The organism is Burkholderia sp. BE17, from assembly GCF_009362305.1.
Classification (GTDB): domain Bacteria; phylum Pseudomonadota; class Gammaproteobacteria; order Burkholderiales; family Burkholderiaceae; genus Burkholderia; species Burkholderia pyrrocinia_C.
The window spans coordinates 57,672-173,014 of the sequence record NZ_WHNU01000005.1; the positions used below are offsets into that span (position 1 = coordinate 57,672).

At 61.7% G+C, this 115,343-nt stretch carries 115 protein-coding genes and 2 pseudogenes (1 of these 117 only partly in view); 58 read left to right on the top strand and 59 right to left on the bottom strand.

The features are described 5' to 3' along the window. Positions 1–9: 9 nt before the first annotated feature. The gene (locus tag GD429_RS06605) at positions 10–750 is read left to right on the top strand and encodes a CPBP family intramembrane glutamic endopeptidase (RefSeq protein WP_152856223.1); all 741 of its coding nucleotides are present in this window, start codon (positions 10–12) and stop codon (positions 748–750) included. A 287-nt stretch (positions 751–1,037) separates the two neighbouring features. Here the strand turns inward: GD429_RS06605 and GD429_RS06610 are convergent, their stop codons facing one another. Next, on the bottom strand, positions 1,038–2,240 hold the full coding sequence (locus GD429_RS06610; RefSeq protein ID WP_321574436.1) for a Fic family protein: 1,203 nt from the start codon (positions 2,238–2,240) through the stop codon (positions 1,038–1,040). Between the two features lie 320 nt (positions 2,241–2,560). Here GD429_RS06610 and GD429_RS06615 point away from each other — a divergent pair, with 320 nt between their 5' ends. Then, entirely contained in the window at positions 2,561–3,139 is a 579-nt protein-coding gene (locus GD429_RS06615) for a hypothetical protein (protein WP_152856225.1), read from the top strand. 68 nt (positions 3,140–3,207) lie between these two features. Beyond that, the gene (locus GD429_RS06620) at positions 3,208–3,525 is read left to right on the top strand and encodes an H-NS family nucleoid-associated regulatory protein (protein WP_152856226.1); all 318 of its coding nucleotides are present in this window, start codon (positions 3,208–3,210) and stop codon (positions 3,523–3,525) included. 410 nt (positions 3,526–3,935) lie between these two features. Here GD429_RS06620 and GD429_RS06630 read toward each other — a convergent pair whose 3' ends face one another. After that, a complete protein-coding gene (locus tag GD429_RS06630) occupies positions 3,936–5,054 on the bottom strand; it encodes a hypothetical protein (RefSeq protein WP_152856228.1) in 1,119 nt (372 codons plus the stop codon). A gap of 183 nt (positions 5,055–5,237) precedes the next feature. Here GD429_RS06630 and GD429_RS06635 point away from each other — a divergent pair, with 183 nt between their 5' ends. The 13 genes from GD429_RS06635 to GD429_RS06695 all read left to right on the top strand — a co-directional run bounded on the left by GD429_RS06635 (position 5,238) and on the right by GD429_RS06695 (position 12,350). Next, on the top strand, positions 5,238–5,729 hold the full coding sequence (locus GD429_RS06635) for a hypothetical protein (protein ID WP_152856229.1): 492 nt from the start codon (positions 5,238–5,240) through the stop codon (positions 5,727–5,729). 333 nt (positions 5,730–6,062) lie between these two features. Beyond that, the gene (locus GD429_RS06640; protein ID WP_124759567.1) at positions 6,063–6,365 is read left to right on the top strand and encodes a type II toxin-antitoxin system HigB family toxin; all 303 of its coding nucleotides are present in this window, start codon (positions 6,063–6,065) and stop codon (positions 6,363–6,365) included. Between the two features lie 5 nt (positions 6,366–6,370). After that, positions 6,371–6,727 (top strand): helix-turn-helix domain-containing protein, encoded by a 357-nt coding sequence (locus GD429_RS06645; RefSeq protein WP_124759566.1) that lies wholly within the window; start codon positions 6,371–6,373, stop codon positions 6,725–6,727. An 89-nt stretch (positions 6,728–6,816) separates the two neighbouring features. After that, positions 6,817–7,119: a hypothetical protein gene (locus tag GD429_RS06650; protein ID WP_152856230.1), complete on the top strand. Its 303-nt coding sequence runs from the start codon at positions 6,817–6,819 to the stop codon at positions 7,117–7,119. 42 nt (positions 7,120–7,161) lie between these two features. Then, on the top strand, positions 7,162–7,392 hold the full coding sequence (locus GD429_RS06655; RefSeq protein ID WP_152856231.1) for a hypothetical protein: 231 nt from the start codon (positions 7,162–7,164) through the stop codon (positions 7,390–7,392). A gap of 14 nt (positions 7,393–7,406) precedes the next feature. Beyond that, positions 7,407–7,859, top strand: coding sequence for a hypothetical protein (locus GD429_RS06660; RefSeq protein WP_152856232.1), 453 nt, complete (start codon positions 7,407–7,409; stop codon positions 7,857–7,859). Positions 7,860–8,029: 170 nt separating this feature from the next. Then, complete coding sequence (locus GD429_RS06665; RefSeq protein WP_152856233.1) at positions 8,030–8,293, top strand: DUF1488 domain-containing protein; 264 nt, start codon at positions 8,030–8,032, stop codon at positions 8,291–8,293. Between the two features lie 19 nt (positions 8,294–8,312). Beyond that, a complete protein-coding gene (locus tag GD429_RS06670) occupies positions 8,313–8,534 on the top strand; it encodes a DUF1173 family protein (RefSeq protein ID WP_152856234.1) in 222 nt (73 codons plus the stop codon). Continuing rightward, the gene (locus GD429_RS06675; RefSeq protein WP_227791562.1) at positions 8,524–8,886 is read left to right on the top strand and encodes a hypothetical protein; all 363 of its coding nucleotides are present in this window, start codon (positions 8,524–8,526) and stop codon (positions 8,884–8,886) included. Before GD429_RS06670 ends, GD429_RS06675 begins: the two co-directional genes overlap by 11 nt. A gap of 62 nt (positions 8,887–8,948) precedes the next feature. Next, the gene (locus GD429_RS06680; RefSeq protein WP_321574437.1) at positions 8,949–9,437 is read left to right on the top strand and encodes a hypothetical protein; all 489 of its coding nucleotides are present in this window, start codon (positions 8,949–8,951) and stop codon (positions 9,435–9,437) included. A gap of 295 nt (positions 9,438–9,732) precedes the next feature. Next, entirely contained in the window at positions 9,733–10,197 is a 465-nt protein-coding gene (locus tag GD429_RS06685) for a hypothetical protein (RefSeq protein ID WP_152856235.1), read from the top strand. 255 nt (positions 10,198–10,452) lie between these two features. Continuing rightward, positions 10,453–11,631 (top strand): SGNH/GDSL hydrolase family protein, encoded by a 1,179-nt coding sequence (locus GD429_RS06690; protein ID WP_152856236.1) that lies wholly within the window; start codon positions 10,453–10,455, stop codon positions 11,629–11,631. A 146-nt stretch (positions 11,632–11,777) separates the two neighbouring features. Beyond that, the gene (locus GD429_RS06695) at positions 11,778–12,350 is read left to right on the top strand and encodes a hypothetical protein (protein ID WP_152856237.1); all 573 of its coding nucleotides are present in this window, start codon (positions 11,778–11,780) and stop codon (positions 12,348–12,350) included. A 19-nt stretch (positions 12,351–12,369) separates the two neighbouring features. Here GD429_RS06695 and GD429_RS40935 read toward each other — a convergent pair whose 3' ends face one another. From GD429_RS40935 to GD429_RS06710, 3 genes are all read right to left on the bottom strand, one after another. Next, the gene (locus tag GD429_RS40935) at positions 12,370–12,888 is read right to left on the bottom strand and encodes a hypothetical protein (protein WP_227791563.1); all 519 of its coding nucleotides are present in this window, start codon (positions 12,886–12,888) and stop codon (positions 12,370–12,372) included. Positions 12,889–12,958: 70 nt separating this feature from the next. Continuing rightward, positions 12,959–14,176: a DUF1173 domain-containing protein gene (locus GD429_RS06705; protein ID WP_152856238.1), complete on the bottom strand. Its 1,218-nt coding sequence runs from the start codon at positions 14,174–14,176 to the stop codon at positions 12,959–12,961. A 56-nt stretch (positions 14,177–14,232) separates the two neighbouring features. Beyond that, entirely contained in the window at positions 14,233–15,510 is a 1,278-nt protein-coding gene (locus tag GD429_RS06710) for a zeta toxin family protein (protein WP_227791564.1), read from the bottom strand. 220 nt (positions 15,511–15,730) lie between these two features. Between GD429_RS06710 and GD429_RS06720 the strand changes: the two genes are divergently transcribed. From GD429_RS06720 to GD429_RS06830, 23 genes are all read left to right on the top strand, one after another. Beyond that, entirely contained in the window at positions 15,731–16,063 is a 333-nt protein-coding gene (locus GD429_RS06720) for a DUF5658 family protein (RefSeq protein WP_152856239.1), read from the top strand. A 158-nt stretch (positions 16,064–16,221) separates the two neighbouring features. Beyond that, entirely contained in the window at positions 16,222–16,482 is a 261-nt protein-coding gene (locus tag GD429_RS06725; RefSeq protein ID WP_152856240.1) for a hypothetical protein, read from the top strand. A gap of 7 nt (positions 16,483–16,489) precedes the next feature. Beyond that, positions 16,490–17,260 carry a DsbC family protein gene (locus tag GD429_RS06730; protein ID WP_152856241.1) on the top strand — a complete coding sequence of 257 codons (771 nt, stop codon included), beginning with the start codon at positions 16,490–16,492 and terminating at the stop codon, positions 17,258–17,260. Between the two features lie 103 nt (positions 17,261–17,363). Beyond that, a complete protein-coding gene (locus GD429_RS06735; RefSeq protein WP_152856242.1) occupies positions 17,364–17,894 on the top strand; it encodes a hypothetical protein in 531 nt (176 codons plus the stop codon). 111 nt (positions 17,895–18,005) lie between these two features. Then, positions 18,006–18,254: a hypothetical protein gene (locus GD429_RS06740; RefSeq protein WP_152856243.1), complete on the top strand. Its 249-nt coding sequence runs from the start codon at positions 18,006–18,008 to the stop codon at positions 18,252–18,254. Continuing rightward, positions 18,254–18,775 carry a lytic transglycosylase domain-containing protein gene (locus GD429_RS06745; RefSeq protein WP_152856344.1) on the top strand — a complete coding sequence of 174 codons (522 nt, stop codon included), beginning with the start codon at positions 18,254–18,256 and terminating at the stop codon, positions 18,773–18,775. Before GD429_RS06740 ends, GD429_RS06745 begins: the two co-directional genes overlap by 1 nt. Continuing rightward, entirely contained in the window at positions 18,772–19,440 is a 669-nt protein-coding gene (locus GD429_RS06750) for a conjugal transfer protein (protein WP_152856244.1), read from the top strand. Before GD429_RS06745 ends, GD429_RS06750 begins: the two co-directional genes overlap by 4 nt. Further along, on the top strand, positions 19,437–20,462 hold the full coding sequence (locus GD429_RS06755) for a TraU family protein (RefSeq protein ID WP_227791565.1): 1,026 nt from the start codon (positions 19,437–19,439) through the stop codon (positions 20,460–20,462). The genes GD429_RS06750 and GD429_RS06755 overlap by 4 nt, the downstream gene beginning before the upstream one ends. A gap of 11 nt (positions 20,463–20,473) precedes the next feature. Further along, positions 20,474–20,971 (top strand): TrbC family F-type conjugative pilus assembly protein, encoded by a 498-nt coding sequence (locus GD429_RS06760; RefSeq protein ID WP_152856245.1) that lies wholly within the window; start codon positions 20,474–20,476, stop codon positions 20,969–20,971. 35 nt (positions 20,972–21,006) lie between these two features. Continuing rightward, positions 21,007–21,483 carry a hypothetical protein gene (locus GD429_RS06765; RefSeq protein ID WP_152856246.1) on the top strand — a complete coding sequence of 159 codons (477 nt, stop codon included), beginning with the start codon at positions 21,007–21,009 and terminating at the stop codon, positions 21,481–21,483. Next, a complete protein-coding gene (locus GD429_RS06770; RefSeq protein ID WP_227791566.1) occupies positions 21,473–21,841 on the top strand; it encodes a hypothetical protein in 369 nt (122 codons plus the stop codon). Before GD429_RS06765 ends, GD429_RS06770 begins: the two co-directional genes overlap by 11 nt. Positions 21,842–21,848: 7 nt before the next feature. Continuing rightward, a complete protein-coding gene (locus tag GD429_RS06775; RefSeq protein ID WP_124759546.1) occupies positions 21,849–22,448 on the top strand; it encodes a TraE/TraK family type IV conjugative transfer system protein in 600 nt (199 codons plus the stop codon). Positions 22,449–22,453: 5 nt separating this feature from the next. After that, a complete protein-coding gene (locus GD429_RS06780; protein ID WP_227791567.1) occupies positions 22,454–23,398 on the top strand; it encodes a TraK domain-containing protein in 945 nt (314 codons plus the stop codon). Continuing rightward, on the top strand, positions 23,398–24,762 hold the full coding sequence (locus tag GD429_RS06785) for a TraB/VirB10 family protein (RefSeq protein ID WP_152856249.1): 1,365 nt from the start codon (positions 23,398–23,400) through the stop codon (positions 24,760–24,762). Before GD429_RS06780 ends, GD429_RS06785 begins: the two co-directional genes overlap by 1 nt. After that, on the top strand, positions 24,762–25,481 hold the full coding sequence (locus GD429_RS06790; protein ID WP_193727068.1) for a TraV family lipoprotein: 720 nt from the start codon (positions 24,762–24,764) through the stop codon (positions 25,479–25,481). Before GD429_RS06785 ends, GD429_RS06790 begins: the two co-directional genes overlap by 1 nt. Before the next feature lie 13 nt (positions 25,482–25,494). Next, entirely contained in the window at positions 25,495–25,884 is a 390-nt protein-coding gene (locus GD429_RS06795) for a hypothetical protein (protein ID WP_152856251.1), read from the top strand. A gap of 128 nt (positions 25,885–26,012) precedes the next feature. Continuing rightward, positions 26,013–28,550 (top strand): TraC family protein, encoded by a 2,538-nt coding sequence (locus tag GD429_RS06800; protein WP_227791568.1) that lies wholly within the window; start codon positions 26,013–26,015, stop codon positions 28,548–28,550. After that, positions 28,547–28,984: a hypothetical protein gene (locus GD429_RS06805; RefSeq protein ID WP_152856253.1), complete on the top strand. Its 438-nt coding sequence runs from the start codon at positions 28,547–28,549 to the stop codon at positions 28,982–28,984. The genes GD429_RS06800 and GD429_RS06805 overlap by 4 nt, the downstream gene beginning before the upstream one ends. Then, complete coding sequence (lepB, locus tag GD429_RS06810; protein WP_152856254.1) at positions 28,981–29,508, top strand: signal peptidase I; 528 nt, start codon at positions 28,981–28,983, stop codon at positions 29,506–29,508. The genes GD429_RS06805 and lepB overlap by 4 nt, the downstream gene beginning before the upstream one ends. Continuing rightward, a complete protein-coding gene (traF, locus tag GD429_RS06815; RefSeq protein WP_152856255.1) occupies positions 29,489–30,499 on the top strand; it encodes a conjugal transfer protein TraF in 1,011 nt (336 codons plus the stop codon). Before lepB ends, traF begins: the two co-directional genes overlap by 20 nt. A 10-nt stretch (positions 30,500–30,509) precedes the next feature. Continuing rightward, complete coding sequence (locus GD429_RS06820; RefSeq protein WP_152856256.1) at positions 30,510–31,991, top strand: conjugal transfer protein TraH; 1,482 nt, start codon at positions 30,510–30,512, stop codon at positions 31,989–31,991. An 11-nt stretch (positions 31,992–32,002) separates the two neighbouring features. After that, complete coding sequence (locus GD429_RS06825; RefSeq protein ID WP_227791569.1) at positions 32,003–36,064, top strand: conjugal transfer protein TraG N-terminal domain-containing protein; 4,062 nt, start codon at positions 32,003–32,005, stop codon at positions 36,062–36,064. 87 nt (positions 36,065–36,151) lie between these two features. Beyond that, positions 36,152–36,346, top strand: coding sequence for a hypothetical protein (locus GD429_RS06830; protein ID WP_152856257.1), 195 nt, complete (start codon positions 36,152–36,154; stop codon positions 36,344–36,346). Between the two features lie 96 nt (positions 36,347–36,442). On the opposite strand, the gene GD429_RS06835 is transcribed toward GD429_RS06830, so the two are convergent. The 3 genes from GD429_RS06835 to GD429_RS06845 form a co-directional block, all read right to left on the bottom strand. Continuing rightward, entirely contained in the window at positions 36,443–36,964 is a 522-nt protein-coding gene (locus GD429_RS06835) for a hypothetical protein (protein ID WP_038785562.1), read from the bottom strand. A 288-nt stretch (positions 36,965–37,252) separates the two neighbouring features. Continuing rightward, complete coding sequence (locus GD429_RS40940; protein ID WP_227791570.1) at positions 37,253–37,801, bottom strand: thiol-disulfide isomerase; 549 nt, start codon at positions 37,799–37,801, stop codon at positions 37,253–37,255. A 92-nt stretch (positions 37,802–37,893) separates the two neighbouring features. Beyond that, the gene (locus tag GD429_RS06845) at positions 37,894–39,396 is read right to left on the bottom strand and encodes a GspE/PulE family protein (RefSeq protein ID WP_152856258.1); all 1,503 of its coding nucleotides are present in this window, start codon (positions 39,394–39,396) and stop codon (positions 37,894–37,896) included. Positions 39,397–39,520: 124 nt separating this feature from the next. Between GD429_RS06845 and GD429_RS06850 the strand changes: the two genes are divergently transcribed. Genes GD429_RS06850 through GD429_RS41590 form a run of 7 tightly spaced genes read left to right on the top strand, consistent with a single transcriptional unit; the run spans position 39,521 to position 45,370 of the window. After that, entirely contained in the window at positions 39,521–40,699 is a 1,179-nt protein-coding gene (locus tag GD429_RS06850) for a hypothetical protein (RefSeq protein ID WP_227791571.1), read from the top strand. 14 nt (positions 40,700–40,713) lie between these two features. Beyond that, positions 40,714–41,262, top strand: a complete 549-nt coding sequence (locus tag GD429_RS06855) for a hypothetical protein (RefSeq protein ID WP_152856259.1) — start codon at positions 40,714–40,716, stop codon at positions 41,260–41,262. Beyond that, complete coding sequence (locus tag GD429_RS06860) at positions 41,259–42,560, top strand: hypothetical protein (protein WP_152856260.1); 1,302 nt, start codon at positions 41,259–41,261, stop codon at positions 42,558–42,560. Before GD429_RS06855 ends, GD429_RS06860 begins: the two co-directional genes overlap by 4 nt. 10 nt (positions 42,561–42,570) lie before the next feature. After that, positions 42,571–43,980: a conjugal transfer protein TraN gene (gene traN, locus GD429_RS06865; RefSeq protein WP_321574439.1), complete on the top strand. Its 1,410-nt coding sequence runs from the start codon at positions 42,571–42,573 to the stop codon at positions 43,978–43,980. A 17-nt stretch (positions 43,981–43,997) separates the two neighbouring features. Next, the gene (locus tag GD429_RS06870) at positions 43,998–44,333 is read left to right on the top strand and encodes a hypothetical protein (protein ID WP_152856262.1); all 336 of its coding nucleotides are present in this window, start codon (positions 43,998–44,000) and stop codon (positions 44,331–44,333) included. Position 44,334: 1 nt separating this feature from the next. Then, entirely contained in the window at positions 44,335–45,246 is a 912-nt protein-coding gene (locus GD429_RS06875) for a hypothetical protein (protein ID WP_152856263.1), read from the top strand. Next, on the top strand, positions 45,239–45,370 hold the full coding sequence (locus GD429_RS41590) for a hypothetical protein (protein ID WP_265334669.1): 132 nt from the start codon (positions 45,239–45,241) through the stop codon (positions 45,368–45,370). Before GD429_RS06875 ends, GD429_RS41590 begins: the two co-directional genes overlap by 8 nt. Before the next feature lie 623 nt (positions 45,371–45,993). Here the strand turns inward: GD429_RS41590 and GD429_RS06880 are convergent. Together GD429_RS06880 and GD429_RS06885 are read right to left on the bottom strand one after the other, a co-directional pair. Then, positions 45,994–46,719: a hypothetical protein gene (locus GD429_RS06880; RefSeq protein ID WP_152856264.1), complete on the bottom strand. Its 726-nt coding sequence runs from the start codon at positions 46,717–46,719 to the stop codon at positions 45,994–45,996. A gap of 21 nt (positions 46,720–46,740) precedes the next feature. Then, positions 46,741–48,267 carry a hypothetical protein gene (locus GD429_RS06885; protein ID WP_152856265.1) on the bottom strand — a complete coding sequence of 509 codons (1,527 nt, stop codon included), beginning with the start codon at positions 48,265–48,267 and terminating at the stop codon, positions 46,741–46,743. Positions 48,268–48,533: 266 nt separating this feature from the next. Here GD429_RS06885 and GD429_RS06890 point away from each other — a divergent pair, with 266 nt between their 5' ends. Then, positions 48,534–49,901, top strand: a complete 1,368-nt coding sequence (locus tag GD429_RS06890; protein ID WP_321574440.1) for an ATP-binding protein — start codon at positions 48,534–48,536, stop codon at positions 49,899–49,901. A gap of 34 nt (positions 49,902–49,935) precedes the next feature. On the opposite strand, the gene GD429_RS06895 is transcribed toward GD429_RS06890, so the two are convergent. The 7 genes from GD429_RS06895 to GD429_RS06925 all read right to left on the bottom strand — a co-directional run bounded on the left by GD429_RS06895 (position 49,936) and on the right by GD429_RS06925 (position 56,230). Beyond that, complete coding sequence (locus GD429_RS06895) at positions 49,936–51,213, bottom strand: Y-family DNA polymerase (protein ID WP_152856267.1); 1,278 nt, start codon at positions 51,211–51,213, stop codon at positions 49,936–49,938. A gap of 3 nt (positions 51,214–51,216) precedes the next feature. Next, positions 51,217–51,666 carry a LexA family protein gene (locus tag GD429_RS06900; RefSeq protein ID WP_152856268.1) on the bottom strand — a complete coding sequence of 150 codons (450 nt, stop codon included), beginning with the start codon at positions 51,664–51,666 and terminating at the stop codon, positions 51,217–51,219. Positions 51,667–51,742: 76 nt separating this feature from the next. After that, positions 51,743–52,486: a hypothetical protein gene (locus GD429_RS06905; RefSeq protein WP_152856269.1), complete on the bottom strand. Its 744-nt coding sequence runs from the start codon at positions 52,484–52,486 to the stop codon at positions 51,743–51,745. Continuing rightward, on the bottom strand, positions 52,483–53,199 hold the full coding sequence (locus GD429_RS06910) for a hypothetical protein (protein ID WP_152856270.1): 717 nt from the start codon (positions 53,197–53,199) through the stop codon (positions 52,483–52,485). Before GD429_RS06910 ends, GD429_RS06905 begins: the two co-directional genes overlap by 4 nt. Beyond that, the gene (locus GD429_RS06915; protein WP_321574441.1) at positions 53,196–54,035 is read right to left on the bottom strand and encodes an endonuclease NucS domain-containing protein; all 840 of its coding nucleotides are present in this window, start codon (positions 54,033–54,035) and stop codon (positions 53,196–53,198) included. The genes GD429_RS06910 and GD429_RS06915 overlap by 4 nt, the downstream gene beginning before the upstream one ends. 296 nt (positions 54,036–54,331) lie before the next feature. Then, a complete protein-coding gene (locus tag GD429_RS06920) occupies positions 54,332–54,967 on the bottom strand; it encodes a hypothetical protein (protein WP_227791572.1) in 636 nt (211 codons plus the stop codon). Positions 54,968–55,774: 807 nt separating this feature from the next. Next, positions 55,775–56,230 carry a hypothetical protein gene (locus GD429_RS06925; protein WP_227791573.1) on the bottom strand — a complete coding sequence of 152 codons (456 nt, stop codon included), beginning with the start codon at positions 56,228–56,230 and terminating at the stop codon, positions 55,775–55,777. An 88-nt stretch (positions 56,231–56,318) separates the two neighbouring features. Between GD429_RS06925 and GD429_RS06930 the strand changes: the two genes are divergently transcribed. The 3 genes from GD429_RS06930 to tnpC are packed head-to-tail and all read left to right on the top strand — an operon-like array spanning position 56,319 to position 58,736. Then, on the top strand, positions 56,319–56,822 hold the full coding sequence (locus tag GD429_RS06930; protein ID WP_152856271.1) for a transposase: 504 nt from the start codon (positions 56,319–56,321) through the stop codon (positions 56,820–56,822). Further along, positions 56,798–57,148 carry an IS66 family insertion sequence element accessory protein TnpB gene (tnpB, locus tag GD429_RS06935; protein ID WP_011885804.1) on the top strand — a complete coding sequence of 117 codons (351 nt, stop codon included), beginning with the start codon at positions 56,798–56,800 and terminating at the stop codon, positions 57,146–57,148. Before GD429_RS06930 ends, tnpB (GD429_RS06935) begins: the two co-directional genes overlap by 25 nt. 31 nt (positions 57,149–57,179) lie before the next feature. Then, entirely contained in the window at positions 57,180–58,736 is a 1,557-nt protein-coding gene (gene tnpC, locus GD429_RS06940; RefSeq protein ID WP_152856272.1) for an IS66 family transposase, read from the top strand. A 26-nt stretch (positions 58,737–58,762) separates the two neighbouring features. On the opposite strand, the pseudogene GD429_RS06945 reads toward tnpC, so the two are convergent. From GD429_RS06945 to tssH, 23 genes and pseudogenes are all read right to left on the bottom strand, one after another. Beyond that, positions 58,763–59,221: pseudogene (locus GD429_RS06945) on the bottom strand (transposase); the annotation flags it as partial. Positions 59,222–59,278: 57 nt separating this feature from the next. Next, entirely contained in the window at positions 59,279–60,850 is a 1,572-nt protein-coding gene (locus GD429_RS06950; protein WP_152856273.1) for an IS66-like element ISBcen14 family transposase, read from the bottom strand. Positions 60,851–60,901: 51 nt separating this feature from the next. After that, a complete protein-coding gene (tnpB, locus tag GD429_RS06955; protein WP_059671215.1) occupies positions 60,902–61,249 on the bottom strand; it encodes an IS66 family insertion sequence element accessory protein TnpB in 348 nt (115 codons plus the stop codon). After that, entirely contained in the window at positions 61,246–61,632 is a 387-nt protein-coding gene (gene tnpA / locus GD429_RS06960; protein WP_152856274.1) for an IS66-like element accessory protein TnpA, read from the bottom strand. The genes tnpB (GD429_RS06955) and tnpA overlap by 4 nt, the downstream gene beginning before the upstream one ends. Before the next feature lie 107 nt (positions 61,633–61,739). Beyond that, positions 61,740–62,309 (bottom strand): annotated as a pseudogene (locus GD429_RS06970) (helix-turn-helix domain-containing protein); the annotation flags it as partial. A 186-nt stretch (positions 62,310–62,495) separates the two neighbouring features. Beyond that, positions 62,496–62,735, bottom strand: coding sequence for a hypothetical protein (locus GD429_RS06975; protein WP_152856275.1), 240 nt, complete (start codon positions 62,733–62,735; stop codon positions 62,496–62,498). Positions 62,736–62,789: 54 nt separating this feature from the next. Further along, positions 62,790–63,770 carry a DUF746 domain-containing protein gene (locus GD429_RS06980; RefSeq protein WP_193727069.1) on the bottom strand — a complete coding sequence of 327 codons (981 nt, stop codon included), beginning with the start codon at positions 63,768–63,770 and terminating at the stop codon, positions 62,790–62,792. A 383-nt stretch (positions 63,771–64,153) separates the two neighbouring features. Then, a complete protein-coding gene (locus GD429_RS06985) occupies positions 64,154–64,669 on the bottom strand; it encodes a hypothetical protein (RefSeq protein WP_152856277.1) in 516 nt (171 codons plus the stop codon). Between the two features lie 15 nt (positions 64,670–64,684). Beyond that, positions 64,685–69,349, bottom strand: a complete 4,665-nt coding sequence (locus GD429_RS06990; RefSeq protein ID WP_227791574.1) for an RHS repeat-associated core domain-containing protein — start codon at positions 69,347–69,349, stop codon at positions 64,685–64,687. A 47-nt stretch (positions 69,350–69,396) separates the two neighbouring features. Continuing rightward, positions 69,397–72,132, bottom strand: a complete 2,736-nt coding sequence (locus GD429_RS06995) for a type VI secretion system Vgr family protein (RefSeq protein ID WP_152856278.1) — start codon at positions 72,130–72,132, stop codon at positions 69,397–69,399. A gap of 2 nt (positions 72,133–72,134) precedes the next feature. Then, positions 72,135–72,995, bottom strand: a complete 861-nt coding sequence (locus GD429_RS07000; protein ID WP_321574444.1) for a hypothetical protein — start codon at positions 72,993–72,995, stop codon at positions 72,135–72,137. Between the two features lies 1 nt (position 72,996). Then, the gene (locus GD429_RS07005) at positions 72,997–76,854 is read right to left on the bottom strand and encodes a type VI secretion system Vgr family protein (RefSeq protein WP_152856280.1); all 3,858 of its coding nucleotides are present in this window, start codon (positions 76,852–76,854) and stop codon (positions 72,997–72,999) included. A gap of 2 nt (positions 76,855–76,856) precedes the next feature. Further along, the gene (locus tag GD429_RS07010) at positions 76,857–77,615 is read right to left on the bottom strand and encodes a hypothetical protein (protein ID WP_152856281.1); all 759 of its coding nucleotides are present in this window, start codon (positions 77,613–77,615) and stop codon (positions 76,857–76,859) included. A 159-nt stretch (positions 77,616–77,774) separates the two neighbouring features. Beyond that, positions 77,775–78,068 (bottom strand): PAAR domain-containing protein, encoded by a 294-nt coding sequence (locus GD429_RS07015; protein WP_415748928.1) that lies wholly within the window; start codon positions 78,066–78,068, stop codon positions 77,775–77,777. Beyond that, the gene (gene icmH / locus GD429_RS07020; RefSeq protein WP_321574445.1) at positions 78,068–79,333 is read right to left on the bottom strand and encodes a type IVB secretion system protein IcmH/DotU; all 1,266 of its coding nucleotides are present in this window, start codon (positions 79,331–79,333) and stop codon (positions 78,068–78,070) included. The genes GD429_RS07015 and icmH overlap by 1 nt, the downstream gene beginning before the upstream one ends. An 18-nt stretch (positions 79,334–79,351) precedes the next feature. Then, entirely contained in the window at positions 79,352–83,422 is a 4,071-nt protein-coding gene (gene tssM, locus GD429_RS07025; protein ID WP_152856282.1) for a type VI secretion system membrane subunit TssM, read from the bottom strand. Between the two features lie 25 nt (positions 83,423–83,447). After that, complete coding sequence (gene tssL, locus GD429_RS07030; RefSeq protein WP_152856283.1) at positions 83,448–84,710, bottom strand: type VI secretion system protein TssL, long form; 1,263 nt, start codon at positions 84,708–84,710, stop codon at positions 83,448–83,450. Between the two features lie 51 nt (positions 84,711–84,761). Then, a complete protein-coding gene (gene tssK / locus GD429_RS07035; protein WP_152856284.1) occupies positions 84,762–86,108 on the bottom strand; it encodes a type VI secretion system baseplate subunit TssK in 1,347 nt (448 codons plus the stop codon). Positions 86,109–86,139: 31 nt separating this feature from the next. Next, positions 86,140–86,640, bottom strand: a complete 501-nt coding sequence (gene tssJ / locus GD429_RS07040) for a type VI secretion system lipoprotein TssJ (RefSeq protein WP_152856285.1) — start codon at positions 86,638–86,640, stop codon at positions 86,140–86,142. A 76-nt stretch (positions 86,641–86,716) separates the two neighbouring features. Next, positions 86,717–87,202: an Hcp family type VI secretion system effector gene (locus tag GD429_RS07045; protein ID WP_152856286.1), complete on the bottom strand. Its 486-nt coding sequence runs from the start codon at positions 87,200–87,202 to the stop codon at positions 86,717–86,719. 88 nt (positions 87,203–87,290) lie between these two features. Continuing rightward, positions 87,291–88,784: a type VI secretion system contractile sheath large subunit gene (gene tssC, locus GD429_RS07050; RefSeq protein ID WP_152856287.1), complete on the bottom strand. Its 1,494-nt coding sequence runs from the start codon at positions 88,782–88,784 to the stop codon at positions 87,291–87,293. 27 nt (positions 88,785–88,811) lie between these two features. Beyond that, on the bottom strand, positions 88,812–89,354 hold the full coding sequence (gene tssB, locus GD429_RS07055; protein ID WP_152856288.1) for a type VI secretion system contractile sheath small subunit: 543 nt from the start codon (positions 89,352–89,354) through the stop codon (positions 88,812–88,814). 39 nt (positions 89,355–89,393) lie between these two features. After that, positions 89,394–92,063 (bottom strand): type VI secretion system ATPase TssH, encoded by a 2,670-nt coding sequence (tssH, locus tag GD429_RS07060; protein ID WP_152856289.1) that lies wholly within the window; start codon positions 92,061–92,063, stop codon positions 89,394–89,396. A gap of 488 nt (positions 92,064–92,551) precedes the next feature. Between tssH and GD429_RS07065 the strand changes: the two genes are divergently transcribed. The 6 genes from GD429_RS07065 to GD429_RS07090 are packed head-to-tail and all read left to right on the top strand — an operon-like array spanning position 92,552 to position 98,788. Next, positions 92,552–93,271 (top strand): TagK domain-containing protein, encoded by a 720-nt coding sequence (locus tag GD429_RS07065; RefSeq protein WP_152856290.1) that lies wholly within the window; start codon positions 92,552–92,554, stop codon positions 93,269–93,271. Further along, a complete protein-coding gene (locus tag GD429_RS07070; RefSeq protein WP_152856291.1) occupies positions 93,268–94,119 on the top strand; it encodes a type VI secretion system accessory protein TagJ in 852 nt (283 codons plus the stop codon). Before GD429_RS07065 ends, GD429_RS07070 begins: the two co-directional genes overlap by 4 nt. After that, positions 94,112–94,672, top strand: a complete 561-nt coding sequence (tssE, locus tag GD429_RS07075; protein WP_321574446.1) for a type VI secretion system baseplate subunit TssE — start codon at positions 94,112–94,114, stop codon at positions 94,670–94,672. Before GD429_RS07070 ends, tssE begins: the two co-directional genes overlap by 8 nt. A 38-nt stretch (positions 94,673–94,710) precedes the next feature. Beyond that, positions 94,711–96,600: a type VI secretion system baseplate subunit TssF gene (gene tssF / locus GD429_RS07080; RefSeq protein ID WP_152856292.1), complete on the top strand. Its 1,890-nt coding sequence runs from the start codon at positions 94,711–94,713 to the stop codon at positions 96,598–96,600. Continuing rightward, entirely contained in the window at positions 96,600–97,667 is a 1,068-nt protein-coding gene (gene tssG / locus GD429_RS07085) for a type VI secretion system baseplate subunit TssG (protein WP_152856293.1), read from the top strand. The genes tssF and tssG overlap by 1 nt, the downstream gene beginning before the upstream one ends. Positions 97,668–97,669: 2 nt before the next feature. Next, on the top strand, positions 97,670–98,788 hold the full coding sequence (locus GD429_RS07090) for an ImpA family type VI secretion system protein (protein ID WP_152856294.1): 1,119 nt from the start codon (positions 97,670–97,672) through the stop codon (positions 98,786–98,788). 306 nt (positions 98,789–99,094) lie between these two features. On the opposite strand, the gene GD429_RS07095 is transcribed toward GD429_RS07090, so the two are convergent. Then, positions 99,095–99,820 carry a phospholipase D family protein gene (locus tag GD429_RS07095; RefSeq protein WP_152856295.1) on the bottom strand — a complete coding sequence of 242 codons (726 nt, stop codon included), beginning with the start codon at positions 99,818–99,820 and terminating at the stop codon, positions 99,095–99,097. 62 nt (positions 99,821–99,882) lie between these two features. On the opposite strand from GD429_RS07095, the gene GD429_RS07100 reads away from it, so the two are divergent. Next, positions 99,883–100,362, top strand: a complete 480-nt coding sequence (locus tag GD429_RS07100) for a hypothetical protein (protein WP_152856296.1) — start codon at positions 99,883–99,885, stop codon at positions 100,360–100,362. A 60-nt stretch (positions 100,363–100,422) separates the two neighbouring features. Here GD429_RS07100 and GD429_RS07105 read toward each other — a convergent pair whose 3' ends face one another. The 6 genes from GD429_RS07105 to GD429_RS07130 form a co-directional block, all read right to left on the bottom strand. Then, complete coding sequence (locus tag GD429_RS07105) at positions 100,423–100,662, bottom strand: hypothetical protein (RefSeq protein ID WP_152856297.1); 240 nt, start codon at positions 100,660–100,662, stop codon at positions 100,423–100,425. A gap of 141 nt (positions 100,663–100,803) precedes the next feature. Beyond that, the gene (gene mobF, locus GD429_RS07110; protein WP_321574447.1) at positions 100,804–104,280 is read right to left on the bottom strand and encodes a MobF family relaxase; all 3,477 of its coding nucleotides are present in this window, start codon (positions 104,278–104,280) and stop codon (positions 100,804–100,806) included. A gap of 2 nt (positions 104,281–104,282) precedes the next feature. Continuing rightward, positions 104,283–104,756 (bottom strand): hypothetical protein, encoded by a 474-nt coding sequence (locus GD429_RS07115; protein ID WP_152856298.1) that lies wholly within the window; start codon positions 104,754–104,756, stop codon positions 104,283–104,285. Next, positions 104,756–106,765, bottom strand: coding sequence for a type IV secretion system DNA-binding domain-containing protein (locus GD429_RS07120; RefSeq protein WP_152856299.1), 2,010 nt, complete (start codon positions 106,763–106,765; stop codon positions 104,756–104,758). Before GD429_RS07120 ends, GD429_RS07115 begins: the two co-directional genes overlap by 1 nt. Then, positions 106,762–107,112 (bottom strand): hypothetical protein, encoded by a 351-nt coding sequence (locus GD429_RS07125; protein ID WP_152856300.1) that lies wholly within the window; start codon positions 107,110–107,112, stop codon positions 106,762–106,764. Before GD429_RS07125 ends, GD429_RS07120 begins: the two co-directional genes overlap by 4 nt. Beyond that, entirely contained in the window at positions 107,096–107,500 is a 405-nt protein-coding gene (locus GD429_RS07130; protein WP_124759518.1) for a hypothetical protein, read from the bottom strand. Before GD429_RS07130 ends, GD429_RS07125 begins: the two co-directional genes overlap by 17 nt. 378 nt (positions 107,501–107,878) lie before the next feature. On the opposite strand from GD429_RS07130, the gene GD429_RS07135 reads away from it, so the two are divergent. Further along, complete coding sequence (locus GD429_RS07135; protein WP_193727070.1) at positions 107,879–108,208, top strand: hypothetical protein; 330 nt, start codon at positions 107,879–107,881, stop codon at positions 108,206–108,208. Between the two features lie 786 nt (positions 108,209–108,994). Here the strand turns inward: GD429_RS07135 and GD429_RS07140 are convergent. The 12 genes from GD429_RS07140 to GD429_RS07190 all read right to left on the bottom strand — a co-directional run. Further along, a complete protein-coding gene (locus GD429_RS07140) occupies positions 108,995–109,324 on the bottom strand; it encodes a hypothetical protein (protein ID WP_152856301.1) in 330 nt (109 codons plus the stop codon). Between the two features lie 131 nt (positions 109,325–109,455). After that, on the bottom strand, positions 109,456–109,794 hold the full coding sequence (locus tag GD429_RS07145; protein ID WP_152856302.1) for a hypothetical protein: 339 nt from the start codon (positions 109,792–109,794) through the stop codon (positions 109,456–109,458). Between the two features lie 38 nt (positions 109,795–109,832). Beyond that, on the bottom strand, positions 109,833–110,336 hold the full coding sequence (locus GD429_RS07150; RefSeq protein ID WP_152856303.1) for a hypothetical protein: 504 nt from the start codon (positions 110,334–110,336) through the stop codon (positions 109,833–109,835). A gap of 10 nt (positions 110,337–110,346) precedes the next feature. Then, positions 110,347–110,547, bottom strand: a complete 201-nt coding sequence (locus GD429_RS07155) for a hypothetical protein (RefSeq protein ID WP_152856304.1) — start codon at positions 110,545–110,547, stop codon at positions 110,347–110,349. A gap of 985 nt (positions 110,548–111,532) precedes the next feature. After that, positions 111,533–111,703: a hypothetical protein gene (locus GD429_RS40310; protein WP_193727071.1), complete on the bottom strand. Its 171-nt coding sequence runs from the start codon at positions 111,701–111,703 to the stop codon at positions 111,533–111,535. 11 nt (positions 111,704–111,714) lie between these two features. Beyond that, positions 111,715–112,281 carry a hypothetical protein gene (locus tag GD429_RS07160; protein WP_152856305.1) on the bottom strand — a complete coding sequence of 189 codons (567 nt, stop codon included), beginning with the start codon at positions 112,279–112,281 and terminating at the stop codon, positions 111,715–111,717. An 11-nt stretch (positions 112,282–112,292) separates the two neighbouring features. Beyond that, on the bottom strand, positions 112,293–112,523 hold the full coding sequence (locus GD429_RS07165; protein ID WP_152856306.1) for a DUF3717 domain-containing protein: 231 nt from the start codon (positions 112,521–112,523) through the stop codon (positions 112,293–112,295). 29 nt (positions 112,524–112,552) lie between these two features. After that, complete coding sequence (locus tag GD429_RS07170) at positions 112,553–113,092, bottom strand: hypothetical protein (protein ID WP_152856307.1); 540 nt, start codon at positions 113,090–113,092, stop codon at positions 112,553–112,555. A 12-nt stretch (positions 113,093–113,104) separates the two neighbouring features. After that, on the bottom strand, positions 113,105–113,305 hold the full coding sequence (locus GD429_RS07175; protein ID WP_152856308.1) for a hypothetical protein: 201 nt from the start codon (positions 113,303–113,305) through the stop codon (positions 113,105–113,107). Positions 113,306–113,891: 586 nt separating this feature from the next. Beyond that, on the bottom strand, positions 113,892–114,509 hold the full coding sequence (locus tag GD429_RS07180) for a phospholipase D-like domain-containing protein (protein WP_227791575.1): 618 nt from the start codon (positions 114,507–114,509) through the stop codon (positions 113,892–113,894). Next, a complete protein-coding gene (locus GD429_RS07185) occupies positions 114,506–114,979 on the bottom strand; it encodes a hypothetical protein (protein WP_152856309.1) in 474 nt (157 codons plus the stop codon). The genes GD429_RS07180 and GD429_RS07185 overlap by 4 nt, the downstream gene beginning before the upstream one ends. Positions 114,980–114,983: 4 nt before the next feature. After that, positions 114,984–115,343: the end of a DUF5710 domain-containing protein gene (locus GD429_RS07190; RefSeq protein ID WP_152856310.1), read on the bottom strand. It continues 1,215 nt past the right edge of the window; 360 of the gene's 1,575 nt are visible here — the last part of the coding sequence; its start codon lies beyond the right edge, outside the window; it ends in the stop codon at positions 114,984–114,986.

Here is a 115,343-nt window from a genome sequence, read left to right on the forward strand (position 1 = left end):
GTACACCTTATGGCAAGTGCAAGTACCGAATCGAGTTTCCCGGGCCGACCTGGGGCGTACGAGTTTGCTAAGAACTGGCGCTGGATCGTGCTTTTTTTGGGGCCGGCGGTCTATGGTGTCTACCGGTTTATCGAGAACGTTATCATTCCGGTGGTTGTGGTAAGCCTTGATCTGCAATCGGTCTACGCATCGTACGTGATCCTCTTCAGGTACGTGCCGGCATTGGTGTTCCTTGCCGTCATGTTCTACCTCCATCGACGCGTGTTTTTTCCAGACATTCAAGTCGTCGGGACAATTCGGCGACGAGACGTCGTCACCGGCGTCGCGGCAATCACGCTCGTTTATTTGGCGGACAACGCGCTTGGATGGCTGTTGCACCAGCCGCGCGAGGTGATCATGGCCGGACTCTTCCAGTCAAAGACTTTCTTCCAGATCGTCGTGATGATCGGTTCATTGCTCGTGTTCCCGCCGATCGTCGAGGAATTGGCTTTCCGCCATTTTCTACTCTCCGCGCTCCCATTCCGCGCGAACTGGGGTATTGCGACGCTCGCGGTATGTGCGACCGCGCTTTACTTCGCCCATGTTCACGACTACCAATACTGGACGACCAGCTTAACCATGTTTCTAGTTGGCGTAGTTTTCGCGATCGCGAGGATTCGCTCCAACGGCATGGTGTTGTCTATCGTGCTCCACGCCTATGCGATCGCGTTGGGCCTGGCCATGGACCAACTGATGGTTCGGATTGCCTGATCGGGCTGCATGGCGGTCACCGAGGTGCCGGGTGCTCGCGTGTGCCACGACGCAATCACGCGTGCCAACGTCATGAAGTTGTGGCGAGGGCTACTGCAATTGCCGTCGCGGCAGCCCTCGGGGTCGCAGGAGGTTCGGTCGCCCATCGCCAAGCGACCATAAGCGGTGGACACGCTCTCGCGACTTCCTGTCATCGTATCAGGGCATGTTGCGACCTCTGCATCGCGGCGGCTCGGCTGGGCGCCCCCTGGCGGTCTAGTCGATCGAGGGTGTCGGACAAGACCTGGTCACGACTGGTCAACTTCAGGCCAAAGGCGAGGAAACAGGAATCGAAGACTCGACAACGGTAACCCGAACGACAGTGGGCCCCGATGCGATGTCGACTGCAGGAGCCCAACATCGAGCAGCGTCCTTGTGATCCGACGCGCAAGGACATCGCTCCCACCAAGCATCTGCGCAAACTCCGCCCGGCTGACCGAGCGCTGCAGCGCGACGAATTCCAGCGCGAGCGCCGACACCTCCGGCTTGATCACGGAGCGCTCGGACCCGAGCGCCCACGGGTTCGCGTCGAGGTAACGCAAAAAGTCGACGATGCGTTGCCTGACGCCCTTGAATTCCGTCATCCGGATCATGAAATCGACTTGGTCTACGCAGCAATCGAGAAAGAACGCCGCGAAACGGACCAATCCCTCTTGGGTTAAATTGCCGCGGCCATCGAGATCGTTGCGGCGTGTCTGGTCAGCCTCGCTCAATCGCGCGAAGTACTGCTCATGCTCGCGGGCCAATCCTCGAAGTGGGGACCAGAGATCGTGTGTCAGCTCCTCGGCCTTCAGACCGAGGTGTGAATGCAGTCTCGCGACACGCCCGTTCCCGTCAAAAAATGGATGGATCCACGTCAACCGATGATGGGCGCAGACCAGCGCGATTACCCGGTGCTCCCGCCCTCGAATCTTCCCATAGCGTGTCGCCAGTCGGTCGATCAACGGGCCGACCATTTCCGGCGCCGGTGCTCGATGGCGACCAACGACCACGTCGGCGTCGCGGACTTCGCCTGGAACGATCCTCTGCCCCTCAGAAGTCAGCCGTTCTTCGGGCGAAAGCTGCGCGAAGAAGCGATCGTGAATCGTCGTGATATGGTCCCGATCGAACAGGGCCCCAAACGGCTGCCCATGCCATTCCGCCTCGAGCGACTCCTGCGCCACGATATGAGCAACCGCGTAGCGCTGCTTCGTACGCTCGGCGGCGTCAAGATCGAATTCACGCCGTAGCGCCGCTTCGATCTTCGCAGGCGTAGTTTGCTGGCCTTCGATCTTGTTCGTGTAGTAGGAATTCATCGCGCGCAGCTGCGGAACTAGCGCGTCGGCAAGCGGCGTTCCGCGCGCCGCAAGCAGTTCCTGCGACGAGCTGATCAACCTAGCGGCCCGATCCACAAGCGGATCGATGACGCGGTCCTCCGGAAACAGCGGCTCGAACGATGCTACGGTGGTCACTTTTCGTCGGGAATCGGTAGAGTTACAAGCTCCACAATATATCACCCAAGTCATTGACAAATATGCAGAATTCTATTTTCAGGTAACTTCGAAAGTACAGTTCGGTGTAGGGTTCGTGTGTTCGATCTGAACCCGGCACGCCCCGTTTCATGCCAGTGACATAGCGTAGGGGGGACGCGTCTAACCTCATGCATGACGCCGCGATGCCGTTAATGCAGGATGGGCACGATGTGCGGGCGATGGCATGCCCGCCTTGAGGAGACGATCTCCTGGGCAATGCACTCGAGCTCAAGGCACTTGTTGCCAAGGGGAAACGCACAGTGTCCGTCGCCACGACTCAGGCGCAGCGATCATTCGACGTGCCTGAGAGACGCAATCGAACACGGTGTTCGACAGGTGCGCCGCAACGACGAATTGGCCGAGAAGCTGTAAATCCGCGTCATCTGCAACTCGCCCCTTTTACTCCAGGCTGCGAAGTAGGCGTGCTGGATTTGAAGGCGGCAATTCGCATAAAATTGATCGACAGCGATCGGGGAATCTCACTGATGAAGGTAATTTCCACGGCAATCGGCGCGTTGTTCGTCGGACTCTTTGCATCAACGGCAATTACGCTGGCATTCAGATCTATTGACTCGTTCGCCCAATTCATGCCGCCGGCGGCACTCTATGGCGGTGCAGTATTGCTGCTCATCGCGTTCATGATAGGGTTCGTGCGCAGGCAGTATCTCGGCCTGATAGCCGTGGGCGTTTGGGTCCTCGGCACCGGGCTGATGCTGTTCATGGGGCAAAGCTCCACCGAGACTTTAGGGGATCCCTTTACGGATGTCGCTCGCAAAGCGATTCCGTGGACATTCATTGCTAGTTGCGCATGTGCGATCCTGTTAAATTCCACAATATGAATTTAATAAAAACCCGTCATGGCAGATTACCCGAAACGCCTGAAATGCTGACAAAAAGGAGGAATACGATGACGAAACGCAACCGATCGTATGCGCAGGTGAACGCTGAAATTGCAACCCTGCAGCAAGAAGCCGCTCAACTGCGCGCAGAAGAGATCAAAGCGGTGATCGCCGACGTGCGCGCGAAAGTGGCGGAGTTTGGCCTCACGGAACAGGATGTGTTCGGCCGCAAGCGGGCCTCGCGCACGACCGGAACGACGCGAGCAAAAGTCGAAGCGACTCCGAAATACCAGGATCCCAAAACCGGTGCCACGTGGACCGGGCGCGGCCGCGCGCCGGCCTGGATTGCTGAAGCGAAGAATCGAAACCGTTTTCTGATCAAGTGACCGCTCGAGCGCTCCGCTCACTTCGCCCCAACTGACACCATAGAGGTGGTAATTGAAGCCCAGAAGAAACCCCGTCGACGTCGCAGCATCCCGTTATGGCCTGCGTCGGGCTATCGCCGTATTCATCCTGTGGAGCATCGCATGTGAATTGATCTTTCATCGCGCGCTCGGATGGTCGACGGTCGCCACACCCTATAACCTCGCCCGAGCCGGCGTCGTCTTGGCGATTGGTTGTTGCTTTGCGATGATCATAGGCAGGCGCGCCGAGGCTCGATTTAGGCGCGCGTCGGGCGTCGCAGCCTGACCTTCTGTCCACGTTCCGTCCTTTCGCCGCTCGCTCGTTGCATCAACGCTCGATGAGGGAGCGGCACAGGTGCAGCGCCGGCCGCGAGCCTCACACATCGCTGCCATCATGGCATCCTGCTCTGTTCTTCGAGATAGGCGTTGTCAACCTGCATCTGAATATACGCCTCAAGTTGGTCGGCAGCCATGTCGATTTGTGCCCGCAGCGTCTCTGTCTGCTGCATAAATTCGCAATACCGTTGCAGGGCAGCGTGCGCGTTTTTCTCATTCCTTAGTGCGGTCAATCGCTTTTGCCAGGACGGAATCGGATTCGTCGGCTGGGGCCACGGAAAGTGCTGCGTGATCCACGCAATATAGTCCGGTGACATCGGTGCCGGCCCGCCGTGCTCGGACGCGTACTTCTCGCCAAGCGTCGAGAACGCCGTAGGCCACACCTGGTAGTCAATGACCGCCTGATCAAGCGACTTCGACACCGGCGTCGGATAGTCGGCCATCTCAACGAGGCGCTTGTTTGCCCAATCGATTGTCGCCGTCATGTCGGCCGATAGATCGGCGATCAGGGTGTCACCGAGCTGCGCCGCGACATCTGCAAGACGTTGCCACGCGTTCTTGTATGTGTCGGGTGACCACGCCAGGTTCGATGACCCAGGATACTTGACGACACGATGCGAGATCCGGTCCGCGCTCGAGCTCGGCCAAAACATTGGCCGATACCGCTGCATCAGTTGACATGCGACCCGAGCGTAGAAGGCCGAAAGGGCATGAAGGATGCCCTCGTGCCGGGCGCCTCGGTGATATGCGGTGTTGCGAAAGCCATGGAGATATTTGATCGTGCGAGCCAGGTCGTCCGAGACAAGGCCTGCATCGCGTGCGAGCCGGACCTTGCCGTCAAAACGTGGTCCCAGTGCTTCAGCAACATTGGCGGGGGGAAAGCGAGGCCCGTCGTCAGGTGGATACATTATCGCGTCGGTGCTGATGTCCTGCGCATGCTGATGCAGCGTCAACTCGACGACGTTGTCGATCAGCATCAGCGCAAAGCGGTCGAAATTGCGATCCTTCATCGCCAATTGGTCGAGCGCCAGGTCCAACTGATCGATCTGATCGGCAAAAAATTGGCTCATGCATTCGCTCCCCGGGTCTATCCCGTCACGGAAAATGGCATCGATATTTGGCGCACAACACGGCGATGACTTCTGATACGGCGCGGTCGTCAGATTGTCGACCACTCCTCTCCCGCGTCGACGGTCGTAGCATTACCGCCACCGAGCGTCATGTCGGAATTGCTGCAGGCCGTCTAAGGTTTGGTGTCTCCGGGCCGATAACACGCTGGCGGGCTTCGTCATTTCTCAGCCCCGCACTCAACCGAAGGAAGCGCCTTGAGTTCGACAACAAGGATACCTGCTACGTCATTGCAAACCTCCAACCCGGTTAGCAACCCGATCGAAGAATACAAATCCGACTGGCTTGTCCCATTCTTCCACAACATCTACGTTCAAGTCGGGGTTGCACTCTGTGCGAGCGGCGTCTTGGCATTGGCGACCTCGTTTTGGCTCTGGCGATCGATCGGCGCGGATCTTCTCGGCTACGCTATCGGATTCGGCTTCGTTGCGCCTCCACTCGGCTTGCTGGCTATCGGGAGTACCAACTGCGGAAAATTCACGGTAGTCGCCTATCGCAAGGCCCGGCGGCAGATCAAGAACCGTCGCGACCTCCCCAGAAAGTTACCGAGAGGTCGCGCACTGACAGAATGGGCTGACACCTATTGCGTCCAGGCCGGGGTGAAGGCGGCAGCGCTCAAATACAATTGCGCCGCCGAGCTTCCGCCCAGCTTCCCGAATGTGTGGCGCGTGATTCGCCGGCCAAAAAAAGGTTTGCTTGGCGCCAACCAGGAAACTGAATGATTTGGATATACGTCCCCGCCGCGTCCTTTTCGGCCTAGCCAGACAGCGTTCCGAAAAGCCCCCTCGATAATGCACGGTTGAAGGAAGGACCGGTGCGGCGGCAGGGTGGGGCGTCGCGTCGCCCAGTTTCTCCGACGAGCACCGGCTTCGGGGGACCGTCGGGAACCTCGAGCCCCTTTCTAGCGCGCACGCCTTCAACACGCCAAACAGCCGTGCGCGGTAAATGGTCAGGGACTTGAGGGATGACACCCTGCCTGAGGGAAGAGAATTGGGGCGCAAACGGGACGTCGAGCAAGACTTGCTATAGTCCCAAAATGGGACTAGACTCTCCCCATGCGAATAATCTCGAAAAGGGTTCTGCTGGCATTCTGCGAGAAGCACCCGGTCGCGCGGCAGTCGCTGCTCGCGTGGCATGAGGAGGCAGCTAAAGCCGCGTGGATGACACCTCAAGACATTAAGGCTCGGTATTCGTCCGTGAGCTTCGTCGGGCGAAACAGGGTGGTGTTCAACATCAAGGGAAACGACTACAGGCTCATTGTGGCGATCGCCTACCGCATCGGCGTCGTCTACATCAAATTCGTCGGCACTCACGGTGAGTACGACAGAATCGATGCGGAAACTGTAGAGCTGGAGTAGCCCATATGGAAATCCGCCCGATTCACAACGAACACGACTACAAAGAGGCCCTGCACATCGTTTCGGCCCTGGTCGACGTCGATCCCGCTCCCGGCACACCGGAAGGGGACCAGCTCGAAGTCCTCGCAACCTTGATCGAACGCTACGAAGCCGAGCATTTCCCGCTCGACCTACCCGATCCGATTGAGGCGATCAAGTTTCGCATGGAGCAGGCCGGCTTGTCGGCCAGCGATATGCAGCCGTACCTCGGCAATCTGAACAGGGTCTACGAAGTGCTCAATCGGAAGCGAGGGCTGAGCTTGGCCATGATCCGCCGCCTCAATCGCGAGTTGAAAATCCCGGCCGAAGTACTCATTGCATAGAGCTCGAGAGTCGAGGGCTGCGATGCCGCACGATGGTACGCCGAACGCCCGGTAACGATCTAAGAGACGAAGGAAAACCGGAGAAGGGTATGCCGCTCACAACAGCAGATTTTTCGGTGCAATCGGATGCCGAGCGCGAGGTCCGCGCCGTGCTTGCCAAGTACAAGCTTGGTCTGGTTCAAACACACTATCGGAATTGGTGGCATCGGCTTTCCTGTTGGTGCCGCAACAAAGACGCGATGAGGTCGGAAAACGCACTGGCTAAAGTCGAAGCCGATGCCCGGCAGGTGGTGAATCGCAGTGCTGAGCACCAGAGCTGGGTCAGGCACATATCGAGTCAACAGCCTCACGACGTCCGTCAGAAGGACAAATTCTTGTCACTGCTGAACTGACAACGGAATACGCAGGCTTGGACTGGATTGAGGAACGAACCGATGGAAATTGCGCGCCCCGCCACGCTAGTCACCTCCGAGCTGCTTGAACTCGCTCGGCGCATGCTCGCGCGCGGTCAAGATTATTCGCCGGAGGCCGACAGCTTCCTATCCACCGACAACTCGCTGGCTCTCTGTTCGTACGCCGACGGCGCGTGGATCGTCGATACGCGGAGTGACGCGGCCGACATGAACACCTGGACGAAACTGGAGTTCGTACCCGCACGACTGTAGACACTGGAAAACTCATGCAAGCAATCCGCTCGAGACTAGGCCACATTGAGGAACATGCTCGCGCGATCGCGATCGGCGTCACCGTCGTGATCGTCTTGATCGCACTCGCGCTTCCTCACGCCGAGCGCTTGGCTCGGTTTTACATGAGTCAAGCCGCGTTACCAGAGACTCAGTTGGTTATGGCGCCCGAATATCGGGTTCTGATAGACGGGCACGCGGCGTCCATCGTTGGAACCGATGTGTGTCCTCGAGAAGAGGACCCGGAGAAGGCATACTGGATGGGCGGCAGGCCGTACGAGATCCCATCAATGGGCTGCGTCGTCGTTGGACCGGCAACGAAGGAAGTTCGTGTTCAAGTAATCGGGGGCCCTTTGGAAGCATGGAAAGTGGTGCGACGCGAGCGCAACGGTTTGCCGGAGACGTTGCTGAAGCGTCCGAATGGCGAGTACGTTGCGCAGCCGACCTGAAAGCGGAAAACACGAAGAGGCACGAGATCGTATCAGTGAGTACGTTCGGGTTCGATAGATTTGGCGAGCCTTGCCGATCGGGCGGACTTTTCGTCGAGTTGACGTTCTCAGGCAGGCACGGGATCTTGATGACAGCCTACGCCCCCGCGCTCTAGGGAAAGGAGAAAACGATGGCGGTTCACTTTTTCAACACGCCCGGCATCTACACGCCGAACACGACTGTCGCGTTTCGAGCGCAGTTCAACGGGATCGATGTGACGTGCGAGATCTCGGCGGAGGCGCTGCAGGATCATTTTGGTGTGCGCACCGCAAACGGCGCGGACCTCGTATTCGCGTTCGAGGCAAACAGGCCTGCGATCGAGACGGTCGCCCGCGTATTGATCCCCCAACCCATCCCCGCCGGTCGGTGCCTATTGATGTCGACCGACTGCTGATGCGACGCGGAAAGCTGAAATGACGTACTTCAAGATTGGCGATACCGCGTACAGCGCGGATGACCCGCATTTAAGCGAAGCGCTCGCGACCGCCTATGCGTCGCAGACCACGCCGCGGTGTCTTTGCCGCGATGGTGGTATCGAGATGGGCATTGCGAAGCGCGGAGCAATCTATGTCATCAAACCAGGGCGGCAAACGGGTGCCCAGCATTCGCTCGACTGTGAATTTTATGAGCCCTGAAACCAAAGAATCCATGTCACCACAAGACATCATCGAGAGACTCGCTAACGGCATCGACCCGATCACCGGCGAGATTCTATCGGATCAGGGGCCATTCAATCACCCGGAAGTCATTCGCGCGCTGTTCGCGGCTGCTCAGGCGCTTCGCACTCGCGAGGACGCCGACGACAGACAGCCCCCCTCTGGCGCGAAACCCCTGAACGCGGGCAAGGCATGGTCGCCCGAAGAGGACGAGCTGCTGCTGCGCGATTTCGATGCCGGCGTCGTGCCGAAGGAACTCGCCAAGAAGCACGGGCGGACGAAAGGCGCGATCGATTCGCGTCTGGTCAAGCATGGTCGCCTGCAGCGCTGAACCTCCCGCCACCGCGCCGAAAACCTGCCGAACACGGGCGATCGACGCCCCGACGAACCACCGTGAACTCCGTCTCTCTCGACCTGATCGGCGCCGGCATACCGCTGGCGATCGCGATTGCCTATCTGCCGCGCCTGTTCAAGGTACTCGACGCTTTGACCGCAGCATTGCTTGCTGGATCGCTTTTGATTTCGGCGACCCTCTCCTACTGCGACAACGCGGCCGTTCATGTCGTCCCCGGCACCTACCTTTTGTGCTTTGTGATCTGGCTGCGCCGAGGCCGCGGGTTGAACCGCAACCTCCCAGCCGCCGCGGTGTTTTGTTCCACTTTCTTCACCATCTTCCCGGCGGATGCGTATCGCGCATACACCTGCCACGCAACCAATGGACTCGCCCGAATTGGCGGCGGCAGCGTTGGTGACTCGCTCTTGCTAACGCCAGTGATCCTCGCCGGTATGCACACGCTCGTCTACTTTTTCTGCGAGCTCGACGAGCGCGGCCGCGTACCCATCCGCGACTACCTGCGCCGACAGTTCTCAGTCGTGTCGTAAAGCACTCAGCACGCGCGCAACACCGATCGCGACCCGAGAGGAACGACCCAGTTCGGTCGCCAACCGCTCTCGAGTTGGCAGTCAGCGCCACACCCGAATTTCTATCAGTCCTCGTATCGATTAGAATTGATCGGATCGCGATCGACGTCGTAAACAGCCTCATATGGCACCGGCACGTGACTAACTGGGCAACCGGGCGTCATCGACCGTTCCGCCGGTCGGGATTCAAACTGTCTCATCCGATATCAGATTGCTGTCGATAGCAAGCGGTGTCGCACTCGAACGCGATAGAAACATGACGAGGGAATATTTGCTGAAAAAGGAAACCGCACGCCGCATTTGGTACGCACTGTCGGGGCTCTGCGTCGTCGAGGCGGCCGGAATGGCCATCCTCGCCCCGAGCTGGAAAGGTGGAACGGTGATCGGCGAGATCAATGCACTCGCATTATTCGTTGCCGGCGGAGGCGTCTTGTTCCTCCTGCTTGCGCGAACGACACCTGCCGTATCTCTGTCGACCCAACTTATGCGGTTTATGTTCGCGCTAATGGGCGGCACTGCGACATACGTGGTGTTGACTTGGGGCCTATGGGCTGCCGACGTTCCAATTGTGACCGGCACCGTGAAACGCGGACTGATGGCAGAGAACTATTGGTTGGGGCCCGCGATCCTCGCCTACACGGTTGTCGTCTGGATGGCGTACCGCGGCGCATTGCGTCGCGAAAACGATAGCGTGCCAACTCGCTCGCACGGTCAAGAATGACACTCGCGTGCCGATAACCGCTTGAATGCCTTGGGCTCATACGACCCATCGAGACCAAGACATCCACATCGCCTGGCCGGTTAATATCAAAACATCATTTTTGATGTTTTGATAAAATGACTTCACGTCCTGAGCGGTGACGTCGTAGACGTTTCACCACATCGGATGCTAGCGGCCCCCTCGTCGGCATGCATCGATAGTCCTTCAGCGCGGCCGGCACACCAACAACGAAAACCAAAACGAGGAATCACAACAATGAAGTTCAACGAGACCAACCTCAACGCCACCCGTTCAATCAAGCGCATGAGCCAAACTCTGGTTGCCGCTGCGATTTTCGTGGCTCTCGCCGCGTGCGGAGGCGGGGGTGATGGCGCCGCACCGAGCAATCCGTCCTCGAGTAACGCGCAGGGGAGCGTGAAACTCCAAGTCGTCGCGTTCGGCGACGAGCTGTCCGACGTCGGCACGTACGCGCCGAACATTCTGCTGGGATTCGGTGGCGGCCGCTATACGACGAACCCGGGTGAGGTGTGGGCGCAAAAGATCGCGACCGCATACGGCGGCACGCTGACCGCCGCATACCAAGGTGGGTTTGGCCTGCCGCTCACCGCGTCGACCGGCTTTGGCTACGCGCAAGGCGGCGCTCGCGTGCATGAGGCAATCGGTATCGGGCACGCTTCGCCAGGTACCGCGAACGCGGACTATTCGCAGGCGACTACCGTTCCTGTCACTCAGCAGCTGCAGAACTACCTGACGGCGCACGGCAGCTTCAATGCTGGCCAACTGGTACTCGTCAACGGCGGGACGAACGACATCCTGTCGCTGGCCCCGACGCTTCAATCGGCGATCGCGGCCGACGTTGCCGGCGGCATGGACCCGACTCTGGCGGTCCAGAAAGAGGGCGGGGCGGCTCTCGCGCCGGTTGCTCAGGCGCTCGCGGGTGTCGTCCAGCAGATCGCGTCGGCGGGTGCAACGCGCGTGGTCCTGGTGAACGCGCCGGACCTCGGCCAGACCCCATACGCCGTACGCTCCGGTGTGGCCGCTCAGCAGCTGCTCAGCGGACTCGCGAAGATGTACAACACGGTGCTCTCGCAATCGGTGCAGGCGCTGGGCATCCCGGCGAACAAGCTGACGCTCGTCGACCTGTCGACGTGGCAGGATAGCGTGATCGCGAGCTACCAGACCAGCGGCTTCACCGTCGGCAACACGGGCACGGCCTGCAACATCGACGCTATGATCGCGAACGCGACCAAGGCAGGCGTTGCGAACCCGCAGGCCTTCGGATCGGCGCTGTTCTGCTCGCCGCAGACCTATACGGCCACCGGCGCAGACCAAGCGTACATGTTCGCGGATCTCTTCAACCCGTCGACGCGCCTGCACGCACTGTTCGCGCAGCAAGTGCAGCAGCAGCTGACGGCAGCGGGCCTCGGTAGCTAAGGCCCACACTGCTGGAACGAGAGGGGCGCAGATGCGCCCCTTTTTCTCGCGTGTCGCGCACTACCGGAATGGCACCCGCGTGCGCCCCAATGTCAGGACCGATTTCGCATGCGAAAATGACTCACCACCCACGCAGGGAGGCCTAATTGAAGAAGATCGGCCAGATCACGCTCTGTCTATTCATTTTCCTTGCCGCTGCGCTCGCACCAGCAGTCCTCACGCACCTCACGTCCAACGCGCCAGGCAGCCCCTTCGCCTCAGGCGTCGTAGTCGTCCAGTTCGTCATTACCGCCTTCACGATCGTTGGATTGCCGTTTCTCTTGTTCCGCCGACTACGCCCGCAAGTGCCGCCACGAACGAAAGGACTCGCAATGGGCTCGTGGTTCCAAGCGCACGCGGAGCGCATCACCGGGTTTGTGCTGCTTACGGCGTTCATCACCCTATGGCTATTGAGCATGTGGGCTGGCGGTGCATACTGCGCGGGGACGCAAGGCCTTGGCCTTTTCATCTGCCATCACGTGTGGGGTTCCAGTATCGCGCTGTTTGCGGCGCTCGTGTTCATCGCGTGGATAGCGGCGTGGATCTTCGGCCGGACCGACTCGCTCATTGCCGCGGCCGCCTTCGTTCTATCGTCGTTGATGGCCGTCGTCGTCTACCTCTGGATGACGCCGCTGGATGTCGTTGAGTGGTTTCTGAATCGGCTTCAGCGCCGGCGCTGAATCTTTTTTCGTCCCGACATCAGCGCCAGTTCAGGTACCCGAACAGGCCGGCCGCCGTAATCACGGCGTACGGCCATGACCGCCCGGCGAGTCGCCAATCAGTGCCCGACGGCCACGACCCGGCCATCAGCTGGGCGAGCGCGATCCAGACCAACAAATCCCACCCGTCCACCGTCGACGCTGACTGAGTACGCCAACAGGCGCCGGCCGCAGCGATCGGGAACCCAAGCAACGGTGCCAAACAGGCGGGCGCGGCATTCCACCAGCGGAGATTCTCGAATTCCACCGCCCCATAAACATACATGCCGTCCCGGGTCCGCCGTGGCCACAGCGTCAGGCTGACCGGGCGAGCAAATGTCAGGTGCCCAATCACGAGGTGCAGCAGCTCGTGCGCGAGCGTCGACGGCGAACAGATGAATGCGGACAGCGCGCCCCCTCGGGCAAAGCGCGATATGACAAGCGAACCCGCAACGGCTGGGACTAGGTAGAGGCCGACGCCACGCGCGGTGGCCGCTTGAAAGATCGCGATTGCCGTCATACACAACAAAAGAGGGGACGAGACAGGGGGAGGGACAGCCAGTCGAATTCGAGCGGCTACCCAGCGCGGCTTATGCGGTCTCGACGGCGCCGCGGCTGGCTGCCGACGGGAGGACCGGCATCGCGTCGCCCGCGGCCCACTGAACGTGATGCATCCGATCGTCGTCGAGGAGTTCGCCGAGCGCTGTCATATATGCCTCGGTCGCATTGCCGGGCACCATGTACACGGCCGTGTGCTTGTCTTCGGTGTCGTTGAGAATCACCGACGCCAACGGACGCGTCGCCGGCAGATTGTAGCGCAGGCCTTTGACGAACCGCCGGCGCCCCTTGATCAGTGACTCGAGCAGGCGCTTTTCCTCAACATTGGAGAACGGGATCCACTGCTCGTTCGTGACCATCAGCGCCATTTCCTCGAGGTCCGCGACACCGGCCGTGTCTACGCTGAATGTGGCGATCATGACCAGGTGGATCTCCGGAAACGCGTTCCACAGACTCTTTTCGGCAGCAAACACCTTGAGCCGCTTGTTGAGCTCGCTGCTCATCATGAAAAAGAAGTCAGGCGCCTGCTTGAGCTCAATTTTGTGCCCGTAGCGGGCCGCCTCCACGACTTTGATCTCGCCGATCGCAATGAAGAGCTTCTTGCCCGGCCGGCTCGACTTCTCAGCGGAGGCGAGCAGTGCGCTCCGTCGTTGCTCGATCTCATGCTTCCGGTCGACGTAGTACGGTTCCGGCACGTATAGCGAACTGGGAAGGTGCAAGCCCTTCGTGAACTTTCCCTGTGCGGCACGCAGCAGGTACTTGTGCACAGTCGCCCAGCTCCGCTTTCCTTCCATCGCCGGATGCCAATGCGTCAGGTGTGCTTCGTCCCACAGATAGTGCAGCAATGACCGGATCGTCAGCTTCGACGTTTCCGCCTTGATGCTGTCTTGCTCGGCGTTCGATGGCGCGGGCGGCGCCCGGCCGCCGACCTTGTTGAGCGCAAAGTCCAATCTCAGACTCGTGGTGCCGTCCTCGATGTCCTCCTGGATCGCGTGCCCCATCACCTCGCCAAGTCCGCTGAGTTGCGCCGGCGGCTCATACGACGTGCAGTCTGCAGAATGCGACGCGCCCGAGTCGGGCATGCGCTTGATCAGGAAATGCCCCTCGACCTTGGCCACGTACATCGGAATGCCTGGCCTTACGCAGAGGCAAAGCGGACGGATCTTCGACCGATGGACGCGTGCCAGTGCCCCCTGCAGTCCCGGGTCGTCGCCGGAGAACGTCCGGCCGTCGATTTCAAAACGAAGCATGATTTCCCCGTGAGGGCAGCGCCCGAATCGTCCGGATCCGGACCGCGCCGAATCTTTCAGGTCTCACCGATACCGCGACCTTGCTCGTGGCCCGGCGTTTTCGCTATCTCGCGCGACTGATCGACGTGTTGCTTCTGCTCGTGGCTGTCATGCTTCATCTGCACGTTCTGCCCGATGTGGACGTTGCCACTCAGTTCGTCTTTCGCGAATCTCACCGCGTCCGTTCGTCCCGTCTGCACAACGACATGCTTGTCGGAGACGTCGACGACCTTTCCCTGGACGACAATATCGCGACCGAGACTCGACGATTCGGTGATTCGGAGCCCGGCGGGCAACCGCCCGACCTGCTCCGGGGAGGGGGCAGAAGTCAGAACAGCTTGTCGGCTACCTTCTGCCGTGCTGCTTCGTTCTCGTGCATCTCCTTGATGCCTTTCATGCCCTGCTGGATCCAGCTCGTGGCGATCTCGCGGTGGGAGTCCGACGGCTTGTCGGTAGGCGTCTTCATCGATTCGTCCGAACTCACGTTGGTCTTCGACACGTTGCCGGAGTCGTTTTTGGATGTGCTCATAATTCCCTTCCGATTTCAGTACGTCGACATTTTCGAATCCCTGCAGCTGTACCGGATTTGCCCGGTCTCGGACGTCAACCACGTCGAGCAGCAGATTCTGACCAAAGAAATTGTGTAACTGCTCGAGCGACTCCGGCAAGTTCCCGACGATGTTGGCGATCGTCGCAATGCTCGAGCCGCGTCCTTCCTCATAGAAGCGCTGCAGGGTGTTGTCGAGCGCGTTCTCTACACGGGCGTGTACTACGATGATATGCGCCCGATAGCCGGCATCAAGCACCTTCTGAATCTTGTCGCGGCTGGTCTCGAAATTCGACATCTGGCCCTCAAAGACCATCACCGCGTCCTTCGGCAGCTCACCGGACTTAAGGACCATCGAGGTTTTCCCCGCCCCAGGCGACCCCGTCAAGCAATACACGGTATCACGCCCGCTCACACGCGGTGCCGCAAGATTTTCCGCAAACAGCGCGGAGGACAGGACAGCCGCAGCGTTGTGGACCGGGTTGTTGTAGCGATTGCGAGACTCTCGAGACGCGCTGAATTCCGCAAACGTTTCCTTGAACAAATCTGCGGCTACATAACGACCGTCAAACGACCGTGAATCATTCCGATACGCATCGATGAGCTTCTTGGGATCGGTCTTGGCTGCCTCGATCGCGCGATCCTGAACGCCGCGCCGATCTGGTTCGTCGAAATTGACGTACCGGATATTCTCTAATCTCATCCTCTCACCCCGGCTGAATTGTTTTTCTCTCAGCTCGTCCGGCATCGCGCCGATGCGCTGAGTACATTTCGATATCCGTCGTCGTTGCACCCGCACCCGAAACGCTAGCGGCCGCCGTCTTTGGCGGATAGATCCGGCTCGAATAGGCCGATTTCCCAGTTGCCACCGAGCAACGCGGGCAGATGCATCACGGTGCGAATTAAATTATACTCATCATCGGCCATGACACAACTTAATATCCATCTCAGGCCGACACGGGGAAAACATGAGGATCGACCAACGCACATCCACGATCTCGAGGTACCGCACGCCGATGCTTCTCGGCGTCGCCGCCACCCTCCAGATCCTGGATTGGCACAGCACGCTGGCCACCGCGCATACTCGCGGCGAAGCAAACAAGATGGTCAACTGGCTCGCCCAATGGATGAGCCTCGGGTGCATCGTATCCGTCATCAAGCTGACCTGCCTCACGATGCTCGCGGCCGGTTTCCTCTACTGGCGCAAGCACAAAGGTCTCTACGAACTCGAGTTCGCCCTTTGTCTGAGCGTCGTGATCGTCGTGTACAGCGGGGTTGTATTCAACAACTACTATGCCTAACATCAAAATGCCGTTTTTGATGTTTTGATGTTTCGCGAAGCACCGCTCCCACCGACTCGACCGACTGAATTCCTCTCGAAGGCGTGCGGGACATAGGTTTGTCAGGCCGCTCCAGCTCCGTTCGGTATCATTTCGCTATCTAGCGACTGGAGCAGGGCATGAAGACTATTTATGAAACGGATTTGAAGCAAGCCGCGACCGCAGGAACGATTAAGGACTTCATCATCGAGGAGGTTGAGACCGGGTACATCCTTCTCGCGCTTTTTAACCGGTCGAACGTCGAGCACATCCTCTTTACGCAGCGCGGGCGCGCGCGGACCTGGGTCAATGTGAACTCGCTGATTGAATTTATCGTGCAGTACAAACCCGAGCTGCCGGAGGTGCGCATACGCCTCATGAGGCGCTCCAACGATCAATAGAGGATTCATGCGTCGCCTTGCCAAAGTCACCCTCAGCCTCATCTGCGCCGGCTACGCCGCTCTGGCCCACGCCGGCTTCCCCGAAGAGCTTGTCAAGCGTTTCCCCGCCGCGCAGGGTGCGAAGGTCGAGCGCGCATTCCCCGGCTTCTGGTCTGTCGCAAAGGGCGGCGACGTCTTCTTCGTTCGGGACGATCTTTCGATCCTCATTTCCGGCGAGGTCGTTGACCTCAATCAGCACCGGTCCCTCACCCAATCGATTCGCGACGCAAACCCGCCACGCATCGACGTCGCCCAATTGAATCTGCACGACGCGATCAAATTCGGCAGCGGCTCGCGACGCCTCTACATCTTCTCCGACCCGGACTGCCCGTACTGCCGCAAACTGGAAGGCACGCTCACGAAGCTGACCGACGTCACCATCTATATCTTCCCGTTCCCGCTCGCCGGCCATCCGAACGCTGCAGAAGTGTCGGAAGGGATCTGGTGCCAGAAGGACCGTGCCGCGGCATGGAAGGCTTACCAAGACCTCACGCTCGTTACACGTGAGCCGCAGCTGCTAACGGCGTGGCAGGACTACCTGGCCAAGCACAAGCAGTCGGCACAGCCCACCTGCGACAACCCGATCGCACGCAATCTCGAATTCGGACGACAGTGGAACATCGCCGGCACGCCGGCACTGGTTTTCGAGGACGGCACGCTGATTCCGGGCCTTGTACCCGCACCGCGGCTCGAGGCGCAACTCGCAAAATCGCACGCCAACCTGACGGCCTCGAAATAACCGGCATCTGCTTTTTCTGTCGGTTTGCGTTACCCCAACGCGACGCAACCACGAGGGTTCGACAGCACGTGGCGTAGGGCGGTAGCCATATAGGAGATTTTGCATGTTAGGGATGGGGATTATTCCAGCCACGCTGATCGCGGGCGCGGCCGCGGTCTGGCTGGGAGTGCCAAGTCTGGTAGTGCTGGTCGTGTGCGCGTTGACGATCGCCATCGCCGCGATTGCGGTTTCAGGTGACTCACGCACCTATGAGATTGCCTGCGCGCTCATAGGCGCAACCTTGACCAAGGTCTTCGTCTTTGAGAACCCTCTTGTGCCTTACATTCTGCATGTAAATGCTTCAGCACTGTCTTCCTTCTCGGACTGGCTTATTGGAGGCATTGCCGCGATTTCGATCCCTCTATCTGGCTGGTATGGAATCTATAGGCCGCTGAACAGGCACACCCGCTTGAACTTGTTTGGGGGAAGTGTCCGAAAATTGCTCGTGACCTTCGCCGCATGGTTGGCGGTGTCAGGCGCACTGTATGCACACTTCAGTGGCCGTGATCTGGTGGCCGCGCTCGTAGCCGTTATTGCTCTTGCATTGTTCATCATGAGCTTTCGAGTGCGTTCGGAAACCGAGACGAGTGCGTAGAAAATCCTCGTCAAAAACCATGGAAACGCCGGCCACGCTGGCGCAAAAGACCAGGTTGCAACGCAACGCGAAATATCGAAATCAACCACGAAAGCGGATACCCGAAATAACATGTTCTGCCGATTCTTGACTTGGCTGGCTCAGCGCGGCCGGCATACGACGCTCCATGTCGCTGTTATAACGCTGTTGTCGACCGCGGGCTTCATCATGTTCACCGCCGGCGACCTCGGACCGATGGCGCCGCTTGTGATCGCCATTGCTTTCTATCTGATCTTCGCCGCAGTGGCCGCCGAGCTGGCCCTCGCGGGAGCGGCCGTGATCCGGAACCTTGCGCGTCGGGCACTACGTCGTGCTGCATGATGGTCCGCATTTTTTCTCTACTTTTAGTACTACTACTCGTATGCACTGGAGCGCACGCCGATCTAAACGCGTGTTTTGAGAACGCGGCACATCGCAGGAACCTTAACGTCGATCTGCTCCGCGCGATCGGTCATGTCGAGTCGCGGTACCGGCCTTGGGTAACAAATGCGAAATCCGGCGCGATTGGCGTAATGCAGATCATGCCGTTTCACCTCACGTGGCTGCGCAAATACGGGATCGAGCGGGGCGATCTGCTGGACGGGTGCACCAACATCAACGTCGGCGCGTTCTTGCTCGCCGATTTCGTCCGCATGTACGGGAGCACGTGGCGCGCCGTCGGCGCATACGGCGCGGGCATCGCCCCGAACAAGGAGCGCGCCCGCATCGAGTACGCGCGTTTGGTGCGCGCGTCGTTCGAACGCATAACTCGGGGCGGACCGACACCAATCCCGACAACGCCTGACCACCGCAGCAACCCGCCTGCAGCCCCTCCTAGACCGACACTGGTAGTGGACAAATGACCCGACTATTCAGATTACCCGCTGTACTCGTCCTCGCCGCGCTGACGTTGAGCGCGAACGCCGAAGACCTCGGAACGAAAGCGCAAACCTACGCGCTCGACCGCGATGCCGCTGACCAGATCAAAGACGTCATGCGCAGGAAGCAGCAATCTGGCGAGCTTGACGCCTTCTGGAAGACCTATCGCGACAAGACGATCGCCAGCATCAAGAATCCGCCGCCTCTCGGCATCGCGACCAACTATTCTGCCCGCACCGAACTGCACACGCTGCGGTTCGTGGTCCCCCAGGACTACCGTGATCAGAACGGCAAGGTCGTTGTGCGTCGAGGGACGGTCGTCGAACCGCTGAAGGTCATGCCCCTTACGAGCGGGCTGCTGTTCATCGATGGCAACGATCCGCGCCAGGTCGAATACGCAGTCCGTCGGAGCCAGAACGAGCCGATGAAGATCGTGCTGACCGCCGGATCCCCGTACTCGATGCGGCTCAGGTATGCAAACCAACCCTGGCACGGTGGCACCGGCGTTCCTTTCTACTTGGACCAGCGAAAGATGATCATCAATACGCTCGGCAGGCTCTACGGCATTCAGATCAATAGCGTTCCCGCAGCTGTATACCAGCAGGGCGACAAGCTCGCGGTCCAGTTCGGCATGGGAGGTACAAATTGAAGCGTTTCATGCGCCTTTGGGCAGCTGCTGTATTCGCGTTCGGCCTCGCCGGCGGCAGTCAGGCCCAGTCCATATGCAACGGTAGCTTCCCGAACCTGATCACCGACATCTGCTACGACTGCATCTTCCCGATCTCGATCATGGGCGGGTTCATCAATATGGGGGTATCGGGCGACGACTACGACACGGGAGCGAGTCACTTCCCGGTCTGCGTCTGCGCGAACAACCTCGCAGTCGGCACGCCCGTTTCGTTCTGGGAGCCGCGTTACATGGTCGACACCACGACGAAGCCCGGTTGCATGCCGCTGCTCGGTGGCATCGATATCAAGACCCCGTATAACGCGGCCGAATACGGGGCTGAGACCTACACCACGGCGCCGATCGGGGGAAAGCGCAAGGCCGCGTTCATGCATGTCAACGAGTACGTCAATCCCGTGATGTCGGCCCTTGGCGTCGTCGTGAACAACCCGTGCCTCGACAATCGCTCCTTTGACGTGCCGTTCATGAGTTGGGCCGATCCAACATGGAACGACGATGCGCTGTCACTGATGCTCACCCCTTATGCCTATCCGTTTGCTGGCATCCCCAGCATTGCGGCGGAGCTGCCTGACGCGATTTCCGCGACATTCGGATTTCCGATGGAGATGCTGTTCTGGGTAGCGGGGGCCTGGGGCCCGATGTACCCGTTGAACGGCAACGTCGCGATCGCTAACACCCCCGAACAGGTCTCCCACCTGATGATCGCGCGACTGTTCGCGAAACTCCACGCGGCCGGGGCAGCGCAGGCGACAGCCGGCAACGACGCCCTGCAGTCCTGCGGCGCGCTCGGCGTGCCGCAGCTCGTCATGGACAAGCGCCAGTACAAAACCAATCGCGTCTTTCCCTTCCCCGACAACATGTGCACGCCAATCGGCCGCCCACTTGCCTTCCAAGAGATGGGGGCTGCTCGCCCGCAAGACAAGGAATACGGCTACTTCGTCTTCCAGCGTAAAGACTGCTGCGCGACCAAGACCATTCAGTAACAAAGGCCATCATGAAACGAATACTCATCGCTGTCGCGTTCTGCCTCGGAAACTCAGCCCTTGCCGAGCCGACGCTCGTCGAAACGATGGCGGCTCCTTGGAACACCTTCATCTTCGTTTCCACCCGAATGCCGGCCCAGTCGGTAATCGAGCTCGCGCGGGAAGCGAGTCAGGCAAAGGCCGTGATCGTTCTAACCGGATTTGGTGGGAGCGACGGCACGCTGACCGGTACTCAGCAATATGCCGCCCAGATCAACGCTGTGTGTTGTGCGAAGCAGCCCGCGCGCTGGATCGTCGATCCGGTCTTGACACGACGCTACCGGGTAGCCGCGGCACCGACGTTCGTTGTCGCCCACGGTAGCAGCGAGAACCCGGGCGAGTACTCGAAAGTCGCGGGCGAAATGAGCCTCGCGCAAGCTCTGAAGTTCTTTGCGCAGACATCGAGTTTGCAGTCCGCACGCGACTATTCCGCGAGGATGTACTACTCCGCCTACGGCAGCAAATATTAATTGTGATCCGTGTTTGTACTGATTAGAATTAATGTATGAAAAAACCTATCACCGAATTCGTGGTCGCGATTTTGGTCTCGACGCCGGTGTTCGCGGTGCCGCCGACGAACGGGGTGGCGTTCACGACGCATGGCCCGTATGAGTCGGGGGCTGCCGTCATCGATTCTCCGCAGGGAGGGGACTACGTGTACTCGAGCCGAGATACCGTCGACGGTCGCCAGTCGCAACGCTTCATGTTGGGACAGGCACCGCGGCAGAACTACGACCTCTTCAGTGAAAAGGAGGAGGCCGCACTTTGGAACACCCGCGAGGCGATGTTGGCGCCCAAGCGCGCGGCGTCGACCCGGCGCGCGGGCCATCACGCCCAGCGCCATGTTGGATTGGCGCTGAACTGGCCGAAGGTGATTGTGGTAGGCGAGAAGACATGTGTCCCTTCGTCCGGGTTCGCCTCGTCGGTCGACTGGCAAAAGCATCTTGTTTGCTGGGACAAGGGGGCACGTCGTGTCGAATAAATTCCGCATTCCGAAGTACGGCGGCTCGGATAGCGCCTTTCTAGGTGTCCAGTTCAGAGACACGTACATCCTGATTGTCGCCGTGCTAGCAGCGTTGATTCTCGGTCACTTCTATGGGACTTGGGCCTACCTTGGAATTCCCTACGCCGGATACCGCGCGAACAAGAAGTACATCGAGTGGCGCGGCCAGAAACTTGACGGATTCGTGCGCGCGTTCCTGTTCCGGTTCGGGCTCAGAGGATACGGCAAGGGCTTCAAGTCTCAGCGGACCCTGTTTATCGGTGACGCAACCATCATCAACCCCGGCTCCAACCGGCTGATCGAAAAGATTCGACCCGCCGACGCCAACGCAGAATAAAGCACCCATGGATCTTCCAAATCGCGAGCGGTCCGTCGCAGACCTGCGGCGAGACAACCGGCGCTTGACGCTGAGCAATGCATGTACCGCTGTTGTTGCGTTGCTATTGGCCCTCAAAGTCGTTTTCCAGACCGTAATCATTCAGACCCAAGTCCCGGGGATGCCGGATGGGGCGCGAATCGAACGGAATGGCATGGACGTCGGCGCGATGCAAGCGTACGCCTTCGCCGTCACCAACGCGCTCGCATCGGTCAATCCCAGCAACGGTGAATCGACGAAGCGTTTCGTCCAACCGTTTCTGTCCCCAGCGGCCTATACCAAGGTCAGCCTGGCTATCGATCAAAAGATCGAGCTCCTGAAAGCTCAGCACGAGCTCGGCAGTTACTACTTCGTACTTAAGCGCTTTGAAGCAGACGAGAAGCTCGGCCGTGTGTTCGTCCAAGGCGAAGTACACACCGTCAACGCTGCGCGCGACACCGCAGAGCCCTGGGTCTTCGAATACCCGGTGCGGTTCAGTAACTATCGGATGACGATGGACGACGTCATCGCCTATTCCGGAGACAAAGCGCACAACTCCGAATGGATCAAAGCTCAACAGAAGAAGTGATGCCGATGAAAAACCGCTACCTTCCCGCCGCGTTGGCGATCTGCCTCGGATCCACCATTGCGCTGCCTGCACGCGCTGACGATGGACCGGCCGCAGTGGACTTCGGACAAGCCGCGTCCGCGCCGTCACAGTCGGGAGCGCCCGCCAAGAAGGCTCGTTCGCGCGTTCGCGCCAAGCACCATCGCGACGCGCTCAAGGTCGATCCAGCCATTGCAGTCAAAGCGACGCCGGCTAAAGAGATCGTGCTGCCCGGGGTGATGACGGTTCCAGGCGAGGGCATCGGAGTTCCGGATCCATCGCGCGTACAGAAGGTGTCGTGGACCAATACCGGAAACGTAACCGTCTATCTCAGCGCCGATGAACCGAACCGGATCTTGCTCCCGTTCAAGAATCCCTATGTCGTACGCACCAGCGACGTCGCCGCTGACAAGCGGGCGGAGAGCAACAACGTCTACGTCTACTGGGTCAATGCACCTGCGCAAGCCCGTCATCTCTACTTCGAACCGCCCGACGGCGGGTCGGCGCTCGGATTGGACATCGTCCCCAAGAACATCCCGTCGCAAACGATCATCGTGACCGACGACACCGGCATTGTTTCCGGCCGCCGTCCAAAGGTTTCCGGCGGTGGCGACTATACAACGCACGTTCAGGACCTGATGGAGGCGATCGCCCTCGGTAAGGCCCCAGACGGGTACTCACAAGTCGATGTCAAGTTGCCGCCGATCGCGATGAACGGCCTATCCGCGACAGTGGACACCCGGTACAGCGGTCGTGAGGGCGATATCTACGTCTACACCGTGCGCAATCCAACGCAGAACCGCGTGGTTCTCCGCGAAGAGGAATTCGACGGTCCTGAGGTCATCGCGGTTTCGATTTTCCCGAAGCCGGTGCTGCTCACGGGCGAGAAGACCCAGGTGATCGTAATGGCGCGCAAGCGTGAGGGGCAGTGATGGAAATTCGCATCAAATGGCTGGACGACCGGATTCAGGAATGGCGGGACATGGAACCCAAGTTCCGCTACCTGCTGATTTTTACGGCCACCTTCGGCACGGCGTTCATCCTCTACCAGCACTTCACGCGCGAACCGCGTCCTGCGGCGGCTACCCCGACTCTGCCAGGACAGGCGATACCTGCAGCGGCCGCAGTACCCGCCGCACCGGGACAACCGGTGCCCACTCCGCAAGGGTTCACAGCGGCCGTCGGGATCTTGCCGACTTCGCCGCGCAATCAGGGCCTCGAGGAGCTATCCGCGCAGGTTTCCGCGCTGACGCAAGTGGTCGGCGACATGAAAAAGTCGATGAACACCGGCAAGGCGGGCGGAAGCCCGAACGCCAGCGGTACTGCTCCGTCCTGGACGCCTGCGAGCGCAGCTGCCGCTGCATCTGCGCCGAGCGCCGGTGACGGGCAAGCGGCAAACTCGCTCGGCAAAGATCTCCCTGACGCGGTCAGCTTCGACCAGCCGGGTAGCCGAGCTGGTAAATCCGCGTCGAACCTATTGACTGCACCAATCGGAGATGGGGCAGGGGTTGCCGCACCTGTGCCGAGTACGCCCCCAGCACCGGCTCGTCCAACCCTCGTTGTCGATAAGCCGGCGCCGACGACCACGAGCGCCGCGGACCATCGGCCTGACCCGACGTTTCCGATCTACGCCGGGATTGAAGCGGTCATGCTGTCTGGCGTGAATGCTCGTCCGAGCGGTTCCTCGAGCGGTGCGGCTGGCAGCGTCACGGCCGCACTCGACGTCGGCGCGCCGTTCGTGTCGCGCGTGAAGGGGGCAACGATCATGCCGAACTCGTGGAAGTCCTCCGACTTGGAGAACTGCTTTGTCGGCGGGTCCGCCACAGCCGTCCTATCGGCAGAACGCGCCTACGCTATCTCGGACAAGATCAGCTGCATCTTCAAGAACGGCGAGATCTTCGAGGGCGATATCAAGGCCTATGCGCTCGACGTCGACGGCAACCTCGGCCTCGCCGGCAAGGTCGTGAACAAGCAAGGCGCGATGCTGATGCAGGCCGCACTCACGGGCGTGGCGGCCGGTCTGGGGTCTGCGCTCGCGCCGACGGCGGTCGCCGGCTACAACAACACCGGTGGGGGCGGCTCGACAGGCGCTTACACCTATCCGAGCCCCAGCTTTCTCCTTGGTACGTCAGTAGGTCAAGGCGTGAACAAGGCTGCGACCGAACTCTCGCAGTTCTACCTCAACTTCGCTAAAGAGGTGTTCCCGGTCATCGAGGTGACCGCGGGGACTCGCGTGACATGGATTCTCAAGCAAGCGCTCACCCTGAAACGAAAAACGCCGAACAAGGAAGGCTGATGAACCGACCAATCCGAAAAGCCGGCACGCTTGCGATGCCGGCGTGTGTCGTCCTGCTGCTCGCCGGCTGCTCATCGGCTTTCAACCCGATTGGCAGCAACACGTACGACTGCAACCGAAAGCAGGATCCGTCCAGCATTTTCTGCCACAGCTTCCGCGCAGTCGAAGCATCGACGAATGGGCCACTGCCCGATAGCCGATTCGATACCGAGCTCAAATTCAGCCAGTACGACAAGGCAACCGACATTGCGCCGCCAGCGCGGCCCGACATCGCCCGACCACCATTGCTGACGGGTTCGGGAGAACCAATTCGTCTCGGATCGGGCGGTATGGCGTCTCCCGGTTTAGCAGCCACCGACACCGTCCCGCAGGCCGATCTCCCGGTGCGGGCGGGCCCGGTGATTCAGCGCACCTGGATCAAGCGCTTCGTCGACGACAACGACATGCTCACCAGCAACCTCACCGTGTTTAAGGAAGTGGTCCCGTCCCGCTGGACCGGATTCGACGGTGGCAATCCCGCCGGCGCCGTGCGCGGCGCGTATCCGCATTTGGTTGCAGACCCTGCCGCCATGGCCTCGGGCGTTGCGGCCGCCGCTGCGAGTCCGCCCCAGCCGGCACCGTCCCCCTTGTCCAACAACGATTTCATTCAACCCGGCGGGCCACTGCCGGGCAGTGAAAACCCCGCTGGCACTCCAATGCCAACGTCTATGCCACAGTAAAAAGAGGAACCCTATGAAACAAGTTGCCATTTCGAACCTGCCCGCCAAGCCGACCTGGTCACCCAGACCGGCGATGGTGATGGTCCTCGCGATGGGCGCAATGCTCATCTCGATCGGTGCGCTGAACGGCGGTACTGCACTGACCGCGAGTGTGTGGGACACCATCCAGAACACCATCAAGGACATGCTGAACAGCACGTACGTGATGTTCGCCGTCCTGCTGACCCTGCTCGTCACGATCTGGCAGCTCGCGCATGGCCAGGGGTATCGGAACCTCACCGTCGTACTCGGCATTCTCGCCACCGCACTGGTCGGCCCGGCGCTCGTCACGACCGTGGCCACGGCGACCGGCCCGGCCTCGAGTACGCCGGATTCTGTCGTCGCTTTCGATCTCGCGCACTGAGCGCCGCAGCGATCCACCGTAAGTCCGAGGCGCACCTCCAGTAGGTGTGCCTCAACCCGCCGACGTAGATAGAGAGACTCACCTTGACAGTCACCACACAGAAAGTCCGGAGATCACCGGCGAGCAAAATGATCAATGTCGAGACGTATACGTCCGACACGAATCTTGTGGTCACCAAGGCACCCGGCGTCGAAAAGCCGTTTATCGGTGGGGTATACCGAATGAGTCCTCTCGCCGGCGGCGGAGGCGAATTCAGCACGGTCGTCCAGAACGTCTTCAAGGCTGTACCGGACGACTCCGTCATCCAGGTTAGTCTCCTCGTCCATCCCGACCATGATGCACCCGTGGCCTTCCGCAAGGGAAAGAACTACGGTGGTCACGTGATTCAGGATCTCATTCGACGGCAGGGAGACCTGTACGAGCGCGCGCTGAAATCGCCCGAGCTCGCCGATCTACCGATGATCAACAATCGGACGGTCTATATTTCCCTTGCGGTCCCTCATCGTAAAGTCGATAAGGATGCTCTGGAACAGTCTGAAAGTCTTCAGGGAGAATTTTTCACGAACCTTCGGGATTGCGGGTTTTACGACGCAAAGCAAATCAACGCGAGCGAGCTCGTCTCCGTCTACCGGCAATTCGCGAACATCTACGAGCCCGCACAGGCTCCTGTGCTCGACCAAACAATCGACATCCGCTATCAGATGTTCGGGCCGGATCAGACGTTCAATTTCAGCGACCCACGGGTCGGCGTGATCAATGAGAATACCCACTGCAGCGTTGTAACGGTCAAGAGCTATCCTGAGGATCCTTTCCACGGGATCATGAATCTTGTGAGCGGCGCGCCGTTCAACAAGGGTAGCGTGCGTGAAGGCGGCGGCCAACGGATCGAGGGACCGTACATTCTCACCACTACGGTCCGAGTCGCAAACCAGCGCAAGGAATGGACGCGCATCGAAAGCGCAATACGCTCGCGTAAAACTGTCCAGCCGTTGCCCGTCAAGCTCGGTGTCGAGGACTCGCCTCGTGTCCTCTCAGACCTCGAGGAGCTGAAGAAGCAGTGTGCAGAAGACGGCACGAAGTTCGTGTACGTCTCCACCAACGCATTCCTGTTCGGTCGAAAACGCGACGAAGCAGTACGGGCGGCGGCATCGGTGAAGGGCACGTTCGACAAGCTCGGCTTCGATGGTCGAACGGTTGTCGGGACGGGTCTCGTGCGTCTCGCGCAGGCCATGCCGCTGAACTTCTCAAGCACCATTGCGAACGATCTCGCTGGCGAAGCGGTGATGGCAAGCTCCGCCGTCGGATCGCTACTTCCCGTCTATGGCGACTACCTCGGGAATGTGAATCGTGACTTTCCGGTCACCGGAATGGCCTATCAGACTCGCCGCGGATCGATGCACTACTTCGATCCTTTCGTCAGTGATTCTAACTTTAATGGAGTTGTGGCAGCGGCGCCGGGGTCCGGGAAATCATTCAATCTGCAGTACATGATTGAGTGTGACCTCGCACAGGGCGCTAACGTTGTTCTGATGGATAACGGCCGTAGCGGCAAGAAGCTGGCGGTAGCCGTCGGCGGTGAATACAACGAGTTTGGTGGCGCAAAGGGGTGGCGCCCATCGTTGCAGCCTTTTACCAACCTGACCGACGACGAATTCGACGAGCAGCAGGAAACCATCACATCGCTCCACATGTTGATGGCATACGACGATGAAGCACCAGATCCCGCAGCGCGAATCGCCGTCAGCGAAGCGGTAAAAGCTGCGTGGGCCAAAAAGGGGCGCGACGCAGAAGTCTCGACCGTTATCGACTGTCTGCAAGTGATCGTGGATTCGGCAATCGAAAACACGATCAAGAACCAGGTCCATACCGCCGCTGCCAACCTGATTCCCCGGCTCAAGGCATTCGTCGAATCACCGACTCGCGGGCCGTACTTCCGCGGTCCCTGCACGCTTAACCCGAAGGCCCAGTTCACTGTCTTCGAGCTGGCAGGCCTTGGCGACGACAACCACCTCAAGCGCGTGGTCCTGTTCTGTTGCGTGAATGTCCTGATCTCGCGCATCAAGACATTCACCGGGCGCAAGCGGATCTACGTGGACGAAGCCCACGACCTGTTCGAAGTCGATTCCGCCGCCGATGCGTTCGAGGGGATCTATTTGAAGGGCCGAAAGGACGAGGTTTCCGTCTGGATCATTGTCCAGTCGCTCCTGAAGCTCTGGGGCACAAAGGCCGGCGCCGTGATCCTCCGCCAATCGGCATGGAAGGTCATCATGGCTCAGAAGAGCGAGGAGATCGACGCCGTAATCAAGGAAAAGGTCATAACCGCATTCGCCGACGATCCCTACTTCCACAAGCTGCTGCGAAGCGTCGAGTCCCGAAAACGATTCTGGAGCGAGATGTTGATCATGGGCGAAGCGACATACGAGGTCGTTCGCCTGTATGTCGACAAGTTCACTGCGACCTTGTTTGGCTCCGAAGGCGACGATCGGAACGAGGTGCTGCGGTTAATCGATGAAGGGATGGACGCGCTCGAGGCCGTCACGAAAGTGATGGGGGACAAAAAGGCGCGACGTCGTGAGTGGATGCGTAATTTCGTGGCTCTGTGTACCGACCACGATGGCCTGAGCATCAAAGAGATATTGAACGAACTGAAGGAGCTGCATCAATGAAGGGAATCTTGACGGGCGGCAAAGTTCCGTATTCCGTGCTCTGCTTGCTTTCCTTCGCGGTCTACTCGATCGGCTACAGAGCCGGCCACGAGACTGCAAAGCCCGCTCCCCGCGTCGCGATCGCAGAGAAGGGTGCCGTGGTACTCGAAGCGGCCCTGAACCATCCCACATCGACGCCCGCTCAATTGAAGGCACTGATCGCTGACCCGATCGCCGCCGTGCTGCGTCGCTACGACACACAAGGGTTCGTTGTCATCGACACGAGCCGCAATGATCAGGGCGACATGACGGTGGCGACGTTGCCTGCGCAGACCCTCGATATCACGAACGAGCTGCGCGCGGCCGTGCACCTTCCGCAGCAAATGGCGGTCGTACCGGACAGCGCGTCGTCCGTGCCAGCCGGATCCGGAACGCCGACGGGAGGCCAGCAATGACGCCTACGACAGAAGCGAGCCCGGACCTTGCACGTCCCGGCGAACGCGGCAAGTTCGCCGCGTTTTTTTTCGCAATGCTGATCCTCGTCTACTTCTTCTGGAGCGAACCTCCCATCTCGTTTGGGTTCGATCCGCAGAATCAGCGGTGTTTGCCGGACCTCCACCTCGCGCTGATGATCCACCGTCAGCCGAGCGACGTCCGAGATGGCGACCTGCTTTTCTGGCGTCCGCAAGGGGCGCTGGCGAGCTTCAAGGAGCGTTACATCCTGAAAATGGTCGCGGGCGTGCCTGGCGATCGAGTCACGATCCGCGACGGAAAGGTGACGATCAACGGCAAGGTTGTTGCAGAGGGATTTCCCCTAGCCCGCTACTACAAGCGTAGCGCCGTGGCGTTCGAACGTGACGAAGTGATTCCACCCGGGCAGTACTTCCTGATCGGTGTTCATCCCCAGTCGAACGACTCGCGTTACTGGGGCTATCTTGAAGCCAACAGGGTTGCAGGCTATGCGTATCGCCTTTTTTGACCTCTCTGCGAAGGGATTTTTCGTTCGCGGCCTGGGCCTCGTGTTGGCTGCAGTCGCGATGCAAGCTGCCGCTCAGACCGTAGCCACCGCACCCCGAGGGGATGCATACGGCGACGCATTTCTGGATTACCAACCGTATGTTGTACCCGCCGCTCCCGAGGCCGCGTCGATGCCGCCTCCGGCGCGTGCCGCAGCCGCACCTCAGCCCACTGCGCCGAAAGCCGGACCACAGAAGGTCGATGTCGCGTTTCTCCGCAAGGTCTACCCGATGCTCGAGGAGCGCGCGATCAATGATCCGACCGACGACAACATCGCCGCTTACATGTACACGAAGCGAATCATTCTGGACAAGGCACAACGCTTTTCCCAGGGCATCGGCCGCGTATTGCGTCAGGATCCGTTGCTCGACGAGAACAATCGGGTGCCGTACGCGTCAACCGGTGCGCTTTCTGTCCGAAACGCCGACTACCTTGCGCAGCAGAAGGCAGTCGAAGAACTCGCGCGGATCGGTGGGCTTGTTGCGTTCGTGGACAGCACCTGCCGGTTCTGCGCGATGCAGCTTCCTGTCCTCGACATGATGAAACGCGCCCACAACATCGAGTACCTCGTAGTTTCGCTCGACGGATCTCGGCCGAAGGGATTCAAGGGGCCGCTCGTCCCGGACAACGGCCTGTTCCGCAAGCTCGGTCTGAAGCTGACGCCGTCGATCGTATTTGTTCCGCGACCACGTGCGTACGCCGGCGCTACCGACCCGAATCAGTACCTCATCGTCGCGCAAGGCTTCTACGCGCTAGACGAACTCGTCAAGCAAGTCGCGTTCGCCGGCCATGACACGAAGCTGCTCAGCGCCGATGTGATGCGCGACCTCAACGTCTGGGACCGCGGCGTCGCAACAAACGACGACCTGAAGAGCCTCCGTCTTGACCCGAACAAGCCTGGCTCGTTCAAGGAGATCCTGCAACCGTATCTGCTTAAGCAGTACCAGAATTAAGGAGTCGCCCATGCGTATGAAAAATCTATTGGCGGCAGTGGTTCTCTCGCTGGCTCCGCTCGTCGCCCATGCCGGCATCCTGGCCGACCTCGGCTCAATGGTCATGGCAAACTCGACAGCGCCAGGCACGATGAGCACGAAGGATCGCGTCGGCGTATTCATGGGCGCGTTCACCATGCGCGCGCCGATCAAGGCGGTGAACCTCGTGACGTTCGACCCGCCACGGATCGACGCCGGTTGTGGCGGCATCGATCTGTACGGCGGATCGTTCAGTTTCATCAACAGTCAGCAGCTGATACAAATCTTTCGACAGGTCGCCGCGGACGCTGCGGGCCTCGCATTCAAGGCCGCGATCAAGGCGATATCGCCGTCGCTCGACGCGTTGATCACCGAGTTCCAGACGCTGCTGCAGAACCTGAACAATTTGGCCAAGAACTCGTGCCAGCTCGCCCATCTGATTGTCGACCCCGTCGACAAGGCCCTCTCCAACGCGGTGAACGGCGACGGCAACACGGGCGGTACCAACTCGAACATGTTCAGCGACGTCTTCGGCGGCCTCACCAGTTACCTGCAGCAGGCGAACTCGTATTTCAAGAACCAGTCAGCGAACAACCCGAAGAGCGGCAACTCGCTCGTCAAGACGGTTGTCTCTTCGGGTGCTTCGTCGATCATGGGCCTCGCGGGTCTGCCGAACGTCGACGGCAGCAGCGATAACCCCTCCGACCCGAACAGCCTCAACAACATGGTGCTGTACGCACTGATCGGCTACAACATCGACGCGGTCCCTTGCAACAGCCTGAACCAGGCCGGGCAGGGAGTCCAATCGTCGCAACCGGCGAACAACACCATCGGGCAGGTCACTTGCTCCGGCCCGGCATTGATGACGCTCGACGATCTCGTCAAGGGCGGCGGCAACGGGTCATTGCGCCCCGACATCCCGCTGCAGCTTTACCGATGCGTGAACCCTAACGGTAGCGTATTTGGCGGCGTCGACGCGCAGATCTGCACGCAGATGCAGGTGACAGCGTTCAGCTATCAAGGCATCGAAGGCTGGGTCAATACGATGCTGTTTGGGTCCGCGGACCCTGCGCTCTCGATTACCGGGAACTCGATCGTCGGGCAAATGAACAGTGTTGGTTCCACAACCTTCACCGCCCAGCAGGTCGCGTTCATGAAACAGGCCGGCGTGCCACTTGCCAGCTTGTTGTCCAAGTCGTCGAATCCGGCAACCCGTGTCGCGATCGCTCAACGCCTCGCCCCGCATATTGTCGATTGCGTCGCGTCGAAAATGGGAGAAGTCCTGTACAAGGGCGCAAACCTGATCCAGACGACCACGGGATTCGACCTGACCAGCGACCAGAAAGATCGCATCAAAATGCTGCGCACTGACTACCTCGCGAAGCAGACGGCCTGCAACAACAGCGACGCAATGCTCAAGATCGTTCTCGAGATCAACGAAGGTACGCGCTTCATCAATTCGAACATCAAGTAAGCGGGGAACTGATGGCTATTCCAACTCTGACCATCTATTCGGCAACCGCGGACCCAACAACGCTACGAGCCATTTTCAACAGCGTTGCAATGGTGTGCCAGAACAGTCTTTTCGTTTGGGGCTTCGCCGTCCTGGTCGCGATGTGGCGACTGTCTGCGTCGACCGCGTCGGCCGCATTGCGCACGGCATCTGGACAAGGCGGAGTCGTTCTTGGAAACGGTGCGCTCAGCACGATGATGCCGTTTATCCTCGCGACACTGTTGACGAACCCGATGGCGAAATCGACCATTCAGATCGAATCAACCGTCAACGGCAGCCTCACGCAGGTGGACAACGTTCCGCTCGCCATTTCGGCGATCCCGGTTGCCGGAAGCATTCTGTCGATGGAGCTCAACGACACGGTTGCGACCGCGTTCCAACTAGCCAGTGCGGAGTACCCGACAATCTCGGCAAGCGCGAATGGCTTTCTCAACCCATTGAAGTTGCTGCTGAGTGCCCGTACCGCGACGTCGCGCCTCATCGGGGTCGACTCCGAAGTCAAGACTGTGTTGGCCGCGTGTCTGGGACCCGACTCTGGCGTGAACTACGCAAATATCCAGAACCTGGTGATGAACGCCGGGAATACTGGTGCGACTAACGCCCAATCAATCGCGATCAATGGCATCAATCCGACCGCGATCGGCGCGCTGCTTTATCAGGCCTCGCTCAACGCAACGGGCAAGGTAAATGACCCTGGATTGGACGCGGTCAACATCCTCTCTTGCACGGATGCTGCGTATAAGGTTGCGGACGACATCACGAACGCCCTGAACTCTCTCGAGTTCCCTCGCGTGATTCAGGGGGCAGTGAACGGTCTAGACGCGCCTCGCCCTGGAGCGGATTACAGCTTCAACTCGATCGCGGCGCAGTACTACGCTGTCAGCCGCGCGAATACGCTCGGCGGTGTTTTTGCCGGTGGCACCGGTCAGGCGAATGCCGAGTTCATGAACCTGCTGTTTTCCGAGATGGTGCAGGGTGACCTCAATTGCTTGCGTGCGGCCGGCGACACGCTGGTCCAGTGCCAAGCTACAGTCCTGCAGGCCGCCGAGGTCGAACGCAACAATCTGCAGGCCGCCGCGAGCGAAGTCCCCGCAATGCGCTACGCTGGGGCCTTTGGCAACTACCTGCTTGCGTTGATCATCGGATTGGGCCCGGTCATCGTTATGTTCATGATGTTCGCCGGCATCGAAGCGGGGAAGTCGGTCAAGACCGCGGCGCACATCATCGCCTGGCCAATGCTCGTAAACAACGTCGGTGCCGAAATCGTCAACGGCATGCTCGCGATCGACATTGCGAATTTTCTGCAGGCACTTCGGCAGGGCGGATGGATCTCCCAGGCAACGACGCTGACCGCCTACAAGGAACTGAGCCTCCAGATCGGCGTAGGTTCGCACATCATGTCGAGCCTTCCCGTGCTGATGAGCATCATCTTCGGCCTCGGCGAATCCTCCGCGATGACAACCGTGGCGACGACGATCGCCCCTCGTTCGAAAGAAACGACGGACAACGTCGCGCCGGCGCCGCAGGCAACGCGCCCGATGTTCGAGGGGGGGCCCGTTGGCACTATCCGTCAGTTGGGCCATGGGGCTGGGAACCTCGCGATGACCGGTAGCGTCGACGCGGTTTCGACGAGCATGTCGTTCGGAAACATGGCTCGAGAAGCGAGCCGTGCGCTCACCGAGTCCGACGCGCGTAGTCGCACGATTAGCGCCGGCGAATCAAGCCTCGCCGACTTCCGGCGCGCGTTTTCAACCGGCGATTACAGTCGTGTCGGGATTGATCGGCAGGTCGGTCAGAGCTTGGCGGAGAACTTCAACAACGAACGCCGCGCCGGGCACGAGGAGCATTCGGGGAGCAACGTAACCGGCCTGCGCAGCAACGCGAACCGGTCGACTGTCGGCGGCGGTGTCAGCGCAAGCGCCAAACTCGGGAAGGGCTTCGGTGTTGGGGGTGGGGCGCATGCGGACACGAGCACTACGTCTGACGACGCGCTGCAAAGGAACGAAAGCCGCGGGGGATCCGACAACTACGCAGACTCCGTTGCGCTCACCAAGGCGCTCTCGAAAACAATGTCGGAGTACTCGAACACCAGCGCCGGCCGACAATCGTCGTCGGAACTGTCTCGCGCACTGTCCACGCAACGCTCGTATCAGCAGTCGCTATCGCAAGTGAGCTCGGTCACCGATGCAGCGACCCAGGGTGTGCGTGACAGCTCGAGCTTCGTGAACATGAGCGGGAAGATCGGTTCCGAAGAAATCGCGTGGCAGCAACGCGCCAACCCGGAATATGCGTCGTTTCAGGTCACGTCCGGCCGCCTGTTCGACGACAACCCCGCGACGCGCCGCTATCGGGAAACCGCCGCTGCGGATGCTGCGTCCGGGGCGACCGGTCGCATGGTCGGCGATCGCGCCGGTCAGGACGCGATCAACCGACACCGAGCTGCGGTCATGCTCGCGCAAGACCAAACCGCAAAGCCAGAGGACCGACTGGCCGCGTCCCGGTACCTGGCCGAGGAAGCGCGCGCAATGCAGCATATGCGCTTCGATCCAACAAATCCTGCCGCAATGAATATGAGCGTCCCGGCGCCGACCGACACAACGGGCGTCAAAGGGAGCGAGGTTGGCCACCTGGCACATCGAGCGCTCCCGGCACTGGCCGCAGGACGTCCGGTAAGCGGCGTAGCAACCACGCTGGACGGCACCGAGTCCACGTCAATGGTCGCTGCGACCACTGGTACCGCTGCCGGCCGCTCGGCGCGCGGCACACCCTCGAGCCTGAACGCCCCGAACGAAGCAACGGTGTCGACGATGCGGAGCACGTCGCCCAGCTTCGCCGCCAGTGCCGCGGCTTCTGCCGCTGGAGCCGCATCCGCTGTCGGCCGAGCCTCACGCGATAGCACGACGAACGCAACGGCTGCTGGCTCACCGGCCACGCCGGCAATGCGCGGTAGCGGTTCCGCTCCAGCAAACGCCGCGGCGTCGGCCGAGACGGCAGCTTCCGCGCCCACAGCAGGAGCAAACAGCACTGTGGGCCGAGCTCCGGTCGACGGCACGACGAGCGCAAAGAATACTGCCCCGTCGGCTACGCCGGCACTGCGCGGTAGCGGTTCCGCTCCAGCAAACGCCGCGGCGACGGCCGAGACGGCGGCTGCCGCGCCCACAGGAGCAAACAGCACTGTCGGCCGAGCTGCGGTCGACGGCACGACGAGCGCAACGAATACCGCCCCAACGGCCACGCCGGCACTGCGCGGCAGCGGTCCCACTCCCGCAAACGTTGCGCCGTCGGCCGAGACGGCAGCCGTCGCGCGCTCAGCGTCGTCGATTGCAAGCGCCGGCCCGCTTGCCGACCGATCCAGTGCAACGAGGCCCGATGCGCCGAGACCGCGCGGCAACGTCACGGCCGTCAGCGGTGCGGTCGCCAGCCCGACAAGCGGTATTGCGGGAACCACCAAGGGCACGGGTACTCCGGGCGCGAATGCGTCGCACGATCCGGCCGCTGGGAACTCAACGAGATCAGATGCGCAACGGAATGCGGAGCGCGCTGCAGCTGCGACTCGCGGCACGCCGACACCCCATCCCGGAGCGCGTCCGGCAGAATCACCACGCCCGCACCCACAACAACCAGCGCGGCCCGCTGGTGCTGAAGGCACTCCGGCGGCACACACGCGAAGCACCGTGCGGCAGCCGAACCAGGAACCGATCACGCCTCCGCCAGTACCAAATCAACCCGCGGGGTTTGCGCCGGATTTCGAGCGTGAGATCAACCAACGACTGGCCGATCGCCGGAAGCATGTTGAGAGCACCGTTCAATCTGCGGAGCAACAGGCGTCGGCCGCTGGACTGGATGCGAAGGGGCACGGAACAATGATCCGGACGGCAGCGAACGTCGGCGACAACATTGCCGATCTCGGTCGAACGGCAGGCTCTGGTTCCCGAACCGGTCTAGCCGGCCCAGCTCCCGAACCAAGCGGTCAGCGCGGTACCGATTCAAGCGGAAACCCGAATACGACACCCGAAAAGCGGGGTAATCGATAATCGAGCGAACCGGCTGTTCAGAAGCGAACAGCCTTTTCGATTTTATGGTAATCTGACTAAATGCCGATAATAAATTGGGGAATCAACATGGCACTCTTCAAGGAAATGGCGGCTAAATTCCTCGAGCTTCTCAAGCGCATTCCGATCGCCGAAGATGATGACGACGATTACGTGGGTCGCACCGATGTTGGTGGAGCCGGTGGCGATAGCCACAACGGCTTCGGTTTGGGGGGACGCGGGCCGGACAACGACTGGGGCATGAGCGGTCGTTCTGGCTGGTAGGGGAGTCCGCCGCACCAAGTCCGCTTCACTTCCCATCGTCCATAGGTGAAGGGCCAGTTTCGCATGCGAAATCTGGCCCTTGGCTTTTCTACTAGCTCACCAGTCGAAGTGCTCCTGCTTGGGTGGCGCCGGCACCGACTCTTCCGTAACCTTCCGTAACGCGCTCCGTACGGTCGCGGGTTTCACGTCGTACAAATCCGCGATCGACTCGATTGCCATCCCTGAGTCAAAGAGTCGCAGCCAAGTCTCTACCTTTTTCTCCTGCACGTCCTTGAGTGTCACGCCCAATGCCTTCCGAAGGCTCGCGTTCACATTGCGTTGGCCGCGCTTCTTTGCTTCTGGATAGGAGAAATTTCGCTTGCGATAGAGTGTAGAAAGTACCGAGTCGGGCTTCACCTCGTACATGGCGGCCACAGTTTCCAATTCCGTGCCTGACTCGAGCAACCGAATCCAGGTGTCGTAACGTGCCTCAACTACCTCTTCGCGGGAAACCCCGAGGGTCTTGCGGTACATGTAGACCTGCATGTGCTTCACGCCGATCGACTTTGCTATCTGGGTATCGGCGACGCCCTTGCTCAGACCCTTAGTAATAAGTTTTTTCTGTTCGTCCGTCAGCATAACCAGAGTGTCGTATGTTGCCGCGGGGCGGGAAGACGGCTAGATTACAAAAACATACTGTCGCGAACCGGCATGAATTACCGGCCATTCTCCCCGAGACTGTACACGGCGCACGCTTCTCAATAAAGGCACAAACCTTGCCCCCATGCGCCAAACGTTTGGCGGAATGCTCGGGGCAACACCCGTCCCCGGCGCGCAAACCGCCGATCTTACCCTGCAATGTGTTACAGCGGGTTGAACAAGTGTTAATAAATGTAATCCGTCTGACTTATCCGCCCGACCGGTGAATCACTTCGCCATCGAGATCAACCCGTTCACGAGTTGGCTGAATAGCGCAGCGTCTCCCGATGTGAACTCGGGCGTGACGATGTAGGTCCCAGCGACGGCGACAGCCGGCGTGTTGGTCACCTCAAGAAGCTTCTGACGCACGAGTGCCGCGCGAAGATCCTTCTCGAGAGCGCCCGCGTGCTGGGCGACAAGCTGTGGAACCGATACCGGTATATGGGCTGCTTGGCCGATCTTCTCGATACCGGCCCAATTTGAAGTCGATATCCCTCTGTCCTGTGCACCGATAAACGACGCTTCCATGAAATTATGGAGGTACGTTGGATAATACTTCTGCACAGCCAAAAAGCTTAGTGCGAATTGAATACCGTCCGCTTTATTAACAAGCGGGGTGAATAGAAACATCTTTTGACGTGGAAGCGTAGCCTCCAGATTATTGAAGAATTGAAAATAGTTTCGTGAAAACTGACAACTGGGCGAGAAGAAAACCCGGACTGTTTCCTCGTCTCCGGGGACTGGTTTGACCTGGAGGTAGGGTTTGAGCTGTTCCATGCCCGCCGGTACCTGGGCCCACGCGGCGGTCAGAACGCAAGTCGCGGACGCCACTGCGAGCGTCCATGCAGCAAGATGTCTCACCATGATATTCATTGATTGATGCCTCGAATGCTGGCCTGCGCCGCTTCGAGATGGGCCTGCAACGTTGCCGTGCTGCCTTCATCCGCGTCACGATGGTACGCGTCGATCGCATCGGCAACCTGAACGAAACTCAAGCCGTATTCCTGGGCGGCCCGGACACGCATGCTCGGATGCCCCTTCGAGTCGCTGTTGCTCTCGAGCCGCGTAATGCAGTCCCGCAGCAACGCAGCCCCACTTTGAACCGCGCGGATCCCGCCAACGGCAAGCGGCTCGAATTGGTCTTGCTCGCACGCGGCCCGATAGATCGCCGAAACATCCACTCGATCGGCGCGCAACAATTCCTTGACGTCCGGGGTCGTCACAATCACTTCAACGACCGCCACCTTTCCACGATGCTTATCAGGGACTACTTCGGCAATGCTGTCACCCAGTTCGATGCCATTCGCAGCCAACCACAACTGCTCGTCTCGGGAAAGGTTCCGTGCGGCCGGCACCCCGTCAAACCGATCGAGTAGGCGGAGCGAGACAACAGCTTTCAGCGTCTCTGCAAGGCGATACGCGTCCCGAACCTTGTCGATCGTCAGATCGAGTGCGCGCGTGTAGGTCTCTGAACTGTTGTTGGTGTGCAAGGTCGCAAAGACGATGTGCCCAGTTTGTGCCGCCTGCAGCGCAATTTCCATCGTTTCTGAGTCGCGGATCTCGCCCACCATGATCACGTCCGGGTCCGAACGAAGCATCGAGCGCAGCGCACGGGCAAAGGTAATGTTTCCGCTGATCTGTCGTTGCTTGATCGGACCTTCGCCCCGCAACGCAATTTCCACTGGATTCTCGGCCGTGTCGATCGCGCGGGTTCCGTCGTTCAGAACTGCCAGCATCGCGTTGAGCAGCGTTGTCTTGCCCGACCCCGTCGGGCCGGTCACGAGAATCAAGCCGCTCGGCTCAAGCATCGCGCGCATGATCGCGCGATAGACCGCATACGAAAGACCGAGCTCGTGCAACTTCGGCGCGCGCTGTGCGTCCAGCAAGCGGCAAATAAACCCGAATCCGTTATAGGTCTTCGTGTACTCGACTCGAACGTCGACGCTATATGCTGGGGCATCCTGGAACGGTTTGAGGTTGTGGGCCCGTGCAAAATGCAACGGCAGTTCGATCTCAAATCGCGTCGACGCGATATCGGGCGTGGACGCACCTTGCGGCGTCCCTGACAGCTGGTGCAGCTTGGTTTCCCAATGCCGGCCTTCCTGCGCAGGATAGCGAAACCGAAAGTTCTTGAGGCCCGCAGGCGTACGGACATGCAGATAGATGACCGGCGCATCGCGGTGTCCGCGCCCCTCGACGTGAATATCCGACGCCCCTACAACAATCGCCCATACAAAAATCGAGCGGATCGCAAGTTCGACCGGTGCATTTTCCCCGGTGCCCTCTCGAACCATCATGATGGCTCGTCTTTCCTCAGCTGACAGCTCATTCAGGCCGTCCACGACCGGCAAACATGCGTGCAAGTCCTGCATCTGCGAATCTCCGCAAGTGGCTCCAGCGAAGTCAATGTGGCCACTTCATCAACCGCCAGAATATTAATTTGAGTATGCTTGCGAACTGATTATAATTTAGGTGACTCGTGCTCTCAATATACCAATGCAGACCACCGCTACTAGGCTTCCGCTCGTCACACTCCCGCTCACCGCGATACTTGCGCTGTTTTGCGCAAGCACGGCGTTCGGCGAAGAGCAGGGCATTCGTCCGAGCGAAGTAAAGGGGTTTGCTGAGTCAACGTTCAACTCGCCGGTGTTCAAGGATTTGGTGGCCGGCTATCAACAGCAGAACACGTCGGTCGTGAAGAGCATCACGACCGACGTCGTCGAACGCACCAAAGCGCTACTCCCCAAGGCGAGCCAACTTGGTGAACGGCTCCGCTACGGCGATCACAATGTAGTGTCAAACGACGGTGAGGCCGTCGTCATGTGGATGATCGAAGCGGCGAATGCGACACCGGAAAGACGCAAGGCCCTTCTTGAAAAACTCGCAGGGTTATCCGCACGCGGGATCCCGGAGGCCCAGACGTTTGAGGGATTCGTTGTGGAGTACGGACTGTTCGGCTCTCAAAAGGATCTTGGGAGTGCAATCCGCATGTACCGGTCGGCCGCCGCACAAAATTACCAGCCCGCTGTCTACAACCTCGCAATCGCGGCCGCCTACGGCAAGCTGCAGCAGCCTGACGTCACATCGGCACGAAGCTACGCCAACCAGGCCGATGCCATCGCGCCGGACGCCTCATACCGGGTCTGCGGCTTTGCATCCTTTCTCAGCTACCGGCAGGGCGATCGAGCGCGCGCGATGCAATACGCTCAATCATGCTGGTCCGATCTCGCCGGCATTGCTAAGGCGCAGTACGACGGAAGGGTGACTACGGCTGAGCGTGTGACCATGCTTCGGAACTCGATCGGTACCGGTGTTGACGACGGATACTCGCTGCTCGAGAAAATCACGCGCGAAGTCGGCGCCGAGCCGCAATATCTTGCATGCAAATACATGCTGGTCAATCGGTATCGTCAATCCCGCCGGAATACCACGCTACGGGATGACGCCGTGCGGTGCTACCGACAGTACGGGGTTCCGACCGATCCGAAAGAGGCTGCGCTTCGCTTCAACATGGTTGTGCCGGCAATCATCGGCTTCGTTCCGACCGAGATCCGCGCTCTTGAAAAGCTCCGGGCATCGAACAAGTTTCACTATGGCTGGAGTGTTCCGTACCTTCCGTTCCGCCAACAGGACGTCGACCTGTTCGCGCCGTTCGTCACCCATACCAAGCAGTGAAGGATAACTCCAGGATGCGAACGACCTCAGCGGCTCTGTGTCTGAGCCTCTTCATCTCGGCAGCCGCCAATGCCGCGTCAAACGACGGCCCGCAGAGCGTACTTACGCTCGCCTTGGCAAATGGATCGGCCAGCGCCCCGCTCGACGCCCATGGGCAATACGCTCAAGCGATCTCCGCGATCCAGGCTCGGACTGGCGATCACGGCCCGGTCGTCGTGCTCGCGCGTCGCGTAGCCGCATTCAAGGAGCAGTCGCGCTGCGGTCGGGTCGCATACATCGTAGCGCAGCCCACGTCGCATATTGCCTGGACCGACATGGGTGGGGAGCTGAACATTTGCGACGATGGGAATCCGCCGCTCCGCATGTGCAAGGCTCAGGCAGGCAAGCTGGTACTTCCCGACAGCGTCTGCGCCGACGGTGCATCACCGGTCGACACCCCCGAAGTCTCAGCAGCAATCTCGAGCGCCATTTCGGCCGGCGGGCTCGATCCGCGCGCGGCATCCCGGCGAGTCCGCGCGGCGTCCGCTGCCGGCGCGTCTTCTGCGGGCGGGGAGGGGCGATGAGACGCCTGATTGTCGCGATACTCGTAGTCGGCCTACAAGCGGCCTACGCCCAAAATTCCGCTGACGTGAACAGCGGACGCTCCTTCGCGAACTCCATCGCCCCGACGTCGCCGACCCAGATCGTCAATCCTGCAGGCGTGAGCGCGAGCGCCTGGGGCGGGCAGACAAACATGCCCACGTCGGTTCCGTCCGGCTTCGCGGCGTTCTCGAATCCGAATACCACTTCCAATGCCCTGAACGCGGCTCGCGGCAGCAGCCTGACCGCGATGGGCAACCAGGCACAGATCGACTGCGCGAATTTCGTGCCGGGCAACGATCCCTACCAAAACCAATACTGCGCGGCCGTGAATTTCCTGAACAACCAGTGCATGCAGCCGACGACGCGACAGCGGTCGGTGCTCGGCAAGACAGGCGTTACGCCAACCAGCAACGCAAACTGCGCGGGCACGTATGGCGCTGGTCAGTCGAAGTTTGGCTATGGCGACCAAGTCACGATCGACGACCCGATGTTCAAGGGCACACTCGGATTGGCAGATAGCGCAAAAGACGCGCTGTCGACCATCTGCACGCCGAAATCCGTCGTAACGAAGCCGGCCCAGTACGAGAACAATACCTGTGTCGTCTCGATCGACAAGGAAAACAACGTCTGCTCGCAGTATCTCAACGCGACAATTACCAACTCGATCACACAAGCCCTTTCCGTCGAAAACTGTCCGGACGGCACGACGCTGCAGGGCGGCATGTGCCTGCATCAGATCACCTATACGCCGTGGATTTCGTGTCCGGCGGGCTACATCCAAAGCGGCGCCAATCGCGACCAGTGTGTCCAAATTTCCAACCTTCAAGGCACACCGTATTGCCCCGCGGGATTTGGTTCTGGCCACACCGACAATGGCACGATGGTCTGCGTATCGATGGGGAACTTCCCTGATCCGCCACCGAACGTCGTCAACAACATGCCGTTGATTGATCGCGGTCTATGCATCGGCGGCACGTGTTACAACCCGTCCTTTCTGCCGCTCCAATCCTGCCCAGACGGCTACACCTTTGACGGCACCCAGTGCACGAAGACCACGACGATCGGCGCGACCTATAACTGCCCGAACGGCGGATCCCTGCAAGGGCAGACCTGCGTCACCACCGATTCGGCAAACCCGACCATCACGTATAGCTGCCCACCTGGACAGACCCTCAACGGCTCGAACTGTGTCAAGCAGGAGGTCAAGACAAGCTGGACCGATACGTGTACGGCCTACGAGCAAAGCGCAGGCGTTGCGATCCCTACGCCCGCGAACTGAGGAACAGAGCGTGCTGATCGCGACCCAAGTCCGCCGGTGGCTGAACCCCGGCCTGATCATAGCCCTGACCGTCTATGCCGCACAGGCGGGCGCGCAGACCTACGGCCCTGGGGCCTGCTCGCAAGTCCCCGGCTCTCAGACGTGCATCGATGCCACACCCTGCAAGACGTCCGGTACCGGTCAACAGATCTGTCTGTCCACGGCAACGCCCCCCGCCGGCGCACTCCAAGTGCCGTACAGCTGCTGGCAGTACTCGTACAACTACGCGTGCACCGGTACGACGACCGACACCTGCGGGCAATACCGCAGCAATAGCGCATGTGGCGTCGTCGGCAGCGTTTGCAACGACACGATTGCCGAGACCGGACAATGCGACGAATGGACGTACACATACCGTTGCCAAACGCAGGCACAACAAACCGGCCAACAGATGAACTGCGCGAACGGGCTGTTCGACAACAGCAACTTCCCGACGCCACCGAACAACAACAACTCATTTCTGAACGGTGCGCTCGGTCTCGAGCTGCTCGGTGAAGCGCAGAAATACACTGACGGGAACTCGATCTTCGCCGGCGTCGAGGAAAGCTGCCGCAAGGGCTATGAGGGGATCCAAAACTGCTGCAAGAGCACGCCTGGTGCACAGTCGAACAATATGGTCATGACGGCTGCAATCAGCGCGGCCGGCTCAGTTGCAAAGTACGCGGGCGAGAAGTTGATCGATCTGGCGTCGCCGTACGTGTTCGATGCGATGTACACGAACGGTATCTTTTCCGAGGCGCTCACCCAAAACTTCACGACGGCCTTCTCGCTCAACGCAGCAAACGGAGGAGGCACACTCGGTACGCAGTTGGCGTCCGGGGGCATCCAGTTCGGCGTCTACGGCTTCACGGTCGGCTTTGGAACGATGACACCGGGCCTGTTCGGCGCGAACATGCAGCTCGCGACCTTCGGGTCGAACGGATACCTCGCGTTCAACCCGTATGTGTTCGCCGCAATGGTCGCCATTCAGGTAATTCAGGGGCTATCCAAGTGCTCCCAGGCCGAACAGCTGCTTGCTCTCCACAAGGGCGCCGGCCTGAGCACGTATATCAAAGAGGAATGCGCAAAGAAGGTACTGGGATCGTGCGTGCAGTACGTCGATACCTATTGCTCGTTCAACTCCCAACTCGCCCAGATCATCAACATCCAAGGCAAGACGCAGCTTGGCTTGCCGCTAGACGGCTGCGGGGGCCTGACGCCGGACCAGATCAGCAAGATCGACTTCAAAAAGATCGATTTCAGCGCATTCACGCAGCAGATGATGGACCAGGCGATGAAGGGACTCCCGCAAAACATCAAAGGCAACTACACGCCGATCCAGCAAAACAGCTCGAGTGGGTCGGCCCAGAAGGGCGGGTCGGCAGTTCTTCCAACATACTGAAAATGACAGACAAGACCATGAGCAAATTCAAAACCATCGTCACGCGCACGCTGATTGGCCTTGGCGCCGTCGTCTTGATCGCTTCCCTTGGCGCTACAGCGGTCAGCTATCAAATGAACCGCGAGCTCGCGAAACGCAACCAGGAACAAGCAACAAAAATATCGCAGCTCGATGGCAACGTGAAAGACTTGAACAAGCGTGTGTCGACGCGGGACGACGAGCTCAAGGGTCTTCGCGACCAGCTCACCGCGCTGCAACCACAAGTCGAAACACTGAAAAACAACATGGACGCGTTCGCGACTCAGGCGTCGGCCTGCGACACGCTCCGCCGTACCCTGAAGGGAGGTGCGTGACATGCGCCATACCTCCACATTCGCCCGCTCGGCGATAGCCGTGTCGATCGCCTTGGCTACGGCGGCAACTGCACACGGCGCGCCGGTCGAGTTCGATACCGAGGCAGCTCACGTGATCGTAGTTCGTCCCGTCGACAGCTGGTCCGGTGATACCACTGCATTGCGAGAGTCCCTTGATTCGATTGGCGACCGGAAGGTCTCGTACGACGTCGTGCTCGACGGTACGCGGTATCGCGGCAGCCCGCTCGTCCTGCAGGGCGTTAGCGACAATCCGGTAACCCGCGGCGTGGAAGCTGATCTCGCGTCGAAAGGCATTACCCTTGTGCGGAATGCGCCGTACCTGTTCCACGTGCTCGACGCCTCGCCATTGGCGCCCACGGACTATCCGGCATTCGCGAAGGTACAGGCCGAATACCGCCTGCAATTCGTCGAACGATCGGGCGATCCTCGCACCTTGCCGGCGCGTTACAGGGTTCGCAATCTGATTGGAAATGCACTGTCGATCGGTGCGTTGTTTCTCCCGAGTCAGGGTCTCGGCGTCGCGGCGGGAGCCCAAGTCATGGCCAACTCGGGATTGGCCGAAGACGTTGGCCGCCTTCCGCGCCCCGCACGCGCAGCGCTGGTACCGGCTCGTCTGCCTGACCTCGAGGTCGCGAATTTCCGTGAGATCGATATACGACGCGTGGAATTCAAACCCGACGCACCCGGTGAGATCGTGATCGCATACCGAGCCGAGAAAACTGCCGCGGCCGAGCAAGAGGCGTTGATCAAGGCGATCGCGGTCGTCGCCGGTGCGGACACCACGCCGGAAGATGTCGAGTCCGCAAGACAAATCGATTTTCAAGAGCGCGTCTCACTCTGGGACGCATGTGTAAGCGAAGGAAAGTGCCGAAAGGAGGCCAACCATGACTGAAACGACGAAACAAAAGAAGCCGGTCCCGAAGATTCTCAAGAAGAACGGGTTTCTCACCTGGGTGGCTTTTGCCCTGATCGCCGGCGTCGTCGTCGTGTCGTTTTCGAAACACTTCGGCGGTTAATTGCCGAACCAGACCGCGGCCCGCAGCTATGCGGGCCGTGTTTCATCGTCGGCGCTACGGTCAAACAGCGAGCAATGAAGAAGTAGCGCTTCTGCTTCGCCATCAGCAAGCTGCGCGCGTGGCCGGCCGTAAGTTTGTCAGAGTCTAGCCAACAGATGCCCGGGCGGCGGCAGGGCGCTTGGATTCGGTTTTCGCGCCGTGCGTGCTCAGGGCGGTTCTCCGCGTGAACTAGACACCTACCGCGCTGAAGGCGTGCGGATCGACTAGGAAAGGTACTGTCGATGCGAACTCCACGACGGCCATTTCCTCGTGGCGCCGTGAAGTGGTGACGGCGTGCGTTTTTCCATCCACCGTCAACGACAGTTTCAAGCCTTCAAGGAAGAGGCGCCAGTCCGGCGATCGTGTCAGTTTTCGGCCCCACGTGGAGGGAGCCCATTCTTTTTTCATCGTCTACCCTGCAATAACCCCGGAAACCGGTTTCGGTCATGCCAGAGACCCGGTCGCGCCATGATAGCCTGACACTGCTTTGCAGGCGGGCGACGCACGCCATGGTCATGCAACGAGCATCCACATCGCTCGTGGCCACAGCCTCGAAGGCTGGTTTTTTCGGTTCCTGGCAGGCCTCACCTCGGCCCGTACAGCTTTTCCTCGATGGCCGCGTCCAGCCAGGCGACGAAGCGCTCCACGGTGTTGATCGTGGCTTCGAGGGAAGCCTGGCTGACGTGCACCATGGGCGGTGCCAACCAGGTCTGCGCGTCCGGGTCCAGCCGATCGAGCAGCTCCACCTCGCGGGCGTCCAGGAACACCGAGCGCGCGGCGCCCGGTTTCCGGTCGGCGTGCTTGGGCCGGTTGGTGGTGATTTCCAGGTCGTGCTGGATGCTGTTGCGCGTCAGCACGATGTCTTCCAGGACCGCGATGGGGACCGGCCCATCCCGGAACGAGATTCCAAACGCCAGAGTGAAGATCCGGTTGTAGCCCCGGACCCAACCTCGACGGAACACGCGTTTGCGCTCCTCCTCGGTCAGGTCTCGGCAGTGCAGCTTGTGACGGGTGTGCAGGTACGCCTGCAACGCCGACGAGAGCATGCACAGGCACGCATGGCCCAGGACGTCGATTGAATCGCTGGCTTCCTGCCATTCGAGCATGAACGCGGGTTCTGGGTCTTCCGAGTACGGCGGCACAAACGGCTCTTCCTTGTTCTCGATTTTGGTCCGACGATCGACGAAGGGAGCCGACGACCGGGCGTAAAGCTGCCGGATGAAATCCAGGCGGCGATTCAGAAACCAGGCCACGTCCATGGCGATCCCCCGATTTGGCGTGTTCGAGACGATACGCCCGGTGCCTTGCATGGCACCGGGCTCCGTGTCCGCTTACGCCGTTGCGCGCGCCTTCTTTTTCTTGACGTATTCGTCAACGAAGGCCTTGATGCCCTCGCTTCGTGGGAAAGCCTTCTTCGCCTCGGCGGGGGCAACGATGCCCGCTTCGAGGAGACTGGCCAGCCCATCCTTCCACCGTGTGAGGAGGTTGTCGTTCAGGAACTGTTTGACCTGCTCGAACGTGACCACGTTGTCGATCGGCGAGCCGGTCGCCACGTACAAATCGGCGACCACCTTGTTCCCATCGTTGGACGGGAGGGGTGTGGTGGCTGCAATTGCGATGATGCGGGCCAGCAGGTCCGCCTCCATGTCCGTCCCGCCACCCGCGCGCATTGTGCTCATGAACACGTTCATAACGTCCGCGCCATACGTGCCGCAAATCAGCAGCGCGTCCTCGCTGTACTTCAACAACAGTTCGGGCTCGGTGTAGCTGGGGTGGTAGATCAGGCGGCGATAACCCTGGGCGTAGGCGCTTTCGATCGACGGCAAGAAGGGCAGTTGCTGGATCGCTTCCGGCACGTCCCAATCCTTCGATGGCGTCGAGCGGTGCCGCGCCATGATGCGGGCGGCTGGACCGGCGTGCTCGGTCAGCGCCAACGAGGCTGCCACGAAGTCCATCGCGGAATGTTCGGCGATGACGGCGGACCCGAACAGCAACAAGCCGTCCGTACGTTCAGCGAGCACATCACGCAGAGGTCCCATGAGCGGCGTCGGCAAAGCGTCGGCGGTTCCCGCCGGCGTGACCGGTTCTATCGTCGGCCATGCTCCGGAGAACGGCACGCGCGCTTGCAACTCGCCCTCGTCGGTGACGACGCCGATCAGCGCCGTTTCTTCGTCCACGTGCCCGTCCCGGGACGTGACCATGAGCCGGACGTCCTCGTGGAGCATCTCGGGTGTCGGGGAGTCGAGCAGCACCGCGACACGGTGCCCTGAGTCCAGCGCATACCTGCAAGCCGTTTCCAGACGGCTCGCGGTTCCGTCCCAGGATTGCTGATCGAGTTCGAGAGGGCCGATCACCAGCAACGTGCCGCTGGGCACACGATCCAGGCCGGACGACCAGAGGCCGTATTCACCCAGGTCGATGGCGCTGGGACAACCATTGCCGGCGCGTTCGGCGTAGAGCAGCGCGCCGTCGGTTGCGTCCTCGTACACCTCCAGCAGGGCGTCGATCGCCTTCTGGGCGGTCGCGATGTAGACGCCGGGAACGGGACCTGCCGGCCAGATCTGCGGGGCCCCGCGGGCGACGACCGCGCCGGGCGGAGACAGGGCGACGAGCAACTCCTGGGGCGACATGTCGACCGCGTAGCGCTTCTTCAGGCGGAACGCCAGGCGACCGGTCGAGGTGGTATCCAGCTCGGCGGCGGCGACGCGTTCGGGGAACGCCATCACCTCGGGCCAGTTACGAAGCCCGGGCAGTGCTGCGATCAGATCGAGCGCCTGGCCATGACCAAGGGAGGGGTGCGTGGGCTGCAAAAGGCCGCGGACGAGCCCGGCCAGCAGCTTCAACTGCTGCGTATCCATTGCTTTCTCCTGGGCGGCAAATCCGGTGCACGCTTTGCGGACCGCCCATCGAAAACAAGGACCATGGAATGGGGTAGGTGCGGTGACACATCGTCTTCGTCATGCCCCGAAGGGCGCGTGCGGCAGGCGACGACAGCCTGGGCACACTATAACAGGAACGCCCGCCACGTTGGTCTGTTGGATGGCGCCTTGGCGAAGTGCCATAATCGGACGCCATAGGGCACAACCGATGGGCGGGGGCTGCCTGGTTGAGAAACGGAGGCGCGGTGATCCGAGGCTACACCGAAGACGAGTTTGGAACGAAGCTGGGCGCCGTGTTGTCGGCGTCGCGACCGATCCACAGCATCGAGTACCTGAAGGGGCGCGACAAGGAGCTTGAAACGATCAAGCAGAGCTTGTATGCCCCGGGCCGGCATGTCTTCGTCTACGGTGACCGAGGCGTGGGCAAGAGTTCTCTTGGGCAGACGGCGGCGGTTCAATACCAGAGCGCCAGCGCCTCGCCCGTGTTTGTGTCGGGATCGCCCGACGACACGTTCAGCACCGTGATCGCCAACATCGTGACGCAGGCGCTTCGGCAACCTCGAACGGAGAGCGTCAAAACGACCCGCTCAGCATCCATCGACATGGCCCGGGTGAAGATGTCCGCCGGCACGGAGACCAGTGCGGTGGACATTGCCGACCGGATCCGATCCATTGGTGATGCGGTCGCACTGCTGGAAGAGGTTGCCGAGAAGCGCGAGGGAAACACGGCGGTCGTGATCGACGAGTTTGACGCGATCCTGGATGCAGGCGAGCGCAACAAGTTTGCGGCGCTGCTCAAGCAGATGGGCGATCGGTCCGTCAACGTCAAGTTCATTTTCACCGGCATCGGAAAGTCTCTCGACGAGCTGCTCGGCGCACATCAGTCCTCGTACCGCCAGTTGGAGCAGGTCGAGCTACCGCGCCTGGGCTGGGACGCTCGCCGCGAGATCGTTCAGGCTGCTGCCGACGCGTTCGAGATCGAACTCGACAACGACGTCAACTGGCGTATTGCCATGGTGAGCGACGGCTTCCCGTACTACGTTCACCTCATCACCGAAAAGATCTTGTGGAGCGCTTTTGCGTCCGACAATGAGGTCTCACAGATCGATTCAGACCTCTTTCTCCACGGGCTCGGGGAAGCGATTCTCTCGACCGCCGGTGAGTTGAAGCGTCCCTATGAAAAGGCTGTCGTCCACCATCCGGAAATGGAGGATCTCGTCTGGGCGACGGCCGACCACGAGGACCTGATCCGATCGCTGGACGGGATTTTCCAGTCCTACCAGGTCGTGATCGGGAAGCGTGCTGACGGACGCCAGGCGCTGGACCGCAGCCGTTTTGCCTCGCAACTTCGCAAGTTGAAGGGGGCGACGTACGGTGCGGTGCTGACCCAGCCGGAGGGGCGCCAAGGCCTCTACACCTATACCGAGAAGATGTTGCGCGGCTATGTCCGCATGCAGGCCGAAGCGAATGGCATCGCGCTGAGCGGTGAGCGGCCTGCGCCCAGGCAGGCGATGCACGTTGGCAACGCACGCAGCGGCTATCGCGGTCCGAGTATCCCGCGTGGCGTGCGCACGGGGAAGGAGGTCGCCGAGTGGGACGACTCCAACCCGTGACCGCAACGGCATCCGCCGATCTTGGCGAGAGTTGTTACCGCGCGGTGGGCAACCCCTCCCACTCGGTGGTGTAGCTGGGCGTTTTCGCGTTCTGGCTCATGTGCCAGGCCTGGTGACCCTCGACGTTCCCCACGCGCAGGGTTCCGCGTCCGAAGCGGTCGTTCACGGCGTCCAGCGCGGCCATCAGGCGCTCACGACGTGGCGCGGGGCCGGCGAACAGGTCGGCTTGCTCCACCGTTCGGTCCGTCAGGTCCAGCAGCATGACGCCCGACTTGGCGTATTTGAAACCCGGTTTGTACAGGCGGGCCAACCCGGCCAGTGCGGCCTCCACCAGGCGCAGGGTGTCGCCCACCGGGACGGCGAGCGGCACCACCACCGCGGCGCTGTACTGCTTGTCCTTTTTGCGAAACGCGGACGTCTGGATGAACACTTGGACCTGGCCCGCCTTCAACCCCTGGCGTCGCAGACGCTCGGCCGCGGTGGCGGCGAAGTCGCGCACGGCGATCGACAGGTCCTCCTGCGTCAGCACCGGGTGACCGAACGAGCGCGAGCAGATGATCTGCTTCTGCGGCTGGGCCTCGGCCTCGAACCCATAGCAGGCGATCCCGTTCAGCTCGCAGACCGTGCGTTCGAGCACCACCGAGACGGTAGACCGGATGAACGACGGGCTGGCCCGCTTCAGGTCCAGCGCGGTGGCGATCCCGTCGGCGACCAGGCGCTCCCGCAACCGGCGGCCGACGCCCCAGACCTCGCCGACCTCGACCAGGCCCAGCAGCTCGTCGCGATCGCGCTCCGGTAACGCGGTCAGGTCGCACACCCCCGACCACGGGCGCCCGACGTTCTTCTTCGCGATGTGGTTGGCCATCTTCGCCAGGGTCTTCGACGGGGCGATGCCCACGCAGGTCGGAATCCCGATCCAGCGCAGCACGCGCTCGCGCATCAGTTGGCCGTAGACCGTCAGGCTCCCGGCGAGGGTGCCCATCCCGGTGAGGTCCACGAAACACTCGTCGATGCTGTACACCTCCTGCACCGGGCTGAACTGGCCCAAGATGGCCATCATCCGGGCGGACATGTCGGCGTATAGGGCGTAGTTGCTGCTCAGCGCGACCAGCCTGGCCTCCTGCACCAGGTGGCGGACCTGGAAGAAGGGCACGCCCATCTTGATCCCCAGGTCCTTGGCCTCCTGGGACCGTGCCACGGCACAGCCATCGTTGTTCGACAGGACGATGAGCGGACGCCCCACCAGGTCCGGGCGGGACACCCGCTCGCACGAGCCGAAGTTGTTCCCGTCGACGAGGGCGAAGGTCGGCATGGCTCAGGCCCGCACGCGCACCTTGGTGGCGAGCACCTGGCGCAGGTTCCAGGTGACCACGCCCCATACGGTCATTTCCTGGGCGTCGGAGAACACGATGGGCGCGTAGGCCGGGTTGGCCGCCACCAGCTTCACGATCCCCGTGCGGCCGTACAGGCGCTTGACCGTGAACTCCCCATCGACGCACGCGAGCACGATCAGGCCGTGCTTCGGCTCGATCGAACGGTCCACCACCAGCTTGTCCCCGTCCCAGATCCCGGCGCCGCTCATGCTGTCGCCTTCGACGTTGAACAGAAAGGTCGACAGCGGGTTGAGCACCAGCACGTCGTTCAGGTCGATGCGACGCTGAGCGTGATCCTGGGCCGGGCTCGGGAAGCCGGCCGGCACGCGCGAAAGCGCCTCGACGATGAGGAGGGCGGCCGGTTCTTCGGCCAGGGGGATGGGGTGGTTCATGGTGATGAAAATACTGTATGGATATACAGTCCATCAGCCCGGCGCCACCACCGGGAGGGCTTTCTGCGATAGCGGCTCAGGACTCGGCCCTGGCCTCCCGCGATCGGCGCAGCGCGTCCAGGTCGGCAAGGATCCGCTCGTCCTTCTGGCGCAGGCTGTTGAGGCGGATGTACGCGACGTCCTCCCAAAACCCGAGGATCGCGTTGGCGAACCGGTCGAGCAGCTCGCGGGGCAGGACCGCCTGCTCGAACGACGGCGGGGGCGGCGGCCCCACGGGCGGGTTGTCGGCCGGCCAGGGGAACGGGTCCGACGACCAGTTGGGCCACAGCTCCTGGTTGCTGCGGAACAGGGCGACGGCGGACCACCCGTCCCCGTGGCGGCACGCGTTGCCGACCCGTTGCAGCAGGTCGAGGTCCATGTAGCTGGGGAAGGCGGTCAGGGCAATGCCCCGCAGTTCCAGCAGGAGATCGCTCAGCTCCGAGAGGCTCCCACCGCGCGCCGTCCGGCGTTGGCGCACGCTCTGGGGGCCGGGCACGATGCAGGCGTTCAACCAGTTGCGGAGCTGGCGCTCCCAGAGCGACTGGATGGACAGGCAGAACGCCTGGATGGTCGCCTGCAACAGGGCTTGCCCGTCGGCGACGGCGAACATCCAGCCGCCCTCCTGGGTGGTGGCCCAGTGCTCGATGTCGGCGTCGATCGCGGCGAGGGCCGGGTGCACCACGTCGTTCAGGAACGCGCGGACCCGGGGGCGGTGCAGGGCGAGCTGGACGTCCTCGAACTCGAACCGGGTGTCCCAGCGGTGGGCGTCGACCGTGGTCATCGGCGCTTGCTCAAACGAAGCGTTCGAAGGCAGCGCCGCCACCAGGTCCCCTTGGGGTAAGGGTCCGGCAGGTCGCGCAAGCGGGCGGGGATCCGGCTCTCGGGGGCTTCCAGGAAAATCCGCAGCCCGATGTTGCCGGGGCGCGGGTCCGTCTCCTCGAAGATCCGATCGAAGTCCGCGTGCTCCATCGGGTCCCGGCGACCGTCGGGCCACTTCGCGAACGCGTGGACGATGACGGCGGAATGCGCGTCGATCCCGCCGGTGCGCTGGGCCCGGGGGGCGGCGGCCGGTTCGCGGTAGTAGGTCGGCTGGTGGTACGCGTCGCCTTGGAGCGCGAGGTAGAACAGGTGGCGCCAGTGCTCCTCGTGGTCGTCGGCGATCCGGCGGTGGACCTTCACGCCGATCTCGCGCTTCAGCGCCTTGTAGGTTTCCAGGTTGCGGGCGGCCGTCAGCCAGTTCAACCGGCTGGGCGGGACCGGGGCGGTCTGGGCCCCGTTGTCGGTCAGGGCGTTGTACGCGCGTTCGAGCGCACGCACGGCCTGGTCGAGCAGCGCCGCGCTTTTTTGGTAGCGCAACGGGCGGGTGATGGCGAAGACCGAGATGAGCACGGTCACCACCGGCACGGCACCGGCCAGCAACCGCAGCTCGCCTTCGGTGAGGTGCTCGGTGAACGACATCACCGCCGTCCACGTGTGCGACAACCACGCGATCATGCCCGACCTCCGGGTGCGGGCACGTTCAGCGCGACGGGCGCCAGGTCCACGCTCAGGCGGTACTCCATGAGCTGAACGCGCGGGGCGACCTTGCCGGCGTACTTCAGCTTGTCGCTGATCGAGTTCGCCACGATCACCCCGGACACGGTCTTGCCCTTGGCCACGTGGTGCTCGATCCACCCCATGTAGCGTTGCACCTGACCCAGCGCCGCGTCCAGGCCCCGGCCCAGCTTCAGCTCGAACACCACGAAGTTCTGATCGCGGTCCAGGAACACGAGGTCGGCGGGCCCGCAGTCGGTTTGATACTCCACGCCGTCCCGTCCGTCGGCATCGACGAAGAGCGTCAGGGGGCCGTGCGTGGTGGTGCTGGGCGGGTTGCGCGCTAGGTAGTCCCGCAGGTGGCTCTCCAGCGCGAACGCGCCACCGCCGAACCCATCGTCCACCGGTTCTGCGGCGTCGATGTCCGGCGAGGCGGGCACCTCCTCGGTGGAATCGTCGACGCGACGCACCTTCAGCCCATCGGGGGTCTCCTCGATCGCCCACAGGCCGTGCTTGTCCGGGTCGTACCAGACGACCTTGCCGCGCCCGGTGGCGAACAGGAAGTCGTACCGGCCGTTGGCCAGGCGGGGCTTCTTGTTCTCGGGGTAGCCAACGCGGCCGACCCGGTTCACCGTGCAAATCGAGATCTGGCAGTTCACCGTCCCCTCGTTCAGGTCGGGGTGGTCCTGCGCCTGGAGCTGCTTGATCTCGGCGTTGCTGGTCTCGCGGCCCAGCGGCTGCACGGCGTCCCGGATCAGTTGCCAGATCGGCGGGCGGTTGGTGGGGGTGGTGCTCACGGCTCGGGTCCCTCGCGTTGGTCTTGTCGCTGGGCGCCACGCCCAGGCAGGCACCGATTGAACCACGTCGCGTCGTGCGGGCACCAGCGGAAAAGTGTTGCTCTCGATCGCTGCGCGAACCCAACACCCGGGGCTGGAGGCCCGGGCGGGAAAACCGGTGCTGACGCCGATGAGGGCCGCAGGCAGGGTTCGTGCGCAGGAGCCCACGGCTCCGAGGTCTTGCACGGGGCACGGGCGACCTGTACGGAAGAGGGGTGCCGTAGCCCCCCAAGCCCCGCGCCCGGCGAACCGCTGGGCTACACCGTCGCCGGCACCACGTTCACCAGCGGCACCACCGGCGTCACCGTCACGCCCTCCGGCACCATGCGGAGCTGGTTCGGCGTGAAGGAGCGGAAGCCCCCGGTCCATTGCTTCCCGCGGCGACGCAAGAAGCGCCACGTGCTCGGCGCTTCCAGCAGGGCCTTGACCCGCTGGTGGTCCGCCGGGTTCTTCGCACGCACGACGTAACCCGACGCCCACAGGAAGCGCCCACCCAGTTCCCCGGCGGTCACCTCGAGCGGCGCCATAGGGCCCTTGGCCATGCACGGCACCAGCAGCAGGCGCTCGTTCGGGTCGAACGTATAGAGCCCTTGCTCGCGCCCGTAGGCGAACCACGCCTCGTACCCGCGCAGGTCGCCCCCGTCGTGTGCATGCAGACGCTTCGCGTGGCCACGGAACCAGCCCAGCACCTCGGGGTCGAGCTGCACCTCGGGCACCACCTTCAGATCCGCGTCGTACGGGCAGAGCATGCGGTGGGCCCGCTCGACGTCGGCGAAGGTCTTCACCTTCGTCAGCTTCAGGAACAGCGGGGCGTCCTTCACCGGCAGGCGCACCTCGCGCCCGTGGCGCTTCATCGCACGCACCGTGTCACCGTCGACCGTCCAGTTCTTCACCTCGTACGCCCCGTTGGCGTTGGTGTTTATCGTCCTCACGGCGCGCGCAACAGCTGCCAAGGTCCCTGTAGAGATCAAGGTGGCGGAGACATGGACGCTCACGCAACTGGAAGCGGCCCTTGAACCGCAACTATGCGGGCAATATCTGCGCGCCCGGGACTGTCGGGAGGGACTGCTGGTTCTCGTCCACCAGACGCCGCGCCCCGTGGGCTGGAAGTTGCTCGACCGGCGCCACCTGAGTTTTGCGGAAGTTGTAGAGCGGTTGAAGAATCATGCTCAGCGGTTGCGACAGGCGTCAGCCTCGGGTCCACATCCCGAAGTCGCGGTCATTGATGTCTCGAGCTGCGCGAGACAAGCCCAACACGAACGGGTCAGGAGAAAGCCCCGCAGGCAGAAGAATGCGGAGAAAATATCCTCACGACCGACAAGTAAGCGAGGCACGAGCCCGTAGCCGGAGGCAAGGCGCTCATGCGTCAAGAATTAGACTTTCTTCCCGAAAGATCCGGACGGCTGTCGCAGTGAGCCGCGATGTCCGCGAGGCTTGCCGACGCGTCAAGTCGCCGTCGAATGCCTGCCTGTCTGATCGCGAGTGCGCGATCCGCCGCGCCGGCATCGAGGCGGCGGTTTCTAAGGGCGCGATTTGTGACTGGAAACCAGCCGGCTGGCCCACGGTCCGGCTGCCGCGCAACAAGTGGGCGAATCTGCCGTGCGTCAGTTCCAGCCGTTCCGCCGAACCCCAAAAGCGGACATCTCTATCTAGCCACTACAATCAAATGTCCCCGCTAAGTTCAATTGTCGTGTTTCCAGCTAAATTGAAATGTCGCGGTGTTTGAGCTTTTTCTTGTCCTGATTCAAGGTGTTGGGGTGGGGCGGCGAAGCCGCCCCCCGTTCCCTGATTCCTTCAACGCTGACTTCAAGAATGGCTTGATTCAGGTCGGCAAGCTCGATGGCACGCTGCTTCTTCAGCCCGATGAGGGCCTTCTTTGCCCGGACCTCGGCACCGCAATGGGTGCGCGACGGTGAGCCGGAAGCGCGGCGATCGTCACGCATATTCTGGATGCGCCGTGCGACTTCCAGGGCGCTGGACAGCCGCTTGTTCTCAACCTCCGCGCCTTGATCGATGCGCGTGATGCGATCGTATTGCCGGCACGACAGCACCGCGCCGTTGGCCTGTACCTCGATCATCCCGTCCGGATATTCGACGACCTCGACGTATTCATGCACAAGGCTCCGATTGGCCGCCGAATCGGCGAGCAGGTACATCGTAAGCCGTCAATAAACGACGCCCTACCAATGGTAGGCAGAAGGTCAGAAGCTAAGTGTCCGCGTGGACACGTGCATTCAGACCGTGATGACAGAGAAACAGGACCTTCGAAGCAGACTGGTGGTCGGCCGCCGACGGGATGGCCGGCGGGAATTTGATGAGGCTGCCGTCCAAGAGCTGGTCGAGCTTTGCCTGAAGCCGGGCGTGTCGATTGCCCGAATGGCCATGGATCACGACGTCAACCCGAACCAGTTGCGTCGCTGGATCTCGCGCTATCAGCAGCATACGCTGCAAACGCCAACTAGACCGGACCCGCTGGTGATAGACGGCGTATCGATCGACATCCCGGGTTCGGCGCGTCGTGTTCCGGTGAGTGAAGCGCAGGCATTTGTCCCTGTCGTCACCGCGCCATCGATAGTGCCCGCCGTTTCCCCTGTACGGCCACCGGACACGTCGTTGATGGCGCTCTCGTTACATGTGCGCCTGTCGAATGGTGTCGAATTTGATCTTGGCGAGGCGAGCGTTGATGAGCTGGCCACGGTGATCCAGATGCTCGGGAGGCTGCCGTGTTCCGGTTCGACGAAGGGTTGAAGGTCTACCTGCATCGCGATCCGGTCGACTTCCGCATGGGCATCAACGGGCTGTCGATCCTGGTCGAACAGGCGATGCGCCTGAACCCAATGACCTCGGCGCTGTTCGTGTTCGGCAACCGCCGTCGCGATCGTATCAAGATTCTCGGCTGGGGCGGCAACGGCTTCTGGTTGCTGCTCAAGCGACTCGAAGCCGACCGCTTCGTCTGGCCGAACGGAGGCGACACGATCACGCTCAGCGCCGAGCAGTTGCACTGGCTGCTCGACGGCATCGACCTGGCCGTGATCCAGAAGCATCCCCAGCGATATTACGCGCGGATGAGCTGAACACCACGCGGGTGGCATAGTCTAATCGGCCATGCCGAACAGCCCCGTCATGCCGAGTGTTGAGGAATACCAGGCACTGCTCGCCGAACGCGATGCGCTGCGCGGTGAGCTTCGACTCGTGACGGCCCAGCGCGATCTGGCCGAAGAGAAGCTGCGGGCCTACAAGCACGAACTGTTCGGCGCATCGAGCGAAGCGCGCCATGCCGACCAGCTCGGCCTGTTCAACGAAGCTGAAGCATTGGCCACCACTACCGATGCGCCCGCGCGCGAGGACGTGCCCGGCACATCGGTCGCCGCCCACACGCGCGGCAAGCGTGGGCGCAAACCGCTCGATCCGAACCTGCCACGCGAGGTCGTGCGGCACGAGTTGCCCGAGTCCGAACGGTTCTGCGCGCATGACGGCCATGCCCTCGTGGAGATCGGCGTCGAGACGAGCGAGCAGCTCGACGTGATTCCCGAGCAGGTGCGCGTCGTTCAGCACCAGCGGGTCAAGTACGCGTGCCCGTGCTGCGACCTCGGCATCAAGGTCACGCCCGCGCCGGCGCGTATCATCCCTCGCGGGCTGCTCACGGAATCCGCGCTGGCGTGGATCATCACCGGCAAGTACCAGTACGGTATGCCGCTGTATCGCCAGGCCACGCTGCTGCGTCGCTTCGGCGGCGACATCTCGTCGAATACGCTGGCCGCCAGCGTGGTCCGGGTGGGGCTCGCCACGCAACCGGTGATCAATCTGATGCGCGACGCGCTGCTCGAATCGAACCTGATCTACGGCGACGAGACAACGTTCCAAGTGCTGAAGGAGCCAGGACGCAGGCCGCAGGCGAAGAGTTACCTGTGGGCGCAGGTCAACGGCTCGGGGCCACTAGTACGGATGTTCTCGTACTCGCCGGGGCGCGGCGCCCAGCATGCGCAGAAGCTCTATGCTGGCGTGCAGCCTGGCACCGTGCTGATGACTGATGGGTACGAGCTCTACAACGGCATCGCCCACGATCACCAGCTCGTGCATCTCGGGTGCTGGGCACACGTGCGCCGCGGCTTCATCAAGGCCGAGGAGTCGGTGCCGAAGGCGGCACGCTCACCGGATCTGCTGGCCACGCGCTTCGTCGTGCTGATCGGCAAGCTGTTCGCGGCCGAGGCGCGCAGCGCGAAGTGGAAGTCTGAACGCCGGCAACGGCTGCGCGCCCGGTACAGCGCCCGGGTGCTCGCCATCATCGAGCGCATGCTGGTCGAGCATCTGCCGGGCGTCGTGCCATCGAGTCTGCTCGGCAAGGCATTGCAGTACATGAGCGGACAGTGGCCCAAGCTGGTCCGATACGTCGAAAATGGCAACTGGCCGATCTCGAACAACCTGTGCGAGAACGCGATCCGGCCGTTCGTCGTCGGCCGTAAGGGCTGGCTGTTCTCCGATACTGTCGCCGGCGCGCAGGCCAGTGCCAACCTGTACTCCCTCGTCGAGACGTGCAAGGCGAACGGCGTCGAGCCGTATCGCTATCTGGTCTGGCTGTTCACCAGGTTGCCGCTCGCTGCAACCGCCGACGACTACGCCGATCTCATGCCTTGGAGAATGCCTGCCGCCCTCAACCTCTGAGGGGCGTCGTTAAAAGACCGCATACGGTACATCACGCGGTCGTACTGCACTGTCAACGCGTTGGATACCTTGCGCGGCACGCGATACGACAGTATCTGTCTCAGATCCTCATCGGCACGCAGTGGCCGGTGTGCGTCGTGATCGCTCTTCGGCGGTTTGCCGAAGCGACGGTTGAAGTCAGCGATGAAGGAGGGCGCATACGCGTTGGCGGCCTCTCGTGTGCTGATTCCGCGCAGTCTAAGCTCTTTGACGAGCCGGTCCTGCAACGTCAGGTTGGCCCGTTCCACCCGCCCTTTGGCCTGACTCGTGTTTGCACAGAACGCGTCGACATTGAGCTCGTACAGCGCCCGGCCAAACTGCGTGACGCCTTTGCCCGCGGTCTCCGAGCGCTTCTTCACGTAAAAAACGCTGGCCTTGTCGCTGTAGAACGCCACCGGCTTGCCATGCGAACCCAGGTACTTTGACAGCGCCTCAAAATAGCTGAACGGTAAGCGTCCGAGCAGTACCGTAGTGCAGGTTGTTGACCGCGGAGCTCCGCGACGCTATCGGATGGGCTCGACGCGAGCAGTAGGCGGCAGCGATGGTGCGACGTTCCACGGGAGCAGTTCGTCGACCCGGTTGGCCGGATGGTCGGCGATGCGCTCGAGCACGTAGGCGAGATACGCCTCGGGATCGAGGCCGTTCAGACGTGCTGTGCCGATCAGGCTGTACATCGCGGCGGCACGTTCGCCGCCAGAGTCGGCGCCGGCGAACAGATAGTTCCGCCGTCCGAGAGCGACGCCTCGCAATGCTCGCTCGGCGATCAGGTTGTCGATCTCCGTACACCCATCGCTGCAGTAGTAGACGAGCGCCGGCCAGCGATTCAGCGCGTACCGAATCGCCTTGGTCGTGTCAGATTTTGCAGAGAGCGTGGCAAGCGTCGCTTCGAACCAGCGCTTCATGTCGTCGAGCAGCGGCACCGCCCGCGCTTGGCGCACACTGCGCCGTTCGTCGGGCGGCTTGCCGCGGATCTGCTCTTCGATCTTGTAGAGCGCACCGATCCGCCGCAGCGCCTCCTCCGTCACGGCGTTGGGGCGCACCGCATGCAGGTCGTGGATCTTCCGGCGCGCGTGAGCCATACACGCGGCTTCCTGGACGCGGCCGTCGAGATACAGCTCGGCATAGCCAGCGAACGCGTCAGCCTGCAGCACGCCGGCGAAGTCAGCGAGATGTCGCTGCGGATGCTCACCACGGCGATCAGACGTGTAGGCGAACCAGGCCGCCGGCGGTTCGTCGGAGCCACTCTGCCGATCATCGCGCACGTAGACCCAGAGGCGTCCTGTCTTCGTACGACCGTTGCCCGGCGCCAGCACCGGCAGCGGAGTGTCGTCCGCATGCACCTTACCGCAGGCCAGCGTGTAGCGGCGCACGGCGTCGACCAACGGTGCGAGCAGCGCCGTGATGCTACCCATCCAGTAGCCCATCGCGCCGGGATCGATCTCGACGCCGTCACGCGCGTACATCACCGCCTGGCGGTGCAGCGGGAGGTGGTATGCGAACTTCGACACGGCGATGTGGGCGAGCAGCGCCGGACCCGGGATGCCCCGATCGATTGGGCGGCTCGGCGCCGCGGCCTGCACGATGCGATCACAGCGCGCGCAGGCCAGCTTCGGGCGGCGATGACGGATCACACGGAAGTGCGCACGCACGTATTCGAGTTGCTCCGCGATGTCTTCGCCCAACGGCTTGAGCTGCCCACCGCAATCGGGGCAGTCATCATCGGCGGGCAGATGGACGCGATCTTCGCGTTCAAGATGTCCGGGTAGCGGCTTGCGGCTCGCACCTTCGCGGCGCGGCCGCTTTGCCTCGGGAGCGGCAGACGCATCGGCGGCGCCTTCGTCGGCCTGCAGATCCTCCAGCCGCAATTCGAGCTGTTCGATCTGGAGATCTAGTTTCTCCGATTTCCGGCCGAACTGCATTCGGCGCAGTTTCGCGATCGTGAGCTTCAGATGCTCGATTTCGAGAGCCCGCGACGAGAGCTGCTTTCGCAGCTCAGCTACCTGAGCATCACGCTCAAGCAGCAACGCTCTCAGAGCGTTGATGTCGTCGGGCAGCGCGGTCGAGGTTGATTCCATGAGGACAGTTTACGACTGCCCGCGATCACGCGAACGCCAGTTAACAATGGTTTACAGCGCACTACGTGGGCGCGCGGCTTCGACCGGCTGCCGCCAATCGAAGCCCTCGAGCAACAACGACAGCTGCGCGGTTGTCAGCGCGACCACACCAGAGTCGGCACGGGGCCAAGCAAAGCGTCCTTTTTCGAGCCGCTTCGCCAATAAACATAGCCCGCCGTCGCTCCAATACAAGCACTTCAGCAGGTCACCGCGCTTGCCCCGGAACACGAACACGTGTCCAGAGAATGGATCTTTCTCCAGCACCGTCTGTACCTTTGCGGCCAACGAATTGAAGCCGCATCGCATATCGGTGACGCCCGCCGCGATCCAGATCCGCGTGTTTTGAGGCAGACCGATCATCGTAAAATGCGATCGAGAACAGAACGCAGCACGTCCGGGTCCGGCGCGCCGTCGATGCGAATCGACGTCTTGCCATGCTGGATCTGGATCGAGCCGGACGGTATGTTGTCGGTCGCAGTCGCCACCTCGAGCGCCATCGACGGCTGAGACGGTTCGTTGACGACAACCGGCAGCATTGCGTCTGGAATCGCATCGTCCGTTAGCAGGCCTTGCGCATGGAGGCGGCGCCATGCCCACACCTGATTGGCATTGATGCCGTTCTCGCGAGCAACACGGGCGACCGACGCGCCGGGCTCGAATGTCAGCGCGACGATGGTCCGCTTCCATTCCGTCGGATGTCGGCGAGTTTGCCGTTTCGGCGGGATCTCGACTGTCTGAGTCACTCTGTCCACAACTCCTATCGTGGACACGACCGGTCATTCGTGTCCTTCACAGGACATCATGGCACTCGTCACCAAGCGTTCACAGACGGTACTGGTCTCGTGCTTACGCTGAACGTCGATTCGGTCGCCGTGAAGTGCAGCGCCATTAACCGTCCGGTTGCATCGTCGATGAACACCAACAGCGTGCAAGCTGGCGCACGGTCCTCGAACCAACGGTGGTCGCTACCGTCGATCTGAATCAGCTCCCCGAGGCATGCACGGCGGTTGCGCGGTTGGTAGACCTTCGGCGGGCGTTGTTTGCGTGGAATCCAGAGGCCGGAAGCCCTCATCAGCGTACGAACCGTTTCAACAGCCAGGTCAATGCCGTGACATTCGCGCAGCTTCTCGCAGGCCAGCGTCGGGCCAAAATCAGCGTAGCGCTCGCGGATCAATGCCAGCGCCCGCTGCGCCTTTCCAGCCGGCAGCTGATGATTGCTTGGGCGTCCACGCTTGCCTGACACCAATCCGGCCACGCCGGCCGCGCGATAGCGCAATACCAGACGCTCAATCTGCCGCACGCTCAAATCCAGCCGTTCGGCCGCCTGGCCGGGCTTGAGCCGACACGCGGCTACCGCCTCAATTACCTTCAGCCGATCCACTTCACGCATCGTCATGGTGATCGTCCCAGTCGCGTTCATCGCCGGCGCTCCCAAGGGTGCAGACGATCAACCTACAGGCCAAAACACGACATTTTTATTTAGCGGAAACGCGACATCTGAACTTGGGACCTACATCAAAAAATTTGATCATTGGGGTTATGTCAAATACACTCAGCACTCCTATTCAAATCGACAGAACCACAGGTCTATGCGCCTCCATCGCGTCTACACGGGCGTGTAATCAACGTCGTCCGCCCATAGGTCAATCTGACGCGGATCGACGCCCGGGGTGTCGGCAGGAATCTGCCCCGCGCGCTTACCCGGTCGAGTCGCCGGCAGCCCGAGGTACATGGGCGTGAAGACGTCGGCCGAGAAAATGACGTCAGGCGAGATCTGGACGTAACGATGATCAGTCAAATCGCCTCCTGGAACCGATCGAGATTTCGCCCAGAGTACTTCGATCATCCCGAACGCGCCAGCGCAAGTTCGACGACATCGGTATACCTCATCGCTTGTTCGTCAAACTTTTTGTCTCTGCGGCAGAGGCGGAACTCCGAGCCGCACGCGAGCTTCCATCTCTCCGCTTGGATCAAGCAGAATCAGCCATTGCCGCCACGCCCGAACCCACCGCCTGACCACCTTATGTCCGACGTTTAGTTCACTGGCGGCCGCGTCGAACCTCTCGCGCCATCCCAGCATGGTTGCGAACTGCCGCGCATGTTCGCGTGCACGCGGAAGCAGCAATGGCGTATTCGACACGCGAGTGAAATACACAAGGCAGGACTGACATCGGAAACCGGGAAGTCCGCTTGGCCGCCGGTACGGGTGGTAACTGGTACGGTCGCCGCCACACCACGGACATGAAACCGGAGTGGGATCCAAGCTCAGCGCCTTGTCGATCTGCGCGAGCAAAAAGACCGACAGCTCGATGTCTTCACAACGTTGCACCGCTCCCCGCGGAAGACGTCTCATTGGTACAAGGACATCGTCCAACTTCCGCGAAGACCGCGCAGCAAGATTTGGCGCCGCGTCGTCGACCCGGGCCGCCCGTTGAACTGGCGGCATGGCCATGTCCGGATGGTGCTTTCTCCGCCGACGCACGGCCGGCACAATTGAATCACGCACGACAACTGCTTCGAGCGCCTGCCCCTCACGCTGGGTCACGTCCAACAGCCGATGACGGCCACATTGCGGACATCGGATGCGGCGACGGCGCTGCGCATCGAAGCCCCCGGAAAAGAAGCCGCCCTCGAAGCCGCAGCGTACACACTGAGCATGTGGTAGCGCGTGCATCCCAAGCCGAATACGAGCCTCCCACGCACCCGAAGGATCGATCTCGAGCACGTAGCGCCGGAATGCCAAGAGCCACGAAAGGATCCCTTCATATGACATGCCGACCCGCTCAGTTACCCGCGTCAATGTCGTCTGACGCGAAAGCAGCGGAATTAATCCACCGACCTTAGCCTGATTACGTAAGCGCGCGAACGGCGTGCCGGTCAAACGGTTGAAGCTCCGCCGACACGCGTGACAAAAATAGCCGGGGAGCTGCTTTTTCGGACCACCGAATTGACGTGATCGCACACGGAGACCGTCACAATGTGGGCACCTCGGCACCGGAGTTGGCGACGAGCTGGTCAACTCGAGCCACGCGCGTGACAAGTAGTCGGTCAACACCGGATCCTCGGCCGCTTCATCATCGATCGCGCGCGACAGACATGCCTCTCCGCCGATGGTTAGATCAAAATGCCTCTCGGGTGCGTCATTGTCTAGCGCACCGCCCTTATTACGATCACTGCGTCGTTTACCAATCAGATGCGCCATCTACGACCAAGACTAAAAATACCCTTTCAATTTTGAAACCTTCCGAGATCGGGTCCGTCGCCCTAAAAAAAGACCCGCATATATTTATCTATTTCCGCCGTCGGTTCAATTAACTTACTCGTTGGCTCGCAAACGAATTCATATCCAGCACGGACAATTCTCCCGGACTCGACTGATCTGAATCCGTTTATAGTCACCGAATAAAATCCGGACTTCAGCTTGGAGTCCACCCCATTCTCACCAGGAGGCCAATGCATCAATTTTTCAAGATCATAGAAACATGCACCCTCCTTAACCAACAAAGGAAAGCATCCATTTTCCGTAACAACAAGATCTTCAACGGTACTTTGCTCACTGGCTAACCTACAAATAATTTCGTAGCCGCCGTCATCGATAGATAAAAGAGGGACTATCGCACCTTTCTGGATAACCTCATCCCCCAGATCAGAGCTGAAAAATTCACTCATAAGATCACGCTCACCAGGCCCCAAAGGGGTCCACCCTAGGGCCTCATAAAGAACTTTCCGATCCAGCAGAACAATACCGTTCGCCTCAACGTCGATCTCGCCGACCATCATCGCCTTATCCTCATATTACGAGCAGTCTTCCTTAAGTTTTGCGGCATGCCACTCCATCAGTTTCTTGTAGGCCTCCGAAGGAGTGACATCTTTGGCGAGGATCTCGCCAGTAGATGGAATTTTGAGATCCCCTTTCATTGTCATACCTTCGAGTCCTTTACCGGAGGCGACGAGAAGATCGTCGGACGTGCCGGACCAGTCCCCTTGACGCCCCCCTAGGAATACTCCTTGCGCTCGGTGCAACTCTTCGTGATCGCCATTTTTATACGGCTTCGGGAAGTACGTTGGAGTGTCCCGTTTCGTTGCCAAGTGCTTCAATCCGCAAGATTCGGCTTTTTTTCTCCATACCATGTGGTGGCCCATGCCGTTTTCATTCCACTTCCACGGCATTAATCCCAATGGGTCGGTCCAACCAACCGGGTTCTGACCATACTGATAGACGTTGAAGCCACCGGCCAGTCTGATCGGATCCTTGGATATGAACCGTCCCGAGCGGGGGTCGTAGTATCGGTGCCGGTTATAGTGTAGGCCCGTCTCATGATCAAAGTACTGACCCGCGAACCGCAGCGGATTAGTGATGCCAGCCTTACGTGCCGCATCGCTGATCACCTCCGCCGCCTCGCCCCACGCCTTGTAGCGCGCGAACCAGGCGACCTCCCCCGCCTCATCTGTGACCTCCTGAGGCGTGCCGATCTGATCGCAGTGATAATACGCGAAGCCCGTTAGCGGGGAGACTTCCGCTTCGCCGCCGTGAAGCATTGCTGCGCCCGTCGCCTGCGCAAGGGGCGTGAAGCTGCCTGGTTCGTACACGTAGTGCGTCGTCTCGCGGTTCTCCCACGATGTCTCATACGCAAGCGTATCGCCATCCCAACCGTACAACGTGAAACCGTAACCACGTTCCTGCTTCAAACGTCGCCGTTCCGCGTCCCGCCAACCACTGCCGGCACCCGCGAGATACGGCACCAGCGGCTCCGTCAGCTTCGCAATCCGCCGGCCGAGAGCGTCGTACATGTACGTCGCCTCCATATGCCGATCGCGTGCCGACACCATCCGGCCAAGACTGCCCCAGACGAAGTCTGTATGCTCGCCGTTTCGCGTCCGCTGCTTCAGATTGCCCAATTCATCGTAAGCGAAATGGGTGCCCGCATAGTCCTTTAGCAGGTTGTCCAGCAGCGGTGCAGATCGGGCCCCACCCAGTACGCCGATGCCGTGTTCGTCACGCTCCTTCGATTCCACGATGTTGCTTGCCGGATCGAACGAAAACGTCTCGACCCCAAGCGACGATTGCGCGCGTGTCAGCCGGCCAATCGGATCGTACGCGTACTGCATCTCGCCGCGCCGTAGGTCCGCGATCTGGGTCAACTGCCCTGCCGCGTCATACTGGTAGCGGCGCTCCATCACCTTGCCACCAGTGCCTTGCAGCAGTTGGCGCGCGAGTCGGCCAGCCTCGTCGTAGTGCGTCGTTTGCGTCAGCCCGTTCCCGAGCTCGCGTTGGGTCTCACGGTGGGCGTCGTCGCGTTCAAAGTTTGCAATGATCGTCCCGTCGAGCATGACGCCATGCACGTGACCTGAGCCGTACGTGAGCCAATCCAACCGGTGACCATCCGGCCGAATGGTTGCAACTCGTGCTCCAACCTCGTCATGTTCGTGGCGCCACACGAACTCATACTCGTTGCCTTCGACCCACATGTGCACGTGCTCGCTCGCCAGGTTTCCGACGGGATCGTAGAAGCGCCGCACGCGCGATTGATCGTTGACCGCCTGCAACAGCCGGCCCAGACCGTCATATTGGAACGACTCGCTCTCGACAACGGCCTCTCCTTGCGGGTCCAGGAAGACATGTCCACGGTCCGTGAACTGCGCCTGCCAGCCTCGTCGGGATTCAAGCCGTCCCATCGCGTCGAATTCGAAGTCCTGCATGACGCCGCCGTATAGACGGTTCGTCACGAGCCCGCTGCCCGCTGCTCGGTAGTACCGAGTCTCACGGCCGTCAAAGTCGGTTTCGCTGTTAAGGCGTCCCGCCGTGTCGTAGCCGAACCGATACTCTCGACCATTTTCGTTGCGCAGCGTCGCGATCTGTCCGAGCCGGTTCCAGCCGTATTCGATCGAATCGCCGCGCGCGTTGACTCGTTTAGCGAGCAGGCCAGCCGCCGTGTAGGTATAACGCGTCGTCCTGTTCAGCGCATCCACATGCTCGAGGAGCCGGCCCTCGGCATCACGTGCGAATGTATCGCGCAGACCCGCAGGTCGCGTCACCCAGGCCAGCTGTCCTGCTTCATAGCCGTACCGCGTGGTCTCGCCCACTGCGTTCTGTTGCTGAACAAGCCGCCCCCGCTCGTCGTACTTCCACGTCGCGGTCTTGCCCGAACAATCGGTGTAGCTCGCGATCTGTCCGTCTGGGCGCCATTCGATCTTCGTCGTGCCGCCCTTCGGATCTGTAATCGCGACGGGCAGACCCGCACGATCGTATTCGTACTTTGTCACCCGACCGAGCGGATCGAGCGCTTCGGTCACGCGCCCTTTGCTGTCGTAGTAGCGCTCCCAGCGATGACCTTCGGGGTCTTGCAATCCCGTCAGATTGTGGTGCCGATCGTAGACGTAATACGCAATGCGTCCGTCGCGCTGCGTATGCGAGGTCATTTGGCCCGCGTCGTCCCACGTGAACGATTCCTCTGCACCGTCAGGGAACACGTGCCGCGTCAGGTTCTTGTCCGCGTTGCGCATGAACCATTCCTCGGTGTTGTCCGGATAGACGATCCGATATACGTATCCGTCGATGTCGTAGTACTGCTGGGTCGTATTGCCAAGCGCGTCGGTCACGAAGGTCAGGCGCAAATTTTCGTGCCAAGTCAGGCGGGTGTCGAACGTGCCGTCATCGGCCCATTCGTGGATCGCTTTCGCGTCCAGGTGCGTGCCGTCCCATTCGAGGTTCATCCCGCGTCCGGTGCGGTCGGTGTAACGCGTCACGAGGTGATGCGCATACGCGTAACTCCACGACGCCGCATTCTCGTCGTTTGCTTCGACCAGATCGCCTGCTTCGTCATAGCGATACCGCGCGAGTGTGCGGATCGCCGTTCCTGAACTGTCAACGAGCGCGACGCGCATGATGCGGCCAACGCTGTCATAGGTCAGCGCCACGACGGAATCTGCCGCTTCGATCCGGGTAAGCGAGCCGTCCGTCCATTTCAGCGTCACCACGTTGCCGGAGCGGTCCTCGATCTTCCCGAGCACGAAACGCGTCCCGTGCCGCTCGTAAGTCTCGGTCAGGGTTTCGCCACGCACGAGCTGGATGCGATCGTCCGCTTCCCGCGTGATGGTGCACGACTCGATTGCATCGCGATGCGGCTGACCCAGCGTCAGCGCTGGGTAGGTGAGGCTGCGTCCGGACGCGTCGTGATAGACAAACCCGTCGTCCTTCGACTCGAACGTGACGTGATAGGGCGTCGTCCATCGCGGTCCGAGCGGCCCCTGCTCATCATGCGCATCGAAGTTCGAGCGATACGTCCTCGCCCATTCAACCGGAACGATTCCTGGCAATACGAAATCGGTATGCGTGAACGACTCGTCTCCCAGTCCCAGACCGATCGAACCGCCTACCCGCGCTGGCGGCTGACCAATCCCGCAGAGGCAACCCGGCCCCGGCTTCTGTGCCTTGGCCTCCTTGCCGACATTGGTAACTTGCTCACCGCCCTCCTTGCGCTTCGCCTGGTTTCTCTTGTTACTGTCGACTGTCGCAGCAAGATGACGCTTCTTCTCTTCGTACACCTGAATCGCGCGAATCAGGATGTTCAGCATGTACATCACCGAGCCCACATCGTCACTGGACAGGCTCTGGATCCGCTTCTTGACGTCAGGAATGCTGGCTCGAATATCCGCCGCGAGATGCCGGACAGTCGATCGAGCTTCGTCCGGGGTCAGCGAAACGACGAAATTTACCTCTGCCTTCGCGCCCGCCTTGTATACCTCCCACACCGCGCCAAACAGGTCGCCGAGCGTTTTCGTGGGGTCGTGGATCAGCGAACTGGCTGAAACGCGTGATACTTTCTGACGTGCCGCCGAGAGATTCGCATTCGGATCAGTCAAGCGCCCCGCTGCCAAGGCATCTAGTCCGTCGGCCAGCTGAATCAGGCGTTTCTCAGCCTCACTCCCAGCTTCCTTCAGTAGCTCAGTCAGCCTCGCCTTCGCTTGCTCGACAAACGGCTTCAATTCGCCCATCAGGGTGGCAGTGAAATGGCCTGCGATCACAGCAACCGACGCAGTGGCAAGATCCTTCGCACCGGCCTTCACCGCCTGGCGCACGAGGCCCAACGTCGGACGCAACGACATGCGGGCCGCCGCCGTCCCCGGTGGAATCGGCAGCACACCGATCAGGTTGATCGCCAGGTTTGCCCAATCGAGCACGCGGTCGATCTTCTCTGCTTCCGAACGGGGTAGAACGTTTCGATTCTGGATCAGCTTCGAGATATCGCCGCACACGTCGACGGCAGCAATGATGTTCCCCAAAACGGGCATCGCAGCCGAGACTTCCTTGATGCGCGCGAGCGTCACGTACCCTCCGCTCGCCGTGCGCAACCAGTTGTCGAAATGCGATGCGCCGGCCTCGAGATCGGCGATGTGAACCTGATTGAGCGGCACGATCGCCGCGTCGACGGACGGAAGGGACTGCTGTTTGTCAGCCATGATCTTGTTCGGACTGTGGAATGGATAGAGAGACTGGCCGATTCGTGTCAGGCAGCGCCTGCAGGCTGCCACCGGGACTGCTTCAGGTGGCTACTCATGACCCATGAATCGTGCGGGTCGTGCCCGTATTGCACGCTGACCGCGCCGGGCGCCAGCCCGCTCACAATCGCGCGGCCGGATGCATCGAGCGTTCCCTTGTGCACCGCGCCGAGACTGTCCATCACAGCAATGGTGTTCTTGTCGACCGGCGCATCGGTTACGTAGTGGCGCAGCACTTCCAGTTGCCCGGGCCCGGATTTGGGAAATGGCGGGAAGCCCCCGCCATGCCCCTGCGGACCGTCCGTCTGGTGGCTGCCTGCGTGGATCGTGTGCTCGCCCGCGGTGTGCACCGTATAACCCTCATCGCTGATACGTACCTCCGTGCTACCCGCGTGCAGCACGATTTCCTTGGCTGCATGGAGCTCGATGCTGTCGGTGGTACTCATCACGCCAACCGTCTGCTTCGCTTTCACGTCGATGCCATCGGCCTGCGCCTCGATGCGCACCCGGCCCGCGGCCGCCACCAGCTTCATGCCCGCTTTGTGCACGAACAGCGAGAACGCGTTCGACACGCTCGCGAACAGCGAATGCCCCACCGCAAGCCCGACGTGCCGCCCGCTCGTCACCGCGACGTCCTCGTTGCTCGCCACGTGCGCGCTGCGCTCGGCCGCCACGCTCACGCCCGCCGCGCTCGCCAGCACCAGGTCCGGCTCCTTCAGCTCCGGGAAGTCGTTCTCGCCCGCCGGCGCATCGCCGCGGATCGCGTCATTACGCGCCTTGAGCACCTTCGCGACCTCGCTCTGGTCGGCGTCCCGCTGCTGCGCCTCATGCTGCTGCGCCAGCCCCGACAGGCTCTCCTGCAGTTCCCGCGCGCGCGTCAACCGGCCGACCGCCGCCTTCGCCTCCTTCGCCTGGCCCGCGCCGTTCGGCTGGCCGTCGGTCGCGAGGAACAGCCCCCTCAATGCGCGCACCACGCCCCAGTCGTCGGTGCGCAGGTCGAAACCCTTGCCGCGCGCATCCGCCCGGCCCGTCTTCTTCACGATCCGCCGGACGTTCCCCAGCGCCAGCACCGAACTGCCCGCGTCGCTCGCGATCTGCGTCTGGATCTGCCCCTGCGTATCGTCGATCGCCACGTGGCCGGACGCCGTGCCCTGGAACTCGCGGCCCCGCAGCACCGCCACCGCCTGGTTCGCCGGCAGGTCCAGCGTCGGCTGGCGGAACTCGTTCACCGGGCTGCCCGTGATCACCGGCAGGTCCGGGTCGCCGTAGTAGTGCATCACCGCCACTTCATGGCCGATGCGCGGCAGGAACGTCGCACCCATGTCGGCGCCCTGCCACGGCGACACGACACGCAGCCAGATCCCCGAATGCTCGTCGAGCTTGCCCTGCCGGTCCCACTGGAACTGGACCTTCACCCGGCCAAAGCGGTCGGTCCACACTTCCTGTCCGGCCGGCCCCACCACGATCGCCTTCTCCGGGCCGCTCAACACCGGCTTGGGCACGCTGCGCTCGAGCCGGAACGGCTCGTTCGCCGGCAGCAGCTCGAACTGCGATTCGCACCGGTACGCGAGTCCAGCGCCCGTGCGGTCGCCGACCTCCTCGATGTCGAGTGTCGACGACAGCACCCCGTACTCGCGGTTCGCCGCCTGCTGCGGGTAGCCGGTCAGCGCGAACGTACGGCCGACCGTCAGCCCGCGCAGGTTGCCGCGGCCGTGCGCGCGCAGGCCGGCGCTGCGCCGTGCCTCCAGTTGCACGCGCGCCAGATGCCGCGATTCCTGCTCCGTGTCGTTCGGCTGGCCTGCGACGCCTTGCGCGCCCGCCAGCGGCTGGCTGTAGTCGCCCCAGTCGTAGACCGCGCCGTCCGCGCTCGCCGTCTTGCGCGGGTTCTCCTCGGTGACCGTCAGGTTCGCGCGCGGCCGCGTGTAGTCGTAGTCGACCACGGTCACGCTGCCCGACGTCAGCCGGCTCGTCACCGACAGCGCGTGGATGTGTTCCTCGTCGATGCGCTTGCCGTCCGGCGACAGGTAGCGCACCGTCTCGTACGCGGCGCCGTGCGGGTGATGACCGCCGACCGTGTCGCACAGCACCAGGCGCTGATGGCCGCCTTCATGCTCGAACCACCACCAGATGCCCCATTCCTCCCACAGCCGCTGCAGGAACGCCCAGTCGGTCTCGAACGCCTGCCGCTGCACGTCGCGCTTCGGGTAGATGCCGCGGAACGCGCCGGCCAGACGCTTGTCGACCGGGTACGGATACTTCGTGAGCACGGCGTCGGTGATCTCGACGACGCTCATGTCCTGGAAGATCCGGCAGTCCTGCGTGAGCGTCGCACGGTACAGCCACGGGCGCAGCTCGAGCTCGTACAGGATCGAGTGGCGATCCTCGCCGGCGACGCGCGCCGCAGTGACGAGCCCCGTGATCTCGCGCGTGCCCGCGCCGATGTTGCCGAGCCCCGCGTTGCCGGCGAGGCCAGGCACGAATTGCCCCTTGCCTTCGAGCTGGATCGAGACGGTCACCTCGGTGCCGACGAGCTTGTCCAGATCGAGGTTGGCGGTCACGCTCGGCGAGAACGCGAACGCGTCGTCGGTGCGCAGCGTGACGAGATAGCGGCAGGCCTCGAGGCGACCCACCGCCTCGCTACCCTGCAGTCTGACCGGCGCGAACGTCGGCAGCCCGCCGGTTGAATAGGTGGGGAGCGCCGCGCCCGAAATCGACAACGTGCGCGCTTGGGTGAGACTCAGCATGATCAGATTCCCTTGTCGTTCGCTTGCGATCGGTTGTCGTCGAGTTCCCTCAACCACATCCATTGCCCAGCCACCCAACTAGTCGGCCGGCGCTGCTCCCGCTCTTGCTGATGGGTCAACGTGCGTACGCTCGGGAATTTCTGGCCCTTCCATACCACCGTGACGTCTGCGGCATTGCTCTCGGAAAAACCTTGCCACATGCCCGTCTCCGGGCAGAGCATGCCTGTGCATAGATTCATCTCGCCGTACTTTTGGCGCTTTGCCTGCTGCTGTTCGAGGCGGCGCTGTTCACGTTCCTCCGGCGCCAAGAATTTGTATGCGCGTCTGATTGTGATATCAGTCAATTTCGAAGGAGACGAACCATCCACTGGATTCACATAAAACAACTCGACATCTACAGGAAATTTGCTTTCCGCTGTAGCCTTAGCTCGATAACGATAAACCTGCACATTTGGGGCATCCGGAGTACGGCCGGCGATCTCATTTCCTTCATGCCGCACACCGTTAGAGTCGACCCAGTAACGCTCCAGCTTCAGCAGCGATTCGATCTCCGTGTGGGGCATACCATCGAGCATCGGACTTAATCTAACAACCAATCCCGCCGGGACGATCTTCACCTTGGATCTATCCGAATCGTAGTCTTCAGGATCGTCGCCTGTTGAGAATTGAATCGTGGCCGATGGAACGACGTCGTTCGCATAGGAATAGAGCAACCCCTTTTCTGGATAATGCTCCTCCGAATCAAAAACTCTACCGAACGCAATATTTTTCGGATCAAAGGGCTGATCGTCACGCAACACCGCCATTGCCGTTGTCAGTATCCGGCGAACCATGACTCGCTGCTCATCGGCTCTCGTTTGCACGTCAACTCCTTGCACCGACTGCTTTGAGAGCATTGAGGTAGTCTCCCGTGCATGTGCCAGGGTTGCGCACGAAAGCGCGATCAGGACTATCCCAATAGAACTGCACCATTTCTGCACACGCATAGGCGTCTTCTTCATGTAACTGGCTCCGATAGCCGGATTCGAATTCCACCATCTTCGTCGCTGTTTCGGGCGACACCATGAGCAACTTGCAAACTTCAGCCTGAGCAACCGACACATCGGGTTTCACATAGGCTCCACCCGCCGCGCGTTCCATATACGAAATCATCCAGTAGTAATGGAAAACAAGCATGCGATGCAACCCAGCCATTACGGCGCTATCGTCTGGGATGCGAATTTTGCTCGCTACACTGATAATTTTCTCAGGAGTATTATCCCCATACACTTTCGACGCCTGAGAGAACATCTTGTAGTCGGCGCTATGCTGTTGGAGAAGCGCCATCATCCATAACGTTTGCTGACAATGCCGCGCCTCGTGATAAAGCGTATCGGCCAATGCCTTCAACCGGCCGTCAAGTGCATCTGGACTACTCGCAACGTCGATAATCTTCGTAATTTCACTCTCGTGAACGGCCATGATCCAACCGCGCATGAAGAACGAAGCACTGACATCAGCCCGCATGTTGTATTTCAATTGGCCTTTTTCACTATCCACAATGTCAATGGTCGGCGTGGCGCCATTTGCCTGAACCGGGTCGTTGGCATAACCCTTGGGCAAACCGAATGGCCCCGTGCCGAGTGCATCAGCAAGGAGATTCCCAACAGCCTTTGCGAACAGTGACTTCAGTTCAGTCGGTACTGGGCCGGCCGCGGACTTGAACGCGCTCCACTGAATCCCCCGTAGGGCATTCTTGGTCGCGGCCGTATAGGCCTTGGTGACCGGATACTCGACATCACGACGCAAGGGCCTATCGGCCTGTACGTCGGCCTGTTTTGCCCCATTGATAAAGTGATAGAAGCGCAACCCGAAGTTGAGCGGATCACATGAGACGAACGTAGGCGGCTGACCTTCAGTGGTGGCGTCTTGCTCCGGCGTGCTAGCCGTCTTGCTGCTGATCTTCGCTGTTCGTTTGTCGGCGTTCGGCGCGGTGGCGGTGAAGGGTGTCGTACTGTCACGCACAACCGCCATCTGATTGACCGCAATCACCTTGTCCGGCTCACTTGCGGCCAGGATCTCGACCGTCCCGAACGCAATCTCGTGACCGGTCACCAACGCCGTTTCGCCGGCGGCATTGCTCACACCCTCGATCACGCGCCCGTCATCGAGCGTGATTCGATACGGCTGCTTCGGCAACGCGAAGCCGCTATCGTGTTCCATGAGCACAAAGTGCGAGGCAAACCGCCCGGGATTGTCGGGCGTCACCGGAATCCGCACTGGTCTCGGCGCGGGATCAACAGTCTGGTGGCTGCCCGCGTGGATCGTGTGCTCGCCAGCCGTGTGCACCGTATAGCCCCGATCGCTGATCCGCATCTGGGTGCTGCCGGCATGCAGCAGGATTTCCTTCGCCGCGTAGAGATGGATACTGTCGGTCGTGCTCTCGATCTTGATCGACTGCTTGGCTTTCACGTCGATGCCGTCGGTCTGCGCCTCGATGCGCACCCTGCCGGCGGCCGCCACCAGCGCCATCCCCGCCTTGTGCACGAACAGCGAGAACGCATTCGACACGCTCGCGAACAGCGAATGACCCACCGCGAGCCCGACGTGCCGGCCGCTCGTCACCGCAACGTCCTCGTTGCTCGCCACATGCGCGCTGCGCTCGGCCGCCACGCTGAAGCCCGCCGCGCTCGCCAGCACCAGGTCCGGCTCCTTCAGCTCCGGGAAGTCGTTCTCGCCCGCCGGCGCATCGCCGCGGATCGCGTCATTACGCGCCTTGAGCACCTTCGCGACCTCGCTCTGGTCGGCGTCCCGCTGCTGCGCCTCATGCTGCTGCGCCAGCCCCGACAGGCTCTCCTGCAGTTCCCGCGCGCGCGTCAACCGGCCGACCGCCGCCTTCGCCTCCTTCGCCTGGCCCGCGCCGTTCGGCTGGCCGTCGGTCGCGAGGAACAGCCCCCTCAATGCGCGCACCACGCCCCAGTCGTCGGTGCGCAGGTCGAAACCCTTGCCGCGCGCATCCGCCCGGCCCGTCTTCTTCACGATCCGCCGGACGTTCCCCAGCGCCAGCACCGAACTGCCCGCGTCGCTCGCGATCTGCGTCTGGATCTGCCCCTGCGTATCGTCGATCGCCACGTGGCCGGACGCCGTGCCCTGGAACTCGCGGCCCCGCAGCACCGCCACCGCCTGGTTCGCCGGCAGGTCCAGCGTCGGCTGGCGGAACTCGTTCACCGGGCTGCCCGTGATCACCGGCAGGTCCGGGTCGCCGTAGTAGTGCATCACCGCCACTTCATGGCCGATGCGCGGCAGGAACGTCGCACCCATGTCGGCGCCCTGCCACGGCGACACGACACGCAGCCAGATCCCCGAATGCTCGTCGAGCTTGCCCTGCCGGTCCCACTGGAACTGGACCTTCACCCGGCCAAAGCGGTCGGTCCACACTTCCTGTCCGGCCGGCCCCACCACGATCGCCTTCTCCGGGCCGCTCAACACCGGCTTGGGCACGCTGCGCTCGAGCCGGAACGGCTCGTTCGCCGGCAGCAGCTCGAACTGCGATTCGCACCGGTACGCGAGTCCAGCGCCCGTGCGGTCGCCGACCTCCTCGATGTCGAGTGTCGACGACAGCACCACGTACTCGCGGTTCGCCGCCTGCTGCGGGTAGCCGGTCAGCGCGAACGTACGGCCGACCGTCAGCCCGCGCAGGTTGCCGCGGCCGTGCGCGCGCAGGCCGGCGCTGCGCCGTGCCTCCAGTTGCACGCGCGCCAGATGCCGCGATTCCTGCTCCGTGTCGTTCGGCTGGCCTGCGACGCCTTGCGCGCCCGCCAGCGGCTGGCTGTAGTCGCCCCAGTCGTAGACCGCGCCGTCCGCGCTCGCCGTCTTGCGCGGGTTCTCCTCGGTGACCGTCAGGTTCGCGCGCGGCCGCGTGTAGTCGTAGTCGACCACGGTCACGCTGCCCGACGTCAGCCGGCTCGTCACCGACAGCGCGTGGATGTGTTCCTCGTCGATGCGCTTGCCGTCCGGCGACAGGTAGCGCACCGTCTCGTACGCGGCGCCGTGCGGATGGTGGCCGCCCACCGTGTCGCACAGCACCAGGCGCTGATGGCCGCCTTCATGCTCGAACCACCACCAGATGCCCCATTCCTCCCACAGCCGTTGCAGGAACGCCCAGTCGGTCTCGAACGCCTGGCGCTGCACGTCGCGCTTCGGGTAGATGCCGCGGAACGCGCCGGCCAGACGCTTGTCGACCGGGTACGGATACTTCGTGAGCACGGCGTCGGTGATCTCGACGACGCTCATGTCCTGGAAGATCCGGCAGTCCTGCGTGAGCGTCGCACGGTACAGCCACGGGCGCAGCTCGAGCTCGTACAGGATCGAGTGGCGATCCTCGCCGGCGACGCGCGCCGCAGTGACGAGCCCCGTGATCTCGCGCGTGCCCGCGCCGATGTTGCCGAGCCCCGCGTTGCCGGCGAGGCCAGGCACGAATTGCCCCTTGCCTTCGAGCTGGATCGAGACGGTCACCTCGGTGCCGACGAGCTTGTCCAGATCGAGGTTGGCGGTCACGCTCGGCGAGAACGCGAACGCGTCGTCGGTGCGCAGCGTGACGAGGTAGCGGCAGGCCTCGAGGCGGCCCACCGCCTCGCTGCCCTGCAGCCGCACCGGCGCGAACACCGGCAGCCCACCGGTCGAATAGGTCGGTAGTGCTGCGCCCGAGATCGACAGCGTGCGCGTTTGGGTGGAACTCAGCATGATCAAATTCCGTTGTCGTTCGCTTGCATCTCGTCGACGCACGGCTGCTTGTGTTCCCCCCGCGCCGAAGTCGCTTCTACACGTCGAATGGTGATGGATTCCAACAGTGGTGGTGATGATCCATCAACAGGATTCAAGTAGGAGAATTGAACATCGACGGGAAACTTGCTGCTGGGAAGCTCCTTCGACCGATAGGCAAAACGCTGCACGTTCGGCGCTTCCGGTCTGCGATATCCATTCTCGTTCTCACGGACCCGATGTCCATGCGAATCGACCCAATAGTCTTCGAGTTGAAGAGTGGACTTGATCTCCGCTCCTGGTATTCCAGCTATCCGCGGACTGAGGAAGATTGAAACGCTCTCCGGAACGGTTACGATTTCATCACGATCGACTCCGGAATCGCGCGCGGAGTACCGCTCTTCAAGCGTCACGAGCGACGAGTGCAGCAAGCGATTTTCGTAGTAATAGCTCATACCCGCTTTAGCGTGTCTCCATATCTGCACGCTCCTGCCGAAATCAACGTTGCTCGGATCATACGATTGACCATCGCGCAAGATGCCGATTGCTGTCCTCATGATGTCCCGGACCATGGCGCGTTGATCTTCAGCAAGAGGCTTATCAATCTCAAAATCATCATCAACCGGCGCCGAGTAGACCAACATAGATTGCTGGGCATGAGTCAACGTCGCGCACAAAATTGCTATCAGAGTTACCACGATAGCTTTCTGTCGTTTCCACATTTGCTTGCGCATCTTTTCCATGAGGTTGGCTCAGTTGCCCTTCTTTGACCGGAGCTCCGGTCGTCGCACGATTCCGGACTGGTACAACTCGATGAAATGTTCAACTCGCGCCATTGCGGAGAACCTATCGATTCGGCCCGCACATGCCGGCACTAGAGTCAGCATGTTCTGTTACCTCAATCACGAACCGATCACGGTCGCACCGCAACCCGTCTTGTCACCGACGTAGCCGACGAGGCGACCCCGATGCGTACGAGGCCCGGTGGCGAGCAGCGGAAAAATGCCGCCGCACTTCGGACACATCACCCCGTGCTGGTCGAGCGCGACCGGGATACCCAAGTGCTTCACCTCGTCAGTCGCCTCGACGACCTTGCCACCGTGATCGGTGGTGTCGCCCAAGCGCACCATGTTTCGGCCTTGTGCATCCTGCATATCCAGCTCCGGTTCGTAAATGGGTGATTCGGTAAAAGGCATCAATTCGACACGGTCACTTCGACACGACGATTTCTCGACCGCCCTTCCTTCGACGCGTTATTGGCCAGCGGATCGGCATCGCTCTGTCCCACCACGCTAATGCGTTCCGTCGGCACGCCGGCCGCGGCGAAAATCTGCGCGACCTGCTCGGCACGGGCTTTGGACAGCGCGTGATTCGAACCCTGATGAGCGGCACTCGCCGGCAGGTTGTCGGTGTATCCCGTGACGAGGACGCGCGGGGTAGCCGGCGAGCTCGCGATGGCCCGTCCGACCGATGCCATCACGGACGCCCACCATGGGGCCACGGTCACGTCGCCCGGTGCATACATTCCGTTGAATCGGAGCGTCACCGTGTCGGCCGCCTTATCCCTGATCAGCTCCACATTGCCCGCGGCGATTTCGTCGCGCAGCTGCTCGCCCAACACCGCCCCCAATCGATCGATCGGTGTCGCTGCCTGAGCGGACTGATCCGCGTGGCGCGATTCCCTGACCGCGAGGTACCCACCCGCCCCCACCAGCAACGCCGCCACGACACCGGCGACAATCCACCAGCGTGACCGACGCGCGCGAGCCGGACGTATCCACGGATCGACCATGCGCCCTCGCGAAACGGCCGCCCCGCCGACACGAACGGATGGGACGAGACGATTGGCCGTGACGTCGTCCGCAACAACGGCTTCCGCGCCCTGTTCTCCTGCCATCACTACGCCGTGCAAGCGCTCGCGGATGTTCATCAGTCGTCGCGGACCATCGTGCTCGAAACGGTATCGCCCGCGAAAGCCAAGATCGAGCACGTTCTGAAACAGCTCGAGCAGGTCGAGATGTCCGCCCGGCGCGCCAAGTACCTCGTCGATCATGTGGAAGACGCGATCGCCGCCCTGTCGATCGTGGCCCATCGCCGCGGCAAGACTGCTGGCCTGCCACTCGCTGCCGGTACCCTCGCCCTTTCCCCAACGGGTTTGCATCGCGGCCTCATCAAGCGCAGCGCTCAGGCAATAGCTCGCCCGCACGACATGATCCGACGGCAGTTGCAGTTCACGACAAACCCGCAGAAACATCCGCAGTTCCTGCTCGAGCCATTTGCGCCGCTGCAAAACGGCGTCCGGTTCCAGTGTGGCGGGCGTATCCGCGAGCGCGAGAAGCAAGACTCGCGCGGACTCAAGCAACGGATTTACCGATTGCACCGCCGCCTTGAGTCGCACGCTAAGCGGCGGCGACGCCAGTACTCCGGCGTAGTTTCGCGAGTCGACTGTCGAAATCGTCACCGTGCGTGCCCCTCGCCGTTATTGGGTGACATTGGCCGGGCCCGCCGATGTCGTACCGCGCGGCAGCCCAGGGGGTGGGCCACTATCCGACAGGTTGAATACCGGCATCGAACTCGGACAGCGGAAGGTCCTCAGCACATCGCTTGTCAACGGATTCGCCACGCTTCCGGTGCTCGCCACGTCGAGCACCGCCTTGCGCCCATCGAAATCGAAGGCGACGCGGGTACGGCCGGGCGTGGCGGTTTCCACCACCTGCCCCTTCTGGAGCAAACGCATCAGCGCCCATGGACCATCAGCCGCGAGCGTCGACGTGTCGGGACGGATGCGAGGATTGGCGGTGATCTCCGTATGGACACCGCCGCGTGGCCCGGGCCACGTCACCGCAAACGGCGCAACCGGCCCGTGTTGATAGAGCGAGGTCTGCCCGTCGATGTCGAGCGACAGGCTGGTGATCGTCGGATCCAGTTCCGGAATCCGGATATCGGCCTTCCACGTGAGCTGCTTGCGACCCGGATCGATAAAGAACACGTCGCGGATTGCCTTCGCATGTTCGAACGGCTCCAGATCAGGTCCCTGAACGGGTTCCGTCGCACCCGCGAGCGTCTTGTAGCGCCACGGTTTCGCCGACGTATCGACAAACGGCGCCAGTGTCTTCCCAAAGAAGTCGTCGATCACGCCCCCCTGCGCGAATACACGGGTGAAGTCGTCGATGCTGACGTCGCGCTTGCTGTCCGGCGAAAACGGATAGTTGCCTTCGATGGCAAGCCGGCAGGTGTCGCCGACGACCGCCTGCATCTGGCGCGACAGCAACTGGCCGATCCCCTGATTGACCTCGTGCGAGCCGTCCGCGGCGAGCTGCAGCAGCACTGCCCGGAACGGCGCCGGCATCGTGTTGGCGGTCATCTTGAGCTTCGCAGCCGTGTCGCTCGCCGGCGGCATGCTGTTGTTCGACAACGCGTTGTCGGAGACCGTGAGCGCCGTGTAGTAGTCGTTCAACAGGTTCGTCACGCCGTCGAAACCCGTCTTCCCGGCCTGGGCCGCCGCGGCTTGGGCGCCGGCCTGCGAATCAGCATTGCCAGTCACAACCTCGCGCAGCGCGGCGAAATGGCTGTCGACGAGTTCGCGTTCGACACGCTCTGACGCGCGGATGCCGAGCGCCTTGTCCGCCTTCTGGTTGAGCTGATCGGCCGCCTTCTGCAGGAATGATCCGTCCGACCCGGTCACCGGCGCCGTGAGCGTCGTCTCATGTACGGCCGCGCGAGCGAGTCGGCCGAGCGGCGAGTCGGGTGCGGCGAAGCTGCGCAACACCTGAAGATTGAATGCAAGGCTTGTGCCGCTCACCGTCCGAATATCGTTGAGGAACGCATCCCATTGCTGCGCGTACTCCATCAGATACTCGCGACGGACTGCGTCCGTCAGAGCATCGTCCGCGCCGGTTACGGTGCTCACAATCTCAGCCGTTTTTTTTTGAGCCTCGCCCAGGTACGAGCGGCCCATCACCCATGCATCGTCGTCGCGTGCGATCTGGACGAACTCGGCAAGCCGCTTGTCGAACAGGTTCCGATAGCCATCGAATGAGAAGAGACCCGGCACGCCGCGCGAAAGCGGTTGGCCGCTCGCCCGGGTGAACACGGTGCCGGCCTGCGGCCCAACCGCGCGCAGCAGCGTGAACTCGTCCGGCGCCTCTTTCAGCATCGCGGCCTTCGCGCGCTGGTACAGGCGATCGGTCGCATTGCTGCCGTCGAGAAACGCCCGTGCCTGCTGGATCAGCGCATCGTTGCGGATAAGCGGCGATTTCACGACGCGCTCCCCCGAAAAGAGCTGCTGAACGTGATCAATCATCGACGCACGACCGCCAAAAACCGCCGCGCTGTCGTTTTTCGCCCAGTCATCGAGCACCCATGTTTTCACGTCGCCGGCATTGAATTTCGCCTTGTCGTAAAGCATCAGGTAGACACGCAGCGCATCGTAAGCGGCCTTCGGATCCTTGTTGGCAATCGCCCCGGACATCACGCTTTCCATCCGGCGCACAATCTGCGGCACCAGCAGGTTGTCCTCCAGCGCATCGTAGGTGCGACCGCTCTCCGTCACGATGTCCGGTGGCGTATAGAGGCCGTAACGCCACGCACCACCGGGATCGGACAGGTCCAGATTCGGAAAGGTCGGCAAATAGCGCGCTTCGGTCAGCGTGTCGGGCACGGCCTCCGGCTGGGGTTCCTTGTACAGCTGGGTCACGCGGGCCGCCAAAGCCTGGACCTTCCGGCCGATGACGTCGAGGTAGTCGCTGTTGTTGCCGAAGCTCACGCGCAATCCGAGTGCGAGCCAGACGAACAGCAGCAAGGCGAGCGCGTGGCCAATCAGGCGCAGCAGTCGGTAGCGGTATTCCCACCGCAAATTGGGACTGACGAGATGCGCTTCCGGGAACACAACACGGGTCAGGACGTCGTGTAGGAAAAAGCTCCGGTTACCCTCATGCCCACCGGCCGCGCCTGCTTGCCCTTGCTTCGGTGCGAGGCGCTGCACGACCGTGTCGCGTTCGGCGACAACCGAGTGTCCGCCTTGCTGCGCGCTGGTGAAATAGACGCCGCGCAGCGTCGAATGCAGTTGGGTGTCGTCATAACGGGAATCGAGAAACACGCGATCGATCAGGTCGACGAGCGGTCCGACCAGCGCGGAGAACTCCTCCGGCAACGCCGCGAGTTGCCGGCGCTTGTGCGTCTCATCCTCATCCTGCAGGCGCGTGTGAATCATGCCGGACAGCCGGCCCGCCATCTGCATCAGCTCATCATGGCAGCGCGCACGCAAGCCCTCCTTCGCGACCGTTTCCTTGCCGTATGGCAACGTAAAACCCCACGCTTGCGCGCGGCTCTCGGCCGTCAGGCCGCTGAAATACTCAGCAAACCCCGTCAGACGATCCATTTTCGTGACGAGCACGTAGACCGGGAAGCGGATGCCAAGCTCACTGCGCAGTTCGCCCAGTCGCGCACGCAGCGCCGACGCCTCGGCGAGGCGCTTCTGCTCGTCGGCGCCGACCAGCGAGTCAAGATCGACAGCCAGCAGCGCGCCGTTGATCGGGGCTCGCGGCCGGTGGCGGCGCAGCATGCCGAGGAAACCCAGCCATTCCGCGCGATCAAGCGCTTCCCGTTGCTCCGGCGAGTCAGCACGAATCGGAACGATATTGGCACTCGACTTTGCGACGGTCACCGCCTGGGTATCGCCTGATGCGTCGGGCTTCTTGTCCTCGCCGTCTTTGCCTGCATTATCCTCACCCAATGCGGCCGCTATCGGCCGGTCCGATGACGGGGCCAGCCCCTCCCCGTCCTTCACCATCGAGGTGCCGTGGCGGGTGTAATAGCCAGCCGTGTCGATCAGCACCGCGTCGTTGGTCAGCCACCAGTCCACAGCTGCGGCATCACCCGCGGACGTCCCGGCCGCTCGCTGCATCTGCTCGGCAATGGGGAACGCAAGCCCACCGTTGAGCAGGGCGCTCGTCTTCCCCGTCCCTCGCGAGCCAAGCGTGATGTACCAGGGCAGTTCGTACAGGTAGCGCTTGCCCTGAAACAGCTTGCCCGGTCCCCGCGCACCCGTGCGCATCGACTTCAGTCGCGCCAGTGCGCTCGTGACGATTGCTTCGACCTTTTTCAGGCGCGGTGCAGCGGGCGATTCCTCCGTCTTGCCGCCGAAACGCAGTACTTTCTTCAGGAACGCCTCGTCCTCGCGCATCTTCTGCCAGAGCCGGAACATCCAGAGCAGCGCGAATACCACCACTACCAGCGCGATCGCACCGAGTCGGGCCGAAACGGGCTCGAACGGCGACGCATGGCCGAACGACAGCAAGGGCGCCGCATACCAGATCAGCAGACACAACAGCGCGACGAACACGATGCTCGTCGACCAGCCACCGAGCCAGAGCAACACGCCCACGAGAAGCAGCGCAATCAGCAGTACGCGCATGCCGGCACCGGCCAGCGGCTTGAGGCCACCGAATGCGAAGAACGGTCCGACGAACCAGATCACCAGCGCGACTACGATCAGCGCGAGGAACGCGAGAAACTGGCGCGAGGCGAGAAATGACAAAAACTTCTTCATGGTCTATTCCGAAAGCGGATCTGGCCTATTGCGCGACAACGATCTCGACGCGCCGGTTTTGCGCGCGGCCCTGGGCGGTGCGGTTATCGCCAATCGGATCGGCGTCGCCCTTGCCAACCGCTTCGAGACGGTTGGCCGGCACACCCGCGGCCTGCAGCATCTGCAAGAGCTGGGTCGCCCGTTCCTCCGACAGCGCTTCGTTCGACGGAAACTGGCGACTGCGGATCGGCAGGTTGTCCGTGTAGCCAAGGACCGTGACCTTGCCCGGCACCTTCACGATCTCGCCCGCGATTTTCGCGACGAGCGGCGCCATCGCACTCTTGATCGTGACGCCGCCAGGCGGGAACATCGCATCGCCCCGGAACGTCACCGCGCTGTGACGCGCATCCTCGTCGACGCTGACGGTGCCTGCCGCGATTTCGTCCTTGAGCAGCTGCTTCAGATGCAACTGCGGCGGTGCCGGTGGGGGTGTCATCCGGCCGATATCAGCGATCTGCTTCTCCACGACCGCACTGCGGCTCATCAGTTCGTATTTGAACCAGCCGAAGAGACCGAGGAGAATCACCGACAACAACGTGACGGTGATCCAGACCGGAAAATCATAGAAAGACACCCGCTTGCCTTTCACGTCCGACTGCCAGTGCGGCGACAGCGCCGTGGGTGCGATCCCGCGCTGCGAGGTGATCTCGTTGTAAAGCCGCTGACGAATCGCATCGTGCTTGCGCTTGCCGTTCGCCTCGTGTCGATAGCGCCCTTCGAAGCCCAGGCTGAGAATCTCGTAGATGACTTCCAGCAGGTCCAGATGCTCGCGTGGTTCGGCAAGGAGTCTGCCAATCAGCAGATAGACCTTCTCGCCACCCTGACGGTCTTCATGGAACGTGGTGGCAAGACCGTTGCTGATCCATTCGATCCCGGACGATCCCCCTTTCCCCCATGCGGTCTGCGTCGCCGCCTCATCGAGTGCCGTACACAGGCAATAGCGCGCGCCAATCGTGTGGTCGCGCCGAATGTTCGCCTGCTCGCACAGTTTCTGGAACGTACGCACCTCTTGTTCGAGAAGGTCTCGAAGCGCGAAGGTCTCCTCCGGGGCGAGGCGGTCCGGCATGTCCGCGAGCGCACGCAGGAGCGGTCGTGCCGCTTCCCGCAACGGATTGGACGCCTGCTCGACCGCGATGAGCCGCTCCCGAAAAGGAACAACGGTCCCGCCGGATGAAGCAGATTGCGGGAGAACGGAGGCAGACGTTGCTCGTTCCTCGGACACACCGGTGCCGGTATATGAATTGCTCATGGCGAGACGTAGCGGATCGCGGTTTGTGAATACATGGTTGCCGTTGCGTGCTTACGCGCGTACGCCCCACAGTTCCAGTTTGATCGACGGGAAATCGCCCGCCACGTGCAGCGCGAGACCGCCGTGGCGCACGACTTCGTCCCAGAGCGGTCCACCCTGGGTCAACTCGTAATAGATATAGCCCGCGTTGAACGGAATCTGCCGCGGTGGCACCGGCAGCGCCTGCAGCCCGATGCCCGGCAGGTGGCTGCGCACGAGGCTCGGCAGCTTGTCGGATGGGCCGGCTTTCGCCTGCGCGAGGAATTGCTGCTGCAGTACGTCCGGCGGCATGGCCGCATGCACGGCCAGCACGACGGCGGTAAATCCCTGCATATCGACCGGATCGACCACCGCGTTGCGCATGCCGTGGCCGCGGTCTTCGAGCGCGATGCTTTGTGCGCTGCGCACCAGTACGGCGTTGAGCAGTCGGTGCGTGTCGTCGACAACTGGCTTCAGACACAGGTGCGGCGTCGTGTGCTGATAAGGCGGATGCGTGTCGAGCGGCCGGCGTGTATCCGTGCGCAGATGGGTCGACAGCTCACCTGCCATGCTGATCAACAACGCGTACACATCGGCGGGCGACGTCGTGGGCACCCGCAGCATGTGCTGCAGCAACGGCTCATACCGGTTCAGGATCTGCAGCAGGAGGTAGTCGGTGACTGTCGCCGCGCTCGCCGTCGTGTCGTCGGTGCCCGCCAGCCGCTGCGCGAGCGCGTTCGCGCGCAGGCGTGCGAGATCGTGAATCTTCGTGACCCAGCTCATCAGCAGGTCGCTTGCGCCATAGCCCGACACGGGGGGCACCAGCGTGTCGTCGAGCTCGATGCTGCCGTCTGCCCGGATGGTCTTCACGCGCGTGAGCGCAAGGCCGATCCATGCGTCGCCAAGCTCCTTTTCGGGCATCAGGCGCAAGCGCAAGTTCGACAGCTGCACAGGTTCGGGCGCGAGGCCGATCGAATTCGTGTCACGCAACTCGGTATCGAACACGAGGTAGCGCGCCAGCGAATCCGGCGTGTTCTCGAACGTCGTCTCTTCGCAGTTCGGCAGTCGGACTGGCACCGCCAGATAGATCACCTGATCGAGGTGTTCCGGGCGGATCGTCAGCGGCGGCGGCAACGGCGCGTTGCCCGGTGCATCGAACGGCGAGCCATCGGCAAACACGCCGGCGGCGGACTTGACGATCACCTTGCCCAGCGCCAACGACTCCAGATCGAGCGCGTAGTGCGCAAATCCGAAGAAGAACGGCGACAGCGGCGCCGCGCGCATGTGCGCGTACTTCTCGAAGTAGCGATCCTGTTGCTGGAACAGTTGCGGACGGAAAAACAGCCCTTCCTGCCAGGCGACCTTGGCGTACCAGCTCATGCGTAGCGTCCGTTTCGTTGAGCGACGTGATTCATTTTTTGGCTTCCTCGATCTTGACGGCCTTGGCCTCGAGATCGACAGTCAGTTTCAGCTTTGGCGCGGAGAAGCTGTACCACGCCTTGTCTAGCGTAGGCATCGTGTAGACGGCCCGCCAGACGGAATTCGGCAGGTCGCGATAGGCCGCGATCACGCCAATGGCGGTCGTGTCAGCACCGGGGCGCCGCACGATCGTCTGATGCTCGCCGGGACGCAACTGCAGCTCGTCGCGTTTGACGACATCGTCGGCCAGCACCGTCTTGTCCTGCGTCTGCAACGTAAAAAAATCTGCTGCCTTGAAGGCGTTGTCGTTCTTCAGCTCGTAGAGGCGTACGACGATCGGCGCTGCACGGCCGCGTTCGTCCGGGTTGACGTCGGCCTGGGCGTTGACGGTCAGTTCAAGCCGGATAGGCTCCTTGGGCTTCGGCTCGCCACTCGCACAGGCCGAGAGAATCACCACACAGGCGAGCGTGGCGGCAGTCAGGATCGAACGCATGCAGATTTCACCTTGGGATACGGGGGCGCTGCGCGTGCGGCAAAGCAATCGTGCCGACGCGCAGCGCAACGCCTGCTTACGCTTCCTTGTTGCCCTTGATGTCGAAGCTGGCCGTCACGGCACCGCCGCTGCCGCCCTGCGCGTTCTGCACGACGTATTCCTGTTTCACCTTCGCGAACGACAGCGATACCGTCTCGCGGCTCTTCTCCGCGTCGGTCTTGCTACCCGACGGCTTCACGCGCGTGACGATCACGTCGCTCATCGTGACCTTCAGGTACTCGAGCGGGTTGCCGCCGGCCTTGCGCATCACGAGCGTTGCCTGGTCGATATGCTTGCCCGTCAGCGCGTACTTCATCAGGTTCGGGCTCGCGCGATCGATGTTGTGTTCGAACGTCAGATCCTTCACCGTCGCCTTGCCGGCGCCACCGCCGCTGCCTGCGTGCATCGTCGATTCCTGCAGGATTTCCCAGTCCCAGCTCAGGACTTCGATTTCGTCCTTGTGCTTGTCATCGAGCGACTCGCCGTTGATGCCGTCGATCTTCAGGAAGATGTCTTGTGCCATGCCAATGCTCCTTCAGTGAATAAAAAAAGGCCGGACACCACGAGAGATGATGGTTTAACGCCCGGCCCAAGAGGGCCAACCTTCAGAATTAAGCCGCTTCCTTGATCGAAGGCAGCTTGGTGACGAGCCGCAGCGAAACCGTCAGCCCTTCGAGCTGGAAGTGCGGACGCAGGAAGAATTTCGCCTGGTAGTAGCCAGGGTTGCCCTCGACGTCTTCGACCAGCACTTCGGCCGCTGCAAGCGGACGCCGTGCCTTGGTGTCTTGCGACGAGTTGGCGGGATCGGCATCGACGTAGTGCATGACCCATTCGTTGAGCCAGCGCTGCATGTCCTCGCGTTCCTTGAACGCGCCGATCTTGTCGCGCACGATGCACTTCAGGTAGTGCGCGAAGCGCGAGCAGGCGAACAGGTACGGCAGACGTGCCGACAGGTTCGCGTTGGCGGTCGCATCCGCGTCGTGATACTCGGCCGGCTTTTGCAGCGACTGCGCACCGATGAAGGTTGCGTGGTCGGTGTTCTTGCGATGCACGAGCGGGATGAAGCCGTTTTTCGACAGTTCGGCCTCACGGCGGTCCGAGATCGCGATCTCGGTCGGGCACTTCATATCGACACCGCCGTCGTCGGTCGGGAACGTGTGACACGGCAGGTTCTCCACCGTGCCGCCGGACTCGACGCCGCGGATCAACGAGCACCAGCCATACTGCTTGAACGAACGGTTGATGTTGACGCCCATCGCATACGCGGCATTCGCCCAACCGTAGCGGCTATGGTTCGAGCCGTTCGTGTCTTCTTCGAAGTCGAACTCGTCGACCGGATTGGTCCTGGCGCCGTACGGCAGACGCGCGAGGAAGCGTGGCATCGCGAGACCGACGTAGCGCGCATCCTCGGTGTTGCGCAGCGAATTCCACGCGGCGTATTCGAGGTTCTGCGTGAAAATCTTCGTCAGATCGCGCGGGTTCGCCAGTTCCTGCCACGACTCCATCTGGAGCACCGACGGCGCCGCGCCCGTGATGAACGGCGTATGCGACGCCGCGGCGACCTTCGCGATCGAGCCCAGCAGGTCGACATCCGGCGGCGTATGGTCGAAATAGTAGTCGGCGACGAGACACCCGTACGGTTCGCCGCCAAGCTGGCCGTACTCCTGCTCGTAGATCTGCTTGAAGAGCGGGCTTTGATCCCACGCCAAGCCCTTGTACCGACGCATCGTGCGATGCAGTTCGGTCTTCGAGACATCCAGGACGCGAATCTTCAAGTGTTCATCCGTCTCGGTGTTCGAGACGAGATGGTTCAGGCCGCGCCATGCGGACTCCAGTGACTGGTAGTCCTCATGATGCAAAATCAGGTTGATCTGCTCGGAAAGCTTGTGATCGATCTGCGCGATGATGGCCGCAATGCTCTTGTATGCATCGTCACTGATCGTGATCGACTGGCTCAGTGCCTGTTCCGCGAGCGTCTGAACCGCAAATTCGACCGCTTCACGTGCTTGCTCGGTCTTCGGACGAAATTCCTTCTCGAGCAGTTGCGTGAAATCGGACTGGGTGGCCGTCTGCGCTTGGGCGGCCGATGATTGCTGTTTCGCCATGATGGTCTTCCTCAATCAGTTCGTCGGTCAGTTCGCTTCGCCCGGCTCGGCCGTGCCGCCATCGTGGCGCTCGGGCTTCGGTGCCGAGGCCAGCGATTTGAGCAGCGCCGGATCCTGCAGCAGCTGCGTGACGAGCGCTTCGGCACCCGACTTGCCATCCATGTACGTTTGCAGGTTGGCAAGTTGCGTGCGCGCTTCCAACAGCTGGCGCAGCGGCTCAACCTTGCGTGCAATGGCGGCCGGCGAAAAGTCCTCCATGCTCTCGAAGGTCATGTCGACCATCATCTGACCTTCGCCCGTCAGCGTGTTCGGCACAGCGAACGCGACGCGCGGCCGGATGGCCTTCATGCGCTCGTCGAAATTGTCAATATCGATTTCCAAGAATCGACGATCGGTCACCGCCGGCAGCGGTTCGACCGGATGCTTGCCCGACAGGTCGGCCAGCACGCCCATCACGAACGGCAGTTCAACCTTCTTCTCCGACCCGTAAACCTCGACGTCGTACTCGATTTGCACGCGCGGCGCACGATTGCGCGCGATGAATTTCTGCGAACTACTGGAAGCGGACATGGACAGGCTCTCCTGGACGGTGGGAAGTGGACTGGACGCTCAACCGAGCGACGCGTCCAAATGGATAGGCAGTGCGTCGAACGTCAGCGCGCGCAGCGGGGCGGCAGCGGAATCAGCAACGCCGATTGCAATGCGCGCGATCGGGGCCTTCGACGTGAAGGCGTCGAGCCAGACGGCGGACAGTCGCGGCAGGATGTGTTGCTCGATAAAGCCGATGAGCACGCGCGCGCCAGTCTCCTGAACGAGACAGCGGCCAACGATGTAGTCGACCACCGCGTCATCAAAGGTCAGCGCGATATCGTGGCTGTCGGCCATGCGCTTCACGACGCGGCCCAGATGCAAGCGGACGATGCGGGCGAGCCCATCGTCGGCCAGCGGCCGGTACGGCACCACCGCCACGCGACCGAGAAAGGCCGCCGGAAAGGCTTTGAGCAATTCGGGCGTCAGCGCGTCCCGCAACCCGTCCATGTCGGGCGCGAGCACCGGGTCGGCGCACAGGCTCGCGGTCAGGTCGGAGCCGACATTGCTGGTCAGCAGGATGGTCGTGTTGCGGAAATCGATGTGGCGGCCGTCGCCGTCTTCCATGTAGCCCTTGTCGAACACCTGGAAGAACATTTCGTGTACGTCGCGATGGGCCTTCTCGACCTCGTCGAGCAGGACAACCGAGTATGGACGGCGGCGCACAGCCTCGGTCAGTACCCCGCCCTCGCCGTAACCGACGTATCCCGGCGGAGCGCCCTTCAGTCCCGACACGGTGTGAGCTTCCTGATACTCGCTCATGTTGATCGTGATCAGGTTTTGCTCGCCACCGTACAGTGCCTCGGCGAGCGCCAGCGCCGTTTCGGTCTTGCCGACACCCGACGGTCCCGCGAGCAGGAACACGCCGAGCGGCTTCTTGGGATCGGTCAGGCCGGCCCGCGCGGTCTGCACACGCTCGCCTATTACGCGCAGCGCGTCGGTCTGGCCGATCACACGGGCTTCGAGCGTCTCAGGCAATCGGCGCACAGCCGCGACCTCGTCGGTCACCATGCGACCGACGGGAATCCCGGTCCAATCCGACACGATCTCGGCCACGATCGCCTCGTCGACCTCCGGGAACACGAGCGGCGCGTCGCCCTGCAGGTTGGCCAGCGCGCGCTCGAGATCGCGCAGCCTCGCAACGGTTTCCGGCTCTCCGGCAGCGTCCTCACGCGCGGCGAGTAACGCTTGCGCCGCTGCAGCCTGGTCGCGCCAGCGGGTTTCGACCGCCGCCTCTTCCGTCGCCAGCGTGTCGATGCGTGCGCGCACGCCGGCCAATGCTTTGTCCGCATCCAGTCCGATACGGGCCTCCTGCACGAGCAGCGCCTCTTCGGTACGTGCGGCAGCGAGCCGCTGACGCACATCGTCGAGCTCGCGCGGGGTCGCATGTTGCGACAGCGCCACCCGCGCGCAGGCGGTGTCGAGCAGGCTGATCGCCTTATCCGGCAACTGGTGCGCCGGAATGTAGCGATGCGACAGCGTCACCGCGCCGCGGATCGCCTCATCACGCACCACAACGCCGTGATGCGTCGAAAACGTTTGCACGAGCCCGCGGACCATATCGATGGCCGCGGCCTCGGACGGCTCCGCAACCTGCAGCACCTGAAAGCGCCGGGTCAAGGCAGGGTCTTTCTCGATATGCCGCTTGTATTCAGCCCACGTGGTCGCGCCAATCGTGCGAATCGTGCCGCGTGCCAGGGCCGGCTTCAGAAGGTTGGCAGCGTCGCCCGTACCGGCTTGCCCGCCCGCGCCAATCAGCGTGTGGATTTCGTCGATGAACAGGATCACGGGCACTGGCGACTTGGCGGCCGCTTCGAGCAGCCCCTTCAGACGGGCCTCGAATTCACCCTTCATGCTGGCGCCGGCGAGCAGCGCACCAACGTCGAGGCTCAGCAGGCGCACGTCAGCGAGGTTCGGTGGCACGTTGCCCGACGCGATCGCACGAGCGAGGCCTTCCACCACGGCCGTCTTGCCGACGCCGGCTTCACCGGTCAGCAGCGGATTGTTCTGCCGCCGGCGCAGCAGCACATCGATCATCGTGCGGATCTCAAGTTCGCGGCCGATGACCGGGTCGATTTCACCGGCTTGGGCGCGCGCGGTCAGATCCGTGCAGTACTGCTCAAGGGAGCCGCTCTTTTGCGCGCCCGGCATCGCACCAGACGCTTCACCCGGCGTGGCGAGTGACAACTCACTGTGGTCGTAAGGGCCGTCGGCCGCTTCCGGGGAGTCGGCGATCCAGGCTGGCAGAACATCACCGAGACCGTCGACCGGGATCTTGCCGAACGCGGGAGAGATGGAAAGCAGCACACGCCGCAGGTCGGGCGTGGACACGAGTGCCGCGATCAGCCACGCGCCGCGCACTCGGCGGTCATCGTATTCGAGGGTCGCGAGCACCCAGGCGCGCTCGATCGCCGATTCGATATGCCACGAAAAATCGCTGATCGAGCTTGCGCCGGCCGGCAATGAAGCCAGCGCCCGCGCGAAATCGCGCTCCACCGCATCCCGATCGATGCCCGCGTGGCGCACGATCCGTTGGAGGTCGCCGTCCGGCTGCTGCAGCAATTGATGCAGCCAGTGGACGAGCTCAACGAAAGGGTTTCCGCGCAGTTTGCAGAAGCTCGTTGCGGATTCGATGCCGCGGTAAAGCTGGACCCCGAGCTTACCGAATAGCGTTTGGCGTGAAATCGTCATGATGGTCTTTGTTGTTGGCTACGATGCCCCGAGCACCCCGTCAGACCTATCAGGACTACTACACAGCCACCTTACCTGATGGAACCGAAAACACTCGATAAATCGTACTCTCCCCGATACGAGTCAAACGGCCAAGTCGGATCGGTGCCGAATTATCATCACGAAATCGAGGCGACGTCAACGCATTCTCGATATCAACACCATCAAGAACGAATCGAGATCAACGCGTACATCTCCCCGCTTAGCCGATGGCAATCCAGCCGCTCCCCCGGACCTCTCTCGACAGCCCTCTCGCGAATTTCAAGATAATCCAAGTCATTGTTATTCAACGACAAAATTCAATGCAGAATGTTAAATCGTATGTCACACTTTTCTAGACCATTGATTTACAACAAATTCCAACTTAACACTTAAACATTTTTGACGTTTAACGCCCGATCTCAAAAACATTCTGAACAAATCTCAATAACCGATCGAACGACGTCGTGATGGACGGCACGCGCGGACTCGTGTTTAAAATGCGAACTTCGTCTCATCGAACACTCAAGATGCGCTCCCTTCGCCTACCGTGGCGCCGCCCGCCGGACCTCTCGCACACCGAGCCCGTGCTCGGCAAGGAGCACGCGTGGCGCGTTCCCGGCACGGCCGGATCCGACCTTGCGGACGAGATGGACGGACAGCTGCACACCAACGACGACGTCCTCGACCAGCTCGGCATTGGAAGCATGGACAGCACCGCGGCGCAATTAGACGGGGCGTCCCGCGCGTCCACTGCGGCTGCTGATAGTCCCGACGGCCTGGTGGCCACACTGCACGCGCAATATTGGCGTGCGCTGACCGATCCCCATGCGGCGGCTAACGCAGAGTGGTCGCCAATGGTGGAAGAACCGGTGGCGCATGCTTGCGACCCGGACTCGCACGATGCCCTGCGTGCGCACGACGACCTGGAACGCGCCGAATCAATCGAAGCGCTGCTGTTCGGCGATCGGACGCTCGAGGACGTATTCGAGCGACTGGGTGCGCATACCGAGACAGCGCTCGACGACGAGCCGATTCCGGAGGTTTTGCGGCTCTTCGCCCCACCCGAATTTCAAGCGGCGGCCGCACGACGCGGGCGGGCGTTACCACCCGCGCTCACTCGGCGCGAACACCACGCCCTGAGCGTCGACAGTCCGCTATCCGCCCCCTCACGCAAGGACGAAGGATGACCCGGCTCACCGCCTCCGACACGCCGCATACCCATCGCTTGAGCGAGGCGCCACTCAGCGAGCAAATCGAGCGCGTCTCGGCACGCCTACGTGCACAGCCGACTACCGCGTCGCATCGTTGGGCCCTGTTCCAGTTGATGTGCGTCACCGGTGAATGGACGCGCGCAGTCCAGCAATTGCAGACGTGGGCGAAGCTCGAACCGGGCGAGGCGCCCACCGCGCAGGTGTATCGCGACTTGATCCGGGCCGAGCGCTGGCGCAAGCAGGTGGTCGAGGGACGCGAACGCCCGGGCTTTGTGCTCGAGCCGCCACCGTGGATCGATGGTCTGCAGAACGCCCTGCGCTTTGCCGCCGACGGACAGATCGAGCGGGCGGACGACGCGCGTGAGGCGGCACTCGACGCCGCACCGGGCACCGCAGTCCGGATTCCTCAGGGAAAGGCGGCCTGGATCGTCGATAGCGACTCCCGTTTCGGCCCCGTCTGCGAGGTCATCACGGCCGGGCACTACCGATGGGTGCCGTTTGCTGATCTGGTGGCTTGGCGCGTGTCGCCGCCGACGAAGCTGGCCGATCTGGTTTGGACACCGTGTACGCTCACGCTCGTCGACGGCGCGATCGTCCACGGGTTCATGCATGCCCGGTATCCGGGTTCCGAGACAGGCGGCGACGCCATGCGACTGGGGCGCGAAACGGTCTGGCTGGAGAATGGGCGAACCGGCGTTACCGCACTCGGGCAAAAGACCTGGGCGACGGATCAGGGCGACTTCAGCCTGTTCGAATTGGCCAGCACCGAGTTCGGCGCCCGTCTCGCTGACGGCGCCAGCATCGGGGAGCGTGTTGGTGACTGAGCGAAGGAAACGTCCGCCTGGGCCAGATGCGCTGGCGGTCCGTACGCCTCGGCGGGTCAACGCGCATCTGATGCCAACGCTGCTCGACCGGCTGCGCGACGATGCCCCACATCGGCAGGTCGAAGCGCCGGAGGAATATGCGGTCACGCGCAAGCAAATGCGGGACATCGTGCAGCGCGACCTCGCCTATCTGCTCAACACGACGAGCATCGAGGACCAGATCGATCGCACGCGCCATCCACATGCGGCAGCCTCGACCGTGAATTTTGGCGTGCCGCCGCTCGCTGGAGCCTTTATCGCGTCGCGCCAGTGGAACGACGTCGAGCGCATGATTCGGCAGGCCATCACGGATTTCGAGCCGCGGTTGATTCCCGACTCCCTTGTCGTGTCGCCTCGCCCCGGCAGTGACGCCGCCGGCGAACATCACAACGTCCTCGCGTTCGAAGTCCGCGGCCTGATTCACATGGATCCGTATCCGCTCGAATTCATGGTTCAGAGCTCGCTGGATCTCGAAACGAGCGAGATTCGAATTACCGGCATGCGCACCAGCTAGGCGCCGCGCGGCACCACGACAACAACGAGACCACTCCGATGGACCCGCGACTGCTCGACTACTACAACCAAGAACTCATCTACATGCGCGAGCTGGCTGCTGAATTCGCGCACGCACACCCGAAGATCGCGCGGCGCCTGGGCATGCAGGCGGGTGAAGTGGCCGATCCCTACGTCGAGCGTCTGATCGAATCGTTCAGCTTCATGGCTGCACGCATGCAGATCAAGCTCGACGCAGAATTTCCCCGCTTTACCGAGCGGCTGCTCGAGGTCATCTACCCGAACTACGTTGCACCCACACCGTCGATTGCGGTCGCGCGCATGTACCCCGGCCGGACCGAAGGCAACCTCGCCAATGGGTACCGCATCACACGCGGAACCACGTTCACCGCACGCATTCCGGATGGCGAACGAACGGCGTGTCAGTTCACGAGCGGCCAGGACGTAACGCTGTGGCCCCTCACGATCACCGAAGCGCGCCTGACCGGTATCCCGCCGGACATTCCCGGGCTCGCGCGATACGTCCCGCCCGATACACAGGTGCGCGGCGCCTTGCGGCTGCGGCTCGCGACGACCGGTGACGTCCGGATCTCTGACCTGAAGGGGCTCGACCGGCTCCCCGTCTATCTGGCCGGCGATGAGCAGGTCGCCTCCCACCTGTTCGAGCTGCTGCATGTCGGTGCAATCGCCTCCGTGATCGGCGCGCCCGGTGAGTTCGCTGCACCGGGCCGTCCGCCCGCGGCGGTCACCGAAAACGCGGTGGAACACGAAGGGCTGCGCACCGATCAGAATCTCTTGCCGCTGACGTGGACGAAATTTCACGGCCACAACCTGTTGCACGAGTATTTCGCGTGCCCAGCGCGGTTCTGGTTCTTCGCGTTGACGGGCCTGGCCGAGGGCTTTTCGAGGGTGGACGGTCGCGAGGTCGAAATCGTCGTGCTGCTCGACCGCGCGCCGGCCGAGCTCGCCAACCTCGTCGACGCATCACGCTTCGCCCTGTTCTGCACGCCGGTCATCAATCTCTTCAGCAAACATACCGACCGGATCGAGATCTCGCCGCGCGAAACCGAGTTTCATCTGGTGCCGGCGCGACTTGCGCCGCTCGATTTCGAGGTGTTCTCGGTGGAGACCGTGTACGGTCGCGTGGCCGCGACGTCCGCCGAGCTCGAGTTCCGCCCGCTCTACCAGACGCTGAACAACGATGAAGGCAACCACGGGCGCTATTTTTCGACACGGCGCGAACGACGGCTCGTGTCTGATTCGGCGCGCCGCTACGGTACGCGCACGCCCTACGTCGGCACGGAAGTGTTCCTCTCGCTGGTCGACCAGCACGAGGCACCCTATAACGAGAACATCCGCTTTTTGTCGGTCGACGCACTCTTGACGAACCGCGATCTCGCCACGCTCGTGCCGCGCGATGGCGTGCACGACCTGGAGACTGCCGAGTCCGCCCCGGTCGAGAGTATTGGCCTGATCCGCGCGCCGAGTCCACCGCTGCCGCCGTATGCCGAGCGCGAGATGGCCTGGCGTCTGATCCGCCAGCTCAATTTCAACTACCTGCCGCTCGACGATCTGGATCACCGCGAAGGCGGTCAGGGTCTGCGTGATCTGCTTCGCCTCTACGTTGCGAATAGCGATTCCGGACAAAACCGGCAAGTAGAAAGCCTGGTGGGTGTGAAGACCCGGCCGGTAACGCGGAAGCTGCCGGGGACCGGCCCGATGACGTTTGGGCGCGGCATCGAGTGCGCGTTGACCGTCGACGAAACCGGCTTCTCCGGAGTGAGCCCCTATCTCTTTGGGGTCATCCTCGAGCACTGGCTCGCACGGCACGTCTCGATCAACAGCTTTACGCAAACCGAATTGCATTCAATGCAGCGCGGCCGTATTGCGCGCTGGCCCGTGCGCACCGGCACACGCGGAGTGCTGTGATGAAGCGCGCCACGCTACCCGCGCTGCTGCGCGACAGCACGCTGTCGCCAGAGCTGCTCGAACGGCTGCAGGCCGAACCGTGGCGCTTCGGGTTCCTGTCTCTTTTGCGACGCATCGGCGCGAACCCGGCGATCGACCCGATCGGCACCGCGCGCCGGCCTCGCTCCGAGCCGTTCCGGCTCGGCCAGCAGCCGAGCCTTGCCTTTGCGCCGCGTGAAGTCGCGAGCGCGCAAGAAGCCGCGGGACGGCTGAAGGTGCGCCTGTTCGGCCTCGGCATGCTCGGCCCCAATGGTCCGCTGCCGATCCACGTCACCGAGATCGCGAAGGATCGCGAGGACAGCCGGCGGGACATGACAACGGTCGATTTTTTCGACATCTTCCATCACCGCTTCTTCACGCTGTTCTATCGCGCATGGGCGTCGGCCCAGTCGACCGCCGGCCTTGACCGACCGAGCGACGAGCGGTTTTCGTTTTACATCGCCAGTCTCACCGGACAGGACGTGGCCGAGTGTAGTCGGCGCCCCCTTCCGTCACACGCGCGTCTGGCCGCAGCGCCGCACCTCGTGCGCGAGTCGCGCAATCCGGACGGTTTGCGCGCGACGCTCGAACGCTACTTTGGCGTACCGGTCACAATCGAGGAGAACGTGTTTCACTGGATCGAAATCGATCCCGCTGATCGCGGCCGCATGGGACGTCCAGGAGCTGCGGCGACCATGGGGAAAGGTGCGATGCTCGGCCGCGTCGCACCGGATCGTCAGCATCGGTTTCGGATCGTCATCGGGCCGGTCGATCTCGACGCCTATCTGCGCTTTACGCCCCAGGGCGAGGACCTGCCCCGGCTCGTCGAATGGGTACGGGCGTTCGTCGGGTACGAGCTGGAATGGGAGCTCGAGCTGCGCATCAAACCCGAGAGTGCGCCACCGGCAGTGATGGGTGGCCGGCAACGCATGGGCTGGTCTGGATGGCTGGGACGCCCGGACCCACATAAACCCATTACCGGCATGCGCTTCGAGCCCGAGCGTTACGTGCGCCATTTCAATCGCCGTGCCCCTGATTCCGAAAATTGACCATGAGCAAGAAGCAATCCGCCGTGCACAGCAAACCCGGCCTGGCCCCCGTCACGACAACGCCGCACTTCGACTGGCTCACGCCCGTGAGCGACGGTGCGCCGTGCGGCCCGGATCTCGAATACGACCATGATTTCGTGGTCCTGTTCGCGGGCGCTGCGCCCAGGCAGGACGTGCAGTACGGCGCGTTCGTCGGTGGGCCCGAACCGCTCAACTGGAGCGAAATCGAACGGGACTGCCGGCGCCTGATGCTCCGCACGAAGGACATGCGTGTGGCCGTGCTCTACACGCGTTGCCGCGCACGCTTGGGCGGTGCGGCGGGTCTCGCGGAAGGGACGGGATTGCTCGCCACTTGGCTGCAGACATTTCCGGACGCCATCCATCCACAGGCGGGCGTTGAAGACGATCGCGAGGCCGCACTCGACATGCGAATGAACGCGTTGCAGGGTCTCGCGGACCCGGACGGGCTGCTGACCGACGTGCGCGAAATCGTGCTGATGAAGTCGACCGCCACGCGACTGCAGGTGCGCGACGTCGAGCGCGCGTTTGCGCATCCACGCCCGGCCGACGCCATCGCACCCGACTCGGTCGAGCAGCAACTGCGGGATCTACGTCTGCAACAGCCGGCGACCATGTCGGCCTTCGACGAGACAATTTCGAACCTCGCCGCGATCAACATCTGGTGCGCCGCCCATCTTGAATCGTACCTGCCCGACTTCTCGCCATTGATGCGCCTTCTTCAACTACTGCAGCGAGGCGAACCGCACACTGGATCCGCACCGGATCACACATCTGCATTCGGCGGCCCCGATCCCGATGCGCGCATGACGGATGAAGTGGCCGCGGCGGAATCCCTGCCGGTGCCACCCAACGGCGAGCGCCTCGACACGGCCCAACCGCCGTCCGTCGCGTCGCGCACTGACGGCGCGCCCAGCGACCGCCAGGCGGCTCTGGCATTGATCAGTGCAGCACGAGACTGGTTCGAGACAAATGAACCCAGCAGCCCCGTCCCGGTCTTGCTCAAGCGCGCCGAACAGTTTGTCGGGAAACGCTACGCTGAAGCTGTCAAGGCCATCCCTGCCGACCTTCTGGCGCAATGGGACGAGGCCGAAGGCCCGTGATCGCGGCAAACATCGAGCGGATACGACAGGATGGAAAACAACAGGCGCTCCACGTTCCAGTTTTCGACGGGCATCGGCGACCTGAAGCGAGTAATTCGGGAACGCCCGCCGAAGCCACGTGAGAACGAGCCGCGTCGGTCGCGAACGCGTTCACGACTGCTCGCGCTCACTGCCGCGATTGCTGTCTCAGCATTGCTCACGTGGGTATGTCTGGATGAGATCTTGATTCAGGACAGACCTGTCCCGGCCCACCGCTAACGTAGCGATTTCCTGTTCGCGCGACGTCGGATACGACCTGTCAAAAGCTTAAACGTCGCGCCAGCTGAATGAGTCCAGGCGCGAGTAAGTCGATTCGATCAATTTCTCGATCTCCTCGTCAAACTTCTCGTGGTCAAAGGCAATGTGTGGAGCAAGCCTTCCGCCCCCCCAGTAGTGGAAGGCGTCATGCACCACCTGGTCGGCATCCAAGTGGCTTCGCAGCCAATAGAAGCTGTCTGCTTCCACCTGGACTCGACTTGGAGAAGCGATGAATTTATGCTCGCTGCCACCATACATCGTTGGCGCTGAAAAGTTGCTACTCCCCACGATGGCAAGAACCGGCTTTGAGTCACTGAGAAACACCGCAACCTTGGCGTGCCATCGCAGCGGGACCTCGCCCCTTTCCGGAGGGCGAAGCGTACGTGCCTGAGCCTCAACGCCGCGTTGGATCAACGCGTCCCTCAACTCCCGGAGCTCCTTGGGGTCTTCATTGAAGCCACCGAGAAGAACCACTCGCTTCCCTTCCATCTCCTCGTCGATTCCGAAGTCGGGGGCTGTGTCTGCCAAGCGAGCGGTGAAATCAGTGAAGAAACCCGAGGCGATGTATGCGCAATCGATATCACGTGCCTTCAACGCACGCACAAACGAGTCGCGGTAGTAGCTGCCAGAGAATTGATTGCGTAGTGCGATTGCGATTGGAATGGCCCGTCTCCTTGCGTGGTGGAAGTCAAAATTGGGAGCTTCGGCAAAGCGGGCTGGGGGTGCCGACCACACTCACTGAAATCTGCACGATACAATCCGGCATCCCACGTTGTCTCCAAGGTCACTCCAGCCCCATGTCGCGTAGTTCCGCCCGTCCGTCGCGCCGAAAACCGCTGACGCGCGAAATGCTTCTCCCGTTGCCGGCCTCGAAAGTTCGCGCGCTGTCACTCGAAAACCATCTCGCTCTCGTGGCAATGCGAACGGGCAGCGGCAACGTCGATCAAATGAGCTGCCTGCTCAAGGTCGTCTACCTGTCATTTTTTCTGCTCGACGATCCAGCTCCAGAGCGCATACAAGTTTTTCGCGATGCCGAAGCCGCGCTCGAGCGGAGCTCGGCGCGTGCCGAACGCAAAGAAGGCTGGACACTGCCCGACGACGAGTGCGCGGCGATCGAGCAGCTGTTGGTTCTGCACGACCACCAGCTTGCATCACTGCCCTCTCACCGTTACACGTCTGCCTGGACGAGACTGACGCAGTTCGTCACCAGCCCCAAGCCATCGCCACTACCGGCGCGAGCAAACGACACCCCGTACGCGAATCAAGCATCCCCGTGACAGACCATCGGGCAGGTGCGGAGCCCGTCATCCACCCGGTAGGCGCGCCGAGCACTGGGCTCAGAACAACGTCGCGTGCGCTGCACTGGTGTCGATGACCGGCCGAATGCGTGTCCGCTTTCGCACCAGCTTCGGCACCTCGCCCGGTCGCCTGCCCAGTGCCGACCGAACCCGGGCAAGCTGCCGGTCGAGGTCCGCGGGCGCGGAAGCAGCCGATTGCGACAGCACCGCATCAAGCTGTTCGAGGAGCCTGCAGAGCTGGGTGGCAGCCAACACGTTGCGATCGTCCAGTTCGGTCAAAATTGCCTCCAAGTCGGCCAGACATGGGAACTACTCTAGCATGTGGCGAAGTCCCAATCGTTGCTGCCGGGGACACCCCGAACTGTACCTGCCGCCGTGTCGGCCCCTCAAGCGATCGGCATACGCATTCGTCCGCGCCAATCAGAACTCGAGCAGATTCCCCGGGTCCTGCACTTTCTCGCGTCTCGGCTGCTTGGTACGGTTTTGGTCGGTCGCCCGCCCGGCGGGGCCGCGGTCGAGTTTCGGCACCTGGTTGGCCTTCGCTGTCGGTTGATCGGCCGACTCGAATTCAACTGAAGTCGTCTTCCCGACCTCACGGCCGGCATGTTTCAGCAGCGTCTCCAAATCAGACGTCACGATCTCCGTATTGTCCTTCGCGCGTGAGGCCGCAACATATGCCGCCTCGCGGTTAAATACAAAGGCGCCGAGCTCACTGACAGCAATGATCTCCCGGTGGTTCGTCGCTCCCTGCTCCTTGTAGGAGGTGTGTGCATACGCGTGGTCGACGAATCGCAAGTCGTCGTTCTTCAGCTCCGACTCCTTCCCCTCGTGGGTCCATCGAATTTTCGCGCCAGCTTCGTCCAGCGCCACGATCGTGCCATGCGTCCCGTTATCGACGCGCTCCAAGTCCTGCCCCGGCAAACGAATGATCGCGCGCGTCTCGACCCGGTCACCCACCGAGAATTCACGGCTCTCCCAAATCGCCGGTGAAAAGTAGTCCTGCCGCTGCGGATTGATCTCGATGCGCTTGCCCTGGGCGTTCCTGGCATGAATACGGTTCTTGGCCAGGTCAAATCCGGTGACGGTCAGGACGTCCCCTTTCTCGACGCCAATTTCGCGATAAGTCTTGCGGTACACGAGTGCCGTGACTTTCTTTTGCCGCAGCATCGACGCATACCGCTGTTCCGCCTGCGTCATTTTCGGATCGTCCAGATGACGCTTCTTGAAATCGCGATCCTCGATCAAGCCCTCCTTCGCGAGCAAGGCATGAATCTCCGCGTTGATCTCCTTCCGGTCGTTGTTCGTCACGGCGACAATGCCGACCCTCGGATCCTGAATTCCTCGTGCCTTCAGTTGTGACAGGTTGTCGAGATATCGCTCGGCGACCGTGGCCGCGAGCTCGTTATCTTCCACCTCAAGTGTGTCTAGACGCCCGATCGCTTTCGCATAGTTGCCCGCCTTCATGTCCTTCAACGCCTGCCGTGTCTGCGCGGTCGCATCCCGGAAGCGCCGCGTCTCCTCAAGGATCGACACGTGCATGCCGGCCTTCTGCGCCTGTTCAAACGCGCGGCCGGCCGCCACACTGCCGTGCTGCTTGATGTCGCCCTGAAGCACCACCCTCGCGCCAATCTCTCGCGCAAGGTTCGAGATCCGCTCTGTATCGAACGCGCCCGTGAGCGACGATTCGTCCATCACGATCAGGGTCTTCTTACCTTCGACGTTCCCGTATCGACGCAAATTCGACAGCTGGGCCTGCGTCCGCGTGTATTCGATATCCAGTTCGCTCGCCGTACCCTCGCGTGCGAGATACAGGTTACTCCGGGCCGCGACGGCCTCGGCAGTGCCCACCTGCTCGAAGGTCGTCCATCGGCGTCCGAGCGTTGTGGCAAGGTTGACTGCAGCTGACATCGAGCTCGCACGGGCGCGGTCGGCGAACGTAGTAGCGTTCTCGCGTGCGCGAGCTGCACCCGGCCGATGCCGCGCAGCGGCGTCCGTTAGGAACGCACCAATTGCATTGCGAAGGTTGTCGGGCGATCGAAACACCTCGCCACGCTGGTGATCAAAGGTATACCGATGCTTGCCGTAGTCGACACCCTCGCTAGTCACCGCGAGCCTGCGTGCCTCGATGCGGCGATCCTCGGTCGCTCGAATGCTCTCCTGCCCCTCCAGCGACGTGCGCAATTCCGTCAAGCGCACCTCCATGGCACGAATCGCGCTCTCCCGCTTTGCGAAGTAGCCTGCGACCGTATCGCTCTTGATCCCGCTTGACGCTTGCAGTTCCTTCGCGGCCGCAGCGGACGTCGCTACGCCAATCATTTCCCATCCTTTCGCGAGAGCGACGTCGTTCACCATCGCGAGCGCCGCCGTCTTCCCCGTCCCTGCCTCGCCTTGAATTCCCTGAAATGAATCCGGGTGCATCAAAACGTTGCGGGCGGCGGTGATCTGCTCGTTCGAGAGCTTGAACGGCTCGCCGATCTCCATTTCCTTTCGTGCCTCGAACGCTTTGAGAGCGACATCGAACTCGTTCTCCCGATCGAGAATGACATTCTCCTCTTCCCGGCCGGCGAGAATGTTCTCTGCCAGACGCAATTCGCTGTCGATGGCTTTGTGGGTCGTGTATTGGATCTGGCCCGACGGCGACAATCCTCGTTCCACCAGGATGTGGTTCTTCACATGCTGCTCGATTGCCCATTCGACGTCGTCGATGATGCCGCGCCCGAACCTGAGCGCGGTGATCTCGAGGTCGGTCAGCGCGAAAGCCTGCTCGCGCTCGGTGAGGTGTTCGATCGCCCATGCAACCGCCTTCAATGTGCTCTCGCGGCCGTCCGGCGCCCCCCGTCCGCCGGTAACGGCCGCTGCCCGCCCGGCATGTCGCGTTGCGCGCTCGGTGGCCGACGCTTGGTCAGCACTTATCCCGTTCTGCTGCTGAGATGCGGCCTTCCCCGCCGAACGCTCTTGCGCGCGCTGAACGAATGCCGCAATGTCGAGATTCGCACCCCGCGCAGTATCTTCCCAGACCGATTGCAGCACATCTCGGGGGTGCTCCTGTTTGGCCGCGCGGCTGTCGAGTTTGGCTACCCGCCGAGAGTCAAAGCTTGCGTCGCTAGGGTCGATACCTTGCCGCAACAGCGCGTCCCGCACCTGCGCCGCACGCGTGCTAAACGTCTCAACGTGCGCTCGCGTGAACCCCTTGATTTCAAAGTCAATGCCGTTTTTTGCGTACTCGAGCTCGTAGCCGAGCTCCTTCAGCCCAGCCGCGAGTTCGGCCTTGTAGATGATGTCGCCGCGCGCCCGAAGTACGTGCAAGAGATCATTCGTGAGGCTGCGCCAGGAATGCCGGGCCTCATCGTAGACTGCTGAGACGATCACGTTGTGGCTATGGATCTGCGGCTCATTTTCGCGATTGGTCTCATGCAGCACGCTCGCGTAAAGGAGGTTGCCGGCCAGCTCCGAGCGATTGCGTCCATTCTCGTCCTTCACCCGGATCAACGACGCGTGCTTTTCGAACCATTTCATTGCTCGAGCATTGGCCGCAAGATGCGCGGCGACAACGCGTTCATCCTTACCGACGAGGCCGGCGATCGACACGCTCTTCGGCGGAGCTATCGTGAAATCGATACCCGGGCGGCGTCGCTCGCCCTTACTGTTATTGGCGAGGTTCTGGATCTTCCCGGTGTCGGGATGCGGCAGACGGCCACTGAGAAATGCGACGAATTCCTTCTTCGAGACTGCCTTCCCTCTCACGCCAAGAATCTCGGCCCCACGCCCTTCCCAGTGTGCGGTCGCCTTCTCGTTGATGTAATAGTTGTCGGCCTTCTTCCCGGCCTCGACATTGAAAGACTTGTCATGGTACAGCGCCGCATCGGCGACGCTCCTGATCGGTTCCTTTGAAATCACAGTCACACCCCGCCGAAGTCAAAGAATGCGGACGCAGTGAATCCGGTCTCACCGGGTTGAAGGGAAATATTCAGGCGGATTGCCTCGGTCTCGAGCCGCTCGCGATGTGCATATTCGGCCGGGCGATACACGACCGTGCGGACCGTCTTTTCCCCCGCCCTCAGGTAGACCCGAACCGCCGGGTACAACGTAGTGGGCTGGCTGCTCGTGAGCAACATCTCGACCGTTGCCGTCGCACCGGCATGCGCAAGAACGCGCAAATCCGACACCGTGACGCTCGTGACCTGCTGCTCGATCGGGAGGAATTTGACCGTTCGGATGGCCGGCATGTCCGTGTTCGACAATACCGGTTGGTTGGGATCCTGAGTTGCCAACCAGTCGGCTGCGATCGACCAAAGTTGCGTGAAGAATGTCCAGATCAGCGCGATCGACAACACCGCGCTGGTCATCAACCATTTGAAAAATAGCGACTTCATCAGAACAGCCCCTCGTCCTCGTCATTCGGCTTGGCATGCCCACCGTCTTCGCCCGTAGACGTCACCGCAATGGCTTCAGCAAGCATCACTTCCCCGGTATCGAGATCCGTCACAATCCACTTACCCGCCGGTTTCCCCGCCCCTTTCGCGGTTTCCTTCGCCTCGGCCTCGACACGCAACGCTTCCGCTTCTCTACGGACGCTTTCGATAGCATCCTGACCTTCGGCTACTGCAATCTTGAAGCGGGGATCGCGAGGCGGGTCTTCTTGCCGTTTCCTGAACCGATTCGCTCGCGCCCAGGGTCGGTACCAGCGAGGCACCCAATGTCGGTAATCAACCAATGCCGGTGGATAGGACGGCAACTTGAGATACGCCGTGCAATTCTTGAGCTCACCGAGCTTCGACGGCATCACCACCCATTTCTCTTGCTCGCCTTGGTTGAGTTGCCCACCGTCTCGCCAATCCGTCACGGCAATCGCCTGACCACTGTTGACGACGGCCATCTCTTTTCGGCCCAGGCGTCGCGCCATCCGGTCCATCATGTTCGGTTCGTTTGCACGCAGCATCACCGCGGTATTGAAACAGTTCATCACCGTCTCGGCTCGATCCGGTCCCATCGAAATATTGAATTGCTTGTCCGCCTGAATCCCCCCCACGACACAAACCCCGAACTTCCGAAGCGTCGCCTGCTGCTCGTCGAGCTTGATATCGCCGAGAACGTGCACTTCGTCGAGAAAGAACCAATATCGGTCCTCGTGACAAATCTCGCGCTTGGCCGCGATTGTCTTGAACCCGATAGTCAGCAACAGACGGAACAGGGGTGCGAACATCGCGTTCGTGTCATCGGTACCGACAAGAAACAACCTGGTGTCGTCGTCAACCTCGAAGAACTTCCGCATCGTCCATGTGCCATCCTGGACCGCCGAAATGCCGTTCAGATAAATCGCGATCGAGCTGATGACCCCTTGTCGTTGCCCTTTCGAATCGCCACCAACGGCTGAGCTCGCAACAGACTTTTGGATCAGCAACTCGAGCTCATCCTCAGGCATCGCCAGAATTGCCTCAGAAATGAGCCGGGTGTACTCGGCGCCGCGTTGACGAAGGCGCAAAACCATCACCGAGAACAACGCGCGCGCGGCGTCTTCAAAGAAGGCACTCGCCCCGTGCACCACTCCGCCCTTTGGTGGTAGGAACGCGTGCGAAAGGGTGTCTGCGTCGTAGGTGTTCTCCAGTTCGCGGAAGATCGACCACGCTACCGATCCGAGCATCGCCGGATTGAAGAAAAGGTCCTTTCCCGGCCGGAAATAGGCTCGATAGTATTCGCCGCTGTGGTCGTAGATAACGGACTTCTTCCCACGAGCGAACACCTGCTGCATGAGGTCATGGATGCCCAGCGACTTGCCGGTCCCTTGTGCGCCCATAAACATAATTCCCTGCATCGGCGCTGAGCGCGCCAACGCCACGTCGAGAATTCTGTAGGGTCCCGGCTCCTCCCGTTTGACCTGCTTCGTCAGATCATCCGGCTCGACAATTTCTTGAGCACCGTCGATCCGTTTGTTCTCTCTCGCGCGCCGTCCCAATCTCTTGAGCGAATACCAAATCGAGAGGTAGCCCGCGAGGCCCAGCCCCACGCTCACCCAGGCGACATACCGAAATGCGGTCACCGGTCGGGCGAGGTTCGGCGTGACCGCCCGGAACTGTGGCGCCGTCATCCATTGGACGAGTTCGCCGTCGGATTTCACGACCGTTAGGATGCGTGGTTCGCCGGCGGCATCCCGCACTCGCCACCGTCTCGGCACATCCTGGTTCACAAGGTGCGAGACGATATTCGCCTTCACCAGATCGATGTCGTGGTCCGAAAGGCTGCTCATCCACCAGATACAAGGAGCAACCATCGCGGGCAGTGCCCCGACCCAAAATGCCATCGACGCAGCATGCATCGTCAGTTTGACCCGCGTCAGAAGCAACGCTCGACCAGCACCGGCGTCCGATATAACCCGTTCGGTCATAGCCCTGCCTCCACGATCTGGGCCCCAAGTTCGACCTCGTCCACAAGCTCATATTCCGCAATCTCAGGCGGAAGCAGCGCCAACAAGGAATCCGCTCGCGCCCCGAAGTTGTCGCGCCAGCTCCGATCCGGCATCCGGAGAAAATCGGCCATTCGCGTCCCACCGTCTGCGTCGACAAACAGCACGTCGACCGCCGAAATCAGTTCATCACCGACCCGTCGATACTCGAATTGCAGCACCGACCTCGTCGCGTCGGTCGACACAAAGGTTAGGCAACGCGCGTCGTACCGCCCGGACTTCAACAGTCGGCGGTGATTGACAGAGGCGATCTCAATTGGAAGCAACATCGCCACGCTCCGTATCAAATCGCCCGTCGTCGAAGGCCCGGTCGATACGCCGCCCCTCTCGGACCGATGCGCTGATATGTCCGCGCACCTGGTCCTTCATCCCCTCTGGAATGGACGTCGCCATGCCGGGAGGTATTGCCGCAGCGGCGACGGCCCCGGCGGCAAAAACCGCTGTCTTTGAGACGAGCGCCTGAAGCGTCGCGACAGATGCTCGAAGCTGTTCGATCTCCTCCAGCAGGACCTCGTGTCGCCGGTCATATCCGGCCATCGACTCGCGATGAATCATCTTCGCGAGGGCCATTGGCGCGATTTTCCGCTTCTGCGCCTCGGCGCAGAGGTGCTCGTATTCGTCCCATTGGACGCGAAAGTGAACTGACTTCTGGGTCACCGTTGGTCTCTCCGCAAAAGCACGGTTTTGATTTTGTTTGGTGCAATTTGCACCACTTACTAACCCCATGATTCTGTGTCGAATTTTACCGCCAAATTAATTTCAGCGAAAGCAGTGATTTGAATTTTTGGTGCACAAATTCCCGCGATAAATCATGCAGTTGCGATGGTTTTGACGTCTGCACGGTACGTGCGTCATGTCTGTGCCTTTGGGAGGGGCGGTCTGGGCTTTTCCACGGGCGGACGAATGGTTGGAAAAGGCGGGCCCCGATGATTCCGGACGATGCCGGGAATTGCTTTTTAGGCGTGAGAAAGCGATGATTCTCGGGCGCACGCAGGCCGGCATCGTCCGGTCCAAATTCACTATAAGAGGAGTCCAATGAACCAACAAACTGACACGAGTGCGAAGCCGCGTGGTCGTCGACCGGCAGCGTCTCTCGCTGAGAGAATCGCCGAAGCCGAGCGACACCTCGCGGGCTTGCGAGAGCAGCAAAAGCGTGAGGAAAAGGAGAACCTCGAAAAGAACCGCAAGGCGATTCTCGATCTGTTCAGAAGTGAACGCCTCGACGTGATTCCGGTCGAGCGATGGAAGGAGCTGGTGCCGCAACTGAAAGCGCTGGTTGGTGACGGCTCGCCGAGCGGTAGCGACGCGACCGGCAGCGACCAGCGCGCAGCGAACGAAGCCGGCGCGGCTGCTCAGGCAGCGTAGCGTTTTCCACAAATCCACGGCAGCGAACGGACGGCCGCGATTTCTCCAAATCGCACGAGCCGTCCGCCGCGCGAGATGTCCACAACGTCGTTCGTTGTGGATATCTCGGAAGGCGCGGGCTGCGGTGGAGCTTGTCGGGAAACGCGCCGGGCTGGGAAGTTGACGCATGAACCGCGACCGGCGGCGGGACGCGTTTGCGTGACGAAGTCACGGCAAGAGCGTTCTGCCGCCGTCCATTTTCAGGGACCAGTGGGTGAAGGCGACGAAGTCGCCGTAACTCACTCCGGCAGGACCTCATCCCGGTCGGATAAGACCGGGATCTGGATAGCTGCCACCATAGTCGACGCACCAGCACCGCCATCAATTTCCGACATTCGGATCGATCGAGGTCCACGTATGCGGTCCGCGGAGGAACGCGCAGCGTTCCGGAGCCTGGAGTCGCGAGCAGCTGCATTGCAACGCAATGCGCGCGCAGCGGATGCTCGTTCGGAAGATCGGGTGAGCGGCGCGCTAGCGCCGCGAACCGGATCGGACGGACTCATTTGGAGCAAGACTTTGCTCCAAATCGCGAGTGCGGCACCGGCGCGCGCGGTGTGGATTCGGAGCGAAGCGGAGGAGCCACACCGCGCGCGCCGGCCGCGACTATGCAGACCGGCACGCCAGCCGCCCCGAAGTTTCGCAGGCGAAAAATTCAGGGCGTCGGGCGGGCGCTATGCGCGGTGGGCAATTGGAAAATCGGACCTCTTCGACAAGGGCGGCCACCTCAACGGTTCGCCCGCCCCTACGCTAGAATGGTATGTCCGCACATTTCACGATGACCGGCAACTTGGCTTTGCAAGCGGCGATGTCGGGTAGCTTACCCAGTTCGCTATATCGACTGGCGATCCATCGGCCAAATTCGTCGTCAACGTCGTATGCCCAGACCCCACCCCACGGCCCGAAGTCTTTGACGAATGCCGCCAGCGCGGCCACCGACTCAACGGCGACGTCTGCGAAAAATTGGTACAGCTCGACGTGCCCGCCCTTGTAGTCCGCGAGCGAAAGTCGTTGGTTGAAACCGATCGCGATCGCGGCCGCGCTGATCGCAATTGCGTGGATGTCTCCTTGGTTTGCCATGCTGGTAACTCCCTTCGTGATGCAACATCGAGAAATCGATTACCGCGTAACGGTTCCCGTCTCGGCCAACTTTCCTGCGTCCATTCAGTGCTTTGGCCGGGCACCTCGGCGCCGGCCATAGGTTCATCACGCTACTGCGCGGCACGCAAGAATCCGATCGTCGTTTCCGGCATATCGGCAAACAGCCTCCACGCCAGATCCTGCATCATCGAGCGCGGTTCCGTGTCGCAAGCACCGTATCCGTGGGCGAAAAGTTTGGCTGTTTTTCTCCATTCATCGATGGCGAAGTAGCAAGCCTGTATCGGCGACATTGCGTCCGGCCCAACGATTCGCTTCCACGCTTCCATTAGCGCATTCGACGCAGCGATACTCAACACCTCTGCCACTCGGTCGAGTTCGGGCCCGTCGAGCAGCAACCATTCCGATGCTGACATCGAGACAGAAATTTCCGGTTGATAGGTCATTTTCATGGTGGTCCTCGGCTTCTACCTGTCTACTTAGAGGGGCTCTATTCGTGCCGTCCGCACGGGCAGTGCGACGGGTTGATTCCGGTGTGCGGGCACCCGCCCCATTCGCGAATCTGTTTCTGCATCTGTTCCAGTTCCTCCGGCGTGGCATAGTCCATGGTCTTTGCAATTTCGAGGGCGACGGGTCGAAGCGATGCCTCCAGCTCCGGGAGGAATGCATTAACGTCGGCCGTGAACAGTTTCACGAACAGTTCCCAAGAAAGGCCGCAGCGACGCTGCGCTGAAGCGGCCATCACATCGAGTTCTGCCGCGATGCCGTCACGCGTGCTCAGGTCCCGGGTCCGCATGCCGACCGCGCCGCGCTTCTCCATCGATGCGTCACGAAGGGGTCGGGCGTCGACCCGATTCGCCGGATACGGCATGTACCCGTCCGCCTGACCACACGCCGTTGCGCCGCGCTTCGTCTTGTCGTCCCGCGTGACCAAGCTGATGCGGCGCAGTACACAACGGGCCAGCGTCTTGAGAGCATTTGCGTAGGTATTCATCGACCTCTCCTTACAGGGGCATCGGCGACCAAGCGCCGGGGGCATGGCGATACAGCGTGACGCGCTTGCACTCGCCATCGATCATGGTTTCGACACGCACGGCACGCACGTCGTCTTCCTCTCGACGCCAGCGGTGCATCACGCGGATATCCGCGTTCAGATCACAGCCCAGAAAGAAAGCGGCGATGCGGCGAAGAAGATTCGATTTCATATGCCCTCCATGCGGTTTATGGGGTTCAGGCCGACCGGGACCCAAGATTCAGAGTCCCTTCGTAGGGGTTGTTTCTGCCCGATCGGCAGCTGCTTCCGTGCTGCCGCCAGTCCCCTGAGTTCGTCGTCCCGGCGACTAAGGAGACCGCAGCCGCGGACTGGCAAGGGCGTGCCCGCAGGCCGCAGCGGAGCGCAGCCGAAGGCGAGCACCGAACGGGCGAGGACACGGCGAAGCGAACCCTTGCCAGTCCGTGGCGGAGGGCTACGGTCGCGAAAAGGGACGGCGAACTCAGGGGGCTGGCGACGGTGGCGGCACGTCGCGCGAGGGCAGAAACGCCGCGCGGCGAGCGCCCTTATGCGGCCGAAGGCCGCATCACTTCAGCGGGTGTGCTCGAAAGGGACGCCGTCCCTTTCGAGTTCCCGCGCGAGCGGCGCGTATCACTGGATATGCCGCTCGCGGCACTGGATGGCTGCACACGCCTGGCGGCATCGCGCCATTGAAAAAGCCCCACGTGGGGGGCCTCTCGTTAGAACCCGATTTGCTCCCAATGGGCGCGAATCAGCAAGTATTCCGGTAGTCCCGTGCAGCTGCCGTCGGTGATCCGCCCGCGCCGAATTCGCACCCATCCATGCCCCGCAATCGTCAGCAATCCGGCATGGCATTCGTGGATTGCGACGATGCAGCGTTCAAGTGTGTTCGAGCTGATCGTCGCATTCATACCTCGGTGCCCCCAATCCATGACGAGCCAAGAAACGCGTCGGCCCCGCCCGCGTCCAAAACGCTTTCGCGGACTTGCACGTCGCTCAATCGAGCGATGACACCATCAAGCGTCCACGCATCGATAGACGCGAATTCCACTAGAGCGCGACCGCATAGATCACGCACGGAAAGCGGCTCTGCAAGGTCGGCGGCCGGTAAGTCCGCCAAGTCGAAGACCTTCACTCCCGATGTTGTCCCGTAGAACACGGTTTCCTCCAATTCGCGTCTAGTAGCCGAGCCAGTCAAGCACCTCTTTTCCCTCGTATTCCTCGCGGTCGCCAACCTCTTTGAGGAACGCCGGGAATCCCCCTTCAGCGTCGTGCCGCGCGATCTCTGCCTCTGCTTCGGCGCGCGTGACAATCCAATCGCAGGCTTCTTCGTAGCTGTATGCGGGCATGCTGGATCCTCTTAAATGAATTGCTGCGCGATCCGGGCCAGTTTGCTCCGGACGATCATGCTGTAGCTGTGCAGCGCGACTCGCCATGCAGGCGCATTCAGCACGAGCAGCAGATAGTTGCGGGCCTCGGTGTCGATACCACCCGCACGGCCGATGTTCTTGAGCGCGTGTGCCGCGACGAGGAACGGCATACTGCTTTCCACATATTGCGCTTCGAACTCCTCCGGCGTGATCCACGCGGACACAACACGCCCATCGCGGACGGTGAGCACCTGAGTCGTGCGCGCGGTGTGACGGCTATATCCGAATGAGACAAGAATGGCCGGGTTTCGGACGGCGTCGAGATAGACAGGTTCACGCGCGTCGCGCCGGTCACGCCCCTTAAGCTGTTGAGCAGTCTCGTTGGCTTCAGGCCGCGTCGAATTCGTAAGCGTCATGGACGGAAAAATGTGTGCCTTGGTCCGAACGCGGCGGCCGGTCTCGGCGTGCGCGTAGTGGACGAACTCAAGAGTATAGGGACGTCCTGCGCGATCCGTATCAGCGAAATGCTCGCGCGTGATTGTGCACGGGATTTGCATGGCGTAGCCTTTCAGGAGTTGGGGAGGTTGAGCGCTCCCTGAAGGGCAGCGAGCTGAACGGCAGTGAGCATAGAGACGGCAATTTCCAGCTTGCGCTCAACGATCATCACCGCGTAGACATCGGCGAGTGCCCGCGCCTCTGGGCACAGTGTCGGGTACTCGTTCGGGCCTTCGGGCGCCGGAAATTTCGCGCGCCATATGTTGATAGCGCGCTCGATCTTTTCAATTGCGAGTCGGGTCATGTTTTGCTCCGGGTGTGGCGGGTATGCGTCTATTCATGCCGCCCGCAGGGGCAGCAGTCTGGGTCGATACCGGTGAGAGAACACCCCCCGGACTCGCGAATTTCGTCCTGCATCTTTTTCCGTTCATCGGGCGTGGCGTAGTCCATGGTCTTTGCTATTTCGAGGGCTACTGGCCGGAGCGGTGCTTCGAGCTCGCGAAGGAGCGTCTCCACGTCGACCGAGAACCACTTCACGGCCAGTTCATAGGAGAGTCCGCAGCGACGGTTCGCATCGGCGGCCATCGATTCGAGCTCGGCTGCGATGCCATCTCGCGTCCGCAGCTTGCGACGCCGCTCGCAAACCGCCTCGAATGACGCCATGAAGGCATCGCGAAGCGGCTGGACATCGATCAGCAGGGCGGGACAGTTCATTTCCTCGTCCGCCCTAGCGCCCATCTCGCCACTAAGCTTCGCGAAGCGGAGTGCCGAGCGCAATTCTTTCGAGGTGTTCTTGTCGTCGCCCGCGACCAAGCTGACGCGGTGCAGCGCCCAGTGGGTCCGGGCTTCGAGGGCATTTGCGTAGGTGTTCATCGTCTCTTCTCCTTACAGGGGCATCGGCGACCAAGCGCCGGGGGCATGGCGGTACAGGGTCACGCGCTTGCACTCGCCATCGATCACGGTTTCGACACGCACGGCGCGCACGTCGTCTTCCTCTCGACGCCAGCGGTGCATCACGCGGATATCCGCGTTCAGGTCACAGCCCAGAAAGAAAGCGGCGATGCGGCGAAGAAGGTTCGATTTCATATGCGCTCCATGCGGTTTAAGGGGTTCAGGCTGACCGGGACCCAAGATTCAGAGTCCCTTCGTAGGGGTTGTTTCTGCCCGATCGGCAGCTGCTTCCGTGCTGCCGCCAGTCCCCTGAGTTCGTCGTCCCGGCGACTAAGGAGACCGCAGCCGCGGACTGGCAAGGGCGTGCCCGCAGGCCGCAGCGGAGCGCAGCCGAAGGCGAGCACCGAACGGGCGAGGACACGGCGAAGCGAACCCTTGCCAGTCCGTGGCGGAGGGCTACGGTCGCGAAAAGGGACGGCGAACTCAGGGGGCTGGCGACGGTGGCGGCACGTCGCGCGAGGGCAGAAACGCCGCGCGGCGAGCGCCCCTATGCGGCCGAAGGCCGCATCACTTCAGGGGGTGGGAAGTCCAGAAGGGGCGAAGCCCCGTCTGGCCGGCGAAGCCGGAAGGCAAGCGATGAAAGCCCGAAGGGGCGAGACCCGGAACGGGGCTCGATGCGCAGCTCGCGCAGCGAGATGAGCACGCCGTAGCGGTTTCCGGGCGGAGCCCGGAAATGCCCCTGCACCGACCTCAACCAGCTAAGCAACGAGCTCGAATGCGGCTACTGAGATTGTGCCAACGGTCGACACTGCCCCAGCCTGGACTGAAAATGCCGCTCAAAGGCCTCGGCACTCTGCAAGTCATTCCACTCGATCACCGCATTTTCGCTATTCGCGCGCGCGCCGGCGGCGCTGTAATTGATGCTGCCGGTCTGAACGCTGCGACCGTCGAGAATTATTGTCTTATCGTGCATCAGTTTGAAACGGTCGACGGTGCAGACATACACGCCAGCCCGGGCCAGATAGTCAAGGCCGCGGTGGATATACCCGCCGCGATCGTTGGCAATGCTCTCACCATAGTCCACCGCGATCGCGACCTGCACGCCCGCACGGGCTTTCGATGCCAGCGCCTCGATCAACGGCCGATAGGTCATCACGTAGGCGAGCACATGAATCGACTTACGCGCGGAATTGACGCCATACATCACGAGGTCCATTCCGTTGTCCTCAGGAGAAAAGGCATACCAGTTGACGCGCTCGGTGGGTGCAACCGCCATGTGCGTCGTGACGGCCGCCTCGAGCTGGGCACTCCAGGGCGAGGCGTGGACGGCGGGCGGCAATGCGGCGCCGGCGGCGACCATGAACAGCTGTGCTGCGCGCCGAAGTGGTGAAGTGATCATGACTCGCTTGCTCCGTGGACGCACGCGCTGCGCGCGGCGAACACTGGGAACCGGTCGCATTCGATCGCGCGCCCGACTGTAACGTGCGTGGCATGCCGGTCGGCCTGCGTCGTCACATACACCCACGCGGCCGCGCCGAGCGCGAAGCGCGAGGCGATGACGCCCTCCTCTTCAAGGGCTAGATGATTCGCGGCCTGCTCGGTCGCAGGGATCTCGGACCAGTCACCGATCGCATGACGGACGACGAACTCCATCTCGCGGCGGTCCTCCGCGGCAAGCTGGGCGCGCGCCGCATCGGACAGCTGGATCGCGCCCGTGCGAACAATCGGCTGGAGAGGGAGTGCCTGAACGACGTCCGCGGCTCCATCGGTCAGGTAGCAGTGCCATTCGGGCTGCAGGTCACCGATTAGCTTCTGCGCCTGGCGCTGTTGGCGGACGGTAAGATCGTGGAAATAATGGAGCGTGGGCATGAGTTCACCGTATATCGTTGTCTTCGCAATGAAGCGGAAGCGGCAGAACCGCCTGAATCTGGCCAGTCACCGCCGACCGCCCTTCTGCTGTCGCGAGGTCGTTGAAGTCGGTCGGTCTCCCGATCAGAGAGATAAACGCCGGGGAGACCACCCGGCCGCGCAGGATGCGTGCGGCCTCCTCACCAGCTTCGAGGCCCTTGTTGCGTGTCGTGATGCGGATGTGCGGGTGGTCATCGGCGGATTTCACGATGTCGATGGTCACGCCTCGAACAAGCCCGCGCACCCGCTCCACCGACAGCCGATACTTCCCGTTCTCGGCCGCGTGCCATTGGCCGTCAGCGACTGCGCCGGCGGCGACCACTTC

Coding starts and splice junctions, on each gene's coding strand:
- GD429_RS06605 (WP_152856223.1), top strand. CDS start 10: ATGGCAAGTGCAAGTACCGAATCGAGTTTCCCGGGCCGACCTGGGGCG.
- GD429_RS06620 (WP_152856226.1), top strand. CDS start 3,208: ATGACGAAACGCAACCGATCGTATGCGCAGGTGAACGCTGAAATTGCA.
- GD429_RS06640 (WP_124759567.1), top strand. CDS start 6,063: ATGCGAATAATCTCGAAAAGGGTTCTGCTGGCATTCTGCGAGAAGCAC.
- GD429_RS06645 (WP_124759566.1), top strand. CDS start 6,371: ATGGAAATCCGCCCGATTCACAACGAACACGACTACAAAGAGGCCCTG.
- GD429_RS06650 (WP_152856230.1), top strand. CDS start 6,817: ATGCCGCTCACAACAGCAGATTTTTCGGTGCAATCGGATGCCGAGCGC.
- GD429_RS06655 (WP_152856231.1), top strand. CDS start 7,162: ATGGAAATTGCGCGCCCCGCCACGCTAGTCACCTCCGAGCTGCTTGAA.
- GD429_RS06660 (WP_152856232.1), top strand. CDS start 7,407: ATGCAAGCAATCCGCTCGAGACTAGGCCACATTGAGGAACATGCTCGC.
- GD429_RS06665 (WP_152856233.1), top strand. CDS start 8,030: ATGGCGGTTCACTTTTTCAACACGCCCGGCATCTACACGCCGAACACG.
- GD429_RS06670 (WP_152856234.1), top strand. CDS start 8,313: ATGACGTACTTCAAGATTGGCGATACCGCGTACAGCGCGGATGACCCG.
- GD429_RS06675 (WP_227791562.1), top strand. CDS start 8,524: ATGAGCCCTGAAACCAAAGAATCCATGTCACCACAAGACATCATCGAG.
- GD429_RS06685 (WP_152856235.1), top strand. CDS start 9,733: ATGACGAGGGAATATTTGCTGAAAAAGGAAACCGCACGCCGCATTTGG.
- GD429_RS06690 (WP_152856236.1), top strand. CDS start 10,453: ATGAAGTTCAACGAGACCAACCTCAACGCCACCCGTTCAATCAAGCGC.
- GD429_RS40935 (WP_227791563.1), bottom strand. CDS start 12,888: ATGACGGCAATCGCGATCTTTCAAGCGGCCACCGCGCGTGGCGTCGGC.
- GD429_RS06705 (WP_152856238.1), bottom strand. CDS start 14,176: ATGCTTCGTTTTGAAATCGACGGCCGGACGTTCTCCGGCGACGACCCG.
- GD429_RS06710 (WP_227791564.1), bottom strand. CDS start 15,510: ATGCCGGACGAGCTGAGAGAAAAACAATTCAGCCGGGGTGAGAGGATG.
- GD429_RS06720 (WP_152856239.1), top strand. CDS start 15,731: ATGAGGATCGACCAACGCACATCCACGATCTCGAGGTACCGCACGCCG.
- GD429_RS06725 (WP_152856240.1), top strand. CDS start 16,222: ATGAAGACTATTTATGAAACGGATTTGAAGCAAGCCGCGACCGCAGGA.
- GD429_RS06730 (WP_152856241.1), top strand. CDS start 16,490: ATGCGTCGCCTTGCCAAAGTCACCCTCAGCCTCATCTGCGCCGGCTAC.
- GD429_RS06735 (WP_152856242.1), top strand. CDS start 17,364: ATGTTAGGGATGGGGATTATTCCAGCCACGCTGATCGCGGGCGCGGCC.
- GD429_RS06740 (WP_152856243.1), top strand. CDS start 18,006: ATGTTCTGCCGATTCTTGACTTGGCTGGCTCAGCGCGGCCGGCATACG.
- GD429_RS06745 (WP_152856344.1), top strand. CDS start 18,254: ATGGTCCGCATTTTTTCTCTACTTTTAGTACTACTACTCGTATGCACT.
- GD429_RS06750 (WP_152856244.1), top strand. CDS start 18,772: ATGACCCGACTATTCAGATTACCCGCTGTACTCGTCCTCGCCGCGCTG.
- GD429_RS06760 (WP_152856245.1), top strand. CDS start 20,474: ATGAAACGAATACTCATCGCTGTCGCGTTCTGCCTCGGAAACTCAGCC.
- GD429_RS06765 (WP_152856246.1), top strand. CDS start 21,007: ATGAAAAAACCTATCACCGAATTCGTGGTCGCGATTTTGGTCTCGACG.
- GD429_RS06775 (WP_124759546.1), top strand. CDS start 21,849: ATGGATCTTCCAAATCGCGAGCGGTCCGTCGCAGACCTGCGGCGAGAC.
- GD429_RS06780 (WP_227791567.1), top strand. CDS start 22,454: ATGAAAAACCGCTACCTTCCCGCCGCGTTGGCGATCTGCCTCGGATCC.
- GD429_RS06785 (WP_152856249.1), top strand. CDS start 23,398: ATGGAAATTCGCATCAAATGGCTGGACGACCGGATTCAGGAATGGCGG.
- GD429_RS06790 (WP_193727068.1), top strand. CDS start 24,762: ATGAACCGACCAATCCGAAAAGCCGGCACGCTTGCGATGCCGGCGTGT.
- GD429_RS06795 (WP_152856251.1), top strand. CDS start 25,495: ATGAAACAAGTTGCCATTTCGAACCTGCCCGCCAAGCCGACCTGGTCA.
- GD429_RS06800 (WP_227791568.1), top strand. CDS start 26,013: ATGATCAATGTCGAGACGTATACGTCCGACACGAATCTTGTGGTCACC.
- GD429_RS06805 (WP_152856253.1), top strand. CDS start 28,547: ATGAAGGGAATCTTGACGGGCGGCAAAGTTCCGTATTCCGTGCTCTGC.
- lepB (WP_152856254.1), top strand. CDS start 28,981: ATGACGCCTACGACAGAAGCGAGCCCGGACCTTGCACGTCCCGGCGAA.
- traF (WP_152856255.1), top strand. CDS start 29,489: ATGCGTATCGCCTTTTTTGACCTCTCTGCGAAGGGATTTTTCGTTCGC.
- GD429_RS06820 (WP_152856256.1), top strand. CDS start 30,510: ATGCGTATGAAAAATCTATTGGCGGCAGTGGTTCTCTCGCTGGCTCCG.
- GD429_RS06825 (WP_227791569.1), top strand. CDS start 32,003: ATGGCTATTCCAACTCTGACCATCTATTCGGCAACCGCGGACCCAACA.
- GD429_RS06830 (WP_152856257.1), top strand. CDS start 36,152: ATGGCACTCTTCAAGGAAATGGCGGCTAAATTCCTCGAGCTTCTCAAG.
- GD429_RS06835 (WP_038785562.1), bottom strand. CDS start 36,964: ATGCTGACGGACGAACAGAAAAAACTTATTACTAAGGGTCTGAGCAAG.
- GD429_RS40940 (WP_227791570.1), bottom strand. CDS start 37,801: ATGGAACAGCTCAAACCCTACCTCCAGGTCAAACCAGTCCCCGGAGAC.
- GD429_RS06845 (WP_152856258.1), bottom strand. CDS start 39,396: ATGCAGGACTTGCACGCATGTTTGCCGGTCGTGGACGGCCTGAATGAG.
- GD429_RS06850 (WP_227791571.1), top strand. CDS start 39,521: ATGCAGACCACCGCTACTAGGCTTCCGCTCGTCACACTCCCGCTCACC.
- GD429_RS06855 (WP_152856259.1), top strand. CDS start 40,714: ATGCGAACGACCTCAGCGGCTCTGTGTCTGAGCCTCTTCATCTCGGCA.
- GD429_RS06860 (WP_152856260.1), top strand. CDS start 41,259: ATGAGACGCCTGATTGTCGCGATACTCGTAGTCGGCCTACAAGCGGCC.
- GD429_RS06870 (WP_152856262.1), top strand. CDS start 43,998: ATGAGCAAATTCAAAACCATCGTCACGCGCACGCTGATTGGCCTTGGC.
- GD429_RS06875 (WP_152856263.1), top strand. CDS start 44,335: ATGCGCCATACCTCCACATTCGCCCGCTCGGCGATAGCCGTGTCGATC.
- GD429_RS41590 (WP_265334669.1), top strand. CDS start 45,239: ATGACTGAAACGACGAAACAAAAGAAGCCGGTCCCGAAGATTCTCAAG.
- GD429_RS06880 (WP_152856264.1), bottom strand. CDS start 46,719: ATGCAAGGCACCGGGCGTATCGTCTCGAACACGCCAAATCGGGGGATC.
- GD429_RS06885 (WP_152856265.1), bottom strand. CDS start 48,267: ATGGATACGCAGCAGTTGAAGCTGCTGGCCGGGCTCGTCCGCGGCCTT.
- GD429_RS06895 (WP_152856267.1), bottom strand. CDS start 51,213: ATGCCGACCTTCGCCCTCGTCGACGGGAACAACTTCGGCTCGTGCGAG.
- GD429_RS06900 (WP_152856268.1), bottom strand. CDS start 51,666: ATGAACCACCCCATCCCCCTGGCCGAAGAACCGGCCGCCCTCCTCATC.
- GD429_RS06905 (WP_152856269.1), bottom strand. CDS start 52,486: ATGACCACGGTCGACGCCCACCGCTGGGACACCCGGTTCGAGTTCGAG.
- GD429_RS06910 (WP_152856270.1), bottom strand. CDS start 53,199: ATGATCGCGTGGTTGTCGCACACGTGGACGGCGGTGATGTCGTTCACC.
- GD429_RS06925 (WP_227791573.1), bottom strand. CDS start 56,230: ATGTACCTGCTCGCCGATTCGGCGGCCAATCGGAGCCTTGTGCATGAA.
- GD429_RS06930 (WP_152856271.1), top strand. CDS start 56,319: ATGACAGAGAAACAGGACCTTCGAAGCAGACTGGTGGTCGGCCGCCGA.
- tnpC (WP_152856272.1), top strand. CDS start 57,180: ATGCCGAACAGCCCCGTCATGCCGAGTGTTGAGGAATACCAGGCACTG.
- GD429_RS06950 (WP_152856273.1), bottom strand. CDS start 60,850: ATGGAATCAACCTCGACCGCGCTGCCCGACGACATCAACGCTCTGAGA.
- tnpB (WP_059671215.1), bottom strand. CDS start 61,249: ATGATCGGTCTGCCTCAAAACACGCGGATCTGGATCGCGGCGGGCGTC.
- GD429_RS06975 (WP_152856275.1), bottom strand. CDS start 62,735: ATGATCGAAGTACTCTGGGCGAAATCTCGATCGGTTCCAGGAGGCGAT.
- GD429_RS06985 (WP_152856277.1), bottom strand. CDS start 64,669: ATGATGGTCGGCGAGATCGACGTTGAGGCGAACGGTATTGTTCTGCTG.
- GD429_RS06990 (WP_227791574.1), bottom strand. CDS start 69,349: ATGGCTGACAAACAGCAGTCCCTTCCGTCCGTCGACGCGGCGATCGTG.
- GD429_RS06995 (WP_152856278.1), bottom strand. CDS start 72,132: ATGCTGAGTCTCACCCAAGCGCGCACGTTGTCGATTTCGGGCGCGGCG.
- GD429_RS07005 (WP_152856280.1), bottom strand. CDS start 76,854: ATGCTGAGTTCCACCCAAACGCGCACGCTGTCGATCTCGGGCGCAGCA.
- GD429_RS07010 (WP_152856281.1), bottom strand. CDS start 77,615: ATGGAAAAGATGCGCAAGCAAATGTGGAAACGACAGAAAGCTATCGTG.
- GD429_RS07015 (WP_415748928.1), bottom strand. CDS start 78,068: ATGCCTTTTACCGAATCACCCATTTACGAACCGGAGCTGGATATGCAG.
- tssM (WP_152856282.1), bottom strand. CDS start 83,422: ATGAAGAAGTTTTTGTCATTTCTCGCCTCGCGCCAGTTTCTCGCGTTC.
- tssL (WP_152856283.1), bottom strand. CDS start 84,710: ATGAGCAATTCATATACCGGCACCGGTGTGTCCGAGGAACGAGCAACG.
- tssK (WP_152856284.1), bottom strand. CDS start 86,108: ATGAGCTGGTACGCCAAGGTCGCCTGGCAGGAAGGGCTGTTTTTCCGT.
- tssJ (WP_152856285.1), bottom strand. CDS start 86,640: ATGCGTTCGATCCTGACTGCCGCCACGCTCGCCTGTGTGGTGATTCTC.
- GD429_RS07045 (WP_152856286.1), bottom strand. CDS start 87,202: ATGGCACAAGACATCTTCCTGAAGATCGACGGCATCAACGGCGAGTCG.
- tssC (WP_152856287.1), bottom strand. CDS start 88,784: ATGGCGAAACAGCAATCATCGGCCGCCCAAGCGCAGACGGCCACCCAG.
- tssB (WP_152856288.1), bottom strand. CDS start 89,354: ATGTCCGCTTCCAGTAGTTCGCAGAAATTCATCGCGCGCAATCGTGCG.
- tssH (WP_152856289.1), bottom strand. CDS start 92,063: ATGACGATTTCACGCCAAACGCTATTCGGTAAGCTCGGGGTCCAGCTT.
- GD429_RS07065 (WP_152856290.1), top strand. CDS start 92,552: ATGGACGGCACGCGCGGACTCGTGTTTAAAATGCGAACTTCGTCTCAT.
- GD429_RS07070 (WP_152856291.1), top strand. CDS start 93,268: ATGACCCGGCTCACCGCCTCCGACACGCCGCATACCCATCGCTTGAGC.
- tssF (WP_152856292.1), top strand. CDS start 94,711: ATGGACCCGCGACTGCTCGACTACTACAACCAAGAACTCATCTACATG.
- tssG (WP_152856293.1), top strand. CDS start 96,600: ATGAAGCGCGCCACGCTACCCGCGCTGCTGCGCGACAGCACGCTGTCG.
- GD429_RS07090 (WP_152856294.1), top strand. CDS start 97,670: ATGAGCAAGAAGCAATCCGCCGTGCACAGCAAACCCGGCCTGGCCCCC.
- GD429_RS07100 (WP_152856296.1), top strand. CDS start 99,883: ATGTCGCGTAGTTCCGCCCGTCCGTCGCGCCGAAAACCGCTGACGCGC.
- GD429_RS07115 (WP_152856298.1), bottom strand. CDS start 104,756: ATGAAGTCGCTATTTTTCAAATGGTTGATGACCAGCGCGGTGTTGTCG.
- GD429_RS07120 (WP_152856299.1), bottom strand. CDS start 106,765: ATGACCGAACGGGTTATATCGGACGCCGGTGCTGGTCGAGCGTTGCTT.
- GD429_RS07125 (WP_152856300.1), bottom strand. CDS start 107,112: ATGTTGCTTCCAATTGAGATCGCCTCTGTCAATCACCGCCGACTGTTG.
- GD429_RS07135 (WP_193727070.1), top strand. CDS start 107,879: ATGAACCAACAAACTGACACGAGTGCGAAGCCGCGTGGTCGTCGACCG.
- GD429_RS07140 (WP_152856301.1), bottom strand. CDS start 109,324: ATGGCAAACCAAGGAGACATCCACGCAATTGCGATCAGCGCGGCCGCG.
- GD429_RS07145 (WP_152856302.1), bottom strand. CDS start 109,794: ATGAAAATGACCTATCAACCGGAAATTTCTGTCTCGATGTCAGCATCG.
- GD429_RS07150 (WP_152856303.1), bottom strand. CDS start 110,336: ATGAATACCTACGCAAATGCTCTCAAGACGCTGGCCCGTTGTGTACTG.
- GD429_RS07155 (WP_152856304.1), bottom strand. CDS start 110,547: ATGAAATCGAATCTTCTTCGCCGCATCGCCGCTTTCTTTCTGGGCTGT.
- GD429_RS40310 (WP_193727071.1), bottom strand. CDS start 111,703: ATGCCCGCATACAGCTACGAAGAAGCCTGCGATTGGATTGTCACGCGC.
- GD429_RS07160 (WP_152856305.1), bottom strand. CDS start 112,281: ATGCAAATCCCGTGCACAATCACGCGCGAGCATTTCGCTGATACGGAT.
- GD429_RS07165 (WP_152856306.1), bottom strand. CDS start 112,523: ATGACCCGACTCGCAATTGAAAAGATCGAGCGCGCTATCAACATATGG.
- GD429_RS07170 (WP_152856307.1), bottom strand. CDS start 113,092: ATGAACACCTACGCAAATGCCCTCGAAGCCCGGACCCACTGGGCGCTG.
- GD429_RS07175 (WP_152856308.1), bottom strand. CDS start 113,305: ATGAAATCGAACCTTCTTCGCCGCATCGCCGCTTTCTTTCTGGGCTGT.
- GD429_RS07180 (WP_227791575.1), bottom strand. CDS start 114,509: ATGATCACTTCACCACTTCGGCGCGCAGCACAGCTGTTCATGGTCGCC.
- GD429_RS07185 (WP_152856309.1), bottom strand. CDS start 114,979: ATGCCCACGCTCCATTATTTCCACGATCTTACCGTCCGCCAACAGCGC.